At 62.7% G+C, this 81573-nt stretch carries 84 protein-coding genes, 1 tRNA gene, 1 pseudogene and 1 riboswitch; of the genes and pseudogenes, 36 read left to right on the forward strand and 50 right to left on the reverse strand.

The features are described from left to right. Positions 1 to 181: 181 nt before the first annotated feature. Positions 182 to 256: transfer RNA gene (locus CKO11_RS11895), tRNA-Gln, on the reverse strand. Positions 257 to 356: 100 nt separating this feature from the next. Between CKO11_RS11895 and CKO11_RS11900 the strand changes: the two genes are divergently transcribed. Then, positions 357 to 1544, forward strand: a complete 1188-nt coding sequence (locus tag CKO11_RS11900; protein ID WP_223638924.1) for an NAD(P)/FAD-dependent oxidoreductase — start codon at positions 357 to 359, stop codon at positions 1542 to 1544. 156 nt (positions 1545 to 1700) lie between these two features. On the opposite strand, the gene kdsA is transcribed toward CKO11_RS11900, so the two are convergent. From kdsA to CKO11_RS11915, 3 genes are read right to left on the reverse strand one after another with little or no spacing between them, the layout of a single operon-like run. Continuing rightward, complete coding sequence (kdsA, locus tag CKO11_RS11905) at positions 1701 to 2534, reverse strand: 3-deoxy-8-phosphooctulonate synthase (RefSeq protein WP_223638926.1); 834 nt, start codon at positions 2532 to 2534, stop codon at positions 1701 to 1703. A 13-nt stretch (positions 2535 to 2547) separates the two neighbouring features. Next, a complete protein-coding gene (locus tag CKO11_RS11910; protein WP_223638931.1) occupies positions 2548 to 4470 on the reverse strand; it encodes a capsule biosynthesis protein in 1923 nt (640 codons plus the stop codon). Next, on the reverse strand, positions 4454 to 5107 hold the full coding sequence (locus CKO11_RS11915) for an ABC transporter ATP-binding protein (RefSeq protein ID WP_223638934.1): 654 nt from the start codon (positions 5105 to 5107) through the stop codon (positions 4454 to 4456). Before CKO11_RS11915 ends, CKO11_RS11910 begins: the two co-directional genes overlap by 17 nt. Positions 5108 to 5277: 170 nt before the next feature. Here CKO11_RS11915 and CKO11_RS11920 point away from each other — a divergent pair. The 11 genes and pseudogenes from CKO11_RS11920 to CKO11_RS11970 all read left to right on the forward strand — a co-directional run bounded on the left by CKO11_RS11920 (position 5278) and on the right by CKO11_RS11970 (position 16803). Continuing rightward, positions 5278 to 5885 (forward strand): annotated as a pseudogene (locus CKO11_RS11920) (uracil-DNA glycosylase family protein). Next, positions 5872 to 6669: an SseB family protein gene (locus CKO11_RS11925; protein ID WP_223638936.1), complete on the forward strand. Its 798-nt coding sequence runs from the start codon at positions 5872 to 5874 to the stop codon at positions 6667 to 6669. The pseudogene CKO11_RS11920 and the gene CKO11_RS11925 overlap by 14 nt, the downstream one beginning before the upstream one ends. Before the next feature lie 75 nt (positions 6670 to 6744). Continuing rightward, complete coding sequence (locus CKO11_RS11930; RefSeq protein ID WP_223638938.1) at positions 6745 to 8178, forward strand: FAD-binding oxidoreductase; 1434 nt, start codon at positions 6745 to 6747, stop codon at positions 8176 to 8178. Between the two features lie 71 nt (positions 8179 to 8249). Further along, positions 8250 to 9323, forward strand: a complete 1074-nt coding sequence (locus CKO11_RS11935; RefSeq protein ID WP_223638951.1) for an FAD-binding protein — start codon at positions 8250 to 8252, stop codon at positions 9321 to 9323. Then, positions 9323 to 10606: a glycolate oxidase subunit GlcF gene (gene glcF, locus CKO11_RS11940; protein WP_223638953.1), complete on the forward strand. Its 1284-nt coding sequence runs from the start codon at positions 9323 to 9325 to the stop codon at positions 10604 to 10606. The genes CKO11_RS11935 and glcF overlap by 1 nt, the downstream gene beginning before the upstream one ends. 57 nt (positions 10607 to 10663) lie before the next feature. Beyond that, the gene (locus tag CKO11_RS11945; protein ID WP_223638956.1) at positions 10664 to 11440 is read left to right on the forward strand and encodes a trypsin-like serine peptidase; all 777 of its coding nucleotides are present in this window, start codon (positions 10664 to 10666) and stop codon (positions 11438 to 11440) included. A 149-nt stretch (positions 11441 to 11589) separates the two neighbouring features. Beyond that, positions 11590 to 12072 (forward strand): Hsp20 family protein, encoded by a 483-nt coding sequence (locus tag CKO11_RS11950; RefSeq protein WP_223638958.1) that lies wholly within the window; start codon positions 11590 to 11592, stop codon positions 12070 to 12072. A 132-nt stretch (positions 12073 to 12204) separates the two neighbouring features. Continuing rightward, entirely contained in the window at positions 12205 to 13386 is a 1182-nt protein-coding gene (locus tag CKO11_RS11955) for an MFS transporter (RefSeq protein ID WP_223638961.1), read from the forward strand. Positions 13387 to 13502: 116 nt separating this feature from the next. After that, a complete protein-coding gene (locus tag CKO11_RS11960) occupies positions 13503 to 14525 on the forward strand; it encodes an aspartate-semialdehyde dehydrogenase (RefSeq protein ID WP_223638972.1) in 1023 nt (340 codons plus the stop codon). 119 nt (positions 14526 to 14644) lie between these two features. Next, entirely contained in the window at positions 14645 to 16246 is a 1602-nt protein-coding gene (locus CKO11_RS11965; RefSeq protein ID WP_223638977.1) for a DUF4139 domain-containing protein, read from the forward strand. A 143-nt stretch (positions 16247 to 16389) separates the two neighbouring features. Beyond that, on the forward strand, positions 16390 to 16803 hold the full coding sequence (locus tag CKO11_RS11970; RefSeq protein WP_223638980.1) for a hypothetical protein: 414 nt from the start codon (positions 16390 to 16392) through the stop codon (positions 16801 to 16803). 194 nt (positions 16804 to 16997) lie between these two features. Here the strand turns inward: CKO11_RS11970 and CKO11_RS11975 are convergent, their stop codons facing one another. Together CKO11_RS11975 and CKO11_RS11980 are read right to left on the reverse strand one after the other, a co-directional pair. Continuing rightward, positions 16998 to 17444, reverse strand: coding sequence for a hypothetical protein (locus tag CKO11_RS11975; protein WP_223638983.1), 447 nt, complete (start codon positions 17442 to 17444; stop codon positions 16998 to 17000). Positions 17445 to 17498: 54 nt separating this feature from the next. Beyond that, positions 17499 to 18149 (reverse strand): carbonic anhydrase, encoded by a 651-nt coding sequence (locus tag CKO11_RS11980; protein ID WP_223638985.1) that lies wholly within the window; start codon positions 18147 to 18149, stop codon positions 17499 to 17501. Between the two features lie 148 nt (positions 18150 to 18297). On the opposite strand from CKO11_RS11980, the gene CKO11_RS11985 reads away from it, so the two are divergent. From CKO11_RS11985 to CKO11_RS11995, 3 genes are all read left to right on the forward strand, one after another. Next, on the forward strand, positions 18298 to 18678 hold the full coding sequence (locus CKO11_RS11985) for a hypothetical protein (RefSeq protein ID WP_223638987.1): 381 nt from the start codon (positions 18298 to 18300) through the stop codon (positions 18676 to 18678). Between the two features lie 84 nt (positions 18679 to 18762). Beyond that, complete coding sequence (locus CKO11_RS11990) at positions 18763 to 20166, forward strand: leucyl aminopeptidase family protein (protein ID WP_223638989.1); 1404 nt, start codon at positions 18763 to 18765, stop codon at positions 20164 to 20166. Next, positions 20163 to 20996, forward strand: a complete 834-nt coding sequence (locus tag CKO11_RS11995) for a C40 family peptidase (RefSeq protein WP_223638991.1) — start codon at positions 20163 to 20165, stop codon at positions 20994 to 20996. Before CKO11_RS11990 ends, CKO11_RS11995 begins: the two co-directional genes overlap by 4 nt. Here CKO11_RS11995 and CKO11_RS12000 read toward each other — a convergent pair. Then, the gene (locus CKO11_RS12000; protein WP_223639185.1) at positions 20993 to 21340 is read right to left on the reverse strand and encodes a DUF2794 domain-containing protein; all 348 of its coding nucleotides are present in this window, start codon (positions 21338 to 21340) and stop codon (positions 20993 to 20995) included. The two genes, CKO11_RS11995 and CKO11_RS12000, sit on opposite strands and share 4 nt — an antisense overlap. A 352-nt stretch (positions 21341 to 21692) precedes the next feature. Between CKO11_RS12000 and CKO11_RS12005 the strand changes: the two genes are divergently transcribed. Continuing rightward, on the forward strand, positions 21693 to 22127 hold the full coding sequence (locus CKO11_RS12005) for a c-type cytochrome (protein ID WP_223638993.1): 435 nt from the start codon (positions 21693 to 21695) through the stop codon (positions 22125 to 22127). 42 nt (positions 22128 to 22169) lie between these two features. Here CKO11_RS12005 and CKO11_RS12010 read toward each other — a convergent pair whose 3' ends face one another. The 22 genes from CKO11_RS12010 to CKO11_RS12115 all read right to left on the reverse strand — a co-directional run bounded on the left by CKO11_RS12010 (position 22170) and on the right by CKO11_RS12115 (position 43772). Then, positions 22170 to 22517 carry a hypothetical protein gene (locus CKO11_RS12010; RefSeq protein WP_223638995.1) on the reverse strand — a complete coding sequence of 116 codons (348 nt, stop codon included), beginning with the start codon at positions 22515 to 22517 and terminating at the stop codon, positions 22170 to 22172. A 109-nt stretch (positions 22518 to 22626) separates the two neighbouring features. Next, on the reverse strand, positions 22627 to 23322 hold the full coding sequence (locus tag CKO11_RS12015) for an ATP-binding cassette domain-containing protein (protein WP_223638997.1): 696 nt from the start codon (positions 23320 to 23322) through the stop codon (positions 22627 to 22629). Then, the gene (locus tag CKO11_RS12020) at positions 23306 to 24850 is read right to left on the reverse strand and encodes a thiamine/thiamine pyrophosphate ABC transporter permease ThiP (protein WP_223638999.1); all 1545 of its coding nucleotides are present in this window, start codon (positions 24848 to 24850) and stop codon (positions 23306 to 23308) included. The genes CKO11_RS12015 and CKO11_RS12020 overlap by 17 nt, the downstream gene beginning before the upstream one ends. Next, positions 24826 to 25815, reverse strand: coding sequence for a thiamine ABC transporter substrate binding subunit (locus CKO11_RS12025; protein WP_223639002.1), 990 nt, complete (start codon positions 25813 to 25815; stop codon positions 24826 to 24828). The genes CKO11_RS12020 and CKO11_RS12025 overlap by 25 nt, the downstream gene beginning before the upstream one ends. Before the next feature lie 35 nt (positions 25816 to 25850). Continuing rightward, a riboswitch (TPP riboswitch) is annotated at positions 25851 to 25951 on the reverse strand. Positions 25952 to 26101: 150 nt separating this feature from the next. Next, the gene (locus CKO11_RS12030) at positions 26102 to 28054 is read right to left on the reverse strand and encodes a Hint domain-containing protein (RefSeq protein WP_223639005.1); all 1953 of its coding nucleotides are present in this window, start codon (positions 28052 to 28054) and stop codon (positions 26102 to 26104) included. Positions 28055 to 28190: 136 nt separating this feature from the next. Beyond that, positions 28191 to 29342 (reverse strand): response regulator, encoded by a 1152-nt coding sequence (locus CKO11_RS12035; protein ID WP_223639008.1) that lies wholly within the window; start codon positions 29340 to 29342, stop codon positions 28191 to 28193. A 14-nt stretch (positions 29343 to 29356) separates the two neighbouring features. Next, positions 29357 to 30748: a PocR ligand-binding domain-containing protein gene (locus CKO11_RS12040; protein WP_223639011.1), complete on the reverse strand. Its 1392-nt coding sequence runs from the start codon at positions 30746 to 30748 to the stop codon at positions 29357 to 29359. A 268-nt stretch (positions 30749 to 31016) separates the two neighbouring features. Then, positions 31017 to 31937 carry a glycyl-radical enzyme activating protein gene (locus tag CKO11_RS12045; RefSeq protein ID WP_223639014.1) on the reverse strand — a complete coding sequence of 307 codons (921 nt, stop codon included), beginning with the start codon at positions 31935 to 31937 and terminating at the stop codon, positions 31017 to 31019. Between the two features lie 41 nt (positions 31938 to 31978). Further along, on the reverse strand, positions 31979 to 32281 hold the full coding sequence (locus CKO11_RS12050; protein ID WP_223639018.1) for a BMC domain-containing protein: 303 nt from the start codon (positions 32279 to 32281) through the stop codon (positions 31979 to 31981). Positions 32282 to 32304: 23 nt separating this feature from the next. Continuing rightward, positions 32305 to 33894, reverse strand: coding sequence for an aldehyde dehydrogenase family protein (locus CKO11_RS12055; RefSeq protein ID WP_223639021.1), 1590 nt, complete (start codon positions 33892 to 33894; stop codon positions 32305 to 32307). After that, complete coding sequence (locus CKO11_RS12060; protein WP_223639055.1) at positions 33891 to 34364, reverse strand: GlcG/HbpS family heme-binding protein; 474 nt, start codon at positions 34362 to 34364, stop codon at positions 33891 to 33893. The genes CKO11_RS12055 and CKO11_RS12060 overlap by 4 nt, the downstream gene beginning before the upstream one ends. Positions 34365 to 34367: 3 nt before the next feature. Further along, a complete protein-coding gene (locus tag CKO11_RS12065) occupies positions 34368 to 34649 on the reverse strand; it encodes a EutN/CcmL family microcompartment protein (protein WP_223639058.1) in 282 nt (93 codons plus the stop codon). Positions 34650 to 34658: 9 nt separating this feature from the next. Next, positions 34659 to 35369 (reverse strand): hypothetical protein, encoded by a 711-nt coding sequence (locus tag CKO11_RS12070; protein ID WP_223639061.1) that lies wholly within the window; start codon positions 35367 to 35369, stop codon positions 34659 to 34661. Continuing rightward, positions 35369 to 36205 carry an ethanolamine utilization protein EutJ gene (gene eutJ, locus CKO11_RS12075; RefSeq protein ID WP_223639064.1) on the reverse strand — a complete coding sequence of 279 codons (837 nt, stop codon included), beginning with the start codon at positions 36203 to 36205 and terminating at the stop codon, positions 35369 to 35371. Before eutJ ends, CKO11_RS12070 begins: the two co-directional genes overlap by 1 nt. A 10-nt stretch (positions 36206 to 36215) precedes the next feature. Next, entirely contained in the window at positions 36216 to 36884 is a 669-nt protein-coding gene (locus tag CKO11_RS12080) for a phosphate propanoyltransferase (protein ID WP_223639067.1), read from the reverse strand. A 27-nt stretch (positions 36885 to 36911) separates the two neighbouring features. Then, complete coding sequence (locus CKO11_RS17570) at positions 36912 to 37508, reverse strand: BMC domain-containing protein (RefSeq protein WP_317851807.1); 597 nt, start codon at positions 37506 to 37508, stop codon at positions 36912 to 36914. Between the two features lie 18 nt (positions 37509 to 37526). Next, positions 37527 to 38339 carry a propanediol utilization microcompartment protein PduB gene (gene pduB / locus CKO11_RS12090; protein WP_223639070.1) on the reverse strand — a complete coding sequence of 271 codons (813 nt, stop codon included), beginning with the start codon at positions 38337 to 38339 and terminating at the stop codon, positions 37527 to 37529. Between the two features lie 27 nt (positions 38340 to 38366). Next, complete coding sequence (gene pduA / locus CKO11_RS12095; RefSeq protein ID WP_223639073.1) at positions 38367 to 38648, reverse strand: propanediol utilization microcompartment protein PduA; 282 nt, start codon at positions 38646 to 38648, stop codon at positions 38367 to 38369. Positions 38649 to 38737: 89 nt separating this feature from the next. Continuing rightward, positions 38738 to 39877 (reverse strand): 1-propanol dehydrogenase PduQ, encoded by a 1140-nt coding sequence (locus CKO11_RS12100; protein WP_223639076.1) that lies wholly within the window; start codon positions 39875 to 39877, stop codon positions 38738 to 38740. A 119-nt stretch (positions 39878 to 39996) separates the two neighbouring features. Further along, positions 39997 to 42522 carry a glycyl radical protein gene (locus CKO11_RS12105; RefSeq protein WP_223639078.1) on the reverse strand — a complete coding sequence of 842 codons (2526 nt, stop codon included), beginning with the start codon at positions 42520 to 42522 and terminating at the stop codon, positions 39997 to 39999. A gap of 53 nt (positions 42523 to 42575) precedes the next feature. Beyond that, the gene (locus CKO11_RS12110; protein ID WP_223639080.1) at positions 42576 to 43166 is read right to left on the reverse strand and encodes a DJ-1/PfpI family protein; all 591 of its coding nucleotides are present in this window, start codon (positions 43164 to 43166) and stop codon (positions 42576 to 42578) included. A 225-nt stretch (positions 43167 to 43391) separates the two neighbouring features. Beyond that, the gene (locus CKO11_RS12115; RefSeq protein WP_223639082.1) at positions 43392 to 43772 is read right to left on the reverse strand and encodes a hypothetical protein; all 381 of its coding nucleotides are present in this window, start codon (positions 43770 to 43772) and stop codon (positions 43392 to 43394) included. A gap of 72 nt (positions 43773 to 43844) precedes the next feature. Between CKO11_RS12115 and CKO11_RS12120 the strand changes: the two genes are divergently transcribed. Both CKO11_RS12120 and CKO11_RS12125 read left to right on the forward strand, forming a co-directional pair. After that, positions 43845 to 44756 (forward strand): permease, encoded by a 912-nt coding sequence (locus CKO11_RS12120; protein WP_223639084.1) that lies wholly within the window; start codon positions 43845 to 43847, stop codon positions 44754 to 44756. Positions 44757 to 44831: 75 nt separating this feature from the next. Beyond that, positions 44832 to 46094 (forward strand): acetate/propionate family kinase, encoded by a 1263-nt coding sequence (locus CKO11_RS12125; RefSeq protein ID WP_223639086.1) that lies wholly within the window; start codon positions 44832 to 44834, stop codon positions 46092 to 46094. Between the two features lie 67 nt (positions 46095 to 46161). On the opposite strand, the gene parE is transcribed toward CKO11_RS12125, so the two are convergent. Beyond that, the gene (parE, locus tag CKO11_RS12130) at positions 46162 to 48120 is read right to left on the reverse strand and encodes a DNA topoisomerase IV subunit B (protein WP_223639088.1); all 1959 of its coding nucleotides are present in this window, start codon (positions 48118 to 48120) and stop codon (positions 46162 to 46164) included. Positions 48121 to 48347: 227 nt separating this feature from the next. Between parE and CKO11_RS12135 the strand changes: the two genes are divergently transcribed. The 5 genes from CKO11_RS12135 (at position 48348) to CKO11_RS12155 (ending at position 52289) form a co-directional block, all read left to right on the forward strand. After that, positions 48348 to 49226: a TIGR01459 family HAD-type hydrolase gene (locus tag CKO11_RS12135; RefSeq protein ID WP_223639090.1), complete on the forward strand. Its 879-nt coding sequence runs from the start codon at positions 48348 to 48350 to the stop codon at positions 49224 to 49226. 124 nt (positions 49227 to 49350) lie between these two features. Then, positions 49351 to 49791 (forward strand): MaoC family dehydratase, encoded by a 441-nt coding sequence (locus tag CKO11_RS12140; protein WP_223639092.1) that lies wholly within the window; start codon positions 49351 to 49353, stop codon positions 49789 to 49791. Positions 49792 to 49826: 35 nt separating this feature from the next. Continuing rightward, positions 49827 to 50750, forward strand: a complete 924-nt coding sequence (locus CKO11_RS12145) for a bifunctional riboflavin kinase/FAD synthetase (RefSeq protein ID WP_223639095.1) — start codon at positions 49827 to 49829, stop codon at positions 50748 to 50750. Positions 50751 to 50792: 42 nt separating this feature from the next. Next, entirely contained in the window at positions 50793 to 51239 is a 447-nt protein-coding gene (locus tag CKO11_RS12150) for a YcgN family cysteine cluster protein (protein WP_223639096.1), read from the forward strand. After that, positions 51240 to 52289 carry a threonine aldolase family protein gene (locus CKO11_RS12155; protein ID WP_223639099.1) on the forward strand — a complete coding sequence of 350 codons (1050 nt, stop codon included), beginning with the start codon at positions 51240 to 51242 and terminating at the stop codon, positions 52287 to 52289. 3 nt (positions 52290 to 52292) lie between these two features. Here the strand turns inward: CKO11_RS12155 and CKO11_RS12160 are convergent, their stop codons facing one another. Together CKO11_RS12160 and CKO11_RS12165 are read right to left on the reverse strand one after the other, a co-directional pair. Continuing rightward, on the reverse strand, positions 52293 to 53018 hold the full coding sequence (locus tag CKO11_RS12160; RefSeq protein ID WP_223639102.1) for an alpha/beta fold hydrolase: 726 nt from the start codon (positions 53016 to 53018) through the stop codon (positions 52293 to 52295). A gap of 39 nt (positions 53019 to 53057) precedes the next feature. Beyond that, positions 53058 to 54077 carry a ribose-phosphate pyrophosphokinase gene (locus CKO11_RS12165; RefSeq protein WP_223639105.1) on the reverse strand — a complete coding sequence of 340 codons (1020 nt, stop codon included), beginning with the start codon at positions 54075 to 54077 and terminating at the stop codon, positions 53058 to 53060. Positions 54078 to 54188: 111 nt separating this feature from the next. Here CKO11_RS12165 and CKO11_RS12170 point away from each other — a divergent pair, with 111 nt between their 5' ends. Together CKO11_RS12170 and CKO11_RS12175 are read left to right on the forward strand one after the other, a co-directional pair. Continuing rightward, entirely contained in the window at positions 54189 to 54788 is a 600-nt protein-coding gene (locus CKO11_RS12170; protein ID WP_223639108.1) for a 2-hydroxychromene-2-carboxylate isomerase, read from the forward strand. Further along, positions 54788 to 55600 carry an alpha/beta fold hydrolase gene (locus CKO11_RS12175; protein ID WP_223639111.1) on the forward strand — a complete coding sequence of 271 codons (813 nt, stop codon included), beginning with the start codon at positions 54788 to 54790 and terminating at the stop codon, positions 55598 to 55600. The genes CKO11_RS12170 and CKO11_RS12175 overlap by 1 nt, the downstream gene beginning before the upstream one ends. A 21-nt stretch (positions 55601 to 55621) precedes the next feature. Here CKO11_RS12175 and CKO11_RS12180 read toward each other — a convergent pair whose 3' ends face one another. The 3 genes from CKO11_RS12180 to CKO11_RS12190 all read right to left on the reverse strand — a co-directional run bounded on the left by CKO11_RS12180 (position 55622) and on the right by CKO11_RS12190 (position 57480). Beyond that, positions 55622 to 56686: a 5-(carboxyamino)imidazole ribonucleotide synthase gene (locus CKO11_RS12180; RefSeq protein WP_223639114.1), complete on the reverse strand. Its 1065-nt coding sequence runs from the start codon at positions 56684 to 56686 to the stop codon at positions 55622 to 55624. Then, entirely contained in the window at positions 56679 to 57164 is a 486-nt protein-coding gene (purE, locus tag CKO11_RS12185) for a 5-(carboxyamino)imidazole ribonucleotide mutase (RefSeq protein WP_223639117.1), read from the reverse strand. The genes CKO11_RS12180 and purE overlap by 8 nt, the downstream gene beginning before the upstream one ends. Before the next feature lie 85 nt (positions 57165 to 57249). Continuing rightward, the gene (locus CKO11_RS12190; RefSeq protein WP_223639120.1) at positions 57250 to 57480 is read right to left on the reverse strand and encodes a YdcH family protein; all 231 of its coding nucleotides are present in this window, start codon (positions 57478 to 57480) and stop codon (positions 57250 to 57252) included. A gap of 218 nt (positions 57481 to 57698) precedes the next feature. Here CKO11_RS12190 and CKO11_RS12195 point away from each other — a divergent pair, with 218 nt between their 5' ends. The 3 genes from CKO11_RS12195 to CKO11_RS12205 all read left to right on the forward strand — a co-directional run bounded on the left by CKO11_RS12195 (position 57699) and on the right by CKO11_RS12205 (position 58971). After that, positions 57699 to 58112: an Hsp20 family protein gene (locus CKO11_RS12195; RefSeq protein ID WP_223639124.1), complete on the forward strand. Its 414-nt coding sequence runs from the start codon at positions 57699 to 57701 to the stop codon at positions 58110 to 58112. Between the two features lie 10 nt (positions 58113 to 58122). Beyond that, positions 58123 to 58362, forward strand: a complete 240-nt coding sequence (locus CKO11_RS12200) for a DUF1150 family protein (RefSeq protein ID WP_223639127.1) — start codon at positions 58123 to 58125, stop codon at positions 58360 to 58362. 126 nt (positions 58363 to 58488) lie between these two features. Then, entirely contained in the window at positions 58489 to 58971 is a 483-nt protein-coding gene (locus tag CKO11_RS12205; RefSeq protein WP_223639130.1) for a cytochrome b, read from the forward strand. 75 nt (positions 58972 to 59046) lie between these two features. On the opposite strand, the gene CKO11_RS12210 is transcribed toward CKO11_RS12205, so the two are convergent. After that, positions 59047 to 60759, reverse strand: coding sequence for a bifunctional sulfate adenylyltransferase/adenylylsulfate kinase (locus CKO11_RS12210; RefSeq protein ID WP_223639133.1), 1713 nt, complete (start codon positions 60757 to 60759; stop codon positions 59047 to 59049). Between the two features lie 236 nt (positions 60760 to 60995). On the opposite strand from CKO11_RS12210, the gene CKO11_RS12215 reads away from it, so the two are divergent. Beyond that, complete coding sequence (locus tag CKO11_RS12215) at positions 60996 to 61463, forward strand: hypothetical protein (RefSeq protein WP_223639136.1); 468 nt, start codon at positions 60996 to 60998, stop codon at positions 61461 to 61463. Positions 61464 to 61545: 82 nt separating this feature from the next. Here the strand turns inward: CKO11_RS12215 and CKO11_RS12220 are convergent, their stop codons facing one another. Continuing rightward, positions 61546 to 62091, reverse strand: coding sequence for a VOC family protein (locus tag CKO11_RS12220; protein ID WP_223639138.1), 546 nt, complete (start codon positions 62089 to 62091; stop codon positions 61546 to 61548). A 101-nt stretch (positions 62092 to 62192) separates the two neighbouring features. Further along, positions 62193 to 63134 (reverse strand): thioredoxin-disulfide reductase, encoded by a 942-nt coding sequence (gene trxB / locus CKO11_RS12225; RefSeq protein WP_223639141.1) that lies wholly within the window; start codon positions 63132 to 63134, stop codon positions 62193 to 62195. Between the two features lie 186 nt (positions 63135 to 63320). Here trxB and CKO11_RS12230 point away from each other — a divergent pair, with 186 nt between their 5' ends. Then, positions 63321 to 63821: an Lrp/AsnC family transcriptional regulator gene (locus tag CKO11_RS12230; RefSeq protein ID WP_223639143.1), complete on the forward strand. Its 501-nt coding sequence runs from the start codon at positions 63321 to 63323 to the stop codon at positions 63819 to 63821. Positions 63822 to 63969: 148 nt separating this feature from the next. On the opposite strand, the gene CKO11_RS12235 is transcribed toward CKO11_RS12230, so the two are convergent. From CKO11_RS12235 to CKO11_RS12245, 3 genes are all read right to left on the reverse strand, one after another. Beyond that, positions 63970 to 64941, reverse strand: coding sequence for a Gfo/Idh/MocA family protein (locus tag CKO11_RS12235; RefSeq protein WP_223639145.1), 972 nt, complete (start codon positions 64939 to 64941; stop codon positions 63970 to 63972). A gap of 66 nt (positions 64942 to 65007) precedes the next feature. Further along, a complete protein-coding gene (gene rpoH, locus CKO11_RS12240; RefSeq protein WP_223639146.1) occupies positions 65008 to 65907 on the reverse strand; it encodes an RNA polymerase sigma factor RpoH in 900 nt (299 codons plus the stop codon). Positions 65908 to 66057: 150 nt separating this feature from the next. After that, complete coding sequence (locus tag CKO11_RS12245) at positions 66058 to 67101, reverse strand: RluA family pseudouridine synthase (protein ID WP_223639148.1); 1044 nt, start codon at positions 67099 to 67101, stop codon at positions 66058 to 66060. On the opposite strand from CKO11_RS12245, the gene CKO11_RS12250 reads away from it, so the two are divergent. Then, positions 67091 to 67393, forward strand: coding sequence for a DUF6476 family protein (locus tag CKO11_RS12250; protein WP_223639150.1), 303 nt, complete (start codon positions 67091 to 67093; stop codon positions 67391 to 67393). The genes CKO11_RS12245 and CKO11_RS12250 overlap by 11 nt on opposite strands. A 195-nt stretch (positions 67394 to 67588) precedes the next feature. On the opposite strand, the gene CKO11_RS12255 is transcribed toward CKO11_RS12250, so the two are convergent. Next, complete coding sequence (locus CKO11_RS12255; protein WP_223639152.1) at positions 67589 to 67828, reverse strand: accessory factor UbiK family protein; 240 nt, start codon at positions 67826 to 67828, stop codon at positions 67589 to 67591. A gap of 132 nt (positions 67829 to 67960) precedes the next feature. Between CKO11_RS12255 and lgt the strand changes: the two genes are divergently transcribed. The 4 genes from lgt to CKO11_RS12275 all read left to right on the forward strand — a co-directional run bounded on the left by lgt (position 67961) and on the right by CKO11_RS12275 (position 72309). Beyond that, complete coding sequence (lgt, locus tag CKO11_RS12260) at positions 67961 to 68845, forward strand: prolipoprotein diacylglyceryl transferase (RefSeq protein ID WP_223639155.1); 885 nt, start codon at positions 67961 to 67963, stop codon at positions 68843 to 68845. Beyond that, entirely contained in the window at positions 68842 to 69915 is a 1074-nt protein-coding gene (locus CKO11_RS12265; RefSeq protein ID WP_223639157.1) for a class I SAM-dependent methyltransferase, read from the forward strand. Before lgt ends, CKO11_RS12265 begins: the two co-directional genes overlap by 4 nt. Positions 69916 to 69924: 9 nt before the next feature. Further along, positions 69925 to 70686, forward strand: coding sequence for a peptidoglycan editing factor PgeF (pgeF, locus tag CKO11_RS12270; RefSeq protein WP_223639160.1), 762 nt, complete (start codon positions 69925 to 69927; stop codon positions 70684 to 70686). A 792-nt stretch (positions 70687 to 71478) separates the two neighbouring features. Continuing rightward, entirely contained in the window at positions 71479 to 72309 is an 831-nt protein-coding gene (locus CKO11_RS12275) for a Hint domain-containing protein (protein ID WP_223639163.1), read from the forward strand. 147 nt (positions 72310 to 72456) lie between these two features. On the opposite strand, the gene CKO11_RS12280 is transcribed toward CKO11_RS12275, so the two are convergent. The 8 genes from CKO11_RS12280 to CKO11_RS12315 form a co-directional block, all read right to left on the reverse strand. Continuing rightward, positions 72457 to 73944 carry a DegQ family serine endoprotease gene (locus CKO11_RS12280; RefSeq protein WP_223639166.1) on the reverse strand — a complete coding sequence of 496 codons (1488 nt, stop codon included), beginning with the start codon at positions 73942 to 73944 and terminating at the stop codon, positions 72457 to 72459. 133 nt (positions 73945 to 74077) lie between these two features. After that, positions 74078 to 74269 carry a DUF2065 domain-containing protein gene (locus tag CKO11_RS12285; RefSeq protein ID WP_223639169.1) on the reverse strand — a complete coding sequence of 64 codons (192 nt, stop codon included), beginning with the start codon at positions 74267 to 74269 and terminating at the stop codon, positions 74078 to 74080. After that, positions 74269 to 75159 carry a protease modulator HflC gene (hflC, locus tag CKO11_RS12290; protein ID WP_223639188.1) on the reverse strand — a complete coding sequence of 297 codons (891 nt, stop codon included), beginning with the start codon at positions 75157 to 75159 and terminating at the stop codon, positions 74269 to 74271. Before hflC ends, CKO11_RS12285 begins: the two co-directional genes overlap by 1 nt. Next, complete coding sequence (gene hflK, locus CKO11_RS12295; protein WP_223639172.1) at positions 75156 to 76298, reverse strand: FtsH protease activity modulator HflK; 1143 nt, start codon at positions 76296 to 76298, stop codon at positions 75156 to 75158. The genes hflC and hflK overlap by 4 nt, the downstream gene beginning before the upstream one ends. Before the next feature lie 81 nt (positions 76299 to 76379). Further along, positions 76380 to 77732 carry a glutathione-disulfide reductase gene (gorA, locus tag CKO11_RS12300; protein WP_223639174.1) on the reverse strand — a complete coding sequence of 451 codons (1353 nt, stop codon included), beginning with the start codon at positions 77730 to 77732 and terminating at the stop codon, positions 76380 to 76382. Between the two features lie 123 nt (positions 77733 to 77855). After that, positions 77856 to 78335 (reverse strand): hypothetical protein, encoded by a 480-nt coding sequence (locus tag CKO11_RS12305; RefSeq protein ID WP_200344810.1) that lies wholly within the window; start codon positions 78333 to 78335, stop codon positions 77856 to 77858. Between the two features lie 26 nt (positions 78336 to 78361). Then, a complete protein-coding gene (gene rpiA, locus CKO11_RS12310) occupies positions 78362 to 79147 on the reverse strand; it encodes a ribose-5-phosphate isomerase RpiA (protein WP_223639177.1) in 786 nt (261 codons plus the stop codon). 112 nt (positions 79148 to 79259) lie between these two features. Then, a complete protein-coding gene (locus CKO11_RS12315) occupies positions 79260 to 80306 on the reverse strand; it encodes a Hint domain-containing protein (RefSeq protein WP_223639180.1) in 1047 nt (348 codons plus the stop codon). A gap of 204 nt (positions 80307 to 80510) precedes the next feature. Between CKO11_RS12315 and CKO11_RS12320 the strand changes: the two genes are divergently transcribed. Beyond that, the coding region (locus tag CKO11_RS12320; RefSeq protein WP_223639182.1) for an L-serine ammonia-lyase at positions 80511 to 81573 on the forward strand (1063 nt) is incomplete at its 3' end.

An 81573-nucleotide genomic window follows, 5' to 3' on the forward strand; every position in this document is an offset into this window, starting at 1 on the left:
CGGCCCACCCGCGCGCCCCCGCGCGCCCGCCATCCCCGGGAACAGGCCAAGCGCCTGTTTCCAAGCCGTGATTTTCATTGAGTGGGGCGAGAGAAAAGGGATCTGGGCTGAAACTTCGCGCAACAGCCAAAACAGAACCCTTTGGCTTAGGTCACCGGCGTCGCACATCATAGGGAAGAGTTGGCTGGGGTGCCAGGATTCGAACCTGGGAATGGCGGTACCAAAAACCGCTGCCTTACCACTTGGCGACACCCCAACTCTGTGCGGCGCTGTTTAGCCAAGGGCGCTGGGGGGCGCAAGAGGAAAATTTGCGAAATGCGTTGCGTTTTCGTGCGGGGCGGGGCACTGGCGCATGCATGACAGATTATGATGCCATCATCCTTGGGGCCGGGGCGGCGGGGCTGTTTTGCGCAGCCGAGGCCGTAGGCCGTGGCCGCCGCGTTGCACTGCTCGATCATGCCACGCGGCCCGGCGAAAAAATCCGTATCTCAGGCGGCGGGCGGTGCAATTTCACCAACCGCGATCTAACGCGCCAAAATGCCGCCGAGCGGTTCGTGTCGGAAAACCCGCGCTTTGCGCTTTCGGCGCTGAGCCGGTTCACCCCCGCCGATATGATCGCGCGGATTGATGCGGCGGGCATCGCCTGGCATGAAAAACACCTTGGGCAGCTGTTTTTCGATGGCAAGGCCGGGCAATTGGTCGATCTGCTGGTTGATGGGGTGCGCGCGGGGGGCGATCTGCGCTTGGGCACCTCGGTCGCGGCGGTGCGCCAGGCCGGGGTGGGATTCGCGGTCGAGACCTCTGAAGGCGTGATGCAGGCCCCGCGCGTCGTGGTGGCGACCGGGGGCAAGTCGATTCCGAAAATTGGGGCAAGCGCCTTTGGCTACCGGTTGGCAGAGCAATTCGGGCTGCGGGTGACCGAGACGCGCCCGGGGCTCGTGCCGCTGACCTTTGCCGAACAGGATTTGGCGCGCACGGCGCCGCTTGCGGGGATTGCCGTTCCGGCGCGCGTCAGCCTTGGCAAACGTCATTTCGACGAGGCGCTTTTGTTCACCCATCGTGGGCTGTCTGGTCCGGCGATTTTGCAAATCTCAAGCTATTGGCGCGAGGGCGAGACGCTCCGCGTCGATCTGGCGCCGGGGCGCGATCTGGCGGCGGAACTGGCCACGCTCCGGGCCGAAACGGGGCGGATCGCCATTCACACCGCGCTGGCCCGGCTTTTGCCCGAAAAGCTGGCGCAGTTTGTGGTGGCTGAGGCGGGGCTGTCTGGGCGGCTGGCCGATCATGGCAACAAGGCCTTGGCACATCTGGCCGCGCAGGCGCAGGCCTGGCAGGTGCGGCCGGTTGGGTCCGAGGGCTACCGCACCGCCGAGGTAACAGTCGGCGGGGTGGCGACGGATGAGTTGGACGCCAAAACGCTCGAAGCCAAACGCGTGCCGGGGCTGCACTTCATTGGCGAGGTGGTCGATGTGACCGGCTGGCTTGGCGGTTATAACTTCCAATGGGCCTGGTCCTCGGCCTGGGCCGCGGCACAGGTGATTTAAGCCAAGAAGGGGGCTTGCTGCCCCCTCTGGGCCCTGGGCCCATTCACCCCCGAGGATGTTGCCGCAAAGTCGAAGCCAAGCGGTTATCGCCTTTCGACTTTGTTCAAATATCCCGGGGGAGGCTGCGCAGCAGACGGGGGCAGCGCCCCCAATTCCTTACAGCCGGATCGGATCGGCTTTGGCCAACCGGTCAAAGGCCATCAGCGTTTCGATCAGCTTGGGCATATCCGCCAGCGCGATCATATTCGGTCCGTCAGAGGGCGCGGTGTCAGGCGCTTCATGCGTTTCGATGAACACCCCGGCAATGCCAAGGCTCACTGCCGCGCGTGCCATGACCGGCGCCATTTCGCGCTGGCCGCCCGAAGCGCCGCCAAGCCCGCCCGGTTGCTGCACCGAATGGGTGGCATCCATGATCACCGGGTAGCCCGTTTGCGCCATCCGCGGCAAGCCGCGCATATCCGCCACCAGCGTGTTATAGCCAAAAGAGGTGCCGCGCTCGGTCAGCAGGATCTTTTCATTCCCCGTCGCCGCGACCTTGGCGGCGACATTGTCCATATCCCACGGTGCAAGGAACTGCCCCTTTTTGATATTCACCGTTTTGCCGGTTTCGCCCGCCGCCAAAAGCAAATCGGTCTGACGGCACAAGAAGGCCGGAATTTGGATCACATCCACCACCTGCGCCGCCGCCCGCGCCTGTTCGGCATCGTGGATATCGGTCAAGACCGGGCAGCCCAGCCGGTCGCGCACGGTTTCCAGCACCCTAAGCCCGGCCTCAATCCCCAGCCCGCGTTTGCCGCTTAGACTGGTGCGGTTGGCCTTGTCATAGCTGCCCTTGAAGACGAATTGCGCCCCGTTGGCGGCGCAGGTTTGGGCCATCGTCTCGGCAATCATCAGCGCGTGATCGGCGCTTTCCAACTGACACGGTCCGGCAATCACCGTCAGGGGCTGGTCATTGCCGATCTTCAGCGGGCCGATCTCGATGGTTTTCATGCTCTCTCCGGGCTTAGCTCGACACCTGTTCGCGCAGGATCGAGGCGGTCAGCGACAGCATCAGGTAAATACCGGAAAAGATCAGGAAGGCCAGCAGCGTATCTTCAAAGGCGCGCGGATAGGTGGGTTCATCGGGGGCCACGGGGCGCACGCCCATCTCAAGATAGCGCACCTGCTTGTTTGCCTCGATCCGCGCCACTTCCATTTGTTGGGCGGCGGCGGCCAAAAGCCCCTGACGGGTTTCCAACTCGGCCTCGGCGATGCGCAATTGCCCGGTGACGGAGGCGAGCGATTCACTGGTGCCGCTGCGTTCGGTCAATTGCCCACGCAGATCGGCGATCAGATTTTCCAGCCGCGTGATATCGCCCTCCACCCCGGCGACCCGTGCCGCATTGGGGCGGGGGTTATCGAGCAACTGCCCAAGCTCCAGCCGTTTTTTCTGCAATTCGGTTTCAAAGGCCGATACCTGCCCCATCACCGCACTGCTTTCGGCCATCGGGTCCAGAATGCCGACCTTTTCTTGTAGCTCCAGCACCTTGGCTTGTGCCGCAAACACCTTGGCTTCGGCATCGGCATAGCTTTCACGCGCGCCGCGCATCTGGTCTTCGCGCAGCCGCGAGGTAAGCCGGTCGACCTGTTCCTCGGCATAGGAAATAAGCGCCTCGGAAAAGGCCTTCGATACCTGTGGATCGGCGGCGACCACCTCCATCCGCACGATCCCCTCGGACGGGTCATAGCCGATTTTCACATTGCGCTTGTAAAGTTTATAGGCGGCCTCGTTTGTGGCATCGGGCGCAAGCCGTTGCAGCGGGTCGATCCCCTCTTGCGCGAAATGCTCCTTAAAGCCCTTGTCAGCCTCTAGGCGCAGCATCGCATCGCGCGATTGCAGGAAGCTTTGCACAGTCACCGAATCTTGGTTCGTGGCAAGCTGCGTGCCCGAGAAGAGCGAGCCCAAACCCGAACTGCCGCCCATACTGTCGGCCTTTTGGATGACGAATTCGGTTTTCGTTGCATACATCGGTGTTGCGACGGCAAAATAGTACCAGCCCGCGAGCAACGTGGGCAGAAAGACGAAAAACGTCAGCCGTGCGGCCAGCAAAATCAATTTGCGGCGGCGGCGTTTGGCGATGTCGCGCTGGATGCGGATGATTTCGCGCGCCCGCGCCCCCTCGTCCAGCGGCGGGGCGCCTTGCGGCGCGGGCGGTTTTCCGGGCGCCAGCGTTTGCGGCAATTGCACCCGGGTGTCGGCCCCGGCGCCATCGATGCGTGCCAACGCTTGCGTGGTGGCCGAGCCGCCCCGGCCCCGCGCCAAGGCGGGCACGGCGGCGGCGGTGGCTTGGGCCACGGCGGCTTGATTGGCCTTTTCCAGCGCCAAAAGCGCCCCACGATCAAACGGGTCGATGCCGCGACGGCGCAAGATCCGCACCGCTTCGAAATCCGAAGTCGCCTCGATCCCGTGCTTTTGTGCGGTGCGCCGCGCAAGGCGCAGTTGCCGCCCGGTCAGCCCTTCGGCGCGGATCGCCTCGATCTCTTCGTCAGAGGTGCGCTCTTGCGGGCCAAGCACATCGGTATCGCCAGAAACCGGGGCGGCGGTGGGGTAGCGTTCATCCCCAAACCCATCCTCTTGCGGCTCGAACAGGTCTTCGACGCGCGCCGTTTCCGGGGCCTGTGGCGGCGGTTCGGGTGTTTGCGCAGCGGGGGGCACTGTGGGGGGCACTGTCGCCGTCTGCTCGGAGGGGGCAGGCTGGGCGACCGGCGTGGCTGTTTCTTGCGCGTCGGGGGCGGGCGTTTGGGGCGCCATAAGCCCCACGCCACGCTTGGCACGGCGGCGCAGCAATTCCTCGACCGAGTGCATATCGGGCGCGGATGGGGCCTGCGCGGGGGCGGCCTCGTTGCGACGGATGCGGTAGCGGGCGACCTTAGGCGTGGTAGTCATACATCCGTTTCGCTTCTTCAAGAGTGTCGAACATGTAGAGTTGCCCATCGCGCAGCACCGCCGCCGTGCGGCAGAATTTCTCAAGCGTGCTGGCCTGATGCGAGACGACGACAACGGTCGCCTCTTTCAGCCGGTCGCGCAGGATAGAGCCGGCCTTGCGGTTAAACTCCACGTCGGTGGTCGAGGGCATGCCCTCGTCGATCAGGTAAATGTCAAACTCAAGCGCCAATAGCAGCGCGAAAGTCAGCCGCGAGCGCATGCCTTGACTGTAGGTGCCCACCGGCATGTCGAAATATTCCTCGATCCCGCACAGCCAGCGGCAAAAAGCTTCGACATAATCGGGGTCCAGCCCGTAAAGTCTTGCGATATAACGGGTATTTTCGCGCCCGGTGTGTTTGTTCACCACCCCGCCCATGAACCCAAGCGGAAAGGATACCCGGCAGGATTTGCGGATTTCCCCCTCGTCGGGCTTTTCGAGCCCGGCCATCATGTTGACGATCGTGGTTTTGCCGGTGCCATTGGGGGCCAAAATGCCAAGCGAATTGCCCAATTCGACCCGGAACGACGCCTGATCCAAGATCACTTTACGCCGCTTGCCCGTCCAGAAGGACTTGCTGACATTGTCGAATTCGAGCATTGCTCCTGTCCGGCCTGTGTTTGTGCCCGTTATCTGCCCACCGTGGTGATCTTGACCCGAACTCGTTAAGATACCGCCTACGTCTGCTTTTGGGCGATATTATGTCCGAAGGCGCGCGCTTTCCGCAATCCGCGATATTTTGTTGCGCGTCAGGAAACGAAGAAGGCCAGATGCCACCTGTCGAACGGGCCCCCTCGCTGATCGAAAGTATCACCGCTTGCCGGCTGTGCGCAGGGCGGTTCGCGGCCACAGCCACCGCGCATCAGCCGCGCCCGGTGGTGTGGTTTCGCCCCGGGGCGCGGGTGCTGATCGTGGGGCAGGCGCCCGGCGCGCGGGTGCATCGCTCGGGCCGCCCTTTCACCGATGCCTCCGGTGACCGGCTGCGCGACTGGATGGGAATAGACAGCGCGCGCTTTTACGACCGCGATCGTATTGCCATTGTGCCGATGGCTTTTTGCTTTCCGGGCTATGACGCCAAGGGGGCAGACCTGCCGCCGCCACCGATCTGCGCGCAAACTGGCGGGCGCAGGTCTTGGCGCAATTGGGCGCGGTGGATTTGACCTTGCTTGTCGGCGGCGCGGCAATCCGCTGGCATCTGGGGGAAAAGCGGCTGACAGAGGCGGTGATGGGGTGGAAATCGCATTGTCCGCGCGTCTTTCCCTTGCCGCACCCGTCGTGGCGCAATACGGCTTGGCTCAAACGCAATCCCTGGTTCGCCGCTGAGGTGGTGCCCGCGCTGCGCGACCGGGTGAAGGAGGTGCTCAATGACCCCATATGACCGCGCCCATGCCGCAATGGAAGCCGCCCCGGACAACGAAGCCTTGCGGCTGGCCGTCTATGACCGGCTTGCCGATGCAGAATTGTTCCTGCTTTTGGAAGAAGAGCCGGTCGATGAAGACATCACCCCACAGGTCTTTTCCACCGAAGAGGGCGATTTCATTCTGGCTTTCGATCTGGAAGAGCGGCTATCGGCGTTTGTCGGCGCCCCCGCGCCCTATGCGGCATTGCCCGGCCGGGTGATCGCGCAAACGCTGGCGGGCGAGGGCGTGGGGCTGGGCATCAATCTTGGCGTGGCCAATTCCGCGATGCTTCTGCCGCCCGAGGCGCTTGAATGGCTCACCGATACGCTGACTCATGCGCCGCAGGCGACCTCGGCCATCCCCGTCGCGTTCGACGCGCCCACCCTGCCGCCTGCCGTTCTGGGGCTGTTGCTGCCGGCGTTTGAGGCGAAATTCGATCAATTGGCCGGCCTGGCCACCCATGCGCTTTTGGGGGGCGTGACCTATGAGGGCGGCGGGCGCGGCCATGTGCTGGCTTTTGTCGGCGCACCCGAACCCGCGCAACCTGGCATTGCCAAGGCGATGGCCGAGGCGTTGGCGTTTTCGGGGCTTGAGGCGGGTGAAATCGATGTCACCTTTTTGGCCGAAGACGATGCCGCGACTGAAGTGCTGATGGAAAAGGCACTGGTGTTGCATCTGCCTGAACGGGTCGAGGAAGAAGTGCAAGAGCTGAACCGCACGCCTCCCGGCATGGACCCGGACAAGCCACCAATACTGCGCTAAACGCTGCGACGACGTTTTCATTGCACGAATCCCCTGAATTGGTCATAAAGTTTGACCAGAGCGGAGGAGGTTCCCATGGAGATGCCAGTTCCCAGCGCCACGGTGCTGGCGCAAAAAGCGCGCATCGTCAAAGCCCTGCGCAAGGTGCTGCCGCGCGATGCGGTGATTGATGATCCCGCCGAAACGCGCGCCTATGAATGTGATGCGCTGTCGGCCTATCGTTGCGCGCCCTTGGCCGTGGTGCTGCCGCGCACCACCGCCGAAGTCGCCGACGCTTTGAAACTGTGCCACGAAATGGGCGTGCCGGTGGTGCCGCGCGGCGCGGGCACCTCGCTTGCGGGCGGCTCTATGCCTTCGGCGGATGCGGTGGTTTTGGGCCTTGCGCGGATGAACCGGGTGCTTGAGGTCGATTTCGACAATCGCTTCATTCGGGTGGAGGCTGGGCGTACGAACCTTTCCGTCACCGGTGCGATCGAGGCGCAGGGGTGGTTTTATGCCCCCGATCCCTCTAGCCAGCTTGCCTGCGCAATAGCGGGCAATATCGGCATGAATTCGGGCGGTGCGCATTGCCTCAAATACGGGGTGACGACGAACAATCTGATGGGGGTGACGCTCGTCACCATGCAAGGCGAGGTGGTCGAGATCGGCGGGCCTTATTGCGATGCGGGCGGGCTCGACCTGTTGGGGGTGATTTGCGGGTCTGAAGGCCAGTTGGGGGTAGTGACCGAGGCCACGCTGCGCATCTTGCGCCAGCCCGAGGGCGCGCGACCCGTGCTGATCGGCTACGCCTCCAACGAAGTGGCGGGGGCCTGCGTGGCCGATATCATCCGCGCAGGCATCTTGCCCGTGGCGATTGAATTTATGGACCGCCCCTGTATCGAGGCGACCGAGGCTTTTTGCCATGCGGGCTACCCCGATTGCGAGGCGCTTTTGATTGTCGAATGCGAGGGGAGCGAGGCCGAGATCGCCGAGCAGTTGGGCCTCATTAGCCAAATCGCGGCGCGCCACAATCCGGTGGAATTTCGCGAGGCGCAATCGGGCGATGAAGCCAAGCGCATTTGGCTGGGCCGCAAATCCGCCTTTGGGGCGATGGGTCAAAAGGGCGATTACATGTGCCTTGACGGCACGATCCCGGTCTCAAGCCTGCCCGACGTGTTGCGTCGTATTGGCGAGATTTCGCAAGAGTTCGGGCTGGAGGTCGGCAATGTGTTCCATGCGGGCGATGGCAATATGCACCCGCTGATCATCTACAACGCCAATGAACCCGGCCAGCAGGAGCTTTGTGAGCGGATGGGGGCCGAAATCCTCAAACTATGTGTCGAGGCGGGCGGCTGCCTGACCGGCGAGCATGGCGTGGGGCTGGAAAAGCGCGATCTGATGGAGGCGCAATTCGCGCCAGAGGATCTGGAGGCACAGATGCGGGTGAAAGATGTGTTTGATCCGCAGTGGCTTTTGAACGCGGCCAAGGTTTTTCCCCTGCATGTCAGCGCCGCGCGGCGCGCGGGCTAGGGGGCGCCGCCCCCTCGGCGCGGCTGCGCCTCACCCCCGGGATATTTGAACAAAGTCGAAGGCAGATTTGCATGAGAGTGACGCGCGAAAGCGAATTGGTCGAGGTGGTGCGCGAGGCCACCGGACCGTTGCAGATCATCGGCGGTGGCACCCGGCCTGTGGGGCAGGTCGCAGGCACGTCCGTGCAGGTCGCCATTTCGGGCATTTCGCTTTATGAGCCGGGCGCGCTGACGCTGATTGCGGGCGCAGGCACGCTTTTGCGCGTGATTGAAGAGGCCGTGGCGGCCGAGGGGCAACGCCTGCCTTTTGAGCCTGCATCATGGAACGCGCTTTTGGGCACCACCGGCGAAAGCACGATTGGCGGCGTGGTCGCGGCCAATGTCTCCGGACCCCGCCGCATTCAAGCCGGCGCTTGTCGCGATAGTCTGATTGGCGTGCGTTTTGTCGATGGCACCGGGGCCGTGGTGAAAAACGGAGGCCGGGTGATGAAGAATGTCACCGGCTATGACTTGGTCAAGCTGATGACGGGGTCTTGGGGCACTTTGGGTGTGCTGAGCGAAGTGGCGTTCAAGCTGCTGCCCGCCGCCCCCGCGCAGGCCACGCTGGTGATGAATGTGCCGCTGGCGCAGGCGGCGACGGTGCTTTCCAAGGCGCTCGGGTCGCAATTCGATGTCTCCGGTGCGGGGTGGCTGCCGGGCGTGGGGGTGATCGTGCGGTTGGAAGGTCTGGCGGATTCGGTGGCTTATCGCGCCGCAAAGCTGGCCGAGGGTTTGGCCGCTTATGCGCCCGAAATCCTGCGCGCCGAAGGCGCCCAGCTTTGGCGCGACTTGGCCGAGGTGAAGCCGCTGCAATCCGCGCGCGGTGATCTGTGGCGGTTCTCGGTCAAACCCTCGCAGGGGCCAGAGATTGCCGCGCGGCTTGGCGGCCAAGCGGTGCTGGATTGGGGCGGGGGGCTTGTTTGGGCACGTGTGCCCGAAGGGGCGGATGCGCGTGCGCTTGCCGCGCCCTATACCGGTCATGCCACCTGTTTGCGTGGCCCGTTTGCCACCTTTGAACCCGAACCCGCGCCGGTTGCGGCGCTCAGCCGCGGTTTGCGCGCGCGCTTTGACCCCAAGGGCCTTTTCAACCCCGGAAAGATGGGCTGATGCAGACCTCCTTCACCCCCGACCAATTGGCCGATCCCGAGATCGCGCGCGCCAACAAGATCCTGCGCGCTTGCGTGCATTGCGGTTTTTGCACCGCCACTTGCCCCAGCTATCAAGTGCTGGGCGATGAGCTTGATAGCCCGCGCGGGCGCATTTACCTGATCAAGGAAATGCTGGAAACGGGCCGCCCGGCGGATGCGCGCACCGCCAAGCATATCGACCGCTGCTTGGGCTGTTTGGCCTGCATGACCACCTGCCCCTCGGGCGTGGATTACATGCATCTGATCGACCATGCCCGCGCGCATGTGGAGCGCACCTACAAGCGCCCCGCTTTCGAGCGGTTCTTGCGCTTTGTGTTGGCGGAAACCGTGCCCTATCCGCGCCGGTTCCGGTTTGCGATGCGGGGCGCGCGGCTGGCCAAGCCTTTTGCTTGGGCCTTCCCCGATGCGCGGCTCAAAGCGATGCTGGCGATGGCGCCTGACACGCTGCCCAAACCGTCGCAAAATGACCGCGCCCAGACCTTTGCGCCCATCGGACCGCGTCGCTATCGGGTCGCATTGCAAACCGGCTGCGCGCAAAAGGCGCTCGATACCGATATCAATGATGCCACGATCCGGCTGTTGCGGCGGCTTGGCTGCGAGGTGGTGATCCCGAAGAAGCTGGGCTGTTGCGGGGCGCTGTCGCACCATATGGGGCGCGAGGCGGAATCGCATGCGCAGGCGGCGGCGAATATCCGCGCCTATGGCGCGGCTGGCGATGTGGATGCGATCATCATCAATACTTCGGGCTGCGGCACAACGGTCAAGGATTACGGGGTGATTTTTGAAGGTGCTCCGCTGCAGCCGCAGGCTGAAAAAGTGGCTGGGCTCGCAAAAGACATTACCGAGTTTTTGCAAGCCGTCGGCCTGCCGGAAGCCGCGCCAAAGGGGCTGCGGGTGGCCTATCATTCCGCTTGTTCGCTTCAGCACGGCCAGCAAATCAAGACCGCGCCGAAAGACTTGTTGCAACGGGCCGGGTTCGAGGTGGTCGAGCCGCTTGACCCGCATTTGTGCTGTGGTTCGGCGGGCACCTATAACCTGTTGCAACCCGAGATTTCGGCCGAGTTGAGGCGCCGCAAGGTCGATACATTGCACGCCACCGCCCCCCAAGTCATTGCCGCAGGCAATATTGGCTGCATGGTGCAAATCGGCACCGGCACGCAGATCCCGGTGGTGCATACGGTTGAACTTCTGGATTGGGCTTTAGGCGGGCCGAAACCGCGCGCGCTTGCGGGCTTGCCATAATCTTGCCGAACCCACAGGCTAGGGGGTGCACAGCCCTTATGAAACACAATCGATCCGATGCGCCGTCTTGCCCCTGTTTTTGCCGTTCTCGCCTGGCTGGCGACGCCCGCAACCGCCTTTGAAAGCGGGCTGAAGCTTCTGTCCACCGGCACCGACAGCCGGGGGTGGGAAGCGGTCGGGCGGCTTGATCTGGGCCATGGCAGCTTTTGCACCGGCACCTTGATCGCGCCCGATCTGGTGCTGACGGCGGCGCATTGTCTTTATGATCCGCGCAATGGGCAGATGATCGCGGCGGGCGCGTTGGAATTTCGCGCGGGTTGGCGCAACGGGCGGGCCGTCGCCTATCGCCATGCGCGCCGGGCGGTGGCGCATCCGCACTACATCTACCAAGGACCGAACCAGTTTGACCGTGTGGCCTTTGATCTTGCTTTGGTGGAGCTGGATCAGCCGATCCGTTTGCCACAGGTGCAGCCCTTTGCGCTGGATGCGGCACCGGATGCGGGCGATACGGTCGGCGTGGTCTCTTACGCTCATAACCGGGCCGAGGCCCCGGCGCTGCAAAGCATGTGCAATGTGCTCAAGCGCGATGGCGGCGTGGTGTTGATGAATTGTGCCGCCGATTATGGGGCCTCGGGCGCGCCCATCTTTGCCATGCGTGGCGGCGTGCCCAAGATCGTTTCGGTCGTGTCCGCCAAGGCGCATCTGCGCGACAAGGCGGTGTCTTTGGGCACGATGGTGGAAAAGGTCGCGGATTTGCGGGCCGAGATGGGCCAGCGCACGCCCGGCCCGAATGAAACCCGCCGTGCGGGCGGGGCAAAATTCGTCCGCCCCTAGGCGCTTTGGGGGTCTTGAAACCGGATTTTTCCTTCCCCAAATCTGGGGAACCGGGGTGCCGCAATGGGCCCCGGCCAACCCGCCCGGCCCCGCATGGGGCGGGCAAACGCAAGGCTCTAACAGACATCGCTCAAGAGAGGATGACCAACATGCGTGCTTTTGACTTTTCGCCGCTTTACCGTGCGACCATCGGCTTCGACCGCGTTGCCGATATGATGGACCGGGTTCTGGCCGCCGATATGGCACAGCCCAGCTATCCCCCCTACAACATCGAAAAAACCGACGAGAATGCCTATCGCATCTCGATTGCCGTCGCGGGCTTTGGCTCGGATGAGCTCAGCGTCGAACTGCGCGAAGGGGCGCTGATCGTCGCCGGGCGCAAGGCCGAAGAAGATGAGGGCCGCAGCTATCTGCATCGCGGCATCGCCACCCGTGCCTTTGAACGCCGCTTCGCGCTGGCCGATCACATGAAGGTCACCGGCGCCAGCCACACCGATGGCATGCTCAACATCGATCTTGTGCGCGAAGTGCCCGAAGCGCTGAAACCGCGCCGGATCGAGATTGCCGGGCCCGCGCAGATCCGCAGCAAAACCGTCGAGACCATCGAAGCCCCGGAAACGCAAGACGCATAACGGGTGCAACCTCCGCGTTTGGGGCGGCCTTCGGGCCGCCCCTTTCGTTTGTGCCCCATACACCTACGCTCTTGTCACGGCCCGCGCCGCACGGCAGCTTGGCGCGGTTGTGAAAAGGCCGGGGGGGGGATCATGCGCCTGTCGATCGCATTTTTGGTGGCGGGCTATGTGCTGAGCCAATTCTATCGCGCCTGTTTGGCGGTTCTGACGCCGGTGCTGAAAGAAGAATTGGGCGCAAGCGCCGAAGATCTCGCCGTCTCTTTGGGGCTTTGGTATCTGGCTTTCGCGGTGATGCAGATCCCGGTGGGCGAGGCGCTTGACCGGATCGGCCCGCGCCGCACGGTGGGCATTTTGCTGGCCTTGGGCGGTGGCGGGGGCGCCGCAGCTTTTGCGCTGGCCACTGGCCCATGGGGGATTCATTTCGCGATGGTGCTGATCGGCATTGGCTGCGCGCCGGTGTTGATGGGATCATATTACATTTTCGCGCGCTCTTTCGCGCCTGCGCTTTTTGGCACCTTGGCTGCTGGGGTGATTGGCGTCGGCAGTCTGGGCAATCTGGCTGGGGCGGCGCCGCTGGCGGCGGCGCTTTCGGCGTTTGGCTGGCGGCCCACGCTTTGGACGCTGACGGCGATCACGCTTCTGGTCGCGCTGGCAATTTTGACCTTTACCCGCGATCCAGAGCGGGTGGCCCCGCAGCCGGGGCAGAAAGGCTCGGTCATCGATATTTTCCGCCTGCCGGGATTTTGGCTGATCTTGCCGCTGATCTTTGCAAATTACACCGCCGCCGCCGCGATCCGGGGGCTTTGGGCTGGGCCGTGGCTGGCCGATGTGCATGGGGCCGATGCGGCGTTGATCGGCTCGGTGACGCTGGCGATGGGGGTGGCAATGGTGCTGGGCAATTTCGCCTATGGTCCGGCCGACAAGCTGTTGGGCAACCACAAGCGGGTGGCGCTTTTGGGCAACACGCTTTTGGCCGTGGCTTTGGGCTGGCTGGCACTGGCGCCCGAGGCGGGGCTGTTGCAGGCCACGCTTTTGCTGGCGGCTGTGGGCTTTTTCGGCGCCTCTTTCCCGGTCTTGATGGCGCATGGCCGGGCCTACTTGCCGCCGCATCTGGTGGGGCGGGGGGTGACCGCGCTCAACCTTGTTTCGATCTCCGGGGCGGGGCTTGGGCTCTTTCTGTCACGCCCGGTTTTTGCCATGGCCTCTGCGGGCGGTGACCCGGTCGCGGCCTATCGCGCCTTGTTCGTGTTTTTCCTGTTTCCGCTTCTGCTGGGACTTGCGATCTATCTGTTTTCGCGGGCTCAGCCGGACTAGGCTGGGGCCACGCAGACGCGCGTTTCCTGCATCACTTGCACGAATTTCCCACGAATCCCTTTCCAAACTCGCCCATTTTCGGTAGGTGGCAGCGTTCTTTCGAGAAGGAGGCCTCAATGGGCTACAAGGTCGTCGTCGTCGGTGCCACGGGCAACGTTGGCAAGGAAATGCTGAACATTCTCGCCGAGCGCGAGTTTCCGGTGGATGAAATCGCGGTGCTTGCATCGCGCAAATCGCTGGGCACTGAGGTCAGCTTTGGCGATGAGACTTTGAAGACCCAAGACCTTGAGCAATTCGATTTCACCGGCTGGGATATCGCGCTGTTCGCCATTGGGTCCGATGCGACGAAGGTCTATGCGCCCAAGGCCGCCGCCACGGGCTGCGTCGTGATCGATAACTCGTCGCTTTATCGCTATGACCCGGATGTGCCGCTGATCGTGCCGGAAGTGAATGCCGATGCGATCGAGGGCTACACCAAGAAAAACATCATCGCGAACCCGAACTGCTCGACCGCGCAAATGGTTGTTGCGCTCAAGCCGCTGCATGACCGCGCCAAGATCAAACGCGTCGTCGTGTCGACCTATCAATCGGTTTCGGGCACCGGCAAGGAAGCCATCGACGAGCTGTGGGACCAAACCAAGGGCATTTATGTTCCGGGTCAGGAAGTGCAGCCGAAGGTCTACCCCAAGCAGATCGCGTTCAACGTGATCCCGCATATCGATGTGTTCCTTGATAGCGGGGAAACCAAGGAAGAGTGGAAGATGGTCGCGGAGACGAAGAAAATCGTCGATCCGGCGATCAAGGTCACGGCGACCTGCGTGCGCGTGCCGGTCTTTGTTGGCCACTCCGAAGCGGTGAACATCGAGTTCGAAGAGTTCCTTGATTGGGAAGAAGCGACCGAAATCCTGCGCGAGGCGCCGGGTGTCATGGTCGTCGATAAGCGTGAAGCGGGCGGCTATATCACGCCGGTGGAATGCGTCGGCGAATATGCCACCTATATCTCGCGTATCCGCCAAGACAGCACGATCGAGAACGGGCTGAACCTGTGGTGCGTGTCGGACAACCTGCGCAAGGGCGCGGCGTTGAACGCGGTGCAGATCGCCGAAGTTCTGGGCCAGCGCTGCCTGAAAAAAGGCTGAGGCACAGCGACAGCCGATCACGGCAGGCTAAGGAAAACGTGAGGGCGCCCAAAGGGGCGCCCTCTTGCTTTTGCAGTGGACTGGGCCGACCCTGTGCGCGTCTGCATAGGGAGGAGACCATGCCCAGACGGCATTTGATTTCTGCATTGTTGCTGGCCGCCGCGCCCGGTGCGCTGTTCGCGGCCCCGATGGAAATTCCGGCCAAATTGGAGGCGGTGACGCTGTTCCCGTGGGGGGCACAGGTTACCCGCACGATCACGGTGCCCGAGGGTGTGACCGAGGTTTTGGTGCCCAATTTGCCTGATCAAACAGACCCTGCGGCGCTGCGCGTCGCCGCCGAGGGGCTGACCCTTGGGGCGGTGACGCTGATCGATGCGCGTCAGCCGGTTGCGGAAAATCCTGACACGCCGCAGATCGCGGCTGCGCGCAAGGCGCTTGCGCAGGCGCGCGAGCGCTTGGCACGCGAGCAAGATGCAGTGGCCCGGCTGGGCGCAAAAGCCGCCGCCGCAGTGGCGCAAATCGAGTTCCTCAAGGGGCTCGACACCGCCAATACGCCGCCTGACAAGGTGGAGGAGCTTGCGCAGGCGGTGGCCTCGGGCGTGCAGGCCGCCGAAGAAGCGCGGATCGCCGCCGAGGCCGAAATGCGCCGGGCCGAGGCGGCGTTGAAACCCGTGCGCGCGGCGGTGGAAAAGGCGCGTCAGGCGCTGCAAGCGTTGGAAAACCCCGCGCAAGAAAGAGATTCCTTGCAACTGGCCGTTTCGGGCGCAGGGCAGGTGACAATCTCCACCTATGTCGATCAAGCCGGCTGGGCGCCCAGCTATGACATCCGGCTTGATAGCGGGTCTGAAACGCTGGTCTTGGATCGCTACGTCTCGGTGCACCAAGCGACGGGCGAAGATTGGACGGGGGTCAATCTGGTCTTGTCGACCGCGCGGCCTTCGGAACGCGCTGCCCCATCGACGCTTTGGCCCGACCGGCGCCGCATCGGCCCGCCCGAACCCGCCGCGCTGTCGCGCCAAGCGATGTCCAAACTGGCCGAATTTGACGAGATGCCCATGGTCGAAGCCGCCCCCGCCCCGGTGGCTGATCGGATGGATATGCAGATGCAGGGTGAGACGGTCACCTATCGCTATCCCAACCGCGTCGATATCCGCGACGGGGTGGAGGATTTGCGGCTGAAGCTGGACCGGGTGGAACGTCCGGTGACGGTGCTGGCCGAGGCGGTGCCCCTGCGTGATGACACCGCCTTTCGCGTGGTGGAGGGCGTGAACGGGGGCGAGCCGCTTTTGCCCGGTGAGGCGGTGTTGTGGCTGGATGGCGCGCTGGTGGGGGGCACCGATTTGCCCTTGGTCGCCGCGGGGGACAAGTTGCGTCTGGGGTTTGGGGCGATTGACGGGCTCAAGCTCAAGCGTGTGATTCCGCAAGCGAATGAAGGCGACCGGGGGCTGATTGCGAAATCGAACGCGCGCTCGGAACGGGTGGAGATCACCGCCGAAAACCTGACCGATAAAACTTGGCCTGTGCGCCTGATTGATCGTGTGCCCTATTCGGAACAAGAGGATTTGCAGATCACCCACAGCGCCACCCCACCCGAAACCCATGCCGATTGGGATGACAAGCGTGGTGTTTTGGCGTGGGAATTTGAACTGGCCCCCGGGGCCGCGCAAACCATAACGCTTGAAACACTGATGCGCTGGCCGACCGATCAGGTTTTGCGCTGAAACAACCTAAGGTTGAGCGAATCGTGCAAAGGCGCTAGGCTTTTGGGTAAGCGCGGGGGATCGGGTCGGGTCCCCCGTCGCTTTAAAAGGCTCGTAACGCCCCGGCGGGTAAGTCCTTTTACGGGGCTAGGGAGGGTAAGCCTATGAATCACGTGATCGACAAGCAAACCGACAAACGCTCTTACGGGCTGTTCGGCATCGAAAAGAGCGAGATCACGCTCACCTTGGTGGAGATGGGGCCGGATAAATTCGGCATGTCGTTTGAGGCGCAATGGAGCGGGCTTGTCAGTGGCCATACCGCCGCGGGCCCGTTTGAAGTGCATGGCGATCAAGACAAGATCGTCCATCAAAACCCCACGATCCGTGTCGAAATCTCGAATTGGTCGCTTGATGCCGCGCACAAACGGCTTTCGGCCCATTGCCGCATCCATGTGGATTTGTCGTCCTATGGTCTTGGGACGGTGCTGGTGTATGACAAGACGCTTGCGGGCACGTTCGGCGCGATGAACGCCCAGCAAATGATGGCAGCGCTGGCGCAGGCGATGGAATCGGCCTGAGCCGCTCCCAATCACGTCAAAGCGCCACACGGGCGGCGGGCGCGCTTGGCGCGCCTGCCCTGCGCTGTGACGGCACCGGGTCACAGCATGTTTGAGGTACCTGACCGAGGGCATTCTGCGCGAAGGTCAGGTCCTGGCCCCCGGGTTCAGGGGGCCGCATGACGCCGCCATTCTGGCGGTGTGGCGAAGTGCCTTTAGGCAGCCCGCCCCGGTCGTCGCCCCGAGCCTGATCGGCTGACCCCGCTTGCCGCAAGCCCCGCTTTGCGGGTGAGTGCGCCGGGGAAGGGGGCGCGGAATTGCAACATCAGTTCGGCCAAGGAATGGCCGATCTCTTCGACCCAAAGGACAAATCGGTCCGAGGGCCATTCGTGCAGGCCAAGCCGCTCCTCTTCAAGGCGCAGCACAAAGCCGATCTTGCGCAGCTTGGCTTGTAAATCGAGCCAGCCCTGCGCGTTTTCAAACGCATTCGACAGGGCTGCCAGTTCGCTTTTATGCACCGCCGAGGGCACCTCTTCGAGCGCCTCGGAAAGCGCACGACGGATCAGTTCGGCAGGCGTTTCTTCATGCAGGCGTGCGGCCACCTCGATCTTGGCGATCAGGTCGGTCGGCAGGCGAAGGGTGACGAGTCGGTTCTGGGTCATGAACCGAGATTCGCCCATTAAGCTTAAAAAGCGGTAAAACCCGTTAAGCCTTTTTCAGATCACCTCGAAGACGTCTTCATCGGGGTTGTATTGCCAAAGCGTGCCTTCGCCGATGTCGTTCCAAAGCCCGTGCAGGCTCATGTCGCCCTTGGCGACCGCGTCGCGCACAAAGGGGAAGGTCAGCAGGTTTTCCAAGCTGATCACCACCGAGGCTTGTTCAAGCGCGGTGACGCGCTCGGGCTCGGGGACATGCTGCACCCGCTCAAAACCGGGGCGCAACAGGTTCAGCCACGTGCCGATGAAAGAGGTTTTATCCTCTAGATGCGGGGCTTGGCCAGTGCACAGCGCATGGCAGCCAGCAACACCGCCGCATTGCGAATGACCCAGAACGATAACATGCGCGACCTTGAGCGTGGTCACCGCATATTCGATCGCCGCCGAAGTGCCGTGATGATCGCCATCCGGGTTGAACGGCGGCACAAGGTTCGCGATGTTGCGGTGGATGAAAAATTCGCCCTCATCCGCGCCGAAGATGGAGGTCACATGCACCCGAGAGTCGCAGCACGAAATAACCATGGCGCGGGGGTGTTGGCCAGCATCGGCAAGGCGGCGATACCAGGGGCGATTTTCGCTATAGCTGGTGGCGCGCCAGCCTTGGTAGCGGTTCACAAGGTAAGAGGGCAAGGGCCGCACATGCTCTTTCATCGTCATCCCCATCGCTGCTTTCGGCTGAAATAGGGTGCAAACCCTATAAATGCGAGGGTTTTTTCGTCACCTCTCAACCTTTTCTTGATCCTTGCGCGCCAATCTGGCCGCGGCCGTGGGGGCCGAGGTAGGAAAGCGGAGGCTTGGGGTGAGCGCAATCGAGAAACTGCGGATGGACGAGCCTGTTCGGCTCGATCCGGACAGGCTTGTGGTGATTTACGCCGAACTGGGCGAATTGGGCGCGGAGCGGCTGATTGCTGCCGCGATGGAAGATCTGGCAACGCATCTGGTGGCCGCGCAATTGGCCGAGAAAGAAGGCCGGGTGGAACTGTTGGGCCGTGCCGCGACGGAAATGGCAAAGCTTGCCGGTCAGGTCGGCATGGTGATGCTGACGCGGGTGGCCGAAGACCTTGCAAGCTGTGTCGAACGGCGCGACCCGGTCGCGCAGGCGGCCGTTTTGGCGCGCCTGGTGCGAATTGCGGAACGCTCGCTGACCGCCGTGTGGGATTTGCAGGACATGCGGATCTGATCCGTTCGGGGCTTGCGGGCAGCGTCGGGCGCGCTAGGCTTGGGTTAACCGTCCAATGCCGCGAAATTGCCCAAGGTTGCCCTCATGACCGATCTTTTCCGTTTCCGCCCCGAGATGCGTTTTGCGCCCGCCGGGGTCCAAGCCTTGCCGCTTTACCTCATCGAACAAGGTGCGCCGCTGCCTGCGGTGCTGACCCCAGCGCAAGCGTCTTTTGCCAATGCGCAGGGCTTTACGGGGGCCGCGGGCAGCCTGTGTCTGCTGGTCGACGAAAGCGGCGCGTTGGCGGGCGCGCTGGGCGGTTATGGCACCGCGCAAAAGCGTGCGCGCAGCCGTTTCACCTTGGCTGGGCTGGCGGCAAAGCTGCCGGGCCGCGCATGGTCTTTGGCTGGCGATCTGCCCGAAGCCGATTGGGCCGCTGAGGCGCTGGGCTTTCTGTTCGAAGGTTATCGCTTTGACCGTTATGCCGAAGCCAAGCTGCCGGAGGCCCGGCTCGTCGCCCCCGAGGGCGTTAATGCCGCGCGGCTGGAAGCCCTCGCCGAGGCAGAGGCTTTGGCGCGCGATCTGGTCAATACCCCCGCAAACGATCTGGGCCCGGCAGAGCTTGAGACCGCTACCCGTGCGCTTGGTGCGCTGCATGGGGCTACGGTCAGCGCTGTGGTTGGCGATGATCTTTTGGCGCAGGGCTATCCGCTTATTCATGCCGTGGGCGCCGCCAGCCCGCGTGCCCCCCGTCTGATCGAGCTGCGCTGGGGCACCGCAGGGCCAGAGGTGGCGCTTGTCGGCAAGGGGGTGTGCTTTGACACGGGCGGGCTCAACCTCAAGCCGGGGTCGAGTATGGGATTGATGAAGAAGGATATGGGCGGGGCGGCCAATACGCTGGCCACCGCGCATATGATCATGGCGCTTGGCCTGCCGGTGCGTTTGCGCGTTTTGATCCCGGCGGTGGAAAATGCGGTCGCGGGCAATGCGTTCCGGCCCGGCGATATCTTCACCTCGCGCAAGGGCCTGACGGTCGAGATCAACAATACCGATGCCGAAGGGCGGCTGGTGCTGGCCGATGCTTTGGCCGCCGCCGACGAGGAAGCCCCCGATCTGATTTGCTGCATGGCGACGTTGACCGGGGCGGCCCGGGTGGCGCTGGGGCCAGATCTGCCACCCTTTTACACCGACGATACGCCGCTGGCCGAAGCCTTGGCCGCCGCCAGCCAGACCCATGCGGACCCGCTTTGGCGGATGCCGTTTTGGGCACCTTATGAGGCGCAGATCGAGCCGGGTATCGCCGATCTGGACAATGCGCCCTCGGGTGGCATGGCGGGATCGATCACTGCGGCGCTGTTTTTGCGCCGCTTCGTGACCGAGGCCGACAGGTTTGCCCATTTCGACCTTTATGCGTGGCAACCCACGGCAGCCCCGGGGCGCAGCAAAGGCGGCTTTGGGCAGGGCGGGCGCGCGGTTCTGGGCGCGCTGACGCAGCTTTTCGATCTATGAGCGATCCGCGCCTGACCCCGTTTTCGGGCCGCTTTGCGTTGGAACCTCTGCGCGAGCAGGTTGCGGCAGAGGCGTTCGTGCCCGGCGATCCCGCCCGCATTGCCGCGCCAGTGGTTGATTTGGCGGTGACATGGGGGGGCGCGCGGGACCGGCAACTGATCTACGGGGCCGCGGTCACGGTGATCGAGCGGCGCGATACGCATGCCTTTGTGCAAGCGGCACGGGATGGGTATTGCGGCTGGGTCGCCGCCGATGCGCTGGCCCCGCACCAGATCCCGACCCATGTTGTTGCCACGCGCGGCACGCATCTTTACCGCCACCCTTCGATCAAGCGCGGCGAGCAGGGCGCGCTGTCTTTGGGCGCGCGGCTCACCGTGTTGGGGCACGCGGGTGATCTGGCACAAACGCCAGAGGGCTGGGTGCCCGCCACGCATCTGCGCCCGCTGGCCCCGCCCGAAACGGACCCGGTCGCTGTGGCCGAGCGGCTTTTGGGCACGCCCTACCTTTGGGGCGGCAATTCCGCTTTCGGGATCGATTGTTCCGGGCTGGTGCAACTGGCCTTCGCGCTTTGCGGTCGGGCCTGCCCCGGCGACAGCGATCTGCAACGCGCCGCCTTTGGCGATTTCCTGCCCGAGGATACGCCCACGCGGCGGGGCGATCTGTGCTTTTGGGCGGGGCATATCGCCATGGCGGTCAGCCCCGATCTGTTGATCCACGCCAATGGCCATGCGATGGCGGTGGTCTATGAACCCATCGACGACTGTCTAGACCGGATCGCGCAAAGTGGGGAGGCGCACTGGTTTGGCCGCAAGCGCCCGGCTTTGGCCTAGTCGACCGCCCGAATAAGCTTGCGTTCGATCACACGCAGCACCGGGGCCAGTTCATGGCCGCGCTTGAGCATCTGCCCTTCGGCCCCGATCAATGCATATTGGCCTTGTTTGTTGCGCAGGGCGGGGCGCTTTTCGATCCGGTAAAGCGGGGTTTCGGCGGTGCGCCGAAAGATGGCAAAGACCGCGTGATCGCGCGCGAAATTCATCGCGTAGTCGCGCGCTTCGGTCATGGCCACCATGCGCCCATAAACCGTCAAGATGGCCCCCAGCTCGAACCGGTCAAAAGCCACTTGCGCGGGGGCAGAGGCGGGCGTGGGAAACGGGTTGGGCGGCTGCAACGTCATGACAGAATGGTGACACCGCGCCACGCGCAAATCAATGCCCACGCGCAATGTGCGGGCGGCCAATTTACCTTGTCTTAATCTCGCCCGCAAATGGCCCGCAAAATGCCCTTTGTCCTGCCCAGTTGCGCCCGCTTTCGCAGCGAAAAGGGAACGCAGCGGAAAACGCTGAAGCCCCGGTGGGCGGTCAACAGCCCCCACCCAGTTCGCTCGCCGGGGCGGCTTTCGCGTAAAAGACCCCGTCCGGCAGGGCGGGGTTTTTTCTTTGCGTCATCACCGTTGGACGTTTCGTGATACGGGCTTGCTTGCCAAGTCGCTTCCCAGGCCACATCTTGCCTCTGAAAAGGAGGCCCCGATGCAATCGAGATTGATCCCCCTGATGGCGCTGGCGCTTAGCCTTGCCCCGGCTTTGGTGCATGCGGAAGACGCCAAAGACCCCGATGTGAAGGCCCGCATCGCGCTGATGCAATCCTTCAAGGCACAGACCAAAGTTTTGGGGCTGGCCGCAACTGGTAAGGCCGCGTTCGATCCCGCGCAGATCGAGGCCACGATTGCTGCCTTGCGCGACGGGGCGGCCAAGGTTGGCCCCGCGTTCAAAACGCCCGCCGATGACCCGGAATCGACGGCGCAACCCGCCATCTGGACCGCGCGTTCTGAGTTTCGACAAAAGACCAACCGTCTAATCAAGGCGGTCGAAGAATTGGACGGCAGCGATGCCGGAGCCTTGGCGCGCACGCTGGAACCTGTGACCGCCGCCTGCAAGGATTGTCACGGGCGGTTCAAGATGTGAAATCGGGGGCGAAAGCCCCCGTTTCCTTTTTTTGTCAGAATGTTAGCCGCAATCGATGTTGAAGATATTGCCGCTCGCATCAAGCCGGAACACGATCCGCTGGGCATTGTATTCCTGCGGTTCGATGCCCCGCCATTCAACCACATTGATCGGTTGCGTGATGCCCAGCGTCGGGATGATCGCGGCGGGTTGCCCCAAGGCACTAGCGTAATCGATCGCGTGGCAGGTGTCGGGCTCGCGCGCTTCAAGCGCGCCATCTTGCGAAACCGGCGGGGTCAAATGCGGCACGGGCATCGGATCTTGCGGCGTGGGGTCTTGCGTGGCGGGGCCGCAGCCTGCCAGCGTGGCGGCCAATGCAAGCGGCAAAATCAGTGTGGCTTTCGAAATCATCGTTGGTCCATCCGTCTGGGCCCATCCGGCTGGGCGGTACATCCGCTTGTTTATACCGGTGCGGCAAGGGCTTGCAAAGGCACAGGCCAGTGAGCGGCGGATCTGTGGCCTAGCGGCCCAGATAGGCCGCAAGCGCAGGCGGCGGGTCGGCCAGCAGCGCGGCGGTGGGTTGGGGGGGCGCCGCAACTCCTTCGGCCAAAAGCACGGTTTGCGGGCAAAGCGCCTCGGCATCGGCGGGATCGTGGCTGACCATCACCACAGTGGTGCCCTGTTCCGCAGCAATCTCGGCCACGAGCGCCAGCATATCGGCCTTGAGCGCGGGGCCAAGCGCGGCGAACGGCTCATCCAGCAGCAACAGCGGGCGCGCGCGCAACAGGCACCGCGCCAGCGCCACCCGCCCTTGTTGGCCGCCCGACAGCGCGCCGGGTTTGCGCGCGCCCAGCCCCGCCAGCCCGACCCGCTCCAACGCGGCGGCAATTTGGGCTTGCTCCGCGCCGCTCAACCGGGGGCGGGGGGAGATGCCAAGCCCAAGGTTCTGCGCTACGCTGAGATGCGGAAACAGATTTTGATCTTGAAACAGGATCGACAAAGGGCGCGCGCCGGGGGCCATGTCGGTGATATCTGTGTCCTCCCACAGCACCCGCCCCGCGCTGGGCACGACAAAGCCCGCCAATGTGGTCAACAGCGTGGATTTGCCTGCCCCCGAAGGCCCCAAGACGGCGGTGCGGGTGCCGCGCGCCAGTGTGAAATCCGCACTTAAGCGAAAATCGTCTTGCACGATCAAAAGCTTATCGAGGGTCAGCATGGGCTCCGATCCGGTCGAACAGGGCATAAAGGCCAAAGGTCAGCATCATCAACAAACAGGCGGCCCCGGCAGCCTGATCCATTCTGTAGCTGCCCATCAGGCTGTAAAGGGCCAGCGGCAAGGTTTGCGTGCGCCCGTCGGAAAAAAGCGTGATGACCCCCAGATCGCCCATCGAGAAGGCCGCCGCGATCCCGGCTGAAAAGCCCAAGGGGCGCGCCAGTCGGGGCAGGGTCAGAACCCGCAGCCGCGCAAGCCCCTGCAGCCCAAGGCTGCCCGCCAGCCGGTCGTAATCGGCTTGTAGGGTGCGCACTTCGGGCAGCAAAAGCCGTAGCGCAAACGGCAGGCTCAGCGCGGCATTGACCAAAAGCGTGACGGGCAGGGCCAACGATGCGGGGGGCAGAGCCGGGCGCAAGATCACGAAAAGCCCGGTGCCCAGCACCAGCGCCGAGGCGGCCAAGGGCAGCATCGCCACCGCCTCGGCCCAGCGCGCGCGGGGCGCGGCCAGAGCAAGCGGCAGCGCCAGCGCCAGCGTCACGGCCGTTGCCCCCAAGGCGATGAGGCAAGAGGTCAGCGCCGCGTGCCAGACCGAGGCAGGCAGACTGGGCAGTTCGGCAATTCCGCGCAGGGCGATCGCCCCCAATGGGACCAACAAAAAGGCCCCCGTTCCCAAAATGGCAATGCCGTCTTTCAGCCTGTGGCCCAGCCCGGGGGCAAGCCGGGCCGGCAGCGCGCGATCCAACCCGGCCCCGAAGCTGCTGGGCAGGGTGATGCGGGCGGCAATGGCCAAGGCGGCGAGCGCCAGCGCGATTTGCAACACCGACAGCGCGGCGGCGCGCCCCAGATCGGCATCGAAGCGAAACGCCTGATAAATTGCCACTTCCAGCGTCGAGGCGCGCGGCCCGCCGCCCAGCGTCAGCGCCACGGCAAAAGAGGTCAGGCAGACCAGAAAGATCGCAAGGCCCGCGCCGGGCAGCACCGCGCGCAGCATCGGGCGTTCCAGATGACGGCTGATCTGCGCCGGGGGCAGGCCCAGCGACAGCGCGAGCCGCACCCGTTCTGCCGGGATCGCCTGCCAGCCCTGCAAGATCATCCGCGTGGCCAGCGGCAGGTTCAAAAACACATGCGCCACCACCACGCCCTGTGGGCCGTAAAGCGATATGTCGGGCAGGCCGAGCGCGTTCAAGATCCCATTCAAGAGCCCGCGCCGCCCCAAAATCGCCAAAAGGCCCATCACCGCCACAATCGTCGGCAACAGAAACGGCGCGCCCAAAGCGGCAATGAACAGCCCGCGCCCCGGAAACCGGCGCCGGTGTAGCGCGCGTGCGACCGGCACCGCCAGCGCACAGCTTAACAGCGCCGAAAGCGCCGCTTGCCACAGCGTGAACCACAGCGCATCAAGGTCCGAGGGTGTCAGCGCCGAAAGTCCCCCGGCACGGAGCATCACCGCGCCAAGGGGGGCCAGCACCAGCGCGGCGACAAGCGCAGCGGCCAGAGCCGCCGGGATCATTTGCCGAAATTCGCGCGCCATTCCTCGACCGCCGGGCCGCGCAGGGCTTCGGCCTCGGCCTCGGGGTAGAAAAAGGCGGTTTCCGCGCGCGGCAGGGCGGCAAAGCCTGCGGGCAGGAAGCCCGGTTTTTCGATCACTGGATAAGACCAGTTGGCGGTGGCGATCATCGATTGGAAATCATCGGACAAGATGTAATCCATAAATGCCTGCGCCAGATCGGGGTGTTTTGCGCTTTTCAACTGGGCGGCCAGTTCAAAGTAAAGGTAATGACCTTCGGGGAAAATCGCGGCGGCCTTGGTGTCATCTTCCTCAGCAATCAGATGATAGGCGGGCGAAGTGGTGAAGCTGAGCACCATATCCGCCTCGCCCGCGGTGAAAAGACCGTAACTGGCCGACCAGTCTTGCGTCACGGTCAGCACCTTGGGCGAGAGTTTGGCCCAAGCCTCGCCAGCATCTTCGCCGTAAAGATGCTTCATCCACAACAGCAGCGCGAGACCCGAGGTCGAGGCGCGCGGGTCTTGGATCGCGATTTTATAGGCGTCTTCGGGGGCGTCGAGCAGATCGGCGAACGAGGCGGGCGGATGGCTCAACCGGGTGCGGTCATAGACAAAGGCCAGTTCCGACCAGTCAAAGGGCAGGAAGATGTCGTCTTCCCACGCAATCGGCAAAGTCAGCCGCGACAGGTCCTGCCGATGGGGCGCGAAAAGGCCGGTGGCGCGGGCCCGCGCCGACAGATCGGTGTTCAGCCCGATCACCACATCGGCATCGGTGTCCTCGCCTTCGAGCAAAATCCGGGGCAGCACATCGCCCGCGACAAAGCGCAGATCGCAGGCGCAGGTTGCCTCGAACCCCGCCTCGATCTTGGGGCCGGGGCCCCAGTCCGAGGTGAAATATTCGGGCGCATAGACAGTAAGCGTGGGGGCATCTTCTGCATAGGCGGGCAGCGCCGCCAAAAGACATCCCGCAAGCATCAGAGGTTTGGTCATATGTGTCTCCAATGGCCTGCCGGGCGGGGTCAGGCCGGAGCGACCGGCACCTTCCCTCCGCCGGTCTTAACCGGTTCAGGTTCGACGGGTTCGCGCAAGCGCATCTCAGCCCGATTGGGCACCCCGAGGTGGGCAAAAAGATAGAGCGAACCGGTCGCGGCGCAAGGGGAAAGTGGGTTTCGCCCCGCTTGCGCGGGCCGACCCGGCGGGGGCGCTGCCCCCGCACCCCCGGGATATTTTTCAAAGTCGAAGGGGAAATCAAACTCTGCGCGCAGACCGTTTCGTCTTAGGCGGCAGCGTGGGCGCGCAGAAGGTGTTGCACGTCGCGTCGGCGCAGGATCACCTGCGCGGGGGGACCATAGGCGCGTTCGACCGGGGCGAGCCCCAAAAGACCGCGGGCGAGATCGGGGCGCAGGCGCAACAAGCCCAAGCGGTCTGCGGGAGAAAGCGCGGCAAAGGCCATCGGCCCGGGCCAAAGGCTTTCGCTCCAGTGTCCTTCGGCGCAGATCAATGCATGGGCCGGCAGCAGAAGGTGATGATAGCTGACCCGTTTGCGGCTGTGCATCACGCGGGCACGCTTTGGGGCCAGCGCGGCAAGATGACCGGCACGCACCAGATGCGCGGTGCCATCGATTGGCACCAGCACCGCATGTTGGGCCGAAACGCGCAAGGGGCGCAGCTCGCCGGGGGCGGCAAAAACCTCGACCGGGCGCAATGCGGCGCGCCCGGCCAGCGCCTTCGGGCCAAGGGCGCGGGCGGCATGCCAGATCACAGGTTGCGCGCCGCTATCACGGGTCAGGACCAGATCGCCCACGCGAATGTCTTCAATCAGGCGCGGCCCTTGTGGCGTGGCGATCCGCGTGCCTGCGACAAAGCAGGGAATGCCCATGGCATGCAGACTAGAGGCCGAGTTGATCGTGGTATAGTCGACACCGGTGAGCACCAACTGCTCTCCGGAGGGAAAGGTCAAAAGCGCATTGCCCAAACCGTCATCCCTGACGTCCACATCGAAAGCGCGGACCGTGCCGCCCGCGCCAGTGCCGCCGGTCAATGCCGATGTATCCAGCTGGTCGGTGGTCGGCCCGCTGCCCAGTCCCGTCAGGTCGAAATCGGTGACGGTGTCGATGCCGCTGTCGCCTGCGGTGGCGGCAATCGTATCGGCGCCAGTGCCGGTGGTGATCGTGTCGCTGCCGGTGCCGCCGCGCAGGCTGTCGGCAAAATCCGACCCGGTGATGACATCATCGCCTGCGCCCCCATCAAGCGACACGCCCGCCCCCGCAAGCGCGGCGTCGAATGTGTCGTCGTGATCGGTGCCGCTGATCGATTCAATATTGTTGAACGTGCCCGTGCCGGTCGTGCCGTCAAAATCATACGTGCCAGAGGTCACGCCCGACCATGTGGCCGTCACACCCTGGGTGCTAGCGCTAAAGGCAATCGTGTCGGTGTCGGTGCCGCCATCGATATTGTCGACGTCATCGGCGTCGTTGATCAAGAACAGATCATCGCCAGCGCCGCCTGTAAGGTTATCGGTGCCCGCGCCGCCTGACAGGGTATCGGCGCCATCATCGCCCCAGATCTGATCGTCGCCACTGCCGCCGGTCAGGCTGTCGTCGCCTGTGCCGCCATAAATCGCATCATTGCCCGTGCCGCCGTCGATGGTGTCATTGCCCGACCCGCCATCAACGGTGTCATTGCCAGCACCGGCATTGATACTGTCATTGCCGGCGCCGCCGTAAAGCGAATCTGCCAGCGTGCCGCCCAAAATGGTCTGGTCGCTGTCCGGGTCGGTGGTGGGGGTGGCAATGGTGCTATAGCTGGGCCAAGTGGCGCCATCGGAGGTATCGAGGTAATCGGTGATCTGGAAGGTAACGCCCGGTGGCAATTCGCCATCCGCAATCAGCCCGACGCGGGAACCGCCACTGTTCCCCGTCCAGACATCCCAGACATGCACGGTAGACCCATCGGGCAGGGTAAAGGTCGCCTGCCAGCCCACGCGCAGCACGCCGGTGTAGATCGTGCTGCCAGAGCCATCGGTAACGGTGCCGGTTTGCTGTGTGCTATCAAGGTTCGACCCGCTGGAGCCCGAAAGCGTGGTGTCGTCATCATCAAGGGTAAAGGTCAGCGCATCGGCAGCGGCGTCGAAATCCGGGCTAATGCGGAACGTGGCGCCGACGGCGGGGGCCCCGCTGACCGGCACGTAATCTGTGAAATTATAGCCCGAGAAGGTGTAGGTCGTCACCCAAGACCCCTGTGAAGAGTATGCGCCGCACCTCCAGGATCGGGTAAAATCCCCAAGATTTCATGAAGTTAAAAGGTTCAATCCCTTGTATTTTCAGGAAATTTGAGGGGTTTGGGGGCAGATGCGCAGGGCCGCATCACCCAATAGAGGGCTGCACGGTCCCGGGATCTGCAACCAGCAAGGCGCGCCTGCGGTATTCGCTGGGCGACAGCCCGACCCCTTTCTTGAACGCTTTGCAGAAATAATTCGCGTCTTGATAGGCAAGGTCCAGCGCCACATTGACAATGGGCAGGGTAGAGCTTGTCAAAAGCTCCTTCGCCCGTTCCAGCCGGCGGTCTTTCAGATAGGCGATGAAGGTCAGGCCCATTTGCTTATGGAAGAGCCGACTAAGATAGCAGGCGCTAAGATGCACATGTTCGGCGGCATCTTCGAGCGTGATCGGCTTGTGCAGATTGCGTTCGATGTAGTTGCGCACCCCTTCAACGCGCGCTTGTGCCGAGCGGCCCTGATCTTCTTCGGGATCAAACAGCAGATCAGTGATTTCGCTGAAAAGCTCTTGAACCTTGTAGTGGTTGCGCTGGTCCAGCCGTTGCGCGGTCAGCGCCTCGATCTTGCGCGCCAACGCTTCGGGCAGCGGACGTCCGGTGCAAGCCACCAGATCGGTCAGGATTTCCGACAGATCAAGCACGCCTTGGCGCGGCGCGGTTTCGCGATGCGCGTGCAGCGCCTCGATCTGGCGGCGCACCAGCGTGAGACAGTCGCGGTAGGCATGGGCCTGCACCAGCGCGCCAAGACGTTCGCGGATTGTGTCGGCATCTTGCACCGGGGCGGGGGCGACGATGGGGTCCGGTCGCGCCGGGCAGGGGACGGGGCCCAGCCGGGCAGAGGGGACAGGGGCGCGCGGCACGTTGGGCGCGGGTGCCGCTTGCAAACAATCTTGCACCGTTTTCAGCAAGGTTTCGGTGCGCACGGGCTTGAGCAGAAATCCATCCGCGCGCTGCTGGATTGCGGCTTGCATGATTTCAAAATGATCATAGGCGGTGATGATTAGCACTTTGGTGGGCAATTGCTTGGTGCGCAGCATCTCCAGAATCTCCAAGCCATTCGGGCGCGGAATCCGGATATCGAGCAGCATCAGGTCAATCGGGCGGCTTTCGATCAGTTGCACCGCCTCTGCGCCGTTCTTCGCTTCGCCCACCACCTTTGCGCCGGGCAGATCGCGTTCCAGAATCGTGCGCAGGGCGCGGCGTTCCAGTTCTTCGTCCTCGACGATCACAATATCGGCCATTGGCGCCTCCGGTCTTAGAAATCGCACGGATCGAAGTCGATCGGCAGGCGCAGCCGCACCAGCGTGCCGCGACCTTGGCGGAACGGGCTCATGATCTCGACCCCGTGGCTGTCGCCGAAATACTGCTTCATCCGGGCGTGGATGTTGTAAACGCCAATGCTTTTGCGCCCGCCGTGATCGGCCTCGCCGCGCAGCACCTCCACGCGGCGCTCCGCGCTGATGCCGGGGCCATTGTCGAGCACGTCGATGATTACATCCGATCCGTCACGATACAGCGACACCTCGATCAAGCCGCTGCTTTCCATCGGCTCGATGGCGTAGTTGATGCAGTTTTCGACGATCGGATGCAGCACCATGAAGGGGCACAGCACCTTGTCGAATTCCTCGGGGGCATCAAGCGTGAAATCGAACCGGTCACCCAGCCGGATTTTCAGCAAATAAAGATAGTTACGGACGTGGTCCACCTCGGTGCGCAGCGGCACGAATTGCGAACCGGAGCGCTTGAGGATGTAGCGCATCATATCGGCGAAAGCATGCACGGTGGTTTCGGTTTCGGGCGCGCCTTCCACCAGCGCCAACCGTCCGATCGTGTTGAGCACATTAAAAAGGAAATGCGGGTTCACCTGATAGGACAGCGCCTGCAATTCCGCCTCGCGCAGCAACCGCTCCAGTTCCGCGCGGCGCTGCGATTCCTCGGCCAGCCGCAGGTTCTTGGCGTAAAGCTCTTGTGTGACGCCGTTGGAATAGCTTTCCTCGACGATATGCGAGGCGATGTAGTAAAGCGAATAGGCGGCAGAGCGTAGCCGCTCATAGCTGATCTCGCCGATTTCGCTGTGCAGTTTCAGCAGGTCGTCGTCTTCGCTCCAAGAGCCCTCGGTCGGGAAGATGTTCGACAGGTCCACGAAATCGGGGCCGGAATGGCGCTTGTCGAGTTTGACCTGCCCACAGATCACCGCGCCCAGATATTCGCCGCGCATGATGATTGGGGCGGCAAAATCCACAAGCTGACAGTGGCATTTGTAGATTGCCGGTTCCCCGGTCGAAAGCGCCGTGCGCCCGCCCACCGCATCGCAGTGAAAGCACCGCTCGCGCCAGTCCGCGCGTTGGCGCACAGCTGCGCAAAAGGGCGAAAAGCCCGAGGGCTGCGTCACCGGGGCGCCATCGGGGTCCACAATCACCATCGCCACGCCGACCGCGGCCGAGAAGTTGTCTTGCACCTTTTGCAGCATTTCGGTGCTCATCAGATCGGCAAGCTTACGGCGCCGGGCTGCTTTTTCGGCGGGGCTTGCCGTGTCGGAGCGCTGCCCCGCGATCAATTCTGGAGGTGGTCGCGCCCCAGCTCTTTCATACGCCAGAACATCCTGCACCGACCCTGCAGGATGGCCGAACGGAACGCCGCTTCCCATGCCAACCCCTTCCCATTTTTGACCGATGCCCCATCGAACACCCCTCGGCGCCACGTGTCAGAGGTATGCGGCCCGACACCGCGTTTCTCTGACACCCCAACAGTCTTGGGACTTTGGGCGCGACCCCGGTCCGAGTCCGCATCTTCCTCCGGTCTTTAGCGCAAACACGCCCCGCAAAAACTGACCTAGCGCAAATTTTGCCCCCCTTTGGTCTCAAGATTTTACCGATTAAACAGGTGTTTGCGGTGCATCTTTGGGCGGCGGCGGATCAACCGCCGATCATGCAATTGAGCCCGGCGGCCTCGACCACGGCTTTAAGCGGCAGGATCGCATCGGGGCGTAGATCTTTGGTCGCCCCCATTGGGCTTTGGCGGCCCAGAAGCGTGTATTTGTTCTCGCCAAAGCTGTGATAGGGCAGCAGATGCACAGTGTTCACCTTGGGCATTAGCGTTGCGAAATGGGCAATCGCAGCGATTTCGCGTTCATTGTCGTTCACGCCGGGCACCACCGGCACGCGCACCACCGGATTGGGGCTGAGCGAGGCGGCAATCAGCGCATTTTCCAAAATGATGCGGTTATCGACGCCGGTATTGGCCTGATGCACCGCCGGGTCGATGGCCTTGATATCCATCAGCAGGTTATCGACATGCGGGATCACATCGCGGATCACTTCGCGGGTGGTGCAGCCCGTGGTTTCCATCGCGGTATTCCAGCCTTGTTCATGGCAGGCCATCAAAAGCTGTTTGGCAAAGGCGGATTGCATCAGCGGCTCGCCGCCCGAAAGCGTCACGCCCCCGCCAGAGCGGCGATAGTGGATCGCGTCTTTGCGCAGTTCTTGCATCACTTCGGCCAGCGTCATGCGCCGCCCCGTGCGTTTAAGCGCCTCGGTCGGGCAGACCTTGGTGCATTCGCCACATTTGATGCATTTCGACCGATCCACAAAACCGGGATTGGTCTTCGATAGCGCCTGCACCGGGCAGACGGGCAGGCATTGCCCGCAGCCGATGCAGGCCGAGGCGCGGAAGAAGAGTTCCGGTTCCGGCGCCTGCGATTCGGGGTTGGAACACCAGCGGCAGCGCAGCGGGCACCCTTTCAAAAACACGATTGTGCGCACCCCAGGCCCGTCATGGATCGAATAGCGCTGAATATCGAAGACGGTGCCTTCGGCGGTGGTGTCAATGACGGACATGGGGGACTTCCTTATTTAGGGCTGAGCCTGTGGGGGAGGGCTCAGAAAGCGGGGCCACTGGCCTCTTCGATGGCGGCCATCGCCGCGCGCACGGCCGAGGTTTCGCCCAAAACGGCCAAGGTGGTGGTGGTTTGCGGGCAGGTGCCGAACAGTTCCACCGTCATCACATTGGCCGATTTCGAGGCGATATCGGCGAAGTAGAACAGATCGGGGACAGAGGCCTGCACCAGCCCCATCGCAGAAACCGGGTTTTCGTCTACCCATTTGCGCACATGCGGCGCGACGCGGCGCGCAAGCATGTCGAACAGGTTGTCTTGCGGTGCGTTGATGATGCGAATTTGCATGGCTTTGTCCTCGATCTTGGGTCTCAGCGCACGTTCAGCGCTTCGACCATCACGCATTTGCGGCGACGCGCGAAAGAGCGCGGCGAGGTCAGTCCCTCGCCCGTCGGGCCGGCGATGGTGAAGGTGGTGTATCCTTCGCCGCCCACGCCGATCCCGGCGTAAGAGGGGCCGTTTTTCACAAAGATCGTCGTCTGGATCAGCTTCGCCATCTTCGTCAGTTTGCGCACATTGGTCGAATGCATGATCGCGGTGTGGCGGTTGCCGTGTTCCAGATCGACGGCCAGATCAATCGCCTCATCGACATTAGGCACCCGCACCACCGGCAAGATCGGCATCATCAGCTCTTCTTGCACGAAGGGGTGGTCTTTCTTGGCTTCCAAAAGGATCAACCGTACCTCGGGGGCCGCCTTGATCCCCACCTGTTGCAGCAGCCACGCCGCAGACTTGCCCACGCAATCGGTTTGCGGTCCGCCTTTTTCGGTCAGCACCCGCGCTTCAAGATTTTTGAGAACCTCCGGCTCTGTTACCAGATAGGCGCCATTGCGCTGCATTTCAGAGATCAGGAAATCGGCGGCTTGATCGACGACGATCACCTCTTTTTCCGCGATACAGGGCATGTTGTTGTCGAAACTTGCCCCATTCACGATGTCTTGCGCGGCTTTCGGAATATCGGCGGTTTCATCGACCACCACGGGCGGGTTGCCCGCACCGGCGCCAATGGCTTTCTTGCCGGTCGACATCACCGTGCGCACGATACCGGGGCCGCCGGTGGCCACAAGCATGCGCACCTTGGGATGTGCCATCATCGCATTGGTGTTCTCGATCGAGGGGGCCTGCACCGTCACAACAAGGTTCGCGGGCGCGCCAAGCGCCGCCAGTTTGCGGTTGATCAGCTTGATCGCCAGAAGCGACACGCCTTTGGCGCGCGGGTGGGGGCTGAACACCGCCGCATTGCCCGCTGCCAGCATGCCGATGGAATTGCAGATCACCGTTTCGGTGGGGTTGGTGGTGGGGGTGATCGCGCCGATCACGCCAAAGGGCGACAGTTCCACCAGTGTCAGCCCATCGTCGCCGCTTTGCGCCTCGGTGGTCAGATCTTCGACGCCCGGGGTTTTTTCGGCGGCCAAGCGGTTCTTAATGATCTTATGGCCCAGATTGCCCATGCCGGTTTGCTCGACCGTCAGGCGCGAAATTCGCTCAAGGATCTCTTGGTCGGTGAAGGCCGCGCGAATGCCTTCGACGAAGCGTTTGCGGTCGGCCATCGTGCAAAAGAGATATTGTTTTTGCGCCTCGGCAGCGGCCTCGATGGCGGCATCCATCGTGGCAAAAACCCCGTCGCCCAGTTCAACCGCCTCGGCATCCGAAATCGACAGACATCCCGCCGTGCCTTTGCAATCGCTGGCTTTGCAGCAGGAACAATTGCGTGCCGCTAGGGCGCGGGGCAGGATGCCGCCAATGATATCATCCGTCGGATCGGCAGGCTTCGTGGGGGCCCATCCGCAGCCTTCGGTGGCGGGTTTGAAATCCGGTGCGGACGTAGGCGCGGTCGCGGGGGTCGCGATGTAACCGCTCAGCACGCGGGCGACGGCATTTTCAATATCTATATCTTTCATTTCACTTGTCCTTTCGTCAGGGCCGCGCCCCAATGTCCTGCAATCGCTGACTGGGCGATCTGCATGTCCTGTGCGACGCCGCCGCCGCTGATCCCGATGGCGCCAAGCACGGCGGCGCCCGCCCAGATCGGCAGGCCGCCGCCAAACAGCACGGTGCCGGTTTCGGCGGCGCCCAAACCCTCAAGCATCGCGCCCGTTTGCGCTTGGCGGCCCAATTCATCGGTTCCCATCCTGTAGCGTGCGGCGGTGCGCGCCTTGGCGGGGGCGAGCGTGATCGAGGCAGGCAGCGCGCCATCCATGCGGTGGAACAAAAGCGGCTCGCCTGCCGGATCGCACAGCGCGATGCAGACCGGCAGCGCGATCCGGCGGGCCTCAAGCTCGGCTAAGGCGGCGATGCGCGTGGCCTCTGCCAGCGTCAGCGGGCGGCGGGCGGCAAGCTCGGTGGCCAAGATCGTATCGAGTGTGGACATCGCTTAGCCCTCCACCCCGCGCTGGCATTCGACCGTGTCAACAATCGCGACGATAGATGCATCGACCACCGAATGGTCAAAAGTGCCTGCAAAGCGCCCGGCGCTGCCGGTTGTGACGATGACGGTTTCGCCATCGCCCGCGCCCACGGTATCGACTGCGATTTCGTTCCAGCCTTCGGGGCAAAGCTGCGCGTCGAGGCGGCGCACGATCAAAAGCTTCGCACCCGAAAGGCTGACATCCTTGGTGGTGGCGACGACCCGTCCGATGACTTTTGCAAGATACATGATCGCTCCTCACTCTTGGATCAGCCGGATGCCGCGCTCCGACAAGCTTTCGGCGGCAAGCGGTGTTAGGCGCACCGCGCGCCCCAGCCGCAGTTCGGGGCCGGTGCAGGCGCGTGCCTGCTGCCAGCCGAAAATGCCCGATTGCTGGACCGGTGCGGCCAGCGCCGTCGTGGTGGCCTTGCCACCCTGAACGGTGGTGGCCAGGCGCGCGGCCCAGCACAGTTCCACCCCCTGCGCGGCTAGGCTTGCGAGATGGCCCGACATGATCGCGCGCCGCGCCGGATTTGCCGGGGCCAGACCTCGCGCGGCGCGCTCGCGCCCATCGGGGCAGACACCATCGCGCGCCGCCACGATCCGCAGGCCACGATCCAGCGCCTCGCCCAGCACTTTTGACACCGGATCATCGGCGATGCCGGTCGCCACTTTCGCCGCCGCCGACAGGCTGAGCGTGGGCACCAGAACCAGACCAAACCGCATCAGGCGCGGCGTCTCCGTCAGTTCCGGCAGGGACAGGCGCGGGGCCACAGAGGTGCGCAATTCGGGCGCGGCAAGCCAGTCGCCGGTCCAGCCTGCCGCGCACAGGGTCTCGATCCCGGCGAGCGCCGGTTCCAGCCCAAGATCGGCCTCGGTAAACACCACCAGCGCCCGGCTGGCCCGCGCCTTTAGCGCCGCTACGATCCGGTCCGAAAGCGCATCGATCAAGATACGGTCGAGATCCATCACCGGGCCTCCCCGGCAAAAAGCGCAATCCCGAGCGGGGTGACAAGCAAAGGCTCGACCGGTTTGATGACCTGGCGGCCAAGGTGCTTTTCGAAGACTGGCGTGAAATCCTCAAAGCTACACGCGCCGCCCACCACATGCACCGCGTCAAGCCCGGGGTAATCCGTCAGCACCGTTGCGACGATCGCGGCCATTTTGTCCACCACCGGGCGCACCAGTGCGAACACATCGCGCGCGTGCGCCGGGTCGAGCTTGTAAGCCTCGGCGGCCGCCGTTTCGAGCCGCAGCGCCCCGGCCAGAACCAGCGTCATATGTGTGCCGCCGGTGGCTTCATCGACCGAGGTCAGCACTTTGCCCGCTTTGAGGATTGAAATACCCGTGGTGCCGCCGCCCACGTCGACCACCGCCCCGTCTTTGACCCCCAGCACGCGCGCGGCGGCCACGGGTTCATCGACGATGCAGGCAAGCTGGAAACCGGCGGCTTCGATCACATTGCCGATCGCTTTCGCGCTGCCCGGATGGATGCCCGGCGGGATCGCGGTGGCGGCGCGGTGCAAGGGCGTGCCCAGACGGGTTTCCAACTCGGCTTTCATCCGCCGCACGGCGCGCACGGTTTCGGGCCAATCGACCACGATCCCGTCGCGGATACCGCCCGACCGTTCGGTGAGGCCCGCCACGGGCCGCCCCGCCGCATCGACCACCGCAAGCACAAGATTTGCCGTGCCCAGATCGACGCCGACACTCAGCGGACCTTCGGCGCGCGCATCGCGCGGCACGATCGCCCCCGCCCGCAAAAGCGCCCCGAAGTCACGCAAAAGGGCATCGGATCCGGACATCACCGCCTCCTTACACCTTGCGAACACGCACCAGTGCGTCGTTTTTCAGCCCAAAGGCATTGGCCTCTTCGATGTCGATATGCATTTCGGTGGCAGAGACTTCGTCAGAGCGGATCGCGACATGGCGCATGATGCCGCCGCGCGGGCCGCTGACCTCCACATCGACGCTGTCGCCATTGCGCAGCCCCAGGCGTGCCGCATCGGCAGGGGCCATATGGATATGGCGCAGCGCGACGATCACGCCCGATTGCTTGACGACTGCGCCTTTGGGGCCAACCACGGTCAACCCGGCGGAATCTTCAAGCTTGCCCGACATCCGCATCGGCGGCTTGATGCCCAGCGCGAAACCATCGGCCACAGAGACCTCGATCTGCGTGTCTTTGCGCAGCGGCCCCAACACCCGAACCTTGCCGATTTCGCCTTTCGGGCCGCGCAGGGTCACGGTTTCTTTGGCCGCATATTGGCCGGGCTGTTTCATCGCCTTCATCCGCGTCAGCGTCGCGCCGGGGCCGAACAGAATATCCATATCCGGGCGCGACAGGTGGATATGGCGGTTTGAAACGCCCACTGGCACGAGTGCAGGATCCTTGGCTGGCTGCGCCAGATCGGCTGCCGGGGCGCGGCCTTCGGCCAGAAGCTCTGCGACGATGCGCTCAATCATCGGGGTGGTGATGTTCATTTCTTTTGTCCTTGCGCGTCGCGGGTCTTAGCGGTTCTTTGGGCCCTTCGTCGGGCGGACGGGGCGCGACCGCGCGGGGGATTTGGGGTCCGGCTCGGGAACGGGGCCGCCCTTGGCGGCCGGTTCGGGTGCGGGCACCGGTTCCGCTTCAGCGGCTGGCTTTGAGGGCGGCAGGGCGTCCGGCGCCGGCGGGGTGCTTTGTGTCTCAGAAGGGGCGTCGGCGGGCGCGCGCTCCAAGGACGGGGTGTCCAAGACGGCGGGGGCTTGGGCTTCGGGCTCTTTCGGCGGGGTTTCGACGCGTGCGGCGGCAGGCGCATTGGCCGCCACCGCGTGCCAGCCGACCGTGTCCCGGCTTTCCACCAACACTGTTAGACCGCGGGCGGGGCGTGCGATGACCCGGGTGGCAACCACCCGTCCGACGCGCCCCGCAGCCGCTTCTGCCGCGGCGATAGCGGCTTTCACCGCCCCCACATCGCCGCGGAGTTTGACCATCGTCATGCCGTCGCCCTTGGCGAATTCATAGCCGACCAGCGTGACATTGGCCGATTTCATCGCCGCATCCGCAGCCGTCACAGCCGTTGCCAGGCCAAGCGTCTCGATCAGTCCAAGGCTTTGTTCCGACATGACGATTTCCTTTCACTCTTAGATGTAGGGTTTGGTCGAAGAGACGATCTCGGCCCCATCAAGGGCAGAGAGCACCTGCTTGCCGACCTCGCGCGCGGCGATGATCGATTGCCGCACCGCGCCCGAGTCTCCGGTGAAGCACAGGATTACTTCGTTGGAGTAGCTGGTGCCGCCGTTGCCGGGCGAGGAATAGGCCACCGGCTCGACAGTTGCGGCTTTGGCGGCGGTATCTGCCATCAAAACCCCAATCGCGGCGGGGGCCCCCACGGTGATGCCGAAGGCTTGGCCCAGCGGCGCGCCGAAGGCTTTGTTGAGCGCATAAGAGGCGCGGGCGGTATACTGGAATTCCAGATGCCCGGCCGAGCTGCCATAAACGTCGCCAAAGGTGCGTTCGAGTTCCGCAAGCGTCACTTCGACCGCGCGGCGTGCATCCGACACGTCTTCCGCGCCAAACAGAATAAGCGAGCCGTGACCGGCGCCGCCTTCGGTGTCGCGCGGCAGTTCGATCAGAACAACTTCGCTGTTGGTGGCCTTCACCGCTTCATCGGCAGCAAAGATATGCGGCCCAGCGCCCGTGCGCGCACCGACAATACCGATGGAGCGGTATTTCTTGTCGATGTTCATTTTTTCATGCAGCAGCGGGTCCACATTGGCGATCACCAAACCGACCGTATTGCCGATGGCGGTGCCAACGAATTCGGTCAGGTTGCAGGCCTTGGGGGCGGCTTTCGGCGCGGGCGCAGGGTCACAGGCCGGTGCGGCGGCGGGCGCGGTTGCGCCCATTTTCGCCATCACCTCGCCCATCAGTTTTTCAACGAGATCGTCTTTCATCGTTGATCCTCCTTCTTAGGATGGGGCTCAGGCTTTCGCGGCCGGCAGGATTTTCTCGACTTCGGTATGGGGACGCGGGATCACATGAACCGACACGACCGAGCCGACTTTTTCGGCAGCCACGGCACCGGCGTCGGTGGCGGCTTTGACCGCGCCGACATCGCCGCGCACCATCACGGTAACGAGGCCCGAGCCGATTTTTTCATAGCCGACCATCGCCACATTGGCCGATTTGACCATTGCATCGGCGGCTTCCACGGCGGCGACCAAACCTTTGGTCTCGACCATCCCGAGTGCTTCTTGTTGCATGACTTTCTCCTTGGTTTCCGGTGTTCAAACGTTGGTTAAATTGGGGAAATCGGGTTCTTTGCGCTGTGCCAGGCGTGCTCCTCCCCGATTCAACCGCCGGCCCGGTCAAGGAGCATCGACAACTCCGCAAGTCCGGGACGCCGCGGGTTGCCCGCGGTGCAGGCATCCGCATAGGCGGCTGCCGCAAGGTCGGGGATCGCCCGACGGTAGGCCCCGATATCGAGGCCGAGCCCCCGCAAGCTGGCGGGGATCGCAAAGCGCGCGTTCAGCGCTTCGATGGCACGGATCAGGGCGACGACACCGGCCCGGGTGCCGGGCACATCCAGCCCGACGCGCTGCGCGATGCGGGCATAACGGGCGGCGGTTTCGCGGGTCTCGGGCGCATGGTCCAAAAGGCCCGCGTTCCAGGCGATGACATGGGGCAGCAAGATCGCGTTGATCCGGCCATGTACCAGATGGAATTGTCCGCCGATGGCATGGGCAAGGCCGTGGTTGATGCCAAGGCCAGCCTCGGTGAAGGCCATGCCCGCAAGGCAAGAGGCTTGGTGCATCGCATCGCGGGCGGCGATGTCATTGCCCTTGTCAAAGGCCTTGGGCAGGGCGGCAAAGGCCAGCTCAAGCGCTTTTTCGGCAAAGGCATCGGTGAAGTTCGATGCCCCTCGGGCCACGACCGCTTCAATCGCATGGGTGATCACATCCATGCCGGTATCAGCGGTGACTTTGGGCGGAGCGGTTCGCACGAATTCCGGGTCCAAGATCGCCACATCGGGGATCAGATCGGGGGAAATCAGCGGGAATTTGCGGTTGTTGGCTGGATCCGAGATCACCGCAAAGGCGGTCACTTCAGAGCCAGTGCCGGAGGTGGTCGGAATGGCCACAAGGCGGATCGGATGCGCCGGGTCCATGCCGCGCACCACAGCCAAGATCGCTTTGGCCGCATCGATCGGGGAGCCGCCGCCAAGGGCCAGCACCACATCGGGGCGGAAGTCAGCAAAGAGGCGCGCGCCAGCCGAAACGGTGGCAAGCGGCGGTTCGGGGATCGCTTCGGCGAAAACTTTCACCTGGCAGCCATCAAGGTAACCCATCACCCGATCCAGCGGGCCGGATTTGGCCATGAATTCATCGGTCACAATGCCGACGCGCTGGCCACGATAGGCGTGCAGGCGCTCCAGCAGCCCATCGCCGAAGACGATCTCGGTGCGGGGCGTGAAGGTTTGGTAGCGGGTCATCGGAACACCTGTTTGGCGAGAGATCGGCCCGGAGGGCATCGGCGCGGGAGGGGAGGAGTGCGCCGATGCCCCCCGGAGGGCAGGTCCCGCCATGGGCGGCGGGGCCTGCGGGAGAGCGCTTAGAACGCTTGCTCGGTGCGGCTGATGATGTCGTCTTGCACTTCTTTGGCGAGCACGACGAACTGTGCCGAATACCCAGCCACCCGCACCACGAGGTCGTTGTAATCCTCGGGGTTTTTCTGCGCTTTCAGCAGCGTTTCGCGGTCGATCACGTTGAACTGCACGTGCATGCCTTTGTGGTCGAAGTAGGACCGCACAAGCGATGCGAAGTTCTGCAGACCAGTGTCACCAGCCAAAGCGGAGGGCAGGAATTTCTGGTTGTAGAGCGTGCCGTTCGAGGCGATGAAGTGGTCGAGTTTTGCCACCGAGTTGGCCGCAGCCGTCGGGCCGAGACGGTCTTTGCCTTGGCGCGGCGACACGCCATCGGCGAGGGGGAGTTTGGCCGGGCGGCCATCGGGCAGCGCGCCCACATCCTTGCCGAAAAGCACGTTGGCCGACACCGGGTAGATCCCGGCCTGGAATTGGCCACCACGCGGGTTGGTGTATTTTTCCACTTCTTTGCAGTAGATCTGCGCACATTTGCGGGCGATCAAGTCGACGTCGTCATTGTCGTTGCCAAAGGCTTCGGCAGAGTCGAGCAGGCGGCGGATGCCTTCGTATTTCGACCCGTCGACCGGCGCGGCCCCTTTCGAGAGCGTGCGATAGACTTCGTCTTTGAGCGCGGCGACATCGAGCGACGCATTGGTGGCAAGCACCTTTTTCACCGCTTCGTAGATTTGCGCCTCGCTCATTTCGCCGGTCGGCGCATCCGCCCCCATCGCCATGCCGAAGTTCGCGTCCAGCGCTTCCTTCAGTTCCGCCATGGTGAGTTTTTTGTCGTCCCAGACGAATTTCTTCATCGCATAGACCGAGTCACCGGTGTCAGCGACACCGAAGGCTTGCGGGCCGGTGAAGTTGTAGATCGCCCCACCTTCTTGGACCGATTTGCCGCGCCCCATGCAGTCATCGACCATCGCCGAAAGGAACGGCAGCGGCGCGCGTTCGGCATGGGCGATGTCGACACAGTTGTCGGCTTCGGCCAAGTATTTGACGAAGAAGGACATCTGACCGCTGAAGGCGGCATAGAAGTCTTCGAGCGATGTCCAGTCTTTCGCGTCGCCGGTGACCGGGCCAAGCTGGGTGTTGCCCACTTTGCCGTTGTTGAGCGTGATCTCAAGCACTTTGGCCACGTTGAAGAAGGCCGCGTCGTGCCACCCTTCGGTGCGGTGGATCGCTTGCGGTTCCACGCAGCCAACGATGCCATAGTCGCGGGCATCGGCCAGCGAAACACCACGGTTTTGCAGCGAGGGGATGATCACTTCGTCGTTGTAAACAGCCGGGACACCAAGGCCGAGGCGCACAACTTCGGCGGCACGATGCAAGAACTCATCGGGTGTGCCTTGCCACACACGGATCGAGAACGAGGGCGCCGGAAGGCGCACGTGAGCAACGGCATCCATACACATGTAGGAAACGTCGTTCGTCGCATCGAGCCCGTCTTCGGTTTGCCCCCCCACGCAGAGGTTTTGGAACACCGCATAGCCCGCGAAGGCCTGGGCCGAAACTTCATCGCGCGTTTTGTTGACGTCGTTGAGTTTGATCCAGATGCAGTCGATCAGTTCTTGCGCGAAGTCGCGGCTGATCGCGCTGTCGGCTTTCAGATAGGGATACATATATTGGTCGAAGCGGCCGGGCGAGATCGAGTGGCCCGAGCTTTCGATTTGCAGCATGCATTGGATGAACCACATCGTCTGGCACGCTTCCCAGAAGGTGGTCGCGCCATGTTCCGGCACGCGGCGGCAGTTTTTCGAGATTTGCTCGAGTTCCGCTTTGCGCGTCGGGTTGGTGCAGGCGCTCGCCAGTTCGGCGGCTTTGTCCGCATAGCGGTGTGCAAAGTCGATCGCGGCTTTGTAGGCGATGATGACCGACGTGTAGAACTGGTTCTTCTTGATCGCGTCGGGGTCTTTGTCATCCAGTTGCTCGCGCAGCCGGATCGCTTCCATGATCACGCCGGAGAAGCCGATTTGCAGGATCTTGCCGTAGTCCACGCAAACGTGGCCCACGCCGCCATAGAAGTAGTTGCCCACCGTGAAAACGCCATTGGCAATACAATCTTTCGCGGTTTGCGACATGTAAGCCGCCGCAAGGTCGGAGGTGGTGTGACCGGGCCAATATTTGAACGCTTCATGCAGCGCTGCGGCGGTTTCTTTCGGGATTTCAAACGGGTCGGCAACGCGGCCGGCCATGGTTTCGAATTCTTTTTCGACCCAGTCAAAGCTGAATTCGGGGCAGATTTCGGTCGAGCGCGGGTTGATGGTGATCGAGCCCACCACAAGTTCGTCGTCACGGATCGTGATCGGCAGTTCGGCGAAGATTTTCTCCACCACCTTGGCGCGGCGCAAGATTGCGGGCAGACCTTCGGTCGCCTTATAGGCCTCGGTGGCCAAGACCGCCCGTTCCGCCTCGACATGCGGCCGGGCGTTCAGGATCTGGTTCTTCAACCGCGTAATACGGTCGGTGGGTTGGGTGAAGCCCTTCTCAATCATTGCATCCTCCAGGCTGTGGAAGCCCCCCGGCGCCAAGCGCGCCGGAAAGCCGGTCAGGTCAAAAGAGTCGGAGCGACGAGCCCCACGAACGCACGCATCAGCGTTTGATGCCCCGGCCAGGCCGGTGCGCTTGCAAGGTTTCCGTCGACCACGGTTTGCTCCGGCGCGACTGCGACGAAGGTGGCTCCTGCCGCCCGCACTTCGGGCTCGACAGCCGGATAGGCCGTCAACCGACGTCCGCGCACCACGTCAGCGGCGGTCAGGAGTTGCGCGCCATGGCAGATCGCGGCCATGGGCCGGTTCTCCGTCATGAAGGTTCGCACGATGGCCAGAACCTGCGCGTCAAGACGCAGGTATTCACAGGCACGGCCACCGGCGAGATAAAGACCGGCATAGTCTTCCGGGCTGACCGTCGCGAAGGAGGCAGTGAGCCGAAACAGATGGCCGGGTTTTTCCGAATAGGTTTGATCGCCCTCGAAATCATGGATAGCGGTGCGGATCGTTTCGCCCTTGCGTTTGCCCGGGCAGACAACATCCACCGCGAAGCCGAGCATTTCGAGCGCTTGGAACGGAACCATCACTTCATAATCTTCGGTATAATCTCCGACGATCATCAGGATTTTATGTCCGGAAGTGCGTTTCATGAAGATCCGTTCCTTCGGTGCCGTTCATCGGCGCCGTGGAAAAAGGAATAGGCTTGGTGCTGAAAAACGGCAACGTGACCACCTTGACATCGAAGGGGAATAACTTGCCGTGCCCTTATTGCATGGCGCTTTGCGCGCAAATCACATGGCGTTTTTATGTGGTCAGCTAAAAACCTATTCCGCCCAGAACAAGAAAAGACAGGAACAGGTGATTTTTTGCCATGGTCAGCGCAACTTTGCCCCCGTGCGCTGGGCAAGGTTGCGCCTGTCAGGCCGTGCATTGGCGCGATCTGCGCAGCGGTTGCCGGAGCGGCGCACGGGTTTTTCTTGATATAATATAATAAAATAAGGTGTTTGATTTGGTTTTGTTGTGGTGTGTCGCCGCGATTCGTGGCGCGGCCGCAAGAAACTACCCGCACAGGCCAAGGGGCTCATCTTGATCGTTGCGGGGGCGCGCACGTAATTTGATGACCGATCGGCATAGCCGCGATCGGAGGAAATCACGTCTCGTAAAAAATCGGTGCTTTTGCTCGAAAATATATTTTCCGGGGGCAATTTTGACGTGCCTTTTATTCGGTAAATGCCGCTTTGGGTGCCATTCGGCATCCTTGCCTGAATAAATCCCTATGACCCGGACATAATCCAAAGCGGACCGCCCGGAAATACAAGGAGACCAGAATGTCACTACTTGGTTTGCTCGTCGCTTTTGGCGGCGGTATATTCGGCGCCGCCATTGGTGCTTTGCCGGCGTTTACCTTTGTCGGTTTTTTGACGATGATCGGCGTGGCGATCCAGCTGGCCGTGGCCCCCGAAGCGACAGACTTCTTTGGCATCCCCTTCGGCGCCTTTGGCCCGCATACGGGGGGCTTTGCGGCGGGCGTCGCGGCGGCGGCCTATGCGGCCAAGAAGGGCAAAATCGATAGCGGCCGCAACATCGTGACGGCGGGGATGGGGCTCAACAGCCCCGATGTGCTGCTGGTGGGCGGTATCTTCGGGGTGATCGGCTATCTGATCTTTTGGGCGCTGACCTTTGTGCCAAGTTTTGGCGAGGGCTTGGCCTTTAGCGATCTTCCGGCGGTGGGCGTGGTGATCTCGGCCTTTATCGCGCGTTTCCTGTGGGGCACCTGCGGGTTCTGCGGCAAGGCCGATCCGGGCCGGGGCTTTTTCCACCCGACCGATGCCACCAAATGGCTGGCCTTCCAATCAAGCTTTGCACAGATCGCGGTGATTGGCGTTGGCGGCGGGCTTTTGGGGGGCTGGCTTGGGGTAAGCTATGGCGTGCCCGGGGCGCTTTTGGCCTTTGGGATCGCAGCGTCGAGCCTTTTGTTTCTAACGCTGGGCGTGCTGACGCCGGTTTCGCATCACATCATGCTGCCTGCGGCGCTGGCCGGTGTGGCATCTGGCAGCGTGGTCTGGGGCGCGGTGATTGGTATTCTCTCCGCATTCTTGGGCGAATTTTTTGCCCGCGCCTTCCTGTGCCACGGCGACACTCACGTTGACCCCCCGGCCTGTGCGATTGCGGTGATGACCTTTGCTGTCAACCTGCTGAGCTTCCTTGGCTTCTGGGCATTGGTGCCGCTGCCGGTCTGAGCCGTTTCATTTGATCCGGTGGCGCGGCGGTCTCCGTCGCGTTGCCCCATTCCTGACCCCACAAGGACGACCCCCATGATCTTGATCATCAATTGTGGCAGTTCCAGCCTCAAATATCAGCTTTACACCCCCGATCTGGCGCATGTGGCCGCGTCTGGGATGATTGCAAAAATCGGCGAGCCAGAGGGCTATATCGACCATTTCGTGGGCCATCGGGGCGAGCATCACCGCTGCCCGGTGCCTGATCATCGCGCCGCTTTCGCGCTGATGATGGAATACCTGCTGTCGCCTGAATATCATGTGATCGAATGCCCCGGCGCGATCACGGCCATCGGCCATCGCGCGGTGCATGGCGGCTCTGTCTTCGTGGAATCGGTTCTGGTCGATGATGCGGTTTTGCAGGCTCTGCGCGATTGCGCGGCCTTCGCGCCCTTGCACAATCCGTGTAATATCATCGGCATCGAGGAAGCTCAGCGCCTGTTCCCCGGGGCCCCGAATGTTGTGGTGTTCGACACCGCCTTCCATCAGACCGTGCCCGAGCATGCGCATCTTTATGCCCTGCCGCACAGCCTAAGCGAAGACTATGGCCTGCGCCGGTATGGGTTTCACGGCACATCGTGCCGCTATGTCAGCCAGCGCGCGGCAGAGCTGCTGAACCGCCCGCTTGAAAAGCTGTCGATGGTGGTGTGCCATCTGGGCAATGGTGTCACGCTGGACGCGATCAAGGGGGGGCAGTCGGTCGACACGTCGATTGGCTTTGGCACCTTCAGCGGTGTTCCCATGGGCACACGCGCGGGCGATTTTGACCCGGCGATCATCTTCCATCTGGTGAACGAACGGGGCATGCGCCTCGAAGAGGTTGAGGAAATCTGCTATAAGAAAAGCGGACTTTTGGGGCTGTCGGGGCTGTCCAATGACATGCGCGAGGTCACCGATGCGGCGGCCGCGGGCAATAAACGCTGCCAGTTGGCCGTGGATGTCTTTGTCTATCATATCCGCAAAACGATCGGGGCCTATGCGGCGGTGATGGGGGGGCTGGATGCGCTCGTATTCACCGCAGGTATTGGCGAAAACAGCGCCGAGATTCGCGCGCGGGTTTGCGAAGGGCTTGGCTTCCTTGGCATCGAAATCGACCCACGTGCCAATGCCGTGGCGGGCAAGGGGCCGCCGAACATCAGCGCGGTGACGGCGCGGGCAGCCACGCTTGTGGTGCCCACCGACGAGGAACGGATGATCGCGCTCGACACCGTGGCCCTGACCGAGGGCTTGCCGGTTCGGCAAGTGCCGCCCGTGGCCAAAGTGTGCCATGCCGAGGCGCATGGTTTGGCCGCGCGCTAAACCGCGTGACGGCTGACGGCCGGTCTTGATGGCCGGCTGTCAGCCAAGCGGGCGTTTGCCCGTTTGCTTACACGTCCAACTCTTCGACGAATTGCGCGTTTTCGGTAATATACTGGAACCGCAGTTCCGGCTTTTTCCCCATCAGGCGTTCCACCAGATCGTCGGTTTCGCCCGCGAATTCGTCGTCAATCGTGACGCGGATCAATTGCCGCGTGGCGGGGTTCATTGTCGTATCTTTCAGGTCTTTCGCGTCCATCTCGCCCAGACCTTTGAACCGTTGCACATCGATCTTGCCCTTGCCGCCAAGACCTTTGGCCAGCATCTTTTCCTTTTCGGCCTCATCGGCCACGTAAATGCGCTTGGCGCCTTGGGTCAGCCGGTAAAGCGGCGGACAGGCAAGGTAGAGGTGGCCCTTGTCGATCAGCGGGCGCATCTGCGTGAAGAAAAAGGTCATCAGCAGGCTGGCAATATGCGCGCCGTCCACATCGGCATCGGTCATGATGATGATCTTGTCATAGCGCAGATCGTCGACGCGGAATTTTGAGCCAAGGCCGACGCCAAGCGCTTGCGCCAGATCATTGATTTCTTGGTTTTGGCCAAGCTTTGAACTGGCCGCGCCCAAAACGTTGAGGATTTTACCGCGCAGCGGCAACAGCGCCTGCGTGGCCCGGTCGCGCGCCATTTTGGCCGAGCCACCGGCCGAGTCGCCCTCGACAATGAAAAGCTCGGTGCCCGCGCGGTTCGTGGCCGAACAATCCACCAGCTTGCCGGGCAGGCGCAGTTTCTTGGTGGCCGATTTGCGCGAGGTTTCCTTTTCCGCGCGCCGCCGCAGCCGTTCCTCCGCCCGCAGCACCAGAAAATCCAAAATCGCGCCGGCCGATTTCGGATCGGCGGCCAGCCAGTTGTCAAAGTGATCGCGCACCGCACTTTCGACCCATTTCGCGGCTTCTTCGGTGGACAGCCGATCCTTGGTCTGCCCCACGAAAGAGGGTTCACGAATGAAGATCGAGATCAGCGCGCAGCCACCCGTCAGCATGTCTTCGCGGGTGATCTGGGCGGCTTTTTTATTGTTCGACAATTCCCCATAGGCGCGGATGCCTTTGAGGATGGCGGCCCAAAAGCCCGATTCATGCGTGCCGCCCTCGGGTGTGGGAACGGTGTTACAATAGCTGTGGATGAAACCATCGCGCACCGGCGTCCAGTTGATCGCCCATTCGACCGAGCCCGGCACGCCGAATTTCTCTTCAAAGCTGACGCGGCCCGCAAAGGGTTTGTCGGAATAGGTCGAGGCGCCCTTGAGCGTTTCGCCCAGAAAATCGGCCAGACCATTTGGGAAGTGAAAGGTGGCCTCGGTGGGGGTGTCGCCATCAGGGATGGCGGTCTTCCAGCGGATTTCCACGCCCGAAAACAGATAGGCTTTGGAGCGTGCCATCTTGAACAGCCGCGCGGGCTTGAGCGTCAGCGCACCGAAAATCTGTTCGTCCGGGTGAAAGGTCACCGTGGTGCCGCGCCGGTTCGGGGTCGCGCCCAGTTTTTCCACCGGGCCTTGCGGCACGCCGCGCGAAAAACGTTGTTCGAACAATTCGCGGTTGCGTGCGACCTGCACCACCATGCTGTCAGAAAGCGCGTTCACCACCGACGAGCCGACCCCGTTCAACCCGCCAGAGGTCGAATAGGCCTTGTTGGAGAATTTTCCGCCCGCGTGCAGCGTGCACAAAATCACCTCAAGCGCGGATTTGCCGGGGAATTTGGGGTGCGGATCGACCGGGATGCCGCGGCCATTATCGCGCACGGTGACCGAACCATCTTCGTTCATTTCCAGCTCGATCCGGTTGGCATGGCCTGCCACGGCCTCGTCCATCGCGTTATCGAGAATCTCTGCCACCATGTGATGCAGCGCACGTTCATCGGTGCCGCCGATATACATGCCGGGGCGTTTGCGCACCGGTTCGAGCCCTTCGAGCACCTCAATCGAAGAGGCGTCATAGGTTTCGGTCGGGGACGAGGAGAGAAGATCGCCGGCCATGCTGCTCGCTTTCTTTGGTGGTGGTGAACAAAACAGATACCCCACCTTAGGGGGGCGGAGCAAGGAGCGGGCAGGGGGCGGCGCCCTTGGGGGCCAATCTCAAGACCTTGCCGGGGTAAAAGCGGGTTTTGCACGGTCGCTGACCTTTGCCATTCTGTCGCATCAATGCCATAAGCTGCCTGCGCGCTGCGGCTGAAGGCCCGCGCCATACTCCCGAAAGGCCACCCATGACCCGTATCATCCGCTCGCTCGACGAAATCTCTGATCGTTATGACGCCGTTTTTTGCGATTTGTGGGGCTGTCTACACAATGGGGTGCGCCCGTTCCCAGCGGCGGTCGAGGCGCTGACGACCTTCCGCGCGCATGGCGGGACTGTGATGCTGATCACCAATGCGCCGCGCCCGGCGAAATTCGTGGGCGAGCAATTGGACCGGATGGGCGTGCCGCGCGCCGCCTATGACGGGATCGTATCTTCGGGCGATGCCGCGCAAGATGCGATGTTCGCGGGCGCGGTGGGGCGCAAGATCTGGCATTTGGGCCCGTCGAAGGATGATGGCTTCTTTGAAGAGGTGCCCGAGGCATGGGCAGGCCGCGCCGATGTGGAGCGGGTCGATTTCGACGAGGCCGAAGGGATCGTTTGCACCGGCCCCTTTGACGAGGTCAATGAAGTTCCCGAAGATTATCGCGCCCGCTTTTTGGCGGCGAAAAACCGTGGCCTGACCATGCTTTGCGCCAACCCCGATGTGGTGGTCGATATGGGCGAGCGGCGGATTTATTGCGCGGGCGCGCTTGCGGCACTTTATGAGGAAATGGGCGGCAAAACGCTTTATTTCGGCAAACCGCATCCGCCGATCTATGACATGGCGCGTCGCCGCCTGACGGAAATCCGCGAGGTGGATGACAGCCGCATTCTGGCGATTGGCGATGGGATCAACACCGATGTCGCGGGCGCGCTTGGCGAAGGGATCGACGTGCTGTTCGTTTCGGGCGGCTTGGCGGCAGAGCAATTTGGCCCCGATGTCGGCAACCCGGACCCGGATCTGTTGGCCGGTTGGCTGGGTGCGCGCCAGCAAGACCCGCAATTCACCATCGGCAAGCTGCGCTGAATTTCGGGCGCAAAACTATATTGCGCCTGGGGTCTCTTTTGAGTTCTTAAGTTGCGCTGCGCTTGCGTGGTTTCCTGGGGCATGCTATGCCGCGCTGCAACATAACTCAGGCCCGGAGCGCCCCATGACCGATACGATCCAGCGCGGCACGATCAGCATCGACCAACTTGAAGTCGGCATGAGCCGCTCGCTGACCAAAGAAATCACCGACCGCGACATCGAATTGTTCGCCGAAGTGTCGACCGATCATAACCCTGTGCATCTGGACGAAGATTTCGCCAAGGGCACGATGTTCAAGGGCCGGATCGCCCATGGCATGCTGTCGGCTGGGCTGATTTCGGCGGTGATCGGCGAGCAATTGCCCGGCCATGGCACGATCTATCTGGGCCAGTCGTTGAAATTCCGCGCCCCGGTGCGTCCGGGCGATGTGGTCACCGCCGAGGTCACGGTGGCGGCCATTGATCCGGCCAAGCGTCGCGTGACCCTTGAAACCCGCTGCCGCGTGGGCGATACGGTGGTGATCGAAGGCGAGGCGCAGGTTCTGGCGCCCGCTGCCAGCAACTGACGATACGGCCGGCGGCCTCGCCGGAGGCGGGGACGATGCAGACTTACACCCATTGGGCGGGCCTTGGGGCCGAGGCGCGCGGCGCCTCGGTGGCGATGGGCAATTTCGACGGGGTGCATCTGGGCCACCAGTCGGTGATCGATCTTGCACGCGGCGCGGCCCCTTTGGGGATCATCACCTTCGAGCCGCATCCGCGCGAAGTGTTCGCCCCCGATGCGCCCGCATTCCGGCTGATGAATGCCGAGGCGCGCGGGCATCGGCTGGAAAAGTTGGGCGTCGCACGGCTGTTTGAACTGCCGTTCAACGCGGAACTGGCGGGGATGGACCCCGAAGCCTTTGCGCGCGAAGTGCTGGCCGAGGGCTTGGGCGTGTCCCATGTCACCGTTGGGGGCGATTTCCGCTTTGGCAAAGGCCGCGCGGCGGGCACCGCCGAATTGATCGAACTGGGCAAGCGGTTCGGCTACGAGGTCACGGTCGCGCCGCTTTTGCACATTGACGGGGTCGAGGTCTCTTCGACCAATATCCGCCGCGCGTTGAGCGAAGGCCGCCCCGAAGATGCCGCCAAGATGCTGGGCCACCTGCACCGGATCGAAGGTGCGGTGATCCATGGCGACAAACGCGGCAAAGGGCTGGGTTTTCCCACCGCAAATATGTCGGTGTCGGGCCTGCATCTGCCCAAGCTTGGGGTCTATGCGGTCAAGGTCGATGTGCTGACTGGCCCGCAAGCGGGCAGCTATCACGGCGCGGCCAGCCTTGGCGTGCGCCCGATGTTTGGCGAAAACACCCCGAATCTGGAGACTTTCATCTTCGATTTTGATGGGGATCTTTACGATCAGCACCTGTCGGTTGCGCTGGTGGCCTATCTGCGCCCGGAAATGAAGTTCGACGGTCTGGACGGTCTGATGCAACAGATGGCGAATGATTGCGAGACCGCGCGCAAAATCCTCGCCAGCGCCTAAGCCCCCTTTCCAATCCGGCTCGCATGCGTCAGGTTGCGCGCAATGACCACTCTGCGCCCGAAGTTCTGGACCCTGCCACTCACCGCCTTGCGCCCCGCCGAATGGGAGGCGCTTTGCGATGGCTGCGGTAAATGCTGTCTCAACAAGCTGGAATACGAAGATACGGGCGAACTGGAGTTCACCCGTGTGGCGTGCAAGTTGCTCGATGGCGACACTTGCCGCTGCATGAGCTACGACAATCGCCACGATTACGTGCCTGAATGTGTGCGGCTGACGCCGAAATCGCTCAAGAAAAGCGTCTATTGGATGCCGGTCACCTGTGCCTATCGGCTGCGCTGGGAAGATCAGCCGTTGCCGGACTGGCATTATCTGATCTCGGGCGCGCTTGAAACGGTGCATGAGGCTGGGCAATCGGTGCGCGGCTGGACCGTTTCCGAGGCGGTGGTGCCCGAGGATGATTGGCAAGATTACGTGATCGAGGATCTTTGAATGCACTTCGCCTCTGACAATACCGCAGGCGTGGCCCCTGCGATCATGGCGGCGCTTGCGGCGGCCAATACGGGCCATGTCGCCTCTTACGGGGCGGATGCGCACAGCAAAGCGGTGGTGACCCGCCTGCGCGAGATTTTTGAGGCCCCGGAGGCCGCCGTCTATCTGGTGCCCACCGGCACGGCGGCGAACGCTTTGGCCTGTGCGGCGCTCACCCAGCCGTGGGGTGCGATCTTCTGCCACCGCAACGCCCATATTGAAGAAGACGAATGCGGCGCGCCCGAGTTTTATACCGGCGGCTCCAAGCTTGTGTTGGTCGATGGGGCCGATGCCAAGATGGACCCGCAAGCGCTGCGCCGCACCATTGCCCATACCGGGCGCGGCGGTATTCACAATGTTCAGCGCGGCATGGTTTCGATCACCAATGCGACCGAAGCGGGTGCGATTTATACGCCCCAAGAGGTCGCCGCGCTTTGCGCCGTGGCGCAAGAGTTCAAGCTGCCCGTGCATATGGATGGTGCGCGTTTTGCCAATGCTTTGGTCAGTGCCGGCTGCACACCCGCCGAGATGACGTGGAAAGCGGGTGTGGAGGCGCTAAGCTTCGGCGGCACCAAAAACGGCTGCATGGGCGTGGAAGCGGTGATCTTGTTCAACCCCAAGCGCGCGTGGGAGTTTGAACTGCGCCGCAAGCGGGGCGGGCATCTGTTTTCCAAGCATCGGTTCTTGGCCGCGCAGATGATGGGCTATTTGCAGGATGATCTATGGCTGGATCTGGCGCGCCATGCCAATGCGATGGCGGCGAAGCTTTCGGCCGGGATCACTTCGGTGCCCGGCGCGCATCTGTTGCACCCGACCCAAGCGAATGAGGTTTTTGCGGCCTTCCCGCGGTCTGCGCATCGTCGGCTGCATGATGCGGGGGCAGCCTATTACCTCTGGCCCTTTGATCAGTCTTTGGAAGGCGAGGCGTCCGAGCCACTTTCGGCGCGCATGGTGACAAGCTGGGCCACGACGGAAGAAGAGATCGACACCTTCCTATCGCATCTGAAATAGAGCTTAGGGCAGGGCGAGCCGCTTGGCCGCCGCGCCCCAACTTGGCACCGGCTCAAATGCGCCGGTGTTCAAAAACGCCAACACTTCCACAATCACGCGCGGGTCATCCATCATCCATGTATGGGTGACCGGCAGCACGATGAAGTCCGCCATCCCCGCTTGTTTTGCGCTTTCAACCGAGACCTTGCCATCATCGGGGCCGGGGATCAGCCAAGAGGTGATCGGGTTCAGGCTGTCCTCTCCAGCGATCACAGCAAAGGCGAATTGTGGCTTGGGCAGTTGCGCGGGGGCATCGGTTTCATTGGTGCCAAGGCGCACACCTGCCGGGCCATTGAGCCAGCCAAACCAAGCCTTATCGCCAAAGGTATCCACGATTTCAGAGCCACCATTGGGCGGCGCCAACATCACTGCGCGGTGGATGCGCGCAGCGTTTGCGCCCCGCTCGGCCCAAAGCTGCAGCAAAATCCCGCCCATCGAATGGGTGACAACATCGACCCGTCCCGCACCGCATTGGGCGAGCCCGTCATCAATGCGCGCCGCCAAAGCCTCTAGCGGTTCCTCGGTCGAAGGGTAATCAAGGTTCACCACCTTGCGCCCCCGCGCCATCAGCACCTTTTCGAGCACGAATAAGGAGTTGGAGGAACGCGCGAGCCCATGCAGCAAAAGCGTGCAGTCCGCTGCGGCGGGTAGGGCGGACAACAGCAAAATGAAAAAGGCTCGGATCATCATGACCCGAGCCTTGAGCGATTTGGCGGTGCCTGTCCAGCTTTAGCCAGTGGAATAGAGCCCCTCGTAGATCGGCACCAAAGTGTCCGTCTCAAAGAGCGAGCTGACCGAGGTGCCCGACCACGTGTTCAAGATCGCTTGGGCGAACATCGGCGCGGTCGGCACGATCCGGATATTCGGGGCGTTTTTCACCGCTTCGGTCGGCTCGATGGAATCGGTGATCACCAGCGATTTCATCACCGATTTTGTGACGCGCTCAACCGCCGGACCCGACATCACACCATGGGTGATGTAGGAATGCACCTCGGTCGCGCCCGCTTCAATCAGCACTTCGGCGGCTTTGCACAAGGTGCCTGCGGTGTCGCAAAGGTCATCGACGATGATGCATTTCTTGCCGGTCACCTCACCGATCACCGTCATGCCGGCGACTTCGCCCGCCTTTTCGCGGCGTTTGTCTACAATGGCGAGCGGTGCGCCGATGCGCTTGGCCAGTTCACGGGCCCGCGCCACGCCGCCCACGTCGGGCGAGATCACCATCACATCGTCCAACTGGCCTTTGAAATGGTGCAAGATGTCGAGCGCAAAGACCGGGGCGGCGTAAAGGTTATCCACCGGAATGTCGAAGAAGCCTTGGATCTGCGTCGCGTGCAAATCGAGCGTCAGCACCCGATCCACGCCCGCCTCGGTCAACAGGTTCGCCACCAGCTTGGCCGAAATCGGCGTGCGGGCCTTGGCGCGGCGGTCTTGGCGGGCATAGCCGAAATAGGGAATGACAGCGGTGATGCGATCCGCCGACGAGCGTTTAAGCGCATCGGTCATAATCAGCAGTTCCATCAGGTTGTCATTCGCCGGGTTCGAGGTCGGCTGAATGATATACATGTCTTCGCCGCGGACGTTCTCATAGACCTCGACAAAGATTTCTTGATCGTTGAACCGTTCCACACGGGCGTCCACCAGACCCACCGACATGCCGCGATGCATCGACATGCGCCGCGCAATGGCTTGGGCAAGCGGGCGGTTGGCATTGCCGGAAATGAGCTTCGGTTCAGTCATCGCGGGCATCTTTCGTCCTTTCTGGGGTTCCGGCTGTTGGGCCACGGATTCGCCGGATTGCGCCTGCATTAGCACCGGGCTAGCCTGCCCGCAAACCTTGCACGACCGGGGAGCGATACTATGGCGCAGATCGACTACTTTTTCTCTGTTTTCAGCCCCTGGACCTATTTGGCCGGGGATCGGCTGGAACAGATCGCGGCGAAACATGGCGCGAGCATCACCTATAAGCCGCTTGATCTGCTCACGCTCTTTGATCGCACAGGCGGTGTGCGCCCCGCTGCGCGCCATCCCAGCCGGATGGAGTATCGGATGCAGGAGTTGGAGCGCTGGGCGAAACATCTGGGCAAAGAGATGGTGTTCAAACCCGCGGGCTATCCGCCCAATGGCGCACCGGCGTCATATGCGGTGATCGCGGCGCAGGCGGCGGGCGGCGGCGATTTGGGGGCCTTGGTGCAGGGGATCGCGCAAGCGGTCTGGGTCGAAGACCGCAATATCGGCGAAGATGACGTCTTGCGCGAAAAGCTTGAAGCGGCGGGGTTCGACTCGAACCTTGTCACCACCGGGCTTTTTACCGGCGCAATGGCCTATGAGAAAAACCTTGAAGAAGCGGTGGAGCGCGGGGTCTTTGGTTCGCCCTTCTACATTGTGGCCGAAAGCGATCAGCGCTTTTGGGGCCAAGATCGGCTTGATTTTCTTGACGCGCATCTGGGCATGTTGTGATGGCGCGCGATACGCGGTTGGGCCACGAGATTTACTGGCAAGAGATTGGGCAAGGGGAACGCCCGGCGCTTGCCATCCATTGCACTTTGGGCGCGTCGAGCCTGTGGGGGCCGGTGCTCGATCCCCTAACCGATGTCCTGACGACCACCGTGTTTGATCAGCCCGGCCATGGCCAATCCGGCCCGTGGATGGCGGCGGGGGCGGAGCCCGGGGCCTATCAAAAGCTGGTCACGCAATTGGCCGCTGGTTTCATCACCCGGCCCGTCGATTTGATCGGGCATAGTTTCGGCGCCTCGGTTGCGCTGCGCATCGCGGTGGGCGCACCCGAAGCCGTACGCTCGCTCACGCTGATCGAGCCGGTTCTCTTTAAATCGGTTGAGGGCAGCGCCGAATGGCGCGATTTGCGCGCTCATCAGGACAATTTCGAAGCCTTGATCGATAGCGGCGCCTATGAAGCCGCCGCCAAAGGTTTCATGCGTGATTGGGGCGCGGGCGTGCCGTGGGAGGCGCTGCCTGAACATCAACGCGAACGTTTTTGCACGCAAATGCCGATGGTGCGGAATATCTCCAGCGCCAATTTCGAAGACCCGGGTCAGATTTGGCGCGCCGATGGGCTTGAAGGGATCGATGCGCCGGTGATGCTGATCCATGGCGATCAAAGCCCGCCGATCGTCGCCAAGGTCTGCGCCGCGATGGCCGAGCGTTTGGCTGATGTGGGCACCGCCTGCATTCCGGGCGGGGGGCATATGCTGCCCGTCACCCATGCGGCGCAAGTCACCGATTTGATCGCCCTTAATCTGGAGCGCAGCTAGGGGCGCATCGGCGCCCCCCGCTTAGATCACGCGATTGACATGGCCCATCTTGCGGCCGGGCTTGGCCTCGGCCTTGCCGTAAAGATGGATTTGCGTGTTTTTCGCCTTGGCAAATTCGGGGATGCGATCCACGTCATCGCCGATCAGGTTGAGCATTTCCACATCGGCATAGCGTCCGCCATCGCCCAAGGGCCAGCCCGCGATCGCGCGAATATGCTGTTCGAACTGATCGACCGCACAGCCCGCTTGCGTCCAGTGCCCCGAATTGTGCACGCGCGGCGCGATTTCATTGACCACCAGCCCTTCGGGCGTCACGAACAGCTCCACCCCCAAAACGCCCACATAATCGAGCGCATTGAGGATGCGCGCCGCGATCAGAACCGCATCCGAGCGCAGATTGGGCGAGATACGGGCAGGCACGGTCGTTGTGTGCAGGATGCCCGACTTATGCACGTTTTCACCGGGGTCATAGCAGGCAACCGCGCCATCCAGCCCGCGCGCGGCAATCACCGAAATCTCGGCCGAGAAATTCACGAACCCTTCAAGCACAGCCGCGGCCCCGCCCATGGCCGCCAAAGCCTCTGCGGCTTCGGTGTCCGCCATGATCCGGGCCTGGCCTTTGCCATCATAGCCAAGGCGCGTGGTCTTCAAGATCGCGGGCGTGCCGATCTTCGCCAGCGCGGCTTCCAGCGTGGCGGCGTCATCCACTTGTGCCCAAGGTGCGGTGGTCAGGCCGATTTCATTGAGAAAGCTCTTTTCCAAGATCCGGTCTTGGCTGATCGCAAGCGCGCGCCGCCCCGGGCGGATCGGGCGCAGGCTTTCCAAAAGATCCAGCGCCGAGGTCGGGATGTTCTCAAACTCATAGGTGATGACATCGACGCCTTGCGCAAAGGCGCGCAGGCAAGCTTCATCCTCGTAAGGCGCGGTAAAGACCCGCTCGGCCACATGGCCCGCTGGCGCGCCTGCACCGGGTTCATAGATATGGCATTTCAGCCCCATGCGCGCCGCTGCGACCGAAAGCATCCGCCCTAGTTGCCCGCCACCCAAAATACCAATCGTCGCGCCCGGTTTCAGCATGTCAGTCATCTTTCGGTTCGTCGGGGATCGAAGCGGAAAGCGCATCGCGCCACGCATCAAGCCGCGTGGCCAGATCGGGATCTTGCAGCGCCAAAATCCCCGCCGCCATCAGCCCGGCATTGGCCGCGCCCGCTGCGCCAATCGCCATTGTGGCAACCGGAAAGCCCTTGGGCATCTGCACGATGGAATAAAGGCTGTCGACACCCGAAAGCGCGCGGGTCTGCACCGGCACGCCCACCACAGGCACACGGGTTTTCGACGCCATCATGCCGGGCAAATGTGCCGCGCCGCCCGCACCCGCGATGATCACCTGAAGACCGCGTTCGGCGGCGGTTTTGCCATAGGCCCAAAGCCGGTCCGGGGTGCGGTGTGCCGAGACGATCTTCGTTTCATAGGCGACACCCAGTTCATCAAGGATCGTCGCCGCTTCGCGCATGGTCGCCCAGTCCGACTGGCTGCCCATGATGATTCCAACTTTCACGCCCATCCGGTCCCCCAAATTCTGGAACCGGCACTATAGGCGGGTGGTCCGTGGGGGCAAGGGCCCGCCCGCACCCGGTGCGCCTTTGAGCTTAGGCGATAATATCGGGGGTCAGCCGGTCTTCGATCCGGGCGATCTGATCCTTCAGTGCAAGCTTTTGCTTTTTCAGCCGCACAAGGCGCAATTGGTCGGGGTGTGTGGCTTCGACAAGTGCGGTGATCGCCTCGTCAAGGTCGCGGTGTTCGCGCCGCAATACCTCTAGCTTGACCCGAAGCACCTCGTCCGAATTCATTTCCAAGGGCGTATCGCTATGGGCGTTCATGGCGGGGTTCCGGCAAAAGAGCAATGACATCACGGGCGGGCGAGTCGCCTGCCGTTTGAATGATTATAAGCGATTTCTGGCATTTGCGGAGGAAATTTCAAGGGCTGTGGCGGGGGGCAGCCTCTTGCGCCGCCGTATGGAGCCCCCATATCTTGCACACAGGGTTGCCGGATCGCGGGACCCTTCTTTGCAACGTCGCTTTCCAAAGGGCTTGCCAGATGACAAAACTGAGCTTTGGCGCACATCCTTACCTTTTGGGGTTCGATCAACTCGAACGCCTTGTCGAGCGGACAGCCAAATCCGGCTCCGACGCCTACCCGCCCTATAATATCGAGCAATCGGGGGCGGATGAATTCCGCATCACCTTGGCCGTGGCCGGCTTTGCCGAGGCCGATCTTGCCATCACCATGGAGGACCGCGCCTTGGTGATTCGTGGTCGTCAGGCCGAAGACGGGACCGAGCGCATTTTTTTGCACCGCGGGATTGCCGCGCGCGCATTTCAACGTAGCTTTGTCTTAGCAGACGGTGTCGAGGTGGCGGGAGCCGGGCTGGAAAACGGCCTTTTGCACATTGACCTAAAGCGGGCGCAGCCCGAGCCGGTCGTGCAATCGATTCCGATCCACACGAGGTAAGGGGAAAATCATGGATCATAAATTCGATTTCGGCCCCGCGATGGGCGGGGAAAGCAGCGAGCGTATCGTCTATGTGCGCCCCGTGGCTGTGGCAGACCTGCCCGAGGAAATTCGCCAGCAGGCGCGCGGGCTGACCCAGCTTTACGCGCTGCATGATGCCAATGGTGAACGGCTGGCGCTGGTGAAGGACCGCTGGATGGCCTTCCATCTGGCGCGCGAGAACGAGGCCGTGGCGTTGAGCGTGCACTGAGCCGGGCGCCCGAAAGCCGGGCCAAATCCCAGATCACGAAAACGTGGCGCCCGCAGCTTGCTGCGGGCGTGAAACTTTTTGGCCGCGCTTTGGTTGGGATGGGGAACCCCCAACAAGGAGGCCAAGATGTCATCGAAAACAACCTACGCCCCGACCCAGATTGCGCTGCATTGGGTGATTGTGGTGCTGTTCTATTTCAACTTTTTCGTGTCCGAAGGGATGGGGCGCGCGAATTATCAATTGCATTCGGGCCAGCCGGTGACGGGTTCTGTCGCCGATTGGCATATTCCGGTCGGGCTGACGCTTCTTGGCCTGATGATCTTGCGGTTGCTGCTGCGCTTGCGTGATGGCGTGCCTGCCCCCGCCGATGGCGGTGATCCGCGTTTGGCCAAATTGGCCGAGGCGCTGCATTGGGTGTTTTACGCGCTTTTGATCCTTGGTCCGATGGCGGGCGCAGCCTCTTGGTATTTCGGTATGCGCACGTTGGGCGAATGGCATGGCCCGATCATGACGCTCGCCTTCTTTTTGACCTTCGCCCATATCGGCGCGGCGCTTTATCACCAGTTCTGGCTCAAGGATAATCTGATCGCGCGGATGCGGGCCTCGTGACGCGATCATCGGCGCAAACAAAAGGAAACGCCCCGAAGCTTGGCTTCGGGGCGTTTGTTTTTCGTACCAGATGGATCAGCCTTTGATCAGGCCCATCGATTCCAGCTTCAAGATCACCTGATGCGCGCAGTGATCGACATCAAGCCCGGTCGTGTCGACCGCCAGTTCCGGGCTTGCGGGCACTTCATAGGGGTCGGAAATGCCGGTGAATTCCTTGATCTTGCCTTCGCGGGCCAGCTTATAAAGCCCCTTGCGGTCGCGCGCTTCGCATTCTTCAAGCGGCGTGGCCACATGCACTTCGACAAAGGCACCATAGGCTTCGATCATCTCGCGCACGGCGCGGCGGGTCGCCGTATAGGGCGCGATCGGCGCACAGATGGCGATGCCGCCGTTCTTGGTGATTTCCGACGCCACATAGCCGATGCGCTTGATGTTGATGTCGCGGTGCTCTTTCGAGAAGCCCAGTTCCGATGACAGATGCTTGCGCACCACATCGCCATCCAAAAGCGTCACCGGACGCCCGCCCATCTCCATCAGCTTCACCATCAACGCGTTGGCGATGGTCGACTTGCCCGAGCCCGACAGGCCCGTGAAGAACACGGTGAAGCCCTGTTTCGAGCGCGGCGGCGAGGTGCGGCGCAGTTCCGTCACCACTTCCGGGAACGAGAACCATTCCGGAATATCAAGCCCTTCGCGCAAACGGCGGCGCAGTTCGGTGCCCGAAATGTTCAGGATCGTGACTTGGTCCTTGTCGGCAATCTCGTCGGCGGGCTCATACTGGGCGCGTTCTTGCACATAGACCATGTGCTTGAAGTCCACCATCTGGATGCCGATTTCATCTTGATACTGGCGGAACAATTCCTGCGCATCATAGGGGCCATAGAAATCTTCGCCCGCCGAGTTTTTGCCCGGACCGGCGTGGTCGCGGCCAACGATCATATGGGTGCAGCCGTGATTGGCGCGGATCAGCCCGTGCCAAACCGCCTCACGCGGGCCCGCCATGCGCATCGCAAGGTTCAAAAGGCTCATCGTGGTGGTCGATTGCGGATATTTGTCGAGCACGGCCTCGTAGCAGCGCACGCGGGTGAAATGGTCCACATCGCCCGGTTTCGTCATGCCCACGACCGGGTGGATAAGCAGGTTCGCCTCGGCCTCGCGGGCGGCGCGGAAGGTCAGTTCCTGGTGCGCGCGATGCAGCGGGTTGCGGGTCTGGAAGGCGACGATCTTGCGCCAGCCCAGTTTGCGGAAATAGGCGCGCAATTCATTCGGCGTGTCGCGGCGGCCTTTGAAATCGTAGTGCACGGGCTGCTGAATGCCGGTGATCGGCCCGCCCAGATAGATATTGCCTGCGGTGTTGTGCAGGTAATTCACCGCCGGATGGGCCAGATCGTCGGCGCCAAAAACTTTCTCCGCCTCGCGCGCCTTGTTGGGCACCCATTTGTCGGTCACCGACAAGATCGCAAGGATCACACCTTCTTGGTCACGCAGCGCGATATCTTGACCGGCCTCGATGCCTTCGGCGAATTTCTCGTTCACGTCGAGCGTGATCGGCATCGGCCAAAGCGTGCCATCGGCGAGCCGCATGTTTTCGACGACACCGTTGTAATCTTCTTCCGACAAGAAGCCCTTAAGCGGGTTAAACCCGCCGTTCATAAGCAGTTCCAGATCGCAGATCTGGCGCGGGGTCAAATCCCACGACGGCAGATCGCCTGCCTCAACCTTAAGTTTCTGTGCGGATTCGTGGGAAACATAAAGCTCCGGAATAGGAGCGAGATTGGGAAGAGTCATCGCGGGACCTGCTTTCGCTTGTAAATACGGCGCGCCGGGGCGCTTGCGCGGGGCTTTGCCTGCCCTGACGCACTTTTTCAAGTAAAAGCACTGTAACACGCGCAAAAGAGGATCTTGTGCCACGTTTTTGCCGCGATGCAGAGAGTCTTTCCACAAACTGCGTCAAAGGAAGCCGTTTGTCGTGCAGCATCTTGGTGCTATCGTGGCCGGAAATTTACATATTCTAGGGGGAAGTCATGAGTCTGAAATCGAGTCTGACGCCGATCGTCGCCGGTTGGGTGTGGATCTCCGCCTGCGAGTTCGGCATCAACTCCTACTGGCTCAAGGGCCAGTGGGAAGATTATTTCGGCGCGCTGGGCACCGCTTACCCGGGTGAGCCGATGCAGCTTTTGGTCTGGGCTGGCTGGGCTTTGCTTTATGCGCTGACACTGCGGATGTTGCTGGCGCGCTTTGGCGGGCTGTTTGCCGGTCTGATCTCTTGGTTCATGGTGTTCGGTCTGACCTTCGTCGCGCTGGGCAACATCAACCTGATGTCGCAAGAATTTCTGATGCTTTTGGTGCCCGCGACGCTGGCCGAGGCCGTCTCGGCCGCATTGGTGATGAGCATGTTTGTCGCGATCAATCGCGCGCGCAAACGGGCCAACAAAAAGGCCAAGGAAAAGGCGAAAGCCGCCAAGGATGCGGGCACGCCGGTCGCCGCCTAAGCGCCGCTAAGACGCAATCGAAAAAACGCCCTCCCACCATCGGGAGGGCGTTTTTTTTGTCCTTTGGCTGCGGGGCCGCGTGTCAGCCGCGCCCCGGCAGTTTGCGGATACCCTTCGACAGCGCCGAGCCGCCCCATTCGGGATGGCGCCGCTCCTCTTTTTTCATCGCCCGCCACCAGCGCCAATAGGCGGCAGGTGTCGCGATGCGGGGAATATACGCCAATTCAAGGTGAAACCCGTTGATTGGATCGTCGAAAAATACCGCGTAATAGCCCGGGGCATACAGGTCATAGGCAGCGGGGGCATCGCTCACCGCCACCCCGCGCGGTATCAGGAAGTCATTATAAAAGCGGTCCACTTCGGCGCGCGAGCGGGCCCAAAGCGCAAGGTGGTGCAGCCCCACCGGGCGCGCGGCGAAGTCCATTTTTGCGCCCGACTGCGCCGGTTGCAGGCCGATATAGCTGTGCGGGAACGGCAGCCCTGCCATGTAATAGGTGGAGCGATAGCCGACATCGAGCGTCCAGAAACTGCTGTAGCCCAGCCAGCCGAACAACGCGTCGTAAAAGGCGACCGAGGCCTCGTAGTCGCGCACCGAGAGTTCGATATGGTTCACGCCGCGTCTGCGCATGCAAAGCCTCCTGTCGGTTTTGCTCACTCTGCGCGCGCGACCCGACAGGTCAATGACAAAGGCCGCCCGAGGGCGGCCTTTGATCGCCGGATTTCTTTGGTTTAGCCCTGCTCGCCCAGCCAGCGTTCGGCATCCAGCGCGGCCATGCAGCCCATGCCCGCCGAAGTCACGGCTTGGCGATAGACGTGGTCGGTCAGGTCGCCCGCGGCAAACACACCGGGGATCGAAGTGCGGGTGGTGCCCGGTTCGACCTTCACGTAGCCGCCGTGATGCAGCTCCAGCTGGTCTTTCACCAGTTCCGAGGCCGGGGCATGGCCAATCGCCACAAAGAACCCGTCGCAGGGGATTTCGCTCTCCACCCCGGTCTTGACGTTTTTCACCCGGCAGCCGGTGACGCCCAAGGGCGCCTCGGTGCCCAGAACCTCTTCCACCACGGTGTCCCAGACCACCTCGATTTTGGGGTTCTTCATCAGCCGCTCGATCAGGATCTTTTCGGCGCGGAAGCTGTCGCGGCGGTGGATCACGGTGACCTTGGTGGCGAAATTGGTCAGAAACATCGCTTCTTCCACGGCGGCATTGCCGCCGCCCACCACGACCACTTCCTTGCCGCGATAGAAGAATCCGTCGCACGTGGCACAGGCCGAGACGCCAAAGCCTTGGAACTTTTCTTCCGAAGGCAGGCCCAGCCAGCGTGCCTGTGCCCCGGTGGCCAAGATCACCGCATCGGCTTCATAGCGCGTGCCCGAATCGCTTTGCGCGACAAAGGGGCGTTGGCCCAGATCAAGCGAGGTGATCAGATCAGACACCACCTCTGCCCCCATCGCGCGGGCATGTTCTTCCATTTGCATCATCAGATCGGGGCCTTGCACCTCGGTCCGACCGGGCCAGTTTTCCACCTCGGTTGTGATCGTCAACTGCCCGCCCGGCTGCATGCCCTGCACCAGCACCGGGTTCAGCATCGCGCGCGAGGCATAAACCGCTGCCGTGTAGCCCGCCGGGCCGGAGCCAATGATCAGCACCTTCGTCTGCTTCGTCTCGCCCATGATCTGCTCCCTTGCTGTGTCCGTGCCCATATAAGCGGCGCGGGGCGCGGCGAAAAGCCCCCGGGCACGCGCCATGTCCGTAGCGGGTAGCTGGAAGTGGCGATTGCGCTTGCGCAGCGAGCGGCGAAACAATATTGCGCAACAAGGCGCCGATATATAAGGTTCGCACAACCAAGGAGGGAAAACATGGGCACGAGCAAGCTCGACGAGATCGACCGGAAGATTCTGGCCGAGCTTCAGGCCGATGGGCGCATGACCAACGTCGAACTGGCCAAGCGCGTGGGTATTTCGGCACCACCCTGCCTGCGCCGGGTGCGGACCTTGGAAGAGGCGGGCTATATTCGCGGCTACCATGCCGATGTAAACCCGCGCGAATTGGGCTTCGAGGTGCAGGTCTTTGCCATGGTGCGGCTGCACAGTCAGGCCGAATCGGATCTAAGCGCTTTTGAGCGCCGGTGTCAGGAATGGCCCTTGGTGCGCGAATGCCACATGCTCAATGGCGAGATCGATTTCGTGCTGAAATGCGCTGCGCCCGACCTGAGCACGTTCCAGAACTTCCTGACCGGGCAGTTGACGGCGGCGGAGAATGTGGCAAGCGTCAAGACATCGCTGGTGATCCGCTGTGCGAAAGACCAGCCCGGCGTGCCCTTTGACGTTCTGGAAGAGCGGCTTGCCAAACTGGCCTGAGCCACACCGATCATCTGATCGCAGCCGTTTGGCGGCGCAGGTCGAGGCGCAGGGGCGCTGCCCCTCTTTGCCCTGAGGGGCAAATTCGCCCCGGGATATTTGTACAAAGTCGAAGGGCCCATGCAGCAGGGCCCTTTGCTGTTTGGGCTTACACCTCGCCCGCGCGGACCATGTCGATCATCGCTTGCCCCCTTTGCGCGTCTTCCAGCGTCCATGGGTAGGGCGCGCCGGTGCGGATATGGGCAACAAAGGCCTCTACCTGAAGCACATATTGGTTCACCCCGGGGAAGCGGTGAGTTTCGGTGCCGGCCTTGGTGTGCAGATGCACCTGCGCCTCGCCAAAGACATTGGCGTTGAAGGGCGCGGTCAGGGTGATGCGCCCGGTTTCGCCCTGAAAGGTCACCTCTTGGCGCGGGAACAACCGGGTAGAGGTCAGCGCCGCGTAGCTGAAGGCCCCGCCCGGTCCCGCCATCTCGCCGCGCACTTGAGTATAGGTGTCGACCCCGTTTTCCCGCTTGATCAGCGCGCTCATTTCCACCGGCTCTGCCCGCGCCGCGAACCGGACCGAGGAATAGGCATAAACGCCGATGTCGGGGATCGACCCGCCGCCCACATCGGCGCGGTTGCGGATATTGTTCGGATCGGGATTGTCGAAGGTAAAGGCGACATCGGCATGTTTAAGCCGCCCGATGCGCCCGGTATCGAGCCAGTCGCGCACCAGATGCCACTGCGGATGATGCACGATCATATAGGCTTCGGTGGCAAACTTGCCGGCCGCGTCACGCGCGGCAATCAGCGGTTCGATCTGGGCGGCCGACATGGCAAGCGGCTTTTCGATCAACACATGTTTGCCCGCCGCCAGCGCTTTCAGCCCCCATTCGACATGCAGCGTGTTGGGCAACGGGATGTAGACGGCCTCAATCGTCGGATCGGCCAACAATGCATCGTAGCTGGAATGCACGGTTAGATCGGGGGCAAAGGCGGCAAAGCGCGCGGCTTTGTCGGGCGAAGTGGTGGCCAGCGCCGCAAGGCGCGCCCCTTTGGCGGCATGGATCGCGGGCCCCATATGTTCGGCTGCGAAATTCGCCGCACCCAAAATGCCCCAGTTCATCGGCTCCATAGTGCCCTCCTGTCTTGCGTCTTGCGCAAGCTAGGCCGGGGTGGGGGATGCGGCAAGGGCAATGGGTCAGCCGGGCAGCGGCATGCCTTTTTCCTTGGCCAGCGCCTTCATCCGGTTTTGCAGCTTTTCGAAGGCGCGCACCTCGATCTGGCGGATCCGTTCGCGGCTCACTTCATATTGCCCCGACAGCTCTTCCAGCGTGACCGGATCATCGCGTAACCGCCGCGCCATCAAGATGTCGCGTTCGCGTTCGTTCAGCACATCCATTGCCGCGACCAGCATGGCGCGCCGTGCCTCCAGCTCATCGGCCTCGGCATAGGCTTCGGCTTGATCGGCGGTTTCATCTTCCAGCCAATCTTGCCATTGCGTGGCGCTTTCGCCATCAGACGAACCGATCTGCGCATTGAGCGACGCATCCGAGCCAGCCAAGCGGCGGTTCATCTCCACCACATCGTCTTCGGTGACGTTCAGATCCTTGGCGATTTGGGCCACGGCATCGGGGCGCAGATCGCCATCTTCGAGCGCTCCGATCTTGGATTTCGCCTTGCGCAGATTGAAAAACAGTTTCTTTTGCGCCGAGGTGGTGCCCAGTTTCACCAAGCTCCACGAACGCAGGATATATTCCTGAATCGCGGCGCGAATCCACCACATCGCATAGGTGGCCAGCCGGAAGCCGCGTTCGGGGTCAAAGCGTTTCACCGCCTGCATCAAGCCCACATTGGCTTCTGAAATCACCTCGGCCTGCGGCAGACCGTAGCCGCGATAGCCCATGGCGATTTTCGCGGCGAGCCGCAAATGTGAGGTGACCAGCTTATGCGCCGAGGCCGAATCCTGATGGTCGACCCAGGCTTTGGCGAGCATGTATTCCTCTTCCGGTTCCAGAAGCGGGAACTTCCGGATTTCCTGCAAATAGCGGTTCAACCCTTGTTCGGGGCTGGGGGCTGGCAGGTTGGCATAGGTGTTCATACGCGCTCATTCCTCCTTCGGCCCCGATAAATGGGGCGAGACGGCCCGCCTTTCAAGGGTTTGCGGCTGCGGGGCCTTCTTTACAGGACCCTGAACGGAGCATGAACCCGATTCCGACGCATCGCAAGCTTGGTTGACGCAACTGTGAGCCTAGCCGGGGTGGGCCGCGGTGCGCAAAGCCGTTTGCAGGGTTTCGAAATCGGCGGGCAGGGGGGAGGTGAAGCTGAGCTCTTCGCCGGTGACCGGATGGGTAAAGCCCAGCGTCGCAGCATGAAGCGCTTGACGCGGGAAATTGGCCACGGCCTGCGCGGCGGCGTCGCCGATCACCCGTACCGGCAGTTTGCGTTTGCCGCCATAGGTCGGATCGCCCACCAGCCCATGGCCCACATGGGCCATATGCACCCGGATTTGATGGGTGCGCCCGGTTTCCAGCCAGCAATCCACCAGCGACGCGACACCGGCAAAATCTTCGACCACCCGCGCGCGCGTCACCGCATGACGTCCGCCGGAAAACAGCACCGCTTGGCGCTGCCGGTCCGTTGGGTGGCGGGCAAGTTGCGAGGTGATCTTGAGGATATTCCCGCCCTCGAAGCTGACCCCGCGAATGCCGCGCAGGCGCGGATCGGCGGCAGAGGGCACACCGTACACCAGCGCGCTATAGTGCCGATGCACGCTGTGCTTTTCAAATTGTGCGGCCAGCCCGTGATGCGCGCGATCCGATTTTGCCACCACCAAAAGGCCAGAGGTGTCCTTGTCGATTCGGTGCACGATGCCCGGGCGCGCCTCGCCGCCGATGCCAGAAAGACTGCCGCCGAAATGGTGCAAAAGCGCATTGACCAGCGTGCCATCTTCCGAGCCCGGCGCCGGATGCACCACCATGCCCGCAGGTTTGTCGATCACGATCAGATCGTCATCTTCCCAAAGCACGGTCAGCGGAATGTCCTGCGCCACGGTTTCCACCGCGCGGGGCGGGTCCAGCGCGATCGTATATACCTCGCCGGGGGCAACCTTGGCTTTGATCTCGGTCACCGGCGTGCCATCGCGGGTCACGGATCCTTCCGCAATCAGCTTGGCCAGACGCGAGCGTGACAGCGCGGCTTCTTCTGGCACAAGCGCGGCCAATGCCTTATCAAGCCGGTCGGCGGGGTTTTCGCCGATTTCGATGTGCAGGAGCTGCGAAGCGATGTCCGACATGATGCCTTCCGATCCGGCCCCGCCCCCCGAGGTGAGGTTTCTGAAACTGCTGACCACCACGCTGGCGGGGGTGATGATCGTCGGCCTTGTAACGATCATCGGGCTGCTTGTCACGCGGCTGCCCAAAGGGCCGGTGCTGCCAGACCTGCCCGCGCGGATTGTCCTGCCCGAAGGCGTGAAAGCCGAGACGGTGACCTTTGGCAAGGGCTTCACAGTCGTGGTCAGCGATGCGGGGCGGGTTTTGGTCTACCGCGCTGACGGGGCCTTGGTGCAAGACGTGCCACTGGACTAAGGGGTTTGCCTTGGTTTTGCCGCACCGGGCGCGCTGCCCCCTCTTTGCCCTTTCGGGCAAATTCACCCCCGGGATATTTGCAACAAAATCTAAGGGGCATGGTTTGCGACATAAAAAACGCCTCTCGAACATCTCAAGAGGCGCTTTGATCGCATAATGCCGCAAGCGCCGCCCGGACAGCGGCGCGCGCCCGTCTTATTTCGCTTCCAGCGCGGCGAGGCGGGCTTTCAGCGCTTCGTTTTCTTCGCGCGCTTTGGTGGCCATCGCTTTGACCGCATCGAATTCTTCGCGGGTGACGAAATCGCGCTCGGCCAGCCAGCGGTCCATCCAGCTTTTCATCGCCGTTTCCGCCTCGGTCTTGGCACCTTGCGCCACGCCCATCGCATTGGTCATCAGTTTCGACATTTCGTCGAAGATCTTGTTCGGAGCTTCCATCACGTTTCCCTTCTGCACCCCGGGACTGGCCCGATTTGCCCCCTATATGGTCTGCCGGGCCCGCCGAGACAAGGTTGACTTCGCCGCAAGGCGCGGGCCTTTTGGCGGCACGGCCATAGATGCGAGGACCCGATGGCGATCCCCTTTCCCGAGATTTCCCCCAATGCTTTCGTGATTCCGGGCGTCGATCTGCCGATCCGCTGGTATGCGCTGGCCTATATTGCCGGGCTGTTGGCGGGCTGGCGGATCGTGGTGGCGCTGATGAAGCGGCCAAAGCTGTGGGGAGGTCGCGCGCCGATGCCGCCCGAGCGGGTCGAGGATCTGCTGACCGCGGTGATCTTGGGCGTGATCTTGGGCGGGCGGCTGGGCTATGTGCTGTTTTACGATCTGTCCAGCTATCTTTCTGATCCTTTGGCTATTTTCCGCGTGTGGGAGGGCGGCATGGCCTTTCACGGCGGCTTTTTGGGTGTTGTGGTGGCGGGGCTTTGGTTCTGCCGCCGCCATGGCTACCCAATGCTGCCGGTCGGGGACGCCTTTGCGCTGGTCGCGCCAATCGGGCTTTTCTTCGGGCGGGTGGCCAATTTCATCAAGCCCGAGCTTTGGGGGCGCCCGACCGATGCGCCTTTGGGCGTGATCTTTCCGGGCGCAGCGGCGCAAAGCTGTTATGGCTGGGCGGGGCAGGTGGATGGGGCCTGTGCCCGCCACCCGTCCCAGCTGTATGAGGCGGGACTTGAGGGGCTTTTGCTGGGGGCGGTGCTGTGGGTGCTGACGGCACGCGGTGCGTTGAAACGGCCCGGGCTTGTCATGGGGGTCTTCTTGATGGGCTATGGGCTTGCGCGCGCCTTTGTCGAGCTGTTTCGCCAACCCGATGCGCAATTCACCTCGCCCACCAACCCGATCGGCTATGCGCTGCAATGGGGCGATTTCGGTCTGACGATGGGGCAAATCCTGTCGATGCCGATGGTGCTGATCGGGCTGGTGTTCGTGATCCGTGCGCGGCTGCGGGGGGCGGCATGACCCCCTTAGCCGCGGCATTGGCGCGCCGCATCGCGGCGGGCGGCCCGATTGGGATCGACACCTATATGGCCGAATGCCTGATGCACCCCGATCATGGCTATTACGCCACGCGCGACCCTTTTGGCCGTGGCGGCGATTTCATCACCGCGCCGGAAATCAGCCAAATGTTTGGCGAGATGCTGGGGCTGTGCTTGGCGCAAGTCTGGTTGGATCAAGGGCAGCCTGCGCCTTTTGTGCTGGCCGAATGCGGCCCTGGGCGCGGCACGCTGATGGCCGATGTCTTGCGCGCGATCCGCGCTGTGCCGGGCATGGCCGAGGCGGCCGAGGTGCATCTGGTTGAAACCTCTGCCACTTTGCGCGAGCGGCAGCGCGCCACGCTCGCCCCGCGCGCGGTCACATGGCACGAAAGCGTCGCCACCTTGCCTCGGGCGCCCTTGTTTCTTTTGGCCAATGAATTCTTTGATGCGCTGCCGATCCGGCAATTCATCCGGCAGGGCCCGGCCTGGGCCGAGCGGCAGGTGGGGCTGAAAGAGGGGCGGCTGAGCTTCGGCCTTGCCCCGCCCGCGCCGCTTGAGGCGTTGCAGCACCGGCATGGCGACACGCGCGATGGCGATGTGGTCGAAACCTGCCCCACAGCCGCGCCGATCATGACGGAAATCGCTGCCCGTATTGCCGCGCAAGGCGGGGTGGCGCTGATTGTCGATTACGGGCATTGGCGCAGCTTGGGCGATACGTTTCAGGCGGTCAAAGATCACCAGCCTTGCGATCCGCTGGCCGCGCCCGGCGAGGCCGATCTAACCGCGCATGTAGATTTCGAACCGTTGGCACAAGCCGCGCGCGCGGCGGGGGCGCAAGCCTCTGCCATGACCGCGCAGGGCGTGCTGTTGGAGCGGCTGGGCATCACCGCGCGGGCTGAGGCGCTGGCGCGCAGACTGGACGGCACGGCGTTGCAGGCCCATATTGCTGCGCATCGGCGCTTGACCCATCCCGAAGAAATGGGTCAGGTGTTCCAAAGCCTTGCCGTTTATCCCGCAACCGCCCCGCTGCCGCCGGGCTTCGACGCTGACTGAGCTCTTGCCATGCCCACCACGCTCGAAATCCTGACTGCGCCGGCGCTGTCCGGCCTGACCCACGGGTTCTTTACCCGCAAAGGGGGCGCGTCTTCGGGCGTGTTTGCCGGGCTCAATTGCGGCCATGGCTCCAGCGACCAGACAGAGGCGGTGGCGCTGAACCGCACCCGTGTGGCCGATGCGATGGGGGTGGCCCCTGCGGCGATGGTGGGCGTGTGGCAGGTGCATTCCGCCGATGTGGTCGCATTGGAGGCCCCACCCGCCCAGAAGATCGAGGCCGATGGCGTGGTGACCGCCACGCCGGGGCTGTTGTTGACCGTGCTAACCGCCGATTGCCAGCCCGTGCTCTTTGCCGATCGCACGGCTGGGGTGATCGGCGCTACTCACGCGGGCTGGCGCGGCAGTATCGACGGTATCTTGGAAAACACCTTGGCGGCGATGGAGCGGTTGGGGGCGACGCGCGCGAATATCACCGCGGTGATCGGCCCGTGCATTTCGCAGCGCGCCTATGAGGTCGGCCATGACTTCATGGAGAATTTTCTGGTCGAAGACAGCGCGAATGGGCGGTTCTTCGCGGGCGGGCCGAATGGCAAGCCGATGTTCGATCTGCCGGGCTACAGCCTTGCGCGGCTGCGCGCGGCAGGGGTGGGTGCTGCGGAATGGACCGGCCATTGCACCTATGCGGATCCGGAGCGGTTTTATTCCTTTCGGCGCACCACCCATGCCGGTGAAGCCGATTACGGCCGCCTGATCTCGGCGATCCGGCTGTAAGCGGCGCCGCGTTTTGCCAAAGCCGACTCAGGTCCGCTCTGCAATCAGGCGTGATTGTGGAGCTTTTTTCCCCAGCCTTGCCACACTTATGGCGTCCCGCGCGTAGAACCGCCGCGCAGCCCTTGTTTTGCGAATCTGGGCGGCAGGCGCGGTGCCATATTTTTCACCGTTCGCCCCGCCGGTTTTTTGCGCAACCGTCAAAACCTCGCCGCATTGGGAAAGGATATCTTAACCAACGGCCACAAGCCCCGAAAAGACCGAAGGCAGGAGAGCAGAGAATGACCCCGCAGACCAATCGCCGCTGGATGCGTGCCGCCCTTGAAGGCAGTGCGAAGTGTGACATCGCGATGCCTTGGGGGCGGGGGGGACGCCGCGCCCAGATGTTGGCGCGCCGGGCCGCACCGGCGGCCATCCGCGCGCGCGCCTGTCATGCTGGCGCGGCGCCGCGCTCGTCCAAGGCCGCCCGCTAAGGCGACCCGCTCGATTTTTCGTGCCTCGGTTTCGTGGGGCGCATGGGCCGCGCCTACAAGGGCATGGTCTTTGTGCGGGCCGGGGGCTGCCACCCCCGGCCGCGGTGCGCGGGGGGCTTGCGCGATTCGCATCAATTGCGGCGAAATCTGGGCACTGTTGCGCGCAACCGCCACAGTCCGGGCCCGTCCTGCGGGATTGGGCCCCCAGCCTTTATCAATTCTTCACGAAATTTGACGCGCGCCAAGGAAGGGCGCATCTTCCGGCTGTCTCTCTGCAACCGGTGGGGGCCGCGCAGATGTGACCAGACCGAAAGGCTGTGCCATGTCGTATTCCCACCGGGTCGGTGTCGGGCAATCTGCGCCCGTGCCGCGTTCCGAATCTCTTTTGCCGGCAGGCGTGCCGCGCGATATCCCCCCCGTCGTGCCTGCGGCGGGCAAGGCCCTGCGCGCCATGCCGCTGACCCGCCGCTATGAGGCCGCTTGGCTTGATGCCTGCGGGCAAATCCAAGACAACACCCGGATCGCCCCCGCAACCCCGCTTTTCGAAGAAGCCTTTTCGGCTTTGGCGCGTGGGGCGGTGATTGCCACCGAAGAGGGGCCGGTCGCGGTCGAGGATTTGGTGCCCGGGATGCGCGCGCTGACCGCTGAAGGGCGGGTCGAGACAATCACCTGGATCGGGTCCATGGTGATCTACCCCGAAGGGGATTCCCCGCGCGCTGGCGATGGCGGCGAAAAGGTCACCCTAACCCGCGTCACCGCCGAGGCCTTGGGCGCGGGGCGCCCGATGCAGGATGTGGTTTTGGGGCCGCGCGCCCGGCTGTGCCTACGCCATTCTCGGCTGCGCCGGGTGGCGGGGCTAGAGGCCGCCTATGCCCCCGCCCGGGCCTTTATCGATGGGGTCAGCGTGATCGAACTGACCCCGGCGACCCCGGTCACGGTCTTCCATGTGGTCTTGGAACGGCATGGTTCGCTGAAGGTCGGGGGGCTGGAGGTCGAAGCCTTTCACCCCGGCGAGGGGGTGGAGCGGATGATCGACCCGCGTATGCTGTCGCTGTTTGAGGCGCAATTTCCCCAGCTTGACACGCTGGCGGATTTCGGCCCGCTGGCCCATCCGCGCCTAACCCGGTTCGAAGTCGAAAGCCTGTGGGATTAAGCGTGCCGCCATGCCGTCGCGAAAGGGGCCGATAGCCCCGCTGCGGCGTCTGCCCTTCGACTTTGAGGAACATCCCGCAGGCCGTTTTTGATAGGTGAACGAAAAAGGCCCCCAAGCGGGGGCCTTTTGCACATGCGGGGAAGGGGCTTAATTCACCGGCACCGCAACAAAGCGCGGCTCGCCGCCCCGGCGGATCAAAAGCAGCACGGATTTCCGTCCGCCCTCTTTCGCTTCCATCACCCGGGCCTGCAGGTCCGACACGCTCAGCACCGGCTGCTGCCCGGCTTCCACGATCACATCGCCTTTACGCAGCCCCTTATCAAAGGCCTCGCCCGTTTCGTCGATATCGGTGACGACAAGGCCGCGCGTGTCTCCCGGCAGGTTCAACTCGGCACGCAGCGCATCCGACAGCGGGCTTAGCGCCATGCCCAGAACCTCGCCATTGGCGCTTTCGGGGGCGGTTTTCGCGCCCATGCCCGCCCCGGCCCCTTCGACCAGTTCGCGCTGGCCCAGCGTGACCAGAAGGGTTTGCTCCTTGCCGGCACGCATCACCACCACGCGGACCGCTTCGCCCACCGGGGCATCGGCCACGCGGCGCACCAGATCCTTGCTGTCCTTCACCGGATTGCCGTCAAAGGCCACGATCACATCGCCCGGTTCCATCCCCGCGTCTTTCGCCGGGCCTTCGGGCACATCCGACACCATCACGCCTTCGGGCTTGGAAAGCTGCATCGCTTCGGCCATGTCAGGCGTCAGGTCTTGGATCTTTACGCCCAGCCAACCGCGCCGGGTGGCCCCGAATTCCTTGAGCTGGCCGACCACTTTCGACACCACATTCGAGGCCATCGAAAAGCCGATCCCGATCGAGCCGCCATTGGGCGACATGATCGCCGTATTGACCCCGATCACCTTGCCGCTGGTATTGAACAAAGGTCCGCCCGAATTGCCCCGGTTGATCGCGGCATCGGTCTGAATGTAATCGTCATAGGTGCCCGAAAGCTCGCGGTTGCGGGCTGAAACGATCCCTACCGAGGCCGAGAAGCCCTGCCCCAGCGGGTTGCCCATCGCCATCACCCAATCGCCTTCGCGCATCGTGTCGCTATCGCCAAAGGCGACAAAGGGCAGCGGCTTGTCGCTGTCCACTTTCAGCAGCGCGATATCGGTTTTCGGATCGGTGCCGACCAGCGTGGCATCCAGCTTTTGCCCGCCAGAAAACTCGATCGAGATTTCATCCGCATTTTCAATAACGTGGTTGTTCGTGACGATATAGCCATCTTCCGAGATCACAAAGCCCGACCCCAGCGCATCCGACCGACGCGGCCGCGCCGGGCCATTGTTGCCAGGCATGTTCGGCATGCCGAATTCGCGGAAGAAATCTTCAAAGGGGGAGCCCGGCGGGAAACCCGGCATACCGCGGGCGGGTTCGGTCACAACGGTCGAGGTGGTGATCATCACCACGGCGGGTTTGACCTGTTCGACCAGATCGGCGAAACTTTCGGGCGTGGCAAAGGCCTGCGCGGGCGGCACCGGCGCCAGAACAAGCGCCGTGGAGACAAGCGCGGCCCCAAGCAGCGATTTCGCAAGGCGCGGCGCGGCGGTCATTTGCGGCATCCGAAGGGGGGCGGTGGTGATCATGCTGGTTCTCTCCCGTAGGTCCTGGCCGGGCGCGCCGGCGTCGCGTCGATAAAAAGCCTAAGCGGCGCCGGGTTCAAATGAAAGCCCGTCGCAATGCGTAAATTCGCTGTGAAACGGCGCGGGTTGTCCCAATTTAACTAAAGGCGCGCACCAAAGCCACGATCCCAACCCCCGCCGCAACCGCGCCAAGGCCGATCCGGCGGCGGGTTTCGGGGCGCAGGCTGGCCAAAAACGCCACCAGTTCCTCCATACGCGAAGGGGCCAGCGCAAGCGCCAGCCCCTCGATCACGAGCACAAGGCCCAAAGCGGTGAAAAACGCCGCCATCAGTTGTCGGCCGTCTCCGGCTCGAGCGATTTCACGAACCGATCATAGTCGAAGTACAGGCTGTCGGGCTCGGTCACGAGCGACGACGAGCCGGGCTGCAAGCTGTCGGCATAGAATTGCAGCGCCCGGGTGAAGGTGAAGAAGCTTTCGTCTTGGCCATAGGCCTCGGCATAAATTGCGTTGCGTTCCGCATCCGCCTGACCGCGCACGATCTCGGCTTGCTTGCGCGCCTCGGAGGTCAGCTCGACCACCTGACGATCCGCAGCAGCCCGCACGCGCTGCGCCGCCTCGCCACCACGGGCGCGTTCATCCGCCGCCTCGCGCTGCCGTTCAGCCCGCATCCGTTCATAGGTGGATTGCAAGTTTTGGTCCGGCAGGTCGGTGCGGGTCAGCCGCACGTCGATCACGTCAATACCAAGCGCATTGGCCTCGCGCCGGGCGATGTCACGGATCTGGTTCATCAGCGCGGTCCGGTCATCCGACAGCACCGCCGTCGAGGGCACTGACCCCATCACTTCGCGGATCGCATTGTTCAAGATGCCGTCAAGGCGGTTCTTGGCAAAGCTCTCGCCGCCGGCGCCTACCGCTTCGCGGAACCGCACCGCATCAACGATACGCCAGCGCGCGAACGCGTCCACCACAAGGCGGCGATCATCAAGCGGCGTCACCTCGAGCGGCTGGGTCGACAGCGCCAAGATCCGGTCGTCATATTTGACGACATTTTGCATGATCGGGATCTTGAAGCCGATGCCCGGTTCGGTGCGCGAAGACACGACTTCCCCGAATTGCACCACCAGCGCCTTTTCGCGTTCATCGACCTTATAAATCGACGACAGCGCGACACCGACCGCGATCACGCCGACGGGAATAAGAAGTTGCGCGCGCATCAGTTCGTCCCCCCGCTGGTCGTGGTGCTGGCCATGCCTTGCGGGCGCAGACGGTCAAGCGGCAGATAGGGCACGGTGCCTGCCTCGCCGTCGATCACCACCTTGTTCACGCCGCCAAGGGTTTGGCTCATGGTTTCATAGAACATCCGGCGTTTCGTCACCTCGGGCGCTTTGCGGTATTCTTCATAAACCGAGAGGAAGCGCGCCGCCTGACCTTGCGCATCGTTCACCACCTGGGCGCGATAGGCCTCGGCTTCCTGTTGGATTTGCGCCGCGGCCCCGCGCGCCTCGGCCGTGACTTTGTTGGCATAGGCGTCGGCTTGTTTTTCCAGCTTGTCGCGCTCTTGCTGCGCGGCCTGCACGTCACGGAAGCTGTCGATCACTTCGCGCGGCGGGTCGGCGCGGTTGAAGTTCACCCGCACGATGTTGATACCCGCCTCATAGCTGTCCAGCGTGCCTTGCACGGCAGTCCGCAGATCGGCGGCAATCACGCCACGGTCACGGTTCAGGATCGGTGCCAGTTCAGAACGCGCGATGATGTCGCGCATTGCCGATTCCGACACGGCGCGGATCGTGTCTTCCGGATCGGCAAGGTTGAACAGGAATTTTTGCGGGTCCGACACGTTCCAGACGATCTGATAGTTCACATCGACGATGTTCTGGTCGCCCGTCAGCATCAGCCCCGAATCCATATCGCCGCCGCGCCCGGTGCCGATTTCGGTGGTGCGCTCGTCCGTAACCGGGATCACCTCGGCGGTGACCACGGGCCACGGCGCAAAGTTCAGACCCGGATTGCCGGTGGCATTGTATTTGCCGAACATCAGTTCGACCGAGCGTTCGTTTTGCTGCACGGTGTAGAAAGAGCTCCACGCCCAAACGGCGACAAGCGCCAGCGCGCCCAGACCCAGCGTGCCCAGCGTGAAGGCCGGACCAGCGCCACCGCCCCCGCCGCCGCCAGAACGGCCGCCATTGCCAGACCGCCCGCCCATCAGCACGCGCAGTTGTTCCGAGCCTTTCTTCATCAGCTCGTCGATCTCGGGGATCGCATTGTTGCTGTCTTGCGGGCGACGCGGGCCGGGGCGACGCGGCGGTTCGCGGTCATCGCCGCCGCCTCCAGACCCCCAAGGTCCTCCGTTGGTCATTGTTTCCTCACCTTTGATCTCTCTGCCCCGAAGTGGGGATCACGTCCTGAATTTCAAGCGTTTTCGTCATGTTTGACGCGGTTATTGATGGCGCACCGGCGCGCGCATCGTCACCAACTCCTCTGCCATGGTCGGATGCACGGCGCAGGTTTCGTCGAATTGCGCCTTCGTGGCCCCCATTTTCATGGCAATTGCGGCCAGTTGGATCATTTCGCCCGCTTCGGGCGCAACGATATGGCAGCCCAGAACGCGCTGGGTGTCCTTGCAGACCACAAGTTTCATCAAAACCCGCTCTTCGCCTCCGGCGAAGGCGGAGCGCATCGGCTTGAAGGCCGAAACATACACCTCGATCGGGCCGTGCTTGCGTGCTTCTTCCTCGCTCAGCCCGCAGGTGCCGAATTCGGGGCGCGTAAAGACCGCCGAGGCGATCAGATCATGGTCGATGGTGCGCGGGCTGGCCCCAAAGACGGTATCGGCAAAGGCATGGCCTTCGCGGATCGCCACCGGGGTCAGGTTCACCCGGTCGGTCACATCGCCCACCGCATAGATCGAGGGGACATTGGTTTGCGACCACTCATCGACCACGATCGCGCCATTCTGTGCCTGTTTCACGCCCGCGTTTTCAATGCCTAGGCCTTCGGTGTTTGGCACGCGCCCCGTGGCATAGACCACAGCATCGAATTCCTGTGTGCGCCCGTCGCCCGCATGGGCGGTAAAGCCGGTCTCGGTTTTCGTCACCCGGTCGATGATCACGTTTTCATGCACATCGATGCCGCGCGCGCACATCCGCTCCACAATCAGATCGCGGCATTCGGTGTCAAAGCTGCGCAAAAGCGGCGAGCGGTTCCATTGTGCGACCTGGGACCCCAAGCCTTGGAAGACACAGGCAAATTCAGAGGCGATATAGCCGCCCCCCACGATCAATAGCCGTTTGGGCAGCGCATCGAGGTGGAACAGATCGTTCGAGGTCAGCACATGCTCACACCCGTCGAAATGCGGCACGAAGGGGCGTCCGCCCACGGCAACCAAAATATGCTTGGCCGAAATCAGCGTGCCATCGGCCAGTTGCACCTCATGCGGGCCCGCAATCGTGGCGCGTTGGGTGTGCACTTGCACCCCGGCATTATCTTGGCCCGCGCGGTAAATCCGTTCCAGCCGGTCCAGTTCGGCATGCAGCTTGGTGCGGAAGGCCAGCCAGTCGAAGGTGCCGATTTCGGCGCTCCAACCGTAAGCTTGGGCTTCTTCGACCGCCGAAGGCATGGAAGAGGCGAACACCATCAGCTTTTTCGGCACGCAGCCACGAATGACGCAGGTGCCGCCCATCCGGTCTTCTTCGGCCAGCGCAACTTTCGCGCCATGGCCCGCCGCGATCCGCGCTGCGCGCACGCCGCCCGAGCCGCCGCCGATCACGAAAAGGTCGAAGTCGAAGCTCATTTGTGGTCCTTTCCCTGCGCATGCCTGTGCCGCATGAAGGACTTAGCCTTGCGCACCCGTCAGGGCAAGGCAAGGGCCGCACCAACAGGCAGAAGGGTTACTGTCGGGCGGCTTGGTTGGGGGTTATTGGCCAAGGTTCGACAGCGTGGGCACCCGCGCGGCCAGTTCGGCGCGCCAAGCGGCATTTTCTTCCTTGGTCAGCATCCAGCCGGGGATCGACAATTGGCGTAGCCGGACAGCGGCCTTGCCGCCCGCCTTGGCGGGGTCTTCGTCCTTGTCGTGCAATTCGGCGTAGCTGACCGAGGCATATTTGCCCCAAAACCGCGCCACCTCCAGCCGATCATGGCGAAACACCAGCGCGGGGCGCGGCACCGACCACAAAACCCATGCCAGAAAGAAACACAAAACGGCGCCCACAAGGCCCGAGACCGAATGCCAGATCATCCCGTCTTCACCGCCACCGCGCAGCATTTCGATCAGCCCCATCGCGGGCGAAATCGCCTGCAAAAGACCAATCAAAATGATCCCCGCGCCCCAAATATGAGGCATCAGGGCACGTCCATGCACGATAAGGTCGGGGCGATGGTCGGCTTGCGGGGTCATGGGCGCCTCGTCTCCGTCAAGGTCCGTCAGTCCAGATCGGCAAAGATATTGGCATCTTCAGCGAAGTCGATGCGTTCTTGTGTCACCGAGCCCGCGTTGATGTCGCGCAACTCCACCGCGCCATCGGCCCCGCCAATGATCACCATGTCACAGATGTCGATGAACAGGCCGTTTTCGACCACGCCCGGGATCTGATTGAGCGCGGTTGCCAATTGGCGCGGGTTGGCGATCCGGTTGAGATGCAAATCCACGATGTGGTTGCCCTCGTCCGTGATATAGGGCTGCGATCCATTCAGCCGCAGCGTCGTTTGCCGCCCCAAGACCTCGACCGAGATCAGCATTTCTTCGATCAAGGCGCGGGTGGTTTGCCAACCAAAGGGCACCACCTCCACCGGCAGCGGGAAGGCGCCAAGGTTCACAACCTCTTTCGACGCATCCGAAATCACGATCATCCGGTCCGAGGCCGTGGCGACGATCTTTTCTTGCAACAGCGCGCCGCCGCCGCCCTTGATCAGGTTCAGTTCGGCGTCGAATTCATCGGCCCCGTCGATCGTCAGATCCAGCCATTTCGCTTCATCCAGCCCGACGACCGGAATGCCCACCTGCCGTGCCAGATCCGCGGTGCGGCTTGAGGTCGGCACGCCGGTGATCCGCAGCCCTTCTTCGCGCACCAATTCGCCCAGACAGCGCACCATCCAAGCCGCGGTCGAGCCGGTGCCAAGGCCCACTTTCATCCCGTCTTCGACAAAGTCGACGGCTCGGCGCGCGGCGGCGAATTTCGCCTTGTCGATCGGGGAAAGCTCGGCGGGCATCGGCAACTCCTTGGTCAGAACGCGCGCAAATGGTGACCTGCGCGTTATACCCAAGCGTGTGTCCCCGTGCGAGGATTAATTGAACGCCGCTCTTGTGCCTGATGCCGCAGCGTCAGCCGCCCAAAGCATCCAGCCGCAGCCCCGCCGCTTGCGCCGGGTTACGTCCTGCGCGATGCTGCAAGATCATCCGACCCACTTTGTTGGGCGGCACGATTGGGCGCGCGGGCAGGCCAAGCAGCGGTTCTTGCCCAAGCGCGCGGCGCAGGTCCTGTGCCTGTGTGGGCTCCATCATCAACAGCGCCTGCGGGCCCAAAAGCAGGCTTTCGGCACGGGTGTTCTCGGCAAAGATCACCTCATGCGCGGGCAGCATGATATGCACCCATTCGATGCGCGGGCAGGGCAGGCGCACAATACCGGGAAGTCCGACCAGCGACTTCGCGGCCACCAGCACCTCTTCGCCCGCCAGCGGGCCGGTGGTGGGGCGCAACAACACCCGATGCTGGCCCGACAGGAACAGCGGGCGGTCATTGCCCAAAACCCCCGTTGCAATCCGCACCGGGGCCGAGGGGCCGCGCCCGTTCACCCGCCAGCGTCCGATCCAATCGACCGGGCGATAGCCATTGTCAGAGGTTTGCAGCTTGTCGCCCGGTTGCAGCGTTTCCACCGGTTTCGGCCCGCGCCTTGTGGCAATCAGCGTGCCAGCGGCGAAACAGACCGCCATGGCGCTATAGGCCACGGCGGGATCATCCGATTGAATGGCGACGATCTCGTAGCTTTGCCCCGCCAAAAGCCGCTCGGACGAGGCGATGCCATGCACATGCCCCTCAAATTCCAGCACATAGATGGTGATATTGTCCGCCGGGTCACTGGAGCCGACCGGGCGCACGACATAAGAATATTCGGTTTCCACCTCGCCTGCGGCGCCAGACCCGTAGCTGACCCCGTCAAACACCATCGGTGCCACCAGTTCCTGATCGCCGTCGGCATCCTCAAAGATCGGGTCATCATCGGACAGCGTGACAAAGCGCAGCGTGGCCGCCGGATCGATGGTCAACGTCGTGGCGCCCACGGATGCCGCATTGGCCGTTGCATCGGACCCAAAAGGGTCCGGCCCGGTGACCGTTATATCCGAAAGTTGCCAAGCGCCGAATGTTGGCATGACTGCTCCATGCTTTTGGCGCAGTTTGCCCGCGAAGGGTGAAATAGGGTTTAACGGGTTTACCGTTTTACCATGGCCCCAACGCCCCGCAGCGGTCACGTTCTTGGGGGGACCGTTTGCGGATGTGCAAATGTCGTTTTCGCGCGCTTGTTTTGGGGCGCGGCGTTGCAGCATACCGGGACCATGCGGCCAAGGGAGTGCGCAATGTTCTTGAGCGTTTTCGATATTTTCAAGGTCGGCGTCGGGCCGTCTTCGTCCCATACGATGGGGCCGATGGTGGCGGGCGGTCGCTTCTTGGAGGCGCTGCGCAATTCGCCCTTTCATCCGCACGCCTTGCGGGTGCATCTGCATGGCTCCTTGGCTTTCACCGGCAAGGGGCATGCGACCGACCGCGCCACGATCTTGGGGCTGGCCGGGTTCTTGCCCGAAAGCTATGATCACGAGGCTGCCGAAGCGGCCTTGGCCGAAAACCGCGCGACGCATGTGCTGGTGCCCGAAGGGTTGACCGCGCTGCAATTCGACCCCGAGCATGATCTGATTTTTGATTATGGCGCGCCTCTGCCCGGCCATGCCAATGGCATGGTGATCGAGGCGCGCGACGCCCAAGGCGATGTGATCTTGCGCGAGACCTATTATTCCATCGGTGGTGGTTTCGTGCTGACCGAGGCCGAACATTCGGCGGTGGATGATCGCGCGTTGTCCACCCCTTCTCCGGTGCCCTTCCCGTTCCGATCTGCTTCGGAAATGTTGACCATGGCGCATGCCTCGGGGCTCAGTATCGCACAGATGAAATGGCGTAATGAATGCCGCTTCCGCTCGGAACAAGAGATTTCCGACGGGCTTGCGCGGGTCTGGCAGGTGATGAATGACTGCTTGAACCGAGGGCTTGAGTTCGAGGGCGAATTGCCTGGCGGGCTGCGGGTGAAACGGCGTGCCAAGGCCATTCACGAGGCGCTTTTGGCCGAGCGTGGCATGAACTTGGCCGCGCCGCATACGATCAATGACTGGATTTCATGCTATGCGATGGCGGTGAACGAGGAAAACGCGGCCGGTGGGCAGGTCGTGACCGCCCCCACCAACGGCGCGGCGGGGGTTTTGCCTGCGGTGATCCGCTATTGGTTGGATCATGTGCCGGGCGCGACCTCCAGCCGGGTGGGAGAGTTTTTGCTGACCGCTGCTGCCGTGGGGGGTATTATCAAGACCAACGCCTCGATCTCGGGCGCGGAATGCGGCTGTCAGGCAGAGGTCGGCTCTGCGGCGGCGATGG

The organism is Rhodobacter sp. TJ_12, assembly GCF_020023995.1.
Lineage (GTDB): Bacteria > Pseudomonadota > Alphaproteobacteria > Rhodobacterales > Rhodobacteraceae > Rhodobacter.

Bases quoted from the DNA above. Each gene is read 5' to 3' on its own strand.
- CKO11_RS12160 (WP_223639102.1), bottom strand. From the start codon at position 53,018: ATGATGATCCGAGCCTTTTTCATTTTGCTGTTGTCCGCCCTACCCGCC.
- CKO11_RS12190 (WP_223639120.1), bottom strand. From the start codon at position 57,480: ATGAACGCCCATAGCGATACGCCCTTGGAAATGAATTCGGACGAGGTG.
- CKO11_RS12020 (WP_223638999.1), bottom strand. From the start codon at position 24,850: ATGGCGCGCGAATTTCGGCAAATGATCCCGGCGGCTCTGGCCGCTGCG.
- CKO11_RS12015 (WP_223638997.1), bottom strand. From the start codon at position 23,322: ATGCTGACCCTCGATAAGCTTTTGATCGTGCAAGACGATTTTCGCTTA.
- CKO11_RS11970 (WP_223638980.1), top strand. From the start codon at position 16,390: ATGAATCACGTGATCGACAAGCAAACCGACAAACGCTCTTACGGGCTG.
- CKO11_RS17570 (WP_317851807.1), bottom strand. From the start codon at position 37,508: ATGTCGGAACAAAGCCTTGGACTGATCGAGACGCTTGGCCTGGCAACG.
- CKO11_RS12205 (WP_223639130.1), top strand. From the start codon at position 58,489: ATGTCATCGAAAACAACCTACGCCCCGACCCAGATTGCGCTGCATTGG.
- CKO11_RS12125 (WP_223639086.1), top strand. From the start codon at position 44,832: ATGATCTTGATCATCAATTGTGGCAGTTCCAGCCTCAAATATCAGCTT.
- lgt (WP_223639155.1), top strand. From the start codon at position 67,961: ATGGCGATCCCCTTTCCCGAGATTTCCCCCAATGCTTTCGTGATTCCG.
- trxB (WP_223639141.1), bottom strand. From the start codon at position 63,134: ATGGGCGAGACGAAGCAGACGAAGGTGCTGATCATTGGCTCCGGCCCG.
- CKO11_RS11945 (WP_223638956.1), top strand. From the start codon at position 10,664: ATGCGCCGTCTTGCCCCTGTTTTTGCCGTTCTCGCCTGGCTGGCGACG.
- CKO11_RS12100 (WP_223639076.1), bottom strand. From the start codon at position 39,877: ATGACCCGCTACCAAACCTTCACGCCCCGCACCGAGATCGTCTTCGGC.
- CKO11_RS12120 (WP_223639084.1), top strand. From the start codon at position 43,845: ATGTCACTACTTGGTTTGCTCGTCGCTTTTGGCGGCGGTATATTCGGC.
- CKO11_RS12050 (WP_223639018.1), bottom strand. From the start codon at position 32,281: ATGCAAATTCGCATCATCAACGCACCGCAAGACAACCTGTTCGACATG.
- CKO11_RS12115 (WP_223639082.1), bottom strand. From the start codon at position 43,772: ATGCCGAATGGCACCCAAAGCGGCATTTACCGAATAAAAGGCACGTCA.
- CKO11_RS12275 (WP_223639163.1), top strand. From the start codon at position 71,479: ATGTCGTATTCCCACCGGGTCGGTGTCGGGCAATCTGCGCCCGTGCCG.
- CKO11_RS11950 (WP_223638958.1), top strand. From the start codon at position 11,590: ATGCGTGCTTTTGACTTTTCGCCGCTTTACCGTGCGACCATCGGCTTC.
- hflK (WP_223639172.1), bottom strand. From the start codon at position 76,298: ATGACCAACGGAGGACCTTGGGGGTCTGGAGGCGGCGGCGATGACCGC.
- CKO11_RS12200 (WP_223639127.1), top strand. From the start codon at position 58,123: ATGGATCATAAATTCGATTTCGGCCCCGCGATGGGCGGGGAAAGCAGC.
- CKO11_RS12230 (WP_223639143.1), top strand. From the start codon at position 63,321: ATGGGCACGAGCAAGCTCGACGAGATCGACCGGAAGATTCTGGCCGAG.
- CKO11_RS12255 (WP_223639152.1), bottom strand. From the start codon at position 67,828: ATGGAAGCTCCGAACAAGATCTTCGACGAAATGTCGAAACTGATGACC.
- CKO11_RS12155 (WP_223639099.1), top strand. From the start codon at position 51,240: ATGCACTTCGCCTCTGACAATACCGCAGGCGTGGCCCCTGCGATCATG.
- CKO11_RS12135 (WP_223639090.1), top strand. From the start codon at position 48,348: ATGACCCGTATCATCCGCTCGCTCGACGAAATCTCTGATCGTTATGAC.
- CKO11_RS11980 (WP_223638985.1), bottom strand. From the start codon at position 18,149: ATGAAAGAGCATGTGCGGCCCTTGCCCTCTTACCTTGTGAACCGCTAC.
- CKO11_RS12140 (WP_223639092.1), top strand. From the start codon at position 49,351: ATGACCGATACGATCCAGCGCGGCACGATCAGCATCGACCAACTTGAA.
- CKO11_RS11990 (WP_223638989.1), top strand. From the start codon at position 18,763: ATGACCGATCTTTTCCGTTTCCGCCCCGAGATGCGTTTTGCGCCCGCC.
- CKO11_RS12035 (WP_223639008.1), bottom strand. From the start codon at position 29,342: ATGGCCGATATTGTGATCGTCGAGGACGAAGAACTGGAACGCCGCGCC.
- CKO11_RS11955 (WP_223638961.1), top strand. From the start codon at position 12,205: ATGCGCCTGTCGATCGCATTTTTGGTGGCGGGCTATGTGCTGAGCCAA.
- pgeF (WP_223639160.1), top strand. From the start codon at position 69,925: ATGCCCACCACGCTCGAAATCCTGACTGCGCCGGCGCTGTCCGGCCTG.
- CKO11_RS12040 (WP_223639011.1), bottom strand. From the start codon at position 30,748: ATGGGAAGCGGCGTTCCGTTCGGCCATCCTGCAGGGTCGGTGCAGGAT.
- purE (WP_223639117.1), bottom strand. From the start codon at position 57,164: ATGGGCGTGAAAGTTGGAATCATCATGGGCAGCCAGTCGGACTGGGCG.
- CKO11_RS12245 (WP_223639148.1), bottom strand. From the start codon at position 67,101: ATGTCGGACATCGCTTCGCAGCTCCTGCACATCGAAATCGGCGAAAAC.
- CKO11_RS12180 (WP_223639114.1), bottom strand. From the start codon at position 56,686: ATGACTGACATGCTGAAACCGGGCGCGACGATTGGTATTTTGGGTGGC.
- CKO11_RS11925 (WP_223638936.1), top strand. From the start codon at position 5,872: ATGACCCCATATGACCGCGCCCATGCCGCAATGGAAGCCGCCCCGGAC.
- CKO11_RS12010 (WP_223638995.1), bottom strand. From the start codon at position 22,517: ATGATTTCGAAAGCCACACTGATTTTGCCGCTTGCATTGGCCGCCACG.
- CKO11_RS11935 (WP_223638951.1), top strand. From the start codon at position 8,250: ATGAGAGTGACGCGCGAAAGCGAATTGGTCGAGGTGGTGCGCGAGGCC.
- CKO11_RS12070 (WP_223639061.1), bottom strand. From the start codon at position 35,369: ATGGATCTCGACCGTATCTTGATCGATGCGCTTTCGGACCGGATCGTA.
- CKO11_RS12235 (WP_223639145.1), bottom strand. From the start codon at position 64,941: ATGGAGCCGATGAACTGGGGCATTTTGGGTGCGGCGAATTTCGCAGCC.
- CKO11_RS12250 (WP_223639150.1), top strand. From the start codon at position 67,091: ATGTCCGACATGATGCCTTCCGATCCGGCCCCGCCCCCCGAGGTGAGG.
- CKO11_RS12080 (WP_223639067.1), bottom strand. From the start codon at position 36,884: ATGAACATCACCACCCCGATGATTGAGCGCATCGTCGCAGAGCTTCTG.
- glcF (WP_223638953.1), top strand. From the start codon at position 9,323: ATGCAGACCTCCTTCACCCCCGACCAATTGGCCGATCCCGAGATCGCG.
- rpiA (WP_223639177.1), bottom strand. From the start codon at position 79,147: ATGCCCGCCGAGCTTTCCCCGATCGACAAGGCGAAATTCGCCGCCGCG.
- CKO11_RS12145 (WP_223639095.1), top strand. From the start codon at position 49,827: ATGCAGACTTACACCCATTGGGCGGGCCTTGGGGCCGAGGCGCGCGGC.
- CKO11_RS11930 (WP_223638938.1), top strand. From the start codon at position 6,745: ATGGAGATGCCAGTTCCCAGCGCCACGGTGCTGGCGCAAAAAGCGCGC.
- CKO11_RS12285 (WP_223639169.1), bottom strand. From the start codon at position 74,269: ATGGCGGCGTTTTTCACCGCTTTGGGCCTTGTGCTCGTGATCGAGGGG.
- CKO11_RS12105 (WP_223639078.1), bottom strand. From the start codon at position 42,522: ATGATTGAGAAGGGCTTCACCCAACCCACCGACCGTATTACGCGGTTG.
- CKO11_RS12055 (WP_223639021.1), bottom strand. From the start codon at position 33,894: ATGAAAGATATAGATATTGAAAATGCCGTCGCCCGCGTGCTGAGCGGT.
- CKO11_RS12195 (WP_223639124.1), top strand. From the start codon at position 57,699: ATGACAAAACTGAGCTTTGGCGCACATCCTTACCTTTTGGGGTTCGAT.
- parE (WP_223639088.1), bottom strand. From the start codon at position 48,120: ATGGCCGGCGATCTTCTCTCCTCGTCCCCGACCGAAACCTATGACGCC.
- CKO11_RS12280 (WP_223639166.1), bottom strand. From the start codon at position 73,944: ATGATCACCACCGCCCCCCTTCGGATGCCGCAAATGACCGCCGCGCCG.
- CKO11_RS12215 (WP_223639136.1), top strand. From the start codon at position 60,996: ATGAGTCTGAAATCGAGTCTGACGCCGATCGTCGCCGGTTGGGTGTGG.
- rpoH (WP_223639146.1), bottom strand. From the start codon at position 65,907: ATGAACACCTATGCCAACCTGCCAGCCCCCAGCCCCGAACAAGGGTTG.
- CKO11_RS11960 (WP_223638972.1), top strand. From the start codon at position 13,503: ATGGGCTACAAGGTCGTCGTCGTCGGTGCCACGGGCAACGTTGGCAAG.
- CKO11_RS12165 (WP_223639105.1), bottom strand. From the start codon at position 54,077: ATGCCCGCGATGACTGAACCGAAGCTCATTTCCGGCAATGCCAACCGC.
- pduA (WP_223639073.1), bottom strand. From the start codon at position 38,648: ATGCAACAAGAAGCACTCGGGATGGTCGAGACCAAAGGTTTGGTCGCC.
- CKO11_RS12005 (WP_223638993.1), top strand. From the start codon at position 21,693: ATGCAATCGAGATTGATCCCCCTGATGGCGCTGGCGCTTAGCCTTGCC.
- CKO11_RS12305 (WP_200344810.1), bottom strand. From the start codon at position 78,335: ATGACCCCGCAAGCCGACCATCGCCCCGACCTTATCGTGCATGGACGT.
- CKO11_RS11995 (WP_223638991.1), top strand. From the start codon at position 20,163: ATGAGCGATCCGCGCCTGACCCCGTTTTCGGGCCGCTTTGCGTTGGAA.
- CKO11_RS11915 (WP_223638934.1), bottom strand. From the start codon at position 5,107: ATGCTCGAATTCGACAATGTCAGCAAGTCCTTCTGGACGGGCAAGCGG.
- CKO11_RS12150 (WP_223639096.1), top strand. From the start codon at position 50,793: ATGACCACTCTGCGCCCGAAGTTCTGGACCCTGCCACTCACCGCCTTG.
- CKO11_RS12045 (WP_223639014.1), bottom strand. From the start codon at position 31,937: ATGTCCGTCATTGACACCACCGCCGAAGGCACCGTCTTCGATATTCAG.
- CKO11_RS12175 (WP_223639111.1), top strand. From the start codon at position 54,788: ATGGCGCGCGATACGCGGTTGGGCCACGAGATTTACTGGCAAGAGATT.
- CKO11_RS12210 (WP_223639133.1), bottom strand. From the start codon at position 60,759: ATGACTCTTCCCAATCTCGCTCCTATTCCGGAGCTTTATGTTTCCCAC.
- pduB (WP_223639070.1), bottom strand. From the start codon at position 38,339: ATGAAAGACGATCTCGTTGAAAAACTGATGGGCGAGGTGATGGCGAAA.
- CKO11_RS12025 (WP_223639002.1), bottom strand. From the start codon at position 25,815: ATGACCAAACCTCTGATGCTTGCGGGATGTCTTTTGGCGGCGCTGCCC.
- CKO11_RS12220 (WP_223639138.1), bottom strand. From the start codon at position 62,091: ATGCGCAGACGCGGCGTGAACCATATCGAACTCTCGGTGCGCGACTAC.
- CKO11_RS11965 (WP_223638977.1), top strand. From the start codon at position 14,645: ATGCCCAGACGGCATTTGATTTCTGCATTGTTGCTGGCCGCCGCGCCC.
- gorA (WP_223639174.1), bottom strand. From the start codon at position 77,732: ATGAGCTTCGACTTCGACCTTTTCGTGATCGGCGGCGGCTCGGGCGGC.
- eutJ (WP_223639064.1), bottom strand. From the start codon at position 36,205: ATGTCCGGATCCGATGCCCTTTTGCGTGACTTCGGGGCGCTTTTGCGG.
- CKO11_RS12315 (WP_223639180.1), bottom strand. From the start codon at position 80,306: ATGCCAACATTCGGCGCTTGGCAACTTTCGGATATAACGGTCACCGGG.
- kdsA (WP_223638926.1), bottom strand. From the start codon at position 2,534: ATGAAAACCATCGAGATCGGCCCGCTGAAGATCGGCAATGACCAGCCC.
- CKO11_RS12060 (WP_223639055.1), bottom strand. From the start codon at position 34,364: ATGTCCACACTCGATACGATCTTGGCCACCGAGCTTGCCGCCCGCCGC.
- CKO11_RS11975 (WP_223638983.1), bottom strand. From the start codon at position 17,444: ATGACCCAGAACCGACTCGTCACCCTTCGCCTGCCGACCGACCTGATC.
- CKO11_RS12170 (WP_223639108.1), top strand. From the start codon at position 54,189: ATGGCGCAGATCGACTACTTTTTCTCTGTTTTCAGCCCCTGGACCTAT.
- CKO11_RS11900 (WP_223638924.1), top strand. From the start codon at position 357: ATGACAGATTATGATGCCATCATCCTTGGGGCCGGGGCGGCGGGGCTG.
- CKO11_RS12110 (WP_223639080.1), bottom strand. From the start codon at position 43,166: ATGAAACGCACTTCCGGACATAAAATCCTGATGATCGTCGGAGATTAT.
- CKO11_RS12065 (WP_223639058.1), bottom strand. From the start codon at position 34,649: ATGTATCTTGCAAAAGTCATCGGACGGGTCGTCGCCACCACCAAGGAT.
- CKO11_RS12000 (WP_223639185.1), bottom strand. From the start codon at position 21,340: ATGACGTTGCAGCCGCCCAACCCGTTTCCCACGCCCGCCTCTGCCCCC.
- CKO11_RS11910 (WP_223638931.1), bottom strand. From the start codon at position 4,470: ATGACTACCACGCCTAAGGTCGCCCGCTACCGCATCCGTCGCAACGAG.
- CKO11_RS12265 (WP_223639157.1), top strand. From the start codon at position 68,842: ATGACCCCCTTAGCCGCGGCATTGGCGCGCCGCATCGCGGCGGGCGGC.